This window comes from Citrobacter sp. Cb041 (assembly GCF_030336655.1).
In the GTDB taxonomy this organism is placed as follows: Bacteria; Pseudomonadota; Gammaproteobacteria; order Enterobacterales; family Enterobacteriaceae; genus Citrobacter; species Citrobacter braakii.
Genome location: NZ_JAOWDD010000034.1, coordinates 57,672 through 173,014, shown reverse-complemented (window position 1 = coordinate 173,014; position 115,343 = coordinate 57,672). Strand labels below are relative to the sequence as shown.

Genomic DNA, 115,343 nt, shown 5'->3' with positions numbered 1-115,343 from the left:
CAATTCAATTTTAGAGACCATTGTGCAGCAGGTTCGTCCGCTGATTGGTCAGGGTAAAGTCGCTGATTACATTCCTGCCTTAGCTTCTGTCGACGGTTCAAAACTGGGTATTGCTATTTGCACCGTTGATGGACAGCACTATCAGGCGGGGGATGCGCAAGAGCGCTTTTCTATTCAGTCAATTTCAAAGGTACTCAGTCTGGTCGTGGCGATGCGTCACTATCAGGAAGATGAGATTTGGCAACGCGTTGGCAAGGATCCTTCCGGGCATCCTTTTAATTCCCTGGTGCAGCTGGAAATGGAGCAAGGGATCCCACGCAATCCCTTTATCAACGCCGGGGCGCTGGTGGTTTGCGATATGCTGCAAGGACGTCTGAGCGCACCGCGTCAACGGATGCTGGAAGTGGTACGGGCGCTAAGCGGCGTTTCGGATATCGCCTATGATGCGACGGTGGCGCGTTCTGAGTTTGAGCACTCGGCGCGTAACGCGGCTATTGCCTGGCTAATGAAGTCCTTTGGCAATTTTCACCATGACGTGACCACCGTTTTGCAAAATTACTTTCACTACTGCGCACTGAAAATGAGCTGTGTGGAGCTGGCGCGCACGTTCGTCTTTTTGGCAAATCAGGGACATGCTTTTCATCTTGCTGAGCCCGTGGTGACGCCCATGCAGGCCCGACAGATCAACGCGCTGATGGCGACCAGTGGCATGTATCAGAACGCAGGGGAATTTGCCTGGCGAGTGGGCTTACCGGCGAAATCTGGTGTGGGGGGCGGTATCGTGGCTATCGTGCCTCACGAGATGGCGATTGCCGTCTGGAGTCCGGAACTGGATGCGGCGGGAAATTCGCTGGCGGGTATCGCCGTGCTGGAGCAACTAACGCAACAACTGGGGCGCTCGGTTTACTGATGAACACGCTCGATCCTCTTTTTGCCCGGCTGGCGAAATCAACGTTTCGCTCGCGGTTTCGCCTTGGCCAGAAAGAAAGGCAGTATTGTCTGGATAAAGGCGCGCCGGTTATCGAACAACACGCCACGGATTTTATTGCCAAACGGCTGGCGCCTGCGTTTCCTGCCAATGACGGTAAGCAGACGCCCATGCGCGGGCATCCGGTATTTATCGCTCAACATGCTACGGCGACCTGTTGTCGGGGATGTCTGGCGAAATGGCATGATATCCCTCAGGGTGTGGCGTTAAACGATGAACAGCAGCGTTACGTTGTCACGGTTATCTATCACTGGCTAGTGATCCAGATGAACAAGCCATAGATAACATAATCCTATGATATGACTCCTTGTGTTGTGCAATTGTTAAAAGCAGTATGAAGGGGTCATTCTAAGGAGAAAAAAATGGCTTCCTGTAAACCCTGCTTTGTGCTGAGCGCGGCCCAGATTCTGTCGAGAATCGATGAATTCAGCGACATCCTTGAAACATGCGTCAATGATGGCGCCTCTGTCAGCTTTATGCTCCCTTTTAGTGGCGATAAATCACGGCCTTTCTGGATAAGTGTCGCGCAAAGCGTTGACCGTGGAGAAAGGATTGTTCTGGGTACACAGAACGCACAGGGGGTGCTTGTCGGTACCGTCCAGCTCATTATCGATCAACCCGAAAACCAACCTCATCGTGCTGATGTCGCCAAGCTGCTGGTTCACCCCTCAGCGCGGCGCGGTGGTGTTGCCCGGACGTTGATGAACGAACTCGAAAACTGCGCGCGTCAGCAAGGGAAAACGCTGCTGGTGCTTGATACAGCGACGGGCAGCAGCGCTGAGTTGTTCTACCACAATTGTGGATGGCAACAAGTAGGGGTGATACCGGACTATGCAAAAATGCCTGACGGGAAGCTGACCGGGACCACACTTTTCTACAAAACTCTCTAATTTGTCGCCGGGGATTGATCAAAACAGGGTTTCAATGTATTAAAGTTTGCTAACCTATTGGACCAATTCAATCAGGTTGTATGACTAATTAAAAAGGGAACCCATTGTGCAAACACTAAATCGTCGCGATTTCCCCGGTGCTCAGTATCCTGAACGCATTATTCAGTTTGGTGAAGGAAACTTCCTGCGCGCCTTTGTTGACTGGCAAGTCGATTTGCTGAACGAACATACCGATCTGAACGCTGGTGTAGTCATTGTTCGTCCCATCGAAAGTACCTTCCCGCCATCGCTGAGTACGCAGGATGGTCTCTATACCACCATCATTCGTGGTTTGAATGAGAAGGGCGAGGCCGTAAGCGATGCCCGTTTGATCCGTTCGGTTAACCGCGAAATCAGCGTCTATAGCGAATACGATGAGTTCCTGAAGCTGGCGCATAATCCAGATATGCGTTTTGTGTTCTCCAACACGACTGAAGCGGGCATCAGCTACCACGCGGGCGATAAGTTTGAGGATGCACCGGCGGTGAGTTATCCGGCTAAACTGACCCGACTGTTGTTCGAACGCTTCAGCCATTTTAATGGCGCGTCGGATAAAGGCTGGATTATCATTCCTTGCGAACTGATTGATTACAATGGTGATGCGCTGCGTGAACTGGTACTGCGCTACGCTCAGGAGTGGGCGCTGCCGGAGGCATTTATTCAGTGGCTGGATCAGGCCAACGCATTTTGCTCCACGCTGGTGGACCGCATTGTTACCGGTTATCCGCGTGACGAAGTGGAGAAACTGGAAGCTGAGTTGGGCTATCACGATGCCTTCCTCGACACTGCAGAACACTTCTATCTGTTCGTTATTCAGGGACCGAAGTCATTAGCTGCAGAACTGCGTCTGGATAAGTATCCGCTCAATGTCCTGATTGTTGATGACATCAAACCGTACAAAGAACGGAAAGTGGCGATTCTCAACGGCGCACACACCGCACTGGTTCCCGTTGCCTGGCAGGCAGGGCTGGACACCGTGGGGGAGGCGATGAATGACGCAGAGATTTGCGCCTTCGTTGAAAAAGCAATTTATGAAGAGATCATTCCAGTACTGGATTTACCCCGCGATGAGCTGGCGTCTTTCGCCAGCGCGGTGACCGGTCGATTCTGCAATCCGTACATCAAGCATCAGTTGCTGTCGATTGCCCTGAACGGCATGACTAAATTCCGTACCCGTATTTTGCCGCAGTTGCTGGCAGGGCAACAGGCCAGCGGTAAACTGCCGGCGCGCCTGACGTTTGCGCTTGCCGCGCTGATTGCTTTCTATCGTGGAGAGCGTAACGGTGAAGCTTATCCGGTCCAGGATGATGCGCACTGGGTGGCACGTTTTCAACAGCTGTGGTCCCAGCATCATGACCGCCAGATAAGCACCGAAGAGTTAGTCAAATCGGTACTGGGCGTTAAAGAACACTGGGAACAGGACCTGACTCAGGTTTCCGGACTCGTGGAGCAGGTTTCAGCCGATCTGGATACCATTCTGGCCAAAGGCATGCGTGAAGCCGTTAAGCCATTGTGCTAAGAAGACAACCCGGCTCAGGCCGGGTTTTTTATAGAACATTCTTTAGTTACAACATACTATTATTTATTAATGACTTCACCGTTCTGTAACTCCGGTGCGCGGTGGTTCTGGCAGAGCAAAAGTTGTTTAGTTAATGTTGCGATTAACTTGCAACATTGATCATGATCGCGTCTAATGTGATGGATTTCACATTTTCCCGAAGAAAACCATGATCGTTCGCCCCCAACAACACTGGCTACGCCTGATATTCGTCTGGCATGGGTCGGTATTATCCAAAATCTTTTCACGACTGCTGCTGAACTTCCTGCTCTCCATCGCCGTTATTATCATGCTTCCGTGGTATACGATGCTGGGAATCAAATTCACCCTGGCGCCATTCAGCATTCTCGGCGTGGCGATTGCTATCTTTTTAGGTTTTCGCAATAACGCCTGTTATTCACGTTACGTTGAGGCCCGACACCTGTGGGGGCAGTTGATGATTGCTTCCCGATCGCTACTGCGTGAGGTAAAAACCACCTTACCGGACGACGCCGAATTAGGGCAGTTTGTTCGTCTGCAAATCGCGTTTGCCCACTGTTTACGCATGACTTTACGTCGAAAGCCACAGGCAGAGCCGTTGGCGAAGTACCTCAGCGAGAAAGATCTGCAGACGGTATTTGCCTCACAATCTCCAGCAAACCGCATTTTGTTGTTGATGGGAGAGTGGTTGGCCGTGCGCAGGCGTAATGGTCAACTGTCAGACATATTATTTCATAGTTTAAACAATAGGTTAAACGATATGTCTGCGGTACTGGCTGGTTGTGAGCGGATTGCGAATACCCCGGTCCCGTTTGCTTATACTTTGATCCTTCATCGCACGGTATACCTGTTTTGTATCATGCTGCCATTCGCGTTAGTGGTGGATCTGCACTACATGACACCGTTTATCTCGGTGCTTATTTCCTATACTTTTATCTCGCTCGACACGCTTGCAGAAGAGCTTGAAGATCCGTTTGGCACAGAGAACAATGACCTGCCGCTGGATGCGATTTGCAATGCGATCGAAATCGATTTGCTGCAGATGAACGATGAAACAAATGTGCCAGCAAAACACATGCCTGATAAGCATTACCAACTAACTTAGTTACGTTCGTTTTGCCACCAGGCTGGCTGCATATCGGAAAACGAATGAAACTCTGGTGCCAGGTCTTCATCGTTAGGGTCATCAAAAGCCCCGGCTAAAAGTGCAATTACCGGGGCATCATCAATAGCGCCCACGGAACTGCCGCACTGAGGGCAAAAGGCTCGACAACTCGTTTCTGATGAGCGCCAGGTTGTCGGTTTGCCGGCTTTTCCCGTCCATTCTATATTTTCTGCATCAAACTCAATCCAGACGACGGTCGGTGCGCCCGTATGTTTCCGGCATATATCGCAGGAACAGGTATGGGAATTATTAGGACTGCTGGCCGTGAAGCGGATCGAACCACAAAGACACCCACCAATGTAGACTTTAGACATAACAACTCCCGTCGGAAACACGTGGCAAGACACTAGCAGATGCCTCGCATTGTCACTAGATCCTTATGTTAAAAAGGCGAGGGCGCTCATAGGCGATCCTCTATTCCTGTGATCTATCTGATGATAAATGCTTAATTATTGCGTTGCGCAACAATAAACAATCGGGGAAATGCCAGTAAAATTTTGCCATTTTCCTGCAGTGGATATTGCTCCTGAAGTAGTTCGTGGTAGCGCGCCAGATACTGACGTTGCTGGCTTTCTCTCAAATCCTGTAACCAGGGGCGCAGGCCTGTAGAACTTACCCAGTCGATAATTGCTTGATGAGAATCCATAATGTGATAATACGTGGTGCGCCAGATATCCACCTCACAGCCAGTTTCGGTCAAAATATCATAGTAGGCATGCACGCCAGGCAGTGGCGCACGGCCCCGGTCCGGGAAACCCTGTTCATAAGCCACTTCGCGCATCAGAACATGCGTGGGTTCCAGCCAGTTATCCGGCATTTGTACGGCCAGAACGCCGTTGCGACCCAGCAGCGATACCAGGTTCGGCAATAGTTCATAGTGATCGGGTACCCATTGTAAAGACGCATTTGCGTAAAGCAGATCCACAGGATGCTCGGGCTGGAACTGACTGATATCCGCTTCAATAAAATGGCATTGCGGTAATGCGTTGCGCGCTTCATTCAGCATGGCGGGTGAGGAATCAACCCCGGTTATTACAGCCGAAGGCCAGCGCTGATGCAGTAATGCCGTGCTGTTTCCCGGACCACAGCCAAGATCAACAACTGAACGAATACTCTCTAACGCCACTCTGTTGAGTAATTCCGCTGCGGGTCTTGAACGTTCAGTTTCATATTGCAGATAAAGCGAAGGGTTCCAGTCAGCCATGAATGAATCTCCAGTATGAGAGAAAAAGGCAGAAAGGACCGCATAAGTCCTTGCCGGTGAGCCATTTCATTTAGAAGATTATATGATAATGAAGGATAAGGGCAGAAATATGCCAGGAAGACAGATTGGCATGTCTGTGGTTTGCCTGCGTGAACTACAGTTATCAATTTTGATGTTCAGTGAGTGATGTGGCGCAGGTCGAAAATGGTTAGCGCTGGTAACGGCATTTGAAAAGAGGTTTGGCCATCATTATCGAGCAGCACAAGGATTACCATAAAGCATCAGATTCTACCTTACTCAACGCCAGTGCGCATAATGTATATTATGTTAAATAAACTCCATAGGTCTTTTACTTCATGGTTCACTGATAGGTAAAGGCTTATTTGAAATGGCAACGGCATTGGCCAGAGGTAAATGTTATGCCATTAGAGAGCTCAAACATGCTGTAGTACTCGGATTAAGTTATGTTACAGGAGCGCGTCCTGTACAGTTGGCAAAGCTAGCTGTTAAAGACTTTCGTATTGATACCTGTAATACTGATACAGAATTAATTAGATACAGTATTCTGTTACCCTACGTAAAACAAAGACGTCTTACAACCGAGCGTTTACTGCTGGCTATCCCGTCTGAAATTGGTTCGTTAATCAAGCATTATGTGGACAGAGTTCAGTTATTACCTGATGATAAATTGCTTGAAATGGGGGGGTCTGCCCCAGCTTTTGTCTCTCAAGCTATTAGCCAAACAGTTCTAAACTTCAGTCCCTCAGATTATCAAACCGCTGTTGCTTGTGGAGAAGCCGCCCTGCCATCAATCACACCAACTGATCTCCGCCATAACGTTGGTCACTCATTGGCTATGCAAGGTGCCAGTGCGGAGGAGATTGCTCATATTCTCGGTCATTCATCTCTGGTTGTGGCAAAACATTACATTTTGGCGACGCCTGCCTTGGCATTGATCCGCGCTAAAGCTCTCGGTTTTAACCCTGTGTGGCAAAACATGGTAGCTATGATGCTGACAGGCAAGTTGGTCAGGTCAGAGGAATGGCAAGGTCGACGTGTGGTTGGCATGGTTGGTGATCGATTACACTATGAGATTGGCGGCTGTGCAAGAACCGATGACGAATGCCCTTTCTGTGAAGTTCGTTGCTGTTATGGTTGCTTGTATTACCGCCCTTTCCTCGATGGCGACCACCAAGACGTATTGGATAGCATTTCTAAAGAAGTCGATGAGCTGATAGCTGTTTCCGATAGCGTAGGTTGAATCGCCACAGGTTTAACAGACACCTCGGAGTCATTTAAAATGGCTTAAAGAGAGGTGCACATGAGCAGTAAGCGTTATCCTGAAGAGTTTAAAATTGAAGCAGTCAAACAGGTTGTTGAGCGTGGACATTCTGTTTCCAGTGTCGCAACACGTCTCGATATCACTACCCACAGTCTTTATGCCTGGATAAAGAAGGAAGTGTCTAGATTATCCGTGGCGATTCAGACCATAGAACATTACAATGCGTCGAGTTAGATCAAAATCTTCATAACTCCGAAAACCCCGGAATGGTCCAGGTGAAAGATGGTGCAGACTCTGCCAGCGCCATCCGACGCCTGCTGCTAATGAATCCAGTTGCGGCTGGCTCGGATCGGTTGCAACAAGCTGCTGGTTTGGTCATTTCCTCGTGTGCCTTCGCGGAACGGGTTTGATAGGCAGGATGATAACACCACTTTTTAGACGGTTTTATGCCAGACCTTTAAGATTATCGATCCCCCGCACCACCAGAATGGCCGCATCCAGCTCGCTTATCCCCCGCTCGCTCATCATCTGCGCGCGTTCTGCCTTTTTGTGTTTTTCCGTCATTCCCAACGCAAGAAATAAGCTGGGTGGCACCATGCAGAATAGCGCTTCTATATTGCTCGCCACGACAACGCCTTCGGTATATTTGCCCGGCAGAGAGCAGTGGCTGGTGCTGGGCATCCGTTAGGGTTTTAAATCGATCCAGCTGTTCCAGCTATTCTAACAAAGACTGCCCTACAGTGGCTTCAGAAACATGTTTCGGTGCACTAAAAATCAGCGAAAAAAGAAGTAGGTGTTTTTTCTTCATACCCCATCCAGTTTTTTTCTTTAAGCGTTCTGGTAATGATGGCCACACAATGCCATGTTCCTCATAATTCTCTTGCTGGCACCCCAATTAGTATTCCTAAGACTTGCGAAACCGAAACGAAATTGGGCAGCAATTTGTGGCTATGATCATGATTTTTTATGAAGTTAACTGTACGTCTTCCTGACATAATAAGCTCTGAAAGTTGCTGATCAGGTACGTCGTCGTTCATCACAAAACCAATCTGGATTTTTGCTGGTCCACTTTCACTGGCATACGTAAAGATTTGCTGTGCATCAGCATTTATTTCATCATGCATATCTTGCGTGTTGGTGAACACCTTTATTGTTCCCATAAAACGTCTTGTGTCTATGTCAAAAATCAGCTCGGCATCTGGTGTCACCCTCGCAATATTATTTGCTGTGTAAATAATAAACTCGTGTAATGTTTCCGGATTATCAATACGTAAATTGGCATAGCAAGACAAAATGAATTCCTCAATTCCAGGTTTTCTCAACGTTTTATCTGGGTACAGATTCTCATAAAAACGGTAGGTATCCTCGAATTCCTTTACCAAAAAATCGAAGTCAATAAAAACGACTGAACGAGGTGGCAAATAGAGGGGGGCATTATTTTTATTGGCTCTGGCCACCTGCATGTTATTGTCCCTAAACGTCTCTACAGCTTGCCAAGGCATATTATAAAATCGCAACAAATCATTAATACAGCACGTGGTATAAAGTTGCAATCTGCTCAATAAGGAGTCAATATCCCCTACATTGAGCAAATCATCTAATTGCACACCCATATGTATGATTTTAGTTCGTAATCCATCGTTTGCTGTCCCTCCAGTATAAGAACGAAACTCCGTTTCCAGTCTAGATTCATCGTAACTATTGCGGGCTAAGTGCTGAGTTATTTTCGCTCTAACTTTTTGAAATTTTTCATAACTATCTGGAAAAGCAATAAATTCAAAAATGCGCATGAATTCAACAAACTTTTCCGTCGAACCAGAACCTTCCAGCGCAGCAGAATATAAATGCATCGCATGCAATGCTATATTCCCTGTTTCATTAATATCTAGTTTATAGATCGGAAATCGATCAAAAACAGAAGTAGACAAAAGCTCAATCCCATGAACAACATGCAATACATTACCGTAAATATCCGCTGAAGCAATTCTGGGAAACCCACCGAACCGATTGGTGACTAGCGCTACGGTGTTCCCACTCTCAAGTTGACCTACTCTTCCTGTCATGAGTCTTTTATCAAGTATAGAACCGTAATTCAGACGAATGAAATCCACTACAGGCCTGGCTTTTTTAATAGCTTTACGCAATATTTCAGCGTTAGACCCTTCGTTATAAATTAATTCGGCATACGCGTCATCACGGACAACAATTGTTGTACTGGATAGAATGGCGGATAAATAATCACGCTTCTTTTTGGATCTTTCCTCGAATATATCAAATGTATTTTTAAATAAATCATTGAATTCTAATGTATTTGCTGGATGTATAGAAACATCACCAAAACTGTACCTCTCCGGGATGGTTAGTCCGACTATGGGAAGTATATAAATATAGTGTTTATCGCTATCAAGAAACAATTCGGTGAGGTTAGGCATACTCGCTCCATACAGTTATCGTGCAAATAAATTGTTTTAGCTGTTTAGCAGGCCATTCATGTTCCCCGGAATCAAACAACACTCCACCATACCCGTCAGAAACATACGTGCCTGCCGAATTTGCTCAAGTGTCAGTTCGTTATGCCGAAGTCAGACAGGTTGTGGTACAGAAATATTACGTACACCCGGATAGGATATCGTTGGTACTATCTGGAAATCATCATGGAACTTTTTCCCGCGCCTAATTTCACGTTTACATACCAGTTCAGTGCCAGCCCCGAGAGAAAATGGGTTTCTTCGATCAGTCCACTAAGTTACGTGCGTAGGGATCAATAACCGGCGTCGGATACAATCTACTCTGCCAAATGGTTATTCAAATCAGGGACAATATTATGGACGTCACATCATGTTCAACAGCAATTCAGGGATAACCCGTATCTACCCAATCGACCAGTCTATTACTCACTCAATAATGTTTATCGTGGTAGTAGGCCAATTTGTTTTTTCAGTTTCGAAAGTATCTGGGTCAAAAGCCAACAATTCATTTCTTTCGAAATGCATCAATACCCTACCACCAAAAGTGATTTCTTTAGACTCTTTGTTAGGCCAGTAAACATTAAAGGCTTTCGTATTTAAGTGATTATAAACTTTGAATATTTGAGGTGCCCCCCCGATGTATGGTTTTTGTCGATCAAAGATGAATTCTTTTAAAACTTCAAATGGCTCCATATGTATACCGATATCTTCAATTCTGTTCCTTTCTCTTAAAAGAGCATAAACTCTTTCATTAGCCAGATTGGCATCATCTCCTATAAATGCAAAGTATTTATTTCCACCACCTTTTTTTCTGTGAGTAGATGCACTTCGAAACTTGAATGCATTTTCTCTATTATCAAAATATACAGTCCAAATTTTGAAGGATTGAGTTTTCCATGAATACCCAGCTAATATGAACTTCACTTCGGCAGGATCGGGTAATTTTTGCCCACGTGGAAGATCTGTGATTTGCTTCCACATCTCATTGAATAAAGACAATAAATACCCACGAAGAATGGTTAAATCGAAAGCTCTTGATCTCATTTTGGGATGCATTTGAACTGCAGATTGTAGTTGCAACATCAGAGGGTACGCATTGTTTGTATCTCCAGCAAAAGCTATAACTGAATCTCCTCGGCCTAAGTCTAAGACTTTTGGACCAATGTCCCACGCTCTACCACCACTAAGGCGTGAGTCACTAGAAACATACAGTTCTTTGGTATTATTATTATGTCTAACCCAAGCTGCGACTAATGTCATATCTTTCCTTATTAAGTTTATCTATTGGTCTTTAATGATTAATCTTAGCATCCTACTAAATTAACTTCTAAAGTTGACAACAATCCAAACATTATCCTAATTAAGAATCAACAAAGGCCAGCCCATCTTTTAATGGGTAAAAACAGGCTGGCAAGAGTGTATAGTTTTGGAACACCTATTTAGCGCAGAACACTAGATACAAAATAATTATGTCTTGAAATATTAAAAGGCACCATGAATCTCTTCGCGTAAATTTTTGATTTCATCCAGTTGTGCCCGCAGCGCATTAGCGCTATCGGATTTACCTTCAACCTGTGAGCGTATTTCATGCAGAGCCTCATCGATATTCGTGATAGGCAGATCAAAGCCCATTTCAAGCACCTTCTTGAGCTGAGTATCCATACTCTCACGCACGGTTTCGCTGTATTCTTTAAAGTTTTTGCGAATGTCCCGCTTAATTTGAACAATCTTTTTTGCATGCTCAGACTGTTGATAGTCATCATAAATCTGCATACCCACCCCAAAAATCGCCATGGCGGGACCCAGAAATTTTGCGCCCTTCCCTATTTTTTCCGCTATTTTTACCGCCTCCCAAGCTTTGAACTTGTAGCCAAAGAAGCCCCCAATTTCTTTAATAGCACTGTGCAGGCTGCTACCAGAAATGGATTTCAGCCCCGTTTTAGAGGCATCACCTATAGCGCTTTTTGCCAGGAAGGAAAACCCTTTCTCTGCAGACTTCACCATACCCTGATTAATTGCACTATTAAGCTTGAAGGGATCGTCGTTTGAGACGCTGCCGACTTTCCCTTGTTCGGCTTCGGGGTTGAAATTCTTTGCAGTCAATAGTGCTTCATTGATCTTCGCGCTGGCAGGGGTATTCGCCAATTCGACTAACTCAGCCTCCAGATCTGACAGACACTCGTCTACAGTGTCCCGCAGCGCTTCCAAAGTCGAATTAATTAGTCGCTCACATTTGTAAATCGCGCTGTCCTGCATCTTTTCGAATGCTTCCTGTTCTCCACCTAAAGCATCGGCCAGTTGGTTGCCTTGCTCAACGATCTGACTATTCAGCGTGTCCAGATTCACTCCGACTTTTTTAATCAGATCACGCCTGTTAGCCATAAATACGCGCTTGTTTTGAGTGAGTAAGCTCACCAAGCCTTTTTGCAGCGGGTCAGAAATAGTCAGCTCATCTATTTTTGATTCCAGCCTGACTTGAAGCTGCTGGAGAGGCGTTGTCAGCCTGGCGTACAGACCACGTTGCGCCACAAAACTATCAATGGCTTTGGTGAGCCCTTCCGCGTTGGAAAGCTCCAACAGCTCTTGACGCTCTTGCTCATCGTCCTCATCCAACGCGTCGAAGAATGACTGCGCGTCAGTAAAAACGATGGGAAAGTCCTCAGGAATTTTGGGCTCAAGCACCTGCGTGATACCCGAAATCTTAGTCTCTTTATCGGCCGAGTCGCTTTCAAACTTATTGATGACGATCATTATCTCCCCGGCGCGTCCTTGCTTAAAGCACAGGTCCCGGAAGGCCGCGCCAACGACATCATCAAACAGTTCATTGGTAATGACATAGACCAGAAGATCTGCTTTCGATATCGCCTCAAGCGCTTTGGCATCATGTTGTTCGCATTCACCCGCAAGTATCCCAGGCGTATCCCAGATGTTTAACGACTTATGCTGATATTGAGTAACCGCATCTGTAGTAACACCGGACCCAGTTTTGATATTCTCGATACCCGTCAGCATTTTAATGAGAGAGGACTTGCCAGCACTATACTGTCCGGCAAAAACAAGATTTAACGGCGCTAAATTAATATCAAAATTTGCTTCCGATGCATTGACGTTACCGGCGCACCATAACTCATGAGAACGTTGGTAAAGGCTTTCCACCTTTTCTTTGAGCGTGTTGTAACCAATTTCGGTCATGACTCTTCCTTAAACAGTGATGAGGTCTATTTCACAGGAACAAAGCGCAGCCACCATTTTTATGCGGCGGTGGTCTTTCCCAATAATTTTACTTATATTTTTTTTCTGAACGAATACGGAAACATTATTATCTCCGGTCAGTTCGACCCTATCTACGAGCCCTTTATAAAGATGTGATATTTTTTTATCTAGGCTTGTGTTATACACTGCCAGTATCTTTTCTCTCATGGATTTACTCATAGCTATAAGAAGGTCAGTGTTTCGGAAATAATCTGAAATAAGAAAATAACATGCATAGCCAGGAATGCGCACCACCTTGATCGGCCTCGGCAGGACAAAATGTTGCTTAGTGATGATATGAGCCACTCTGTTCAGTAGCCTAAAGTTAATCTCGTGCTTCAAGGTACAGAGTTGACTGTCGGCAACATCCATTTCACTTATAAACTTACTCAGTGCTTGACAAAGAAGAGACAGGTTGTTTTCCGCCGGGATAATGCAGGCCCGATGGATATTCATTTCGAACCAATCGACTAGATTAGCCTTTATTTTTTTCTTACTTCCCTCGATATCATCAAGCAAAACCTGACGCTGTTTAGACTTAGCCTCTTTAAGTTTTTTAGCACGACTATCTGAGAATAACGAGAATATGGTGAATACTAAACCAATACCAGCCGCCACCCAACCGACAGGATTCCAGGCATTAAAGAATGCAATAGCACTTATAGCCCCGGCTATCGCCGAACCCCAGCCATTTATTCGCCTGAAGTCGAACTCGCTGAAGTTCTTCCCATTGTGGATAACTTCAAAAGACAGAGTAATATCAAGTCCCTCATTCATTTCACGATTGAAATCCTGAAGTTCCTCCATCACCTGCTCAGCCAAATCCTGCACCGATTTCTCAATATTTTTAACAATATTTAAACTTTTATAATGACGATCCCAGGCGCCTGCCGCATTGTCACTCTCAATATTGTCATCAACAAAATCAGCCACAGAGTCAATGAGAGGTTTAAAAGCCAGATCGACCTCCCTTGAGAGGAACCGTGGTGCATCGCGAAGCGTCTTCATCTTCCATTGGGAAATACGTGTGAGGCCGCTTTCATACTGTGGCAAAAGCATGGAAAGTTGATCCCTTTGTCTTAGAATCAGTAAACTCTGCTCCTCAATATGGTGAAGGCTTGAATCTAGAAACGTCTGGACTCTACGGATCGGGCCATTGCCTTCGACTTCTTCAATGAGCGCATTAAGAATGTGATCGATTCGGCTCAGCTCATGCAATTGAGTACCTTCTTCACCCGTGATAGTCGTTGCCAGGAAGGCAGCTTGGGCATGAATGGGGATGATTCGAACCGCGCCGGGATTGATGCCTACACGGCCAGCGAGTTTTTTTAAGCGCTCAGTATGCCCTTGAATATCTTCTTCTTTGAAAATATATTTTTCCGGATTATTCAGCGCCCGTCGCCGATTTCCCTCATTCTCCAGATCTTTTTTCATGTTCAACACGAAGATCAAGGGTTTGTTGAGCTTATGAACATGTTCGAGCTCAACAAAAGTTGATTCCTGAATACTGTCGCTATTCAGCATGAACAGCACGACGTCTGACTGTTCAAGGAGCTCGTGGGCAACCTGCGTGTCCTCCAGGCCGTTATAGGCTCCGAAGCCAGGAGTGTCGACTATCCTTAAGTTGTTCCATTCGTACTCTTGAACGTCGCGTGTTGTTCTTTGTGCTCCTTTACCAATGGTCCGACCATCTCCTCGGGTAATCGCCTCGCGAACCGTACTTTTACCCGCCATTGTGCGACCAAAAAGCATGACGTTAAAGCAATCAAGACTTCTTAGCTGCTTTGCAAGATTGGCGTTTCGTTTCGAGAGTAGCTTTCCATAATCCCTCTCAAGGTTATGCAGCATGTCGGTAAGACCATCAACAACCATCTTATCTTTGGAAAGCGTTCGGCTACCATGTTCAATCACGCGTTGCAATTCTTTACTCAACCCATCGATAATGGCATCGCATTGTTCGAAGTGGCGCTGAACAGTCGTGTACTCTTCTTTGGCGATCCGTCTACAGGTCTTGAGCGACGCCAGGTAGTTATTTTGATCCGTCATTGCTAACTCCGTTTTATCCCTCGGTTTCGGCTTTAACTCCCACTGACCAAGAATTTAATTTTATTCAAAATTTCAATAGAATAATCAAAATTATTGATGATACCAGTTGAGAGAAGATAAGCTCATTTTATATTAATAATATTCATTAGAAATAGCGGATGTTTTATTAAACATATGGCTTTCCGTATTACATGATTCTAATTTTATTTACTTATTCCTTAACGTTGACACCTGAAGCGCCAGGGTGATTAAATTTTTTTTTGAAGCCCCCCTCACCAATACTATTTCGCTTGATTCTTTGTGTGTTGTTAGATTGGTTTATTAATAATTATAGTCGCGTTTTATTGCCCTATCACCGTTTGCATAGAATATTGTTATAACTTGGATGCAATGAAAGTTTCATTTTTTAGAAATGATTGCTACCAGGGTTGAGCTTAAACTCAACGGGAAAACTAGTCAGCAGTGACAACGCTACCGCTTTCAGAATTAGTTATTCTGAATAAGTCTTAGTGCATCTAGATGTTACAGAAACTAAACATTTTTTCAAGAAGGCAATCAGAAAACCCCTAAACATGGTGTGTGTGATTCTACGGCGAACATAGCTAATGTTCCATGCACTGAACAAGCGTATGCTGCCAGAACATGCTCATAGGAAATGAATACCCTGTTAGTTCATGAAGTCATTTAGCTCACCCCGAGAAAAATATCATTTAAATCAATGATATACACAATTGATTTCTAATGAACAGAGCTCTCACTCAACATAAGTTAAATGCAATTTGGTATTTGATGGATGCTTAGTTCATACCCCTTAGCTGACGCCGTTCCATCAAATCCTTACCCTTCCCTTATCTGCTACGGTAACAAGTTTTCGTCAGATGACCCCGAATGCAGATCCCTCTTTAGCCATTCTCAGTTTGGCGGTTCCGGTTGGTACACAGTGATGAAAAACGATAAGGTCAGAGCTGTTGTCGCCTTCGAGTCAGGAAGCCAGGAAGCGGTTTTTTTCATTCCTGGAAAAGCTCCCCCTGCTAATCCTGACTGAAAACTGCTGGACATGACTGTCTGCCTTGAGCAAAAGCAGACAGTCACTTTGATTTTCTACCGTAAATTTTTTCTTTTTTTATAATCAATGTATCGGGCTAGATATTTTTGTAACAACTTTATAAGTTAAAGATCTGCCGCAATAACAGATTCCTTTATTTATAATTAGAGGTTTGCAACGTTGTGATAGACTTTTTGAACATCATCGTCATCTTCAAGGGCATCTACGAGTCCTGCAAAGATTTCTAAATCTTCTGGTGAAAGTTCAACTTCTGATTGAGCAATCATTTCTAATTCTGTTGTTGAGAATTCAGTAATCCCAGCGGCTTTCAGGGCTGCAATTCCTTTATGAAGGTCTGTAGATTCAGTATAAATAACGATGTTTCCCTCTTCTTCGGTTACATCGCGAACATCTACATCAGCATTAAGCAAAATTTCAAAAATATGGTCAGGATCTGTTCCTTCAAATACAATCACCCCGGTATTGTCAAACATATAGCTGACAGCACCTGCCGCTCCGATATTCCCGCCTTTTTTATTGAAAATTGAGCGGACATTAGCAATCGTACGGTTAACATTTGACGTCAATGTTTCAGCGATAATCAGTGAACCACTTGGACCAAAGCCTTCATAACGCCCTTGCACGAACGTTTCATCGCTGCCGCCTTTGGCTTTATCAATTGCTTTATCAATAACGTGTTTAGGAACCTGTGCTTGTTTCGCACGTTCAATAACGAATTTTAAAGCAGAGTTTGATTCTGGATCTGGTTCACCTTGTTTGGCAGCAGCATAGATTTCTACACCGAATTTTGCATATATATTAGACGTTGCACCGTCTTTAGCAGTTTTTTTAGCAACAATATTTGCCCATTTACGTCCCACTGGAATAGTCTCCTCAGAAATTCATTTACATTACACGCAGATTAATAACCTGCAAATTTTTCCGCAATATTATATCATGATATGTAAACTCTCGTCCATGAAAAACAAAATATCCATGTTTTACTAAATGTTACTTTAATTTTATCAATAGTTAACATTATGGATATGTTATTTTCGGTTTTTTTTGGATCTTTCGTTTTTTAATTTTAATAGTTGAACGACAGCAATAATATATAAATAAAGAGAAGCTAAAGTAACAATCCAGGTATAAATACTCACTTAAGATTAATGAACGCATCTAATCCACATCTTTTCTTCAGCAATGTCTGGCTGATGTTTACTTCTTAATCATGAAAGCCTGAGGAACAGATGCCATTGCTGGTCGCCCCGCTTTCTTGTAACCTTCTTCCCGTTGCACTACTGACAAAATCTGGAACCACTGAACTGGACTTCATATGAATGCTCATATTTCTAAAGACCCTTTACATGGCGTAACGCTTGAAATGCAGGTCAATGCACTGGTTGATCGTTATGGTTGGGCTGAGCTGGCGCAACGCATTAATATCAACTGCTTTAAAAATGAGCCGAGCGTTAAATCCAGTCTGAAGTTTCTGCGCCGCACGCCGTGGGCGCGGGCAGAAGTTGAAGCGCTGTACCTGGATTCACTGCATGACCTTGCCTCAAATAACACCACCGAACCGGCGTTCGATCCCTGGGCTAACAGCCGCAACAAGAAGAATTAAGAGCAAAATCTGATGTCAGCATCCGGTTTTATTTCAGCAAATTATCAGAAAAAACTGGCGAATATTCTCGCCCGTTCCCGAGCCAGGCTGCCGCGAACCAACATGAAATGGTTCGCGCTGCTCGTAGGCAGTATGTTGCTACTTGGCAGTTGTTCTTCACAGCCGCCCGGTTCAAAAATCACCCCACTGCCCCCGGTGGGCAATCCACAGCAGAGCAAGGAGCCGGTACGCGGTATATGGCTGGCGACGGTTTCGCGTCTTGACTGGCCGCCGATTTCATCCGTCAACATCAGCTCGCCTGCCGTTCGTATCAGCCAGCAGCAAAAGGCGCTGACTGACAAGCTGGATAACCTGAAACGTCTTGGTATTAACACCGTTTTTTTCCAGGTGAAGCCCGATGCCACTGCGCTGTGGCAATCTACAATCTTGCCGTGGTCAGATACCCTGACCGGTAAAATTGGTCAGGATCCGGGTTACGATCCGTTACGGTTTATGCTCGATGAAGCGCATAAACGCGGAATGAAAGTCCATGCCTGGTTTAACCCCTACCGCGTGTCCGTTAACACTAAACCGGCAACGGTTACCGAATTAAACAACACGCTGTCACAGACGCCTTCCAGCGTTTATGTCTTGCATCGGGACTGGATCCGTACCTCGGGCGAGCGTTTTGTGTTAGATCCCGGTATTCCCGAAGTGCGTGACTGGATAACCAGTATCGTGGCTGAAGTAGTTGAGAATTACCCGGTTGACGGCGTGCAATTCGATGATTATTTCTATACCGAGTCTCCCGGCTCTGCGCTCAACGACAGCCAGACCTTCAGAAGATACGGCCAGGGATTTGTCTCCAAAGCTGACTGGCGGCGCGATAACACGCAACGCCTGATCGCTCAGGTTTCACGAACCATCAAGAAACTCAAACCTGAAGTTGAATTTGGCGTCAGCCCTGCGGGCGTGTGGCGCAACCGTTCGCACGATCCGGCGGGCTCCGACACGCGCGGCGCGGCAGCCTATGATGAATCGTATGCGGACACCCGCCGCTGGGTGCAACAAGGCTTGCTGGACTACATCGCCCCGCAGCTGTACTGGCCTTTTGCCCGCGACGCGGCGCGTTACGATGTGTTGGCGAAATGGTGGGCAGATGTCGTCAAATCAACCAACACCCGCCTGTATATTGGGGTGGCGTTGTACAAAGTCGGTGAGCCGTCGCGAAAAGAACCTGACTGGACGGTCAAAGGCGGCGTGCCGGAGCTGAAAAAACAGCTCGATCTGAACGAGTCTGAACCGCACATTAACGGCACAATTTTGTTTCGCGAAGATTACCTTAATCAGCCGCAAACGCAGGAAGCCGTGACCTATATTCGCAGTCGTTGGGGGCGTTAATGGTCGTCCGTATTGGATTTATAACGTAAGAGCGTCCGGTTATACGGACGCTCTTAACCGATCCATCAGGCAACTGAAGGCTCAGGCAATCTGAATGATGAGACCAGCATCGCCAGCTGTTCCGCCTCCTCTTTCAGCGCCTGCGTTCGCGCGGCAGCATCATCTATTAACGAGGCGTTTTGCTGAACGGTGCTGTCCATTTCGGTAACGGCCAGCGTAACTTCGGAAACGCCCTTGCGTTGTTCTTCACCCGCGACGCGTATTTCCCCCATCAACTGACGTACCTGACGTACATTACTGACCAGTTCTCCCAGACGTTCGCCCGCATTGTGAATTTGCTGACTTCCGCTACCTACATGAGAAACGGATTCATCAATCAACGCTTTTATTTCCTGCGCGGCAGTGGCACTGCGCTGAGCCAGCGTGCGCACTTCGGAGGCCACAACGGCAAACCCTCTCCCGGCATCACCTGCTCTGGCGGCTTCAACCGCGGCATTCAGGGCGAGAATATTGGTCTGGAACGCAATGCTGTCGATAACCGCGACAATTTCCACCATTCTGCCGGATGAGGCACTGACATTATCCATTGTAGAGATAACACCCTGCATAACATCGCCGCAGCGGTTGGCCGTTTGCGCGGTGCTATCAGAGAGCTCATCCGCCAGTTGTGTATTACTGGCATTTTGATGAACGGTCGCATTTAACTGTTCCATCGCCGCCGAACTCTCTTCCAGCGCAGCGGCCTGTTGCGTCACGCGAGATGAAAGTTCCATATTACTGTCTGCCAGGCTGACAGCGTTATTCGCCACCACTACGCTACTGCTTCTGACAGTGATCAGGATGGCTGAGATTTTATCGACGAACAGGTTAAACGCTTCGGCGATAGCAGAAATCTCATCTTTGCCACGCACATCCAGGCGACGGGTAAGATCGCCTTCTCCCTGCGCAATGTCATCGAGAGCCTGACGGGTATCATCGAGACGTGAAATCAGTCGGCGAACCACCAGCCAGGATCCCACCAGCAACAGGGTCATGATCGGGATCAACACTTCCAGCACGTCCTGCATCATCACTTTGGCAAGGCCGACGATACGCGATTCAGGCGTCGCAAGACCAACAACCCAACCGGTATCCGCCATCGGGAACAGCATCACCCGTGAAGCCGAATTCAGGACGTTATCATTTGCAAGCGTAATCGTTTTCACCCCGTCCGCTGGGCGCAGAGATTTCAGACCGTTTTCCACCGGGATAAGCCATTGCGCGCTTTGCGCCAGATCGTTAATGGTTTTATATTTCGCCAGATCGGCCTGCGGGAAATAGAGGATTTGTCCCTGCTTGTCCACCACAAACGCGTAACCACCGGTGCTGTTTCCCTGCTGCTGCATGAAAGTGGCTACGTTATCCAGGCGAATATCGGTGGTGGCGACACCGGCAAACTTGCCCGCCAGTTGATAAGGTACGCTGCACGTCACCATGTTGACGCCTGAACTGGCGTCCTGGTAGACATCAGACCATAAGCAACTGTTTTGTGAATGCCCTTTAGCATGCTGATACCAGTTTTCATTGTGGTATCCGCTTGACCCCTCGACGTTATAGTCGTTGGAATACACCAGTTTACCTTCAGCATTACGCGCCCAGAAAAAGCTTCTTTTCTCCACACCTGTGGTGAAAGCGTCTGGTTCTGGCCAGATACCGCCGCCGGTAATAATTGAATCTTTATCTTCACCAATCAGATGCGGAACGACGCTTTGATAAAGAGATTCATCATTTGGCAGCACCTCAGCCAGTCGTGACAAGCTAACGGTCTCACCTTCAATTCGGGACAATACGGTACTCAACTGACGGGTTAAACCTTGCCCTGTTTCTTCGATCAGGGCGGTGTTGATTTCAACGACGCGCGGTTGGCCACGCCAGAGCATAATCACCACAATAACAAGGGTCGTGACTGCAAGCAGCAGAATGCCGCCGATGGTTAAACGCGTTGAAATACGAGTAGGATACCAGGCCATACAAACTCCTTCTGCAAAAGGCTAACTTTTATCCAGTATCGGCACAGGCGTTTATATCTTTATAAAGTTTTCTTAAGTATCACAAAATAAATAGGTGACATTGTCACAAATAGCAAAACCCAGCACTTTGGCTGGGTTTTAATAATGACTTAATCTTATTTGGATAATTCTTTTTTGATTTCGTCTTTTATTTTGCTTAATTCGCTCTGCGGATGTTTTTTACAAAGTTCAACGGTCAGAGGAACTGCAGTAGTCACGGTTTCGTTATAGTCTACGTAATCGCCACCCTTGAAATCTTCGTCTTCATTGAGCACCCAGAAAGCCACCGGGGCCATAGTTTGCGGGTTCAAATCAATAAACTCCTGGCAATTCATGCCTTTTGGAGTCACTTCAGTTTTAGCGTTATCAGTTGCTGCATTGACGCTGACACTGGTTAACAGCGCTGCGACCAGAATACCTGCTGTAGAAAGGGAGAATTTATTCATTGTAGTACTCCATTTATAATATAAATAATATCTACACTTGCGCTTCAAACCGTTAATGTAGTTCGCAAAAAATAATACCCCTAACGTCATAAGAATAAAGATTGCCACCATTGATATGGCTGAAATTTATATTTCACATTACTGATTCTGATGTCTGGGCGTAAAACGTGACCACAATGTGATCGTTCCGACGAAATCAGCAGATTCATACCCCTCTTCCCCTGTCGCTGCACCAAAACTGAACTACGCTGCACAAATGTTGATCATTAGTTAACGGATATGGGCTGATTTTTAACAAAAATGGTCGGCGTGCCGCTGTTACCAACATGGCACGCGTCCTGCATTGTTAATTTGCTAACAGTGAGCCGTACTCTGACAAACAATTAACAGCGAGAAGGTAATGACAGCGAAACCGGAGTTATTTACCCGTATAGAGCAGACCTTTAGCCAACTGACGCCCAGCGAAAAGCGCGTGGCCGGGTGGCTGTTAGCCCATGCTGTGCAGATCCCTTTTGAAACCGCGGATGGTATTGCTAAAGCGACTGGTACCAGCGGCATTACCGTTGGACGCTATCTGCGCAAACTGGGTTTTCGCAATCTGGAAGATGCAAAAGCCAGCCTGCGGGAGCTACCCGTCGTCGCCTATCAACCCTGGGGGATGAACGAGCGGCTGGACTCCTGGCACCAACAACAAAGCCTGCCAGATCGCGCGCAGCAGTCGCTGTTACTGGAAATCGACGCCATTACCTATGTCTATCAACTCGCGCAAGGCGAAACGTTTTTACGCATAGCGCAGCGGCTGGCGCATGCGGAAGCCGTGTATATCCTTGGGATCCAGTCCACCCGCGGGATCGCTAACGCCTTTTTCAGTCACCTGGAATACCTGCGGCCTAAAGTCAGCTACTCCGAAGGGCTTTCCGGCAGTTGGGTCGAGTCGCTGAATTCAGGATTCACCCAGCCTTACGTGGTGATCACCGATATGCGCGCCTATTCCGCTATCTCGCGACAATATTGCCGCGTTGCCACAGAACGCTGCATTCCGCTGGCGTTAATCACCGATGTGTGGTGCCCGTGGGCCAGAGACTATTCCATTGACTTACTTCAGGTGAAAACTGACACCGGACATTTCTGGGACTCACTGGCTCCGGTGAGCTGTCTGTTCAACTTATTACTCTCTGCGGTGGTGGCACAACTGGGTGACTCCCTCGCAGAACGCCTGCAAACCAATCGCCAGTTACAACAACAATTTGGTCAATTCGAACAATAAACAGGAAACGTGCTATGTCAGAAACCCCAGAACTGGTCGATCTGTCGGTGATATTCCCGTCGCTACATATCGATCTTAAATACGCTACGGCAGACAACATTACCGGCGCCCCTATCTACCGGGAAGCTCGTTGCCTGTTGCACACCGAGGCGGTCACTGCGCTGGCGAAAAGCATCAGTATTGCGCAACTGGCGGGCCTGAAACTTGTGGTATACGACGCGTATCGCCCGCAGCAGGCGCAGGCGGTGCTGTGGAATGCGTGTCCAGATCCTCAGTATGTTGTTGATGTGGCGATAGGATCCAATCACAGCCGCGGGACGGCCATTGACGTTACGCTAATGGACGATCGTGGCAATCTTCTCGATATGGGCGCGGGCTTTGATGAGATGCACGACCGTTCCCATGCCTGGCACCCTTCTGTTCCTCCGGCTGCGCAGCGCAACCGCCTGCTGCTCAATGCCATTATGTTTGGCGGCGGTTTTGTCGGTATCACCAGCGAGTGGTGGCATTTTGAATTACCTGATGCCGCCCGCTATCCGCTGCTTGACGATCAGATAGATTGTTACACTGTCACACCCATAACAACACAACATTCCCTTTAATTCTGGAGCCTGGTTATGAAGACTACACTTGCGTTAAACGCGTTTTTTCGCCCCGCTCTGATAGCCGTTGCGCTGGCGTTTGCCCTGCCCGCTGCGCAGGCCGCCGTTCCCAAAGATATGCTGGTGATCGGCAAAGCTGCCGATCCGCAGACGCTCGATCCCGCCGTGACCATCGATAACAACGACTGGACGGTCACCTATCCCTCTTATCAGCGGCTGGTTCAGTACAAAACGGATGGCGGTAAAGGCTCCACGGAAGTTGAAGGCGATTTGGCCAGCGGCTGGAAGGCCTCTGACGACCAAAAAGAGTGGACGTTTATCCTGAAAAACGATGCCAAATTCGCCGATGGAACGCCGGTGACGGCTGATGCGGTTAAGCAATCTTTTGAACGCTTGCTCAAAATCGGCCAGGGGCCTGCAGAAGCGTTCCCGAAAGATCTGAAGGTTGAGGCTATCGATAACAATACGGTGAAGTTTACCCTCAGCCAGCCATTTGCGCCGTTCCTGTATACGCTGGCCAATGACGGGGCTTCAATTATTAACCCGGCCGTCTTAAAAGAGCATGCCGCAGACGATGCCCGCGGATTCCTGGCGCAGAACACGGCAGGCTCCGGTCCCTTCATGCTCAAAAGCTGGCAAAAGGGACAGCAGTTGGTGCTGGTTCCTAACCCATATTATGCCGGTGCAAAACCTGCGTTTAAGCGGGTTTCGGTAAAAATTATCGGTGAAAGCGCCTCTCGCCGTCTGCAATTGTCGCGGGGTGATATCGACATTGCCGATGCGCTTCCGGTCGATCAGCTTGCCGCCTTAAAACAGGAAGGCAAAGTTAACGTGGCAGATTATCCCTCGTTGCGCGTGACCTATCTGTATCTGAATAACAGTAAAGCGCCGCTCAATCAGGTGGATTTACGCCGCGCCATCTCGTGGGCCACCGATTATAAAGGCATGGTAAACGGGATCCTGAGCGGCAACGGTAAGCAAATGCGAGGTCCGATCCCTGAAGGCATGTGGGGTTTTGACGACAAGGCCATGCAGTACAGTTTCGATGAAGCCAAAGCGAAAGCGGCGTGGGAGAAAGTTGCCACCAAACCTGACAGCCTGAGCTTCCTGTACTCGGATAATGACCCTAACTGGGAACCTATCGCGCTCGCGACCCAGGCAAGCCTTGGCAAACTGGGCATTAAGGTCAAGCTGGAAAAACTGGCGAACGCCACCATGCGTGACCGCGTGGGCAAAGGAGATTACGACATTGCCATTGGCAACTGGAGCCCAGATTTCGCCGATCCGTACATGTTTATGAACTACTGGTTTGAGTCAGATAAGAAAGGCTTGCCGGGTAACCGTTCGTTCTATGAAAACGGTGAGGTCGATAAGCTGCTGCGTAGCGCGCTGGCCACGACCGATCAGGTTGCCAGAACCAATGACTACCAGCAGGCGCAAACTATCGTGATTGATGAAGCCGCCTACGTCTATTTATTCCAGAAAAACTATCAGTTGGCGATGAACAAAGACGTCAAAGGATTTGTATTCAACCCCATGCTGGAACAGGTCTTCAATATCTCCACCATGAGTAAATAAGCCACGTTAATGCGGAGCCGCTCTGGCTCCGCAAGGGGAAGCTAATGACGTTCTGGAGCATTTTACGCCAGCGATGCTGGGGACTTATTCTGGTGGTTATCGGTGTTTGCGTAATCACTTTTATTATTTCGCACCTGATACCTGGCGACCCCGCGCGGCTATTGGCGGGCGATCGCGCCAGTGATGAAATTGTCGAAAATATTCGCCAACAGTTGGGGCTGAACCAGCCGCTGTATGTCCAGTTTTTTCGCTATGCCAGCGACATTTTTCACGGCGATTTAGGCACCTCTATTCGCACCGGACGTCCGGTGCTGGATGAGCTGCGCATCTTCTTCCCCGCCACCCTTGAGCTGGCTTTCTGCTCCTTGTTGCTGGCGCTGGTTATCGGTATTCCTTTGGGCATTTTATCTGCGGTCTGGCGCAACCGCTGGCTTGATCACCTCGTTCGCCTGATGGCGATCACCGGTATCTCCACGCCAGCATTTTGGCTGGGGCTGGGGGTGATTGTGCTGTTTTATGGTCATCTGCAAATTTTACCCGGCGGTGGACGTTTAGACGACTGGCTGGATCCGCCAACTCACGTCACCGGGTTCTATCTGATTGATGCACTGCTGGAAGGCAATGGCGAAGTCTTTTTCAATGCGCTTCAGCACCTGATCCTGCCATCACTGACGCTGGCCTTTGTGCACCTGGGGATCGTTGCCCGCCAGATTCGCTCCGCCATGCTGGAGCAACTGAGTGAAGATTACATTCGCACCGCTCGCGCCAGCGGGTTGCCAGGCTGGTACATCGTGTTGTGTTACGCGTTGCCAAATGCGCTTATCCCCTCGATAACCGTTCTCGGCCTGGCATTGGGCGATCTGCTCTACGGTGCGGTGCTGACTGAAACGGTCTTCGCCTGGCCGGGAATGGGCGCCTGGGTGGTGACGTCGATTCAGGCGCTCGACTTCCCGGCGGTAATGGGATTTGCCGTGGTGGTCTCTTTCGCCTATGTGCTGGTTAACCTGGTGGTGGATTTACTCTACTTGTGGATCGATCCACGAATTGGACGCGGAGACGCACAATGATGCTCACACAAGAAACGCCAGCCGCGCCTCAGACAGCACGCCGTCGCACGGACTGGGCTAAACTGTTCTGGATGATGAAAAGCAGCCCGCTGACGCTGGTTGGCGGGGTCATCATTGTAGTGATACTGCTGCTGATGGTGCTGTCGCCGTGGATAACCCCTCACGACCCTAATGCCATCAATTTGAGTGCACGCCTGCTGCCCCCGTCAGCCGCTCACTGGTTTGGTACCGATGAAGTCGGCCGCGATCTGTTCAGTCGCGTTCTGGTGGGTAGCCAACAATCGGTCGTTGCGGGGCTGGTCGTGGTGGGTATCGCCGGGGGATTGGGTTCGCTGCTGGGCTGTTTGTCTGGCGTAATGGGCGGACGCGCCGATGCAATTATTATGCGAATAATGGACATTATGCTGTCCATTCCCTCGCTGGTGCTGACGATGGCGCTGGCCGCCGCGTTGGGTCCAAGCCTGTTTAACGCCATGCTGGCGATTGCTATCGTACGTATTCCGTTTTATGTGCGCCTCGCACGCGGTCAAACGTTAGTAGTGCGCCAGTTTACCTATGTGCAGGCGGCGCGGACCTACGGCGCATCACGCTGGCATCTGATTAGCTGGCACATTTTACGTAACTCTCTGCCCCCGCTAATTGTGCAAGCGTCGCTCGATATCGGCAGTGCGATCCTGATGGCCGCTACGCTCGGATTTATCGGTCTGGGCGCACAGCAACCCAGCGCTGAATGGGGAGCGATGGTCGCAATAGGCCGTAATTATGTGCTTGATCAGTGGTGGTATTGCGCTTTCCCAGGCGCCGCCATTCTGATTACCGCCGTGGGCTTTAATCTCTTTGGCGATGGTATTCGCGATCTGCTTGACCCGAAAGCCGGAGGAAAACAGTCATGACACAACCCGTGCTGGAAATCGAAGATTTGCATTTGAGTTTTCCCGGCTATAAAGCTGACGTGCATGCGCTTAACCATGTATCGCTGCATATCAACCGCGGAGAAATCGTTGGCGTGGTTGGTGAGTCCGGTTCCGGTAAGTCCGTGACGGCCATGCTCACCATGCGTCTGCTGCCGGAAGGCAGTTATCATATCCACCAGGGACGCGTTTCGCTGCTGGGGGAAGATGTGCTCAATGCCAGCGAGAAGCAAATGCGCCAATGGCGCGGCGCACGCGTAGCGATGATCTTTCAGGAACCCATGACGGCGCTGAATCCGACCCGACGCATCGGTCAGCAAATGGTGGAGGTTATCCGCCATCATCAGGCATTAAGCCGCACGGATGCCCGTCAGAAAGCCATCGCTTTACTCCAGGAGATGCAAATCCCGGACGCGGCGGAAGTCATGAAGCGTTTCCCGTTTGAGCTTTCCGGCGGGATGCGCCAGCGCGTAATGATAGCGCTGGCCTTTTCGTGTGAACCGGAGCTTATTATTGCCGATGAACCGACCACCGCTCTGGACGTCACGGTGCAACTGCAGGTGCTGCGTTTGCTGAAGTTAAAAGCGCGAGCCAGCGGGACAGCCGTGTTATTTATCAGCCATGATATGGCGGTGGTTTCACAGTTATGCGACCGGTTGTACGTCATGTATGCCGGAAGCGTGATTGAGAGTGGCCCAACGCAAACCGTTATTCAACGCCCGACGCATCCCTATTCCATTGGTCTGCTGAAATGCGCGCCGGAGCACGGCGCGCCGCGCGCATTGCTGCCCGCCATTCCCGGCACCGTGCCGAACTTAACCTGCTTACCGACGGGATGCGCGTTTCGCGAGCGCTGCTTTGCCGCTGGCCCCCGTTGTGAAGAAACACCTGCGTTACGCAGTCAGGGAGGCGGGGATCAACAATCTGCCTGCTGGTATCCGCAACTGGAGACAACACATGTCTGATTTTTTACTGGCGCTGCAGAATGTTCATGTCAACTTCCCTGCGCGTAAAAACTGGCTCGGCAAGGTAACGGAACGGGTGCATGCCCTCAATGGTCTGGATTTACAGATCCGTCAGGGGGAAACGCTGGGGATTGTTGGCGAGTCCGGTTGTGGAAAAAGTACGCTGGCGCAACTGCTGATGGGGATGCTGAAACCCAGTCAGGGCAGCTATGCGCGCCGTGATGACAAGCAGCATACCGGTATGCAAATGGTCTTTCAGGATCCCCTTTCATCGCTGGATCCGCGCTTACCGGTATGGCGGATTATCACCGAACCGGTGTGGATCCAAAAACGTCCTGCAGAACGTGAGCGCCGTATGCTTGCTGAAGATTTGGCGCGACAAGTGGGAATTCGTCCTGAATATCTCGACCGCCTGCCGCATGCGTTTTCCGGTGGACAGCGCCAGCGTATTGCCATCGCCCGGGCGTTGTCATCAGAGCCGGACGTGATTGTGCTCGATGAACCTACTTCGGCGCTGGATATCTCCGTGCAGGCGCAAATTCTCAATCTGCTGGTGTCATTGCAGGCGCGCAGAAACCTGACCTACGTGCTGATCTCGCACAACGTGTCGGTGGTCCGCCATATGAGCGACCGCGTGGCGGTGATGTACCTCGGGCAAATTGTTGAGCTGGGCGATGCGCAGCAGGTACTCACGCAGCCCGCCCATCCCTACACGCGATTATTGCTGGATTCGGTCCCTAAAACGGGAGCACCGCTGGCGGAGGATTTGGTGTTACGGAAAACCGAACTACCGGGGAACCGAACGCTGCCCCAGGGTTGTTTTTTCCGTGACAGGTGCCCACTGGCAACCAGCGGCTGTGAGAAGAAACAGGCATTGCTGAAAAGTGATAGCGGTGGTGAAGTTCGCTGCTGGCGGGCGGTTGCATGAGCTGAGCAGTTGGCGTATTGCGTGAGAGTCAGGTGCAATACGCCTTTTTCAGTGAATCCACCAGCACTTCAGAAGCGGTAGATAACTTATGATGCGCCGAACGCAAAACGCCGATCCGACGCTGGATCACCGGCGTATCCAGATCGATACAGGTTGCGCCCAGCTCTGTCATTTGCGTACGGCACAATGCGGGCACGGCGCTGCCGCCCAGTCCGCTCGCCACCAGGCGACCAACCGTCACCAGTTGATGGCTCTCCAGCGCCACTTCCAGCGTATGCCCACTTTGCACCAGCTGTTCTTCCAGCATCAGGCGCACGGCAGAAGGACGTTGCAGGGTGATAAAATCCAGCGTCAGTAACTCGCGCCACGCAATACGATCCCGGCCCGCCAGTTTGCATGTCGGCGGAACAATCGCGATAAAACGATCCACGCCGAGCGGGGTGAAATGCAGATGTCCTGAAGAGTCCGGCTCAAAGGCAATGCCCATCTCCACCCGCCCTTCACTGACCATCTCAATCACTTGTTCGTTAATCACGTCATGTACCGTTACGTTGATCCCGGAGTAGGAATCACGAAACGTTTTCAGTACCGATGGCAGGACGTTAGCGGCGAATGAGGGCATGGCGGCAATAGAGATTTTCCCGCGCTGCAGCGTAAAGCGCTGACGCATTGCCTCTTCCGTATTCTCCCAGTCCGCCAGCAGTTGTCGCCCCATGTTGAGCAGCGTTTCTCCCTCCTGCGTCAGGGTCACTTTGCGGGTGGTTCTCAACAGTAACGCCCCGCCCAGTGAATCCTCCAGTCCTTTAATCGCCAGGCTTAAAGCGGGTTGCGACATATTCAGTCTTTCACTGGCATGAGCAAAATTCAGAGTGTGAGCTACCGCTAAAAACGCGCGTAACTGTTTGATGCTCATTCCCATTTCGCATTCCTTTAACTTGTTGAATACCTTTAATTAACATTAAATTGATAAAAAAACCCAATGAGTGAGTCACAAATTTAAAATTAACAAATCATTTTTCACCCCCAATGATGTCGGCAAGGACAACAGGAGGGGCAAGTGTATGGCTGGACTGGATAAACGGGTTGCCACCTATCAAGAGGCGCTGGCAGGACTGACCGATAACATGACGCTGCTGGCGGGCGGTTTTGGCTTATGTGGGATCCCTGAGAACCTGATTGCCGAAGTACGCCGTCGGGAGGTTCAGGGGCTTACGGTTGTGTCAAACAACTGCGGCGTGGATGGTTTTGGCCTTGGCGTTCTGCTGGAAACGCGCCAGGTACGCAAAGTGGTCGCATCTTATGTAGGTGAAAACGCCCTGTTTGAGCAGCAGGTTCTCAGCGGTGAACTGGAAGCTATCCTGACGCCGCAAGGCACGCTGGCTGAGCAGCTGCGCGCGGGCGGCGCGGGGATCCCGGCATTCTTTACCGCGACCGGATACGGAACCCCGGTCGCGCAAGGGAAAGAAGTTCGCGAGTTTGCCGGACGCCCTTACATCTTAGAGCAGGCGATAACCGGTGATTTTGCGTTGGTTAAAGGCTGGAAAGCCGACTGGTACGGCAACGTTATTTATCGCCACACTGCACAAAATTTTAATCCGCTGATGGCCGCCGCTGGGCGTATTACCGTCGTGGAAGTTGAAGAAATTGTCCCTCCCGGAGAGCTGGACCCCGCCGCAATTCACACCCCCGGAATTTACGTTAACCGCATTATCCAGGGGCAGTTTGAAAAACGTATTGAACAACGCACCCTGCGCCAGAAAGGAGCCTGACCATGTTAACGCGTGAACAAATGGCGATGCGTGTCGCCCGCGAGCTGCGAGACGGTTATTACGTCAACCTTGGGATTGGTATTCCTACTCTGGTGGCGAACTACATTCCTGAAGGCATGGACGTAATGCTGCAATCGGAAAACGGCTTGCTGGGTATGGGCCCGTTTCCCACGGAAGATGAAATTGATGCTGACATGATCAACGCCGGGAAACAGACCGTGACGGCGCGCAAAGGCGCGGCAATCTTCGACTCGGCGCAATCCTTCGCCATGATCCGCGGCGGTCACGTCGACCTGACGGTGCTCGGCGCGTTTGAAGTGGATGTTAACGGCAATATCGCCTCATGGATGATCCCCGGAAAAATGGTGAAAGGCATGGGCGGCGCGATGGATTTGGTTGCCGGAGCCGACAACATCATCGTGGTGATGACGCATGCCTCTAAAAGCGGCGAGTCGAAACTGCTTCCCGCCTGCACCCTGCCGCTGACCGGCGTGGCCTGTATTAAACGTGTGCTTACCGATCTGGCGTTGCTGGAGATTGCCGACGGGGCGTTCATTCTGCGCGAGCGAGCGCCGGGCATCAGCGTCGATGAAATTGTCTCCAGAACTGCCGGCAAGCTGATTGTTCCCGAAAATGTCCCCGAAATGCACTTTAGCTGAGGAGCTGACCATGCAGGATGTTGTTATTGTCGCGGCAACGCGCACCCCAATTGGCAGTTTTCATGGCGCGCTGGCTCCGCTTTCCGCGGTTGAACTAGGTTCAGTAGTGATCCGTTCGCTGCTGGAAAAAACCGCCGTGGCACCTGCGCAAATTGACGAAGTGATCTTCGGCCAGGTTCTGACGGCAGGCTGCGGCCAGAACCCTGCCAGGCAAACAGCGTTACGCGCAGGACTGCCGGTCACCACGCCCGCGTTAACCCTGAATCTGGTGTGCGGCTCGGGTATGAAGGCTGTGCATCAGGCGGTCCAGGCGATTCGCTGCGGCGATGCGCAAATTGTGATTGCCGGTGGGCAGGAGAGCATGAGCAATGCGCCCTATTTCCTCGACGGCGCCCGGGCGGGACTGCGGCTCGGTCATGCCAGCATGAAAGACAGCGTGGTGCATGACGGTCTGTGGGATGCGTTTAACGACTATCACATGGGGATTACCGCGGAAAATCTGGCGGATAAGTTCGTGATCGGTCGCGAGCAGCAGGACGCCTTTGCACTGCGCTCACAGCAAAAAGCAGCCGCCGCCATTGAAGCCGGTCGTTTTAGCGCGGAAATCACGCCAGTCAGCGTCCCGCAGGGCAAAAAACCGCCGCGTGTCGTGGATCGTGACGAACAGCCTCGTCCGGATACGCAGGCTGAAAAGCTGGCGCAGCTCAAACCAGCGTTTCGCCCAGGTAACGGCACGGTGACCGCCGGGAATGCCTCTTCAATCAACGATGGCGCCGCCGCGGTGATGTTGATGAGCGCCGCCAAAGCAGCAGAACTCAATCTGCCGGTTCTTGCCAGAGTGGCGGGCTACGCTGTCTCCGGCGTCGACCCTGCGATTATGGGCATTGGGCCGGTAGAGGCATCACTTCAGTGCCTGAAGCGAGCTGGCTGGACGTTGAATGATGTCGATCTCATTGAAGCCAACGAAGCCTTTGCCGCGCAAGCGCTGGCGGTTGGCGAATCCCTGAACTGGGACAGCAATCGGGTGAACGTAAACGGCGGCGCGATTGCGCTGGGCCATCCCATTGGGGCGTCAGGTTGCCGAATTCTGGTGACTTTGCTGCACGAAATGGCCCGCCGTAACGCCGCCAAAGGGCTGGCTACGCTGTGCGTAGGCGGCGGTCAGGGGGTGGCGCTGGCGGTTGAGCGCCCGCAGGAGGTATCTCATGAAAAGTAAGCATATCTGCGTACTGGGCGCGGGTTTAATGGGTGTCGGTATTGCCACCCACTTCGTCCGTTATGGTCACGATGTCTGGCTGTACGACACCGATAGCAACCGTATTGCAGACATTGGCGCAGTTGCCAGCGGTATTCTGGATGAACTGATTGCCACCGAACAGTTTCCTGCAGACGACAAAGAACAGGCTGTGAGTCGTCTGCATGGTACTACCTCGCTGCACGATATTGCCGCGTGCGGGTTACTGATCGAAGCCATCCCGGAGCGACTCGAACTCAAGCACGCGTTGTATGCGCAACTGGAAGCATTGATCGCGCCTGAGGCCGTCATTGCCAGTAACACCAGCGGCCTGCCGCCGGATGCGCTGGCAGAGAAGCTCGCCCATCCTGAGCGGTTGTTAATCGCCCATTTCTGGCACCCGCCGCATTTTATTCCACTGGTTGAGATTGTACCCGGCACGGCCACGAAGCCGGAATATCTGCAGGAACTGCAACAGCTGCTGCTTTCGATGCAGCTGGAAGCCGTTGTGCTCGACCGCGCCGCGCCGGGGTTTGTCGGTAATCGCCTGCAGTTCGCTCTGCTGCGTGAAGCGTTGCATATCGTAAAAAGCGGGATCGCCAGCGCAGAGGTGGTGGATCAGGTAATGCGCGCCTCGCTCGGTCGCCGCTATGCGATGGTCGGTCCGCTGGAGGCGGCGGATATGACCGGACTTTCTACGGTACAGGACATTTGTCGGCATCTGCTACCGGAGCTGGCAACCGGGAGCGACATGATGTCTCTGGTCGCTGACAAGGTGGCTAACGGTGATACCGGTTTGCGCAGCGGTCAGGGATTTTATCGCTGGGATGATTCGCGCAAGGAATATATCCAGCAACGCAGAGAGCATCAGCTGCGCTTTGCCCTGAAACCGTAACTTCTCTTTCTGTACCCCACTATAACAATGATATTGAGGAGTCATGATGAGTGTATTAATCGCCCTGGCAGCGTTGGGCCTGCTGATGCTGGCAGCCTATCGCGGATATAGCGTCATCCTGTTTGCCCCCATCGCGGCATTAGGTGCTGTATTGCTCACCGAACCCAGCGCCGTCGGCCCTGCCTTCACCGGCCTGTTTATGGAAAAAATGGTCGGTTTTGTGAAGCTTTACTTCCCGGTGTTCTTACTGGGCGCTGTGTTTGGCAAGTTAATCGAGTTATCGGGTTTTTCTCGCTCCATCGTTGCTGCCGCCATCAACATTCTCGGGCGTCGTCACGCCATCCCTGTGATTGTGCTGGTGTGTGCACTGTTGACCTACGGCGGCGTATCGCTGTTCGTGGTGGCATTTGCGGTGTATCCGTTTGCGGCGGAGCTGTTCCGTCAGAGTAATATTCCGAAGCGCCTGATCCCGGCCACCGTTGCGCTGGGCGCGTTTTCCTTCACCATGGACGCTCTGCCAGGCACGCCGCAGATCCAGAACATTATTCCGACCAGTTTCTTTGGAACTAACGCCTGGGCCGCGCCCTGGCTGGGTTTGATCGGCTCTCTGTTTATCATCGTTGTCGGTCTGGTTTATCTCGAGCGCCAGCGTCGTAAAGCGCAGGCAAAGAATGAAGGGTACGGCACTGAACTGTTAAACGAGCCGGAAACGCCGGATAACATTAACCTGCCGAACCCGATAATTGCTATCTCTCCGCTGATCCTGGTTGGCGTTTTTAACCTACTGTTTACCCGCTGGATCCCGCAATGGTATGGCGCTACGCATCAACTGGAACTTCCGGGCCTTGCCAAACCGATTACCACCGAAGTCGGTAAAATCACCGCTATCTGGGCGGTAGAAGCGGCGCTGATTTCTGGGATCCTGCTGGTGGTGCTCTTCGGCTATCGCAACATTAAAGGTCGCCTGGCGGAAGGGAGCCGAACGGCGGTTGGCGGCGCGATCCTCGCAGCCATGAACACCGCATCAGAATACGGTTTTGGCGCAGTGATCGCCGCCCTGCCAGGTTTCCTCGTGCTGTCAAAAGCGCTGGCGGCCATTCCCGACCCGCTGCTCAATGAAGCTATCAGCATCACCACGCTTGCCGGGATCACCGGCTCGGCGTCTGGCGGGATGAGTATTGCCCTCGCCGCCATGTCTGACACTTTTATTGCCGCCGCCCATGCCGCCAATATTCCCCTCGAGGTCTTCCACCGCGTGGCGTCAATGGCCAGTGGTGGTATGGATACCCTGCCACATAACGGTGCGGTCATTACCCTGCTGGCCATAACCGGTCTTAGCCATCGTCAGGCGTACGGCGGGATATTCGCCATTACCGTAATTAAAAGTCTGGCCGTGCTGTTTGTTATCGGCGTCTTCTACACCACCGGAATTGTTTAAGGAGAATCATCATGAACTTAACGGGAAAAACCGCTCTGGTTACCGGCTCTACCAGCGGTATTGGATTAGGCATCGCACAGGTGCTGGCGCAAGCGGGCGCTACCCTGATCCTTAACGGATTTGGTGATGTGGAAGCCGCCAAAGATGCCATTGCGCAGTATGGCAAAACGCCGGGCTATCATGGCGCGGACCTGAGCGATGAAGCGCAAATTGCCGACATGATGCGCTATGCCGATAGCGAATTTGGCGGTGTGGATATTCTGGTGAACAATGCCGGGATCCAGCATGTTTCTCCGGTGGAGACCTTCCCGGTTGATAAATGGAACGCGATTATCGCCATTAACCTCTCTTCTGTCTTTCACACCACGCGCCTGGCGCTTCCCGGCATGCGTGCGCGTAACTGGGGACGCATCATCAATATCGCTTCTGTTCATGGCCTGGTGGCTTCAAAAGAGAAATCCGCCTATGTGGCGGCGAAGCACGGCGTGGTGGGATTAACCAAAACCATTGCGCTGGAGACCGCGCAGACGGGTATTACCTGCAATGCGCTGTGCCCCGGTTGGGTGCTTACGCCGTTGGTCCAGCAGCAAATCGATAAACGTATTGCCGAAGGCGCTGAGCCTGACGCCGCGCGTGACGCCCTGCTGGCGGAAAAACAGCCGTCGCGCGAATTCGTCACGCCGCAACAGTTGGGTGAGCTTGCGCTATTTTTGTGCTCAGACGGGGCGTCGCAGGTGCGTGGTGTGGCGTGGAATATGGATGGCGGCTGGGTGGCGCAATAAAGATATCTGGTGCCGGATAAGACTCCGTCGCATCCGGCACACCATCTTTACTATTTTAACTGATAATCCAGCGTAATTTCCGCGTTCAGTACCTGTGATACCGGGCAGCCGGCTTTTGCTTTCTGGATGATGCCGTCAAACGTGGCGGCATCTATCCCCGGGACGCTCACCTGACTGTGTAGCGCGACTTTGGTGATAGCAAATCCGGCATCCACTTTATCCAGAGAAACATCGGCAGTGGTATCAATGGCATCTGGGGTAAAACCCGCTTCGCCCAGCATGAGCGAAAGCGCCATTGAGAAGCAGGCTGCATGCGCCGCGCCAATCAACTCTTCAGGATTGGTGCCTTTCGCCCCTTCAAATCGGGTATTAAACCCATACGGTTGCTGATTCAACACCCCACTTTCGGTCGACACGGTACCTTTACCGCGCTTAATGTCGCCTTCCCAGTGTGCCTGACCTTTCTTATGGATAGTCATTACCGCTCTCCTGTGTTGTCGTTGGAGTTACAAGTATAGGACGGCTGAGAAAAAGCATGGCACATACGGGATAGTTCTCATTTGCCGCTTAAGCATTGACCTTTCAGCTGAAATGACCGACCATCCAGAAAGCCGCTATTTTCAACATCGGCTTTCTATCAGGTTGTATTTCGTCCGTTCTCATACGGACTCGCCCTTGAAACCAGTAACAGGATTAAGGAGTTAGAATGAAATCGAACCGTCAGGCCCGTCATATTCTCGGACTGGACCACAAAATCTCAAACCAACGCAAAGTCGTGACCGAAGGTGACAAAACCAACGTGGTCAATAATCCTACCGGAAGAAAGCGCCGCGCTGACGGCAAATAGCCTTTCGCACGTCTGACTGAATAACGAGATAAACACCATTGCAACCGCAGTGGTGTTTTTGCTTATAAAACCCCTTAACCCATTCACAATGCTTTATACTTCGGCCGTTTCCCTGGCGGACAGGCCACATACGATCATAAAGAGTGCCAGGGACGGTTATTCAAAAAAGAGTGAGTGACATGGAAAACGAAACTAAAAAACTGCGTTCCCTTTACATCCCCTACGCTGGCCCGGTTCTGCTTGAATTCCCTTTACTGAATAAAGGGAGTGCTTTCAGTGCGGAAGAACGCCGTAACTTCAACCTGCTGGGGTTACTGCCGGAAGTGGTCGAGACGATTGAAGAACAGGCTGAACGCGCCTGGATCCAATATCAGGGATTCAAAACCGAAATCGATAAACATATTTACCTGCGCAACATCCAGGACACCAACGAAACCCTGTTTTACCGGCTGGTGCATAATCACCTTGATGAGATGATGCCGGTTATCTATACCCCAACGGTCGGCGCGGCCTGTGAGCGTTTCTCCGAGATTTATCGTCGCGCACGCGGCGTGTTTATCTCTTATCAGAACCGCCACAATATGGACGATATCCTGCAAAACGTTCCTAACCACAATATCAAGGTCATCGTTGTCACCGATGGGGAACGTATTTTGGGTCTTGGCGATCAGGGGATCGGCGGGATGGGTATTCCAATCGGTAAACTGTCGCTGTATACCGCGTGTGGTGGGATCAGCCCGGCCTACACCCTGCCGGTGGTACTGGACGTCGGAACCAACAACCAGCAACTGCTCAACGATCCGCTGTATATGGGCTGGCGTAATCCGCGTATCACCGATGATGAATACTACGAATTTGTCGATGAATTCATCCAGGCCGTGAAGCATCGCTGGCCGGACGTGCTGTTGCAATTTGAAGACTTCGCACAGAAAAACGCCATGCCGCTGTTGACCCGCTATCGCGATGAAATTTGCTCGTTTAACGACGATATTCAGGGTACCGCTGCGGTAACCGTTGGCACGCTGATTGCGGCCAGCCGTGCGGCCGGTAGCCAGTTAAGCGAACAGAACATTGTCTTCCTCGGGGCAGGTTCCGCCGGTTGCGGAATTGCCGAGCAGATCATCGCGCAAATCCAGCGTGAAGGTTTAAGCGAAGAAGCGGCGCGTCAACGCGTGTTTATGGTCGATCGCTTCGGCCTGTTAACCGATAAGATGCCGAACCTGCTCTCTTTCCAGACCAAACTGGTGCAAAAACGCGAAAATCTGCAGCACTGGGATACGCAAGAAGATGTGCTGTCGTTACTCGATGTGGTACGCAACGTTAAGCCGGACATCCTGATTGGTGTTTCCGGACAGACCGGCCTGTTTACCGAAGAGATCATTCGCGAAATGCATAAGCATTGCCCGCGTCCGATCGTCATGCCGCTGTCTAACCCGACTTCCCGCGTAGAAGCCACGCCACAGGATATTATCGCCTGGACCGAGGGTAACGCGCTGGTTGCGACCGGTAGCCCGTTCGCACCGGTACTGTGGAAAGAGAAAATCTATCCCATTGCCCAATGTAACAACGCCTATATCTTCCCGGGTATTGGTCTGGGGGTAATTGCTTCTGGCGCATCGCGTATCACTGATGAAATGCTGATGTCGGCCAGTGAAACGCTGGCGCAGTATTCACCGCTGGTGCTCAACGGCGAAGGACTGGTATTACCTGAGCTGAAAGATATTCAGACCGTTTCCCGCGCCATCGCGTTTGCCGTCGGTAAAATGGCCCAGCAGCAAGGCGTGGCGGTGAAAACCTCCGCCGAAGCGCTGCAACAGGCGATTGACGATAATTTCTGGCAGGCAGAATACCGCGACTACCGTCGTACCTCTATCTGACGGTTTGCCCGGCGGCACGTTGCTGCCGGGCGCTCAGAACTTGCGCGACTGCGTGACTTACGATTACACTTTCGCTACCGATTAACATTCTGAAAAACAAAAGGAGGATACTTATGCTGTACTGTGAACGTTTTATCGTTTCACATGCTTTTGGCGATCGCCAGTGCTCAAGCGTTATCGGTATCGTGCTGCGATAACTTCTGCTTGAGCGAAGCTAACTTCTAAATCCCCTTCTCTCGGGCTTACCGGGTTATCGTCAGCGATGTTTGACGAGGCGTTTTTACGCCTGTAACTCTTGAGTAAGCAACAATGAGCACATTACTAACCGCACAATCCTTACACGTTGATACGGCATTCGGCACGCTATTCGACGATCTTTCCTTTACCCTGAAAAAAGGCGACCGCATCGGGCTTATCGGTTACAACGGCTGCGGCAAAAGCACGCTGTTAAAACTGCTCGACGGCACAATTTCGCCGACCAGTGGGGTTATCGGGCAGGCAAATCACTGCCATCTCGCCCGTGTAGAACAACATCTCCCAGACGAAATACTGCCGCTCACGCTGCAGGAAGCCGTTCTGGCTCAACTGCCCGAGCATGAACGCGCAGGTCAGCAGTGGCGAGTTGAAGCACTGCTCGCCGAAATGGGGTTCACGCCGGAGAATTTATCTCTGACAGCACACACGCTGAGCGGCGGCCAACACACGCGTCTGTTATTGGCGCGGGCGCTGATGCGAAACCCTGACCTGCTGCTGCTGGATGAGCCGGGTAACCACCTGGATCTGCCAACATTACTGTGGCTGGAACAGTTCTTACAAAACTGGTCTGGCAGTTTTGTGGTGGTTTCCCACGACCAGCAGCTGTTAGACGCGGTGACTCACGGAACCTGGATCCTGCGCGATCGAACTCTTCATGCCTTCGATCTGCCCTGTAGCGCAGCGCGTCAGGCTCTGGCAGAAAGAGACATCAGCGATGCTCTGCGCCATAAGGCTGAGCAAAAGGAGATAGACCGGGTGACCGCCAGCGCCAAACGGCTGGCTACCTGGGGGCGGGTCTACGACAACGAAGATCTTTCCCGCAAGGCCAAGCAGATGGAAAAGCAGGTACAGCGCCTGAAAGAGGTACAGACTGAAGTGACGTCAGGAAGTCAGTGGACACTAACATTGCAGGGAGATGCCCTGCGTGCGGATCGTTTGCTGGAGATGACTAATCTGTCCGTGGTCCCTGCTCCCGACGCCGATACGCTGTTTTCCATTGCCGGTCTCCGGTTAAAAAGCGGCGATCGCGTGGCGATTGTCGGGCGCAACGGTTACGGGAAATCATCGTTGTTAAGGCTTATCTGGCAACAGTTTCACTCACAACTGGCATCACCTTCACTGGTGTTGCACCCGCGCGTTACGTTGGGGTATTACGACCAGACGCTGCACCAACTCGCAGATAACGATTCGTTATTTGACGCGCTGGAGCCGTTTGCTCCGCAGCCTGATATCCGCAAAATGGCGCTGATTAGCGCGGGTTTTCCGTGGGTTCGTCACGCGCAGCGGATCAGTTCCCTAAGCGGCGGCGAGCGCTCCCGGCTGCTGTTTGTTGGGCTAACGCTTGCGCGCTACAGCCTGCTGATGCTCGATGAACCGACCAACCATCTGGATCTGGAAGGTAAAGAGGCGTTGGCAGAAACGCTGCAAAGCTATAACGGCGGCGTGTTGTTGGTCAGTCACGACCGTCAGCTTATTAGCAAAAGCTGTAACCGGTTTTGGTTGATCGACCACGGCGAACTCAGTGAATGGCACGATCTGGACGCGGTCAATGCGCGTATTCGGGAAACATCCTCGGAGATAACCGTTCCCAAAACGGTGGTCGATGCAAGAGCCGAAATAAGCGGTGACAGCGATGGATTGCTGGAACAACTTCTTGAGCTGGAGCAGCGTCTGGCTGACGATCTTGCCCGCAAGCCGAAACATCAAAAGCCGCTGTTACAGGCGCAATGGCGTGAGGAGATTGAGCGCCTGAACTCACAACTGGAGTAAACCGTATTGCCGGATGGCAGGCCTACATCAGCAAAATGCGCGTGTAGGCCCGTCATCCGGCTTATCGAAATATGACGTTTTTTTGGCAAAAAAATGGCGCTACTGGTGTAGCGCCATTACGATCAGGGCACGTCAGAAGTTAGTTAACCCCTTCCTCGCTCTCTTTTTTCGCTTCTTGTCGTTCAACTTCGCGATACCAGCGTGGGTGATGTTTCTTCGCCCAGCGACGGCTCACTTTCCCTTCGACCATGCCTTTAATCGATCCTTTCACCCAGAATGCCATATACATGTGGATGAGGATGGCGTGCATCAGGATAATCCCCGCAGCCGCATGGATAAGCAGGCTATAGCGCACGACCTGCATCGGGAAGAACTGCGCAAAGTACGGACGCCAGATAATGATGCCGGTGATCAGCAGCACGAAAATCATGCTCATGATCGACCAGAACATCATTTTCTGCCCGGCATTGTACTTACCCACGTCCGCCACTTTGTGTTCATTGCCTTTCAGCACTTCCACAATGTTTTTCAGCCACGGGATATCTTTTTTATCCGGGATGTTGTGGTGAACAAAGCGTACAAACATGAACATCAGTGCCACGAAGATCAGCAGTCCGAAGAACGGGTGCAAAATGCGCCCCATCTGCGGCGTACCGAAGGTCTGCGTCAGCCATTGCAGAGTCGGGAAGAAAAACGAAATCCCCGACAACGCCACCAGGAAGAAGCAGATCACCACCGTCCAGTGACAGGCGCGGTCGATAAACTTCGTGCGCACAATCATTTTCGACTTACTCATGATGATCCTCCTCGTCGTCGTCCACTTCCTTATTCGGACCGATACCAATGTAGTGGTAAATCAGTCCGGCGAAGGTGGCGATAAATCCGGCAGCGGCCAGCGGTTTCAGCGCCCCTTTCCACAGATTGATAGAGGTATCGATCTGCGGTTCTTTCGGCAGGCCGTGATACAGCTCCGGCTGGTTGGCATGATGCAGAACGTACATCACGTGCGTGCCACCCACACCTTCCGGGTTGTAAACACCGGCATGTTCATAACCACGTGCTTTCAGTTTTGCCACTCGCTGTTCGCCCATTTCCAGCATTTCCTGCTTGGTACCGAAATGGATTGCCCCGGTCGGACAGGTCTTCACGCAGGCAGGTTCCTGCCCGACGCTGACGCGGTCCACACACAGCGTACATTTATACACGCGGTTATCCTCTTTATTGAGGCGCGGAATATTAAATGGACACCCGGCAATACAGTAGCCGCAGCCAATGCAGTGCTCTGACTGAAAATCAACAATCCCGTTGGCGTACTGGATGATAGCCCCGGCAGACGGGCATGCCTTCAGGCAGCCCGGATCTTCACAGTGCATACAGCCGTCTTTACGAATCAACCACTCGAGCTTGCCGTTCTGTTCGGTTTCGGTAAACCGCATCACCGTCCAGGACTTGGCGCTAAGATCGGCAGGGTTGTCATACACCCCGACGCAGTGGCCGACTTCATCGCGGATATCATTCCACTCTGAGCATGCCACCTGACAGGCCTTACAGCCTATGCAGGTGGAAACGTCGATCAGCTTCGCGACCTCAGATTTGTAATCACGGGCCTGAGGCGGCGGCGTGATGGCGTTTGTTGCGGACCGTTTGATGATGTCCTGCGTTTCCATAGACATATGTTCGCCTCCCTTACGCCTTCTCGATGTTAACTAAAAACGCTTTGTATTCCGGCGTTTGCGAGTTTGCATCACCGACATTCGGCGTCAGGGTGTTGGCGATATAGCCTTTACGCGCGACTCCTTCAAAGCCCCAGTGGATCGGGATCCCAACCGTTTCAACCTGCTGACCGTTGACGTGCAGAGTACGCAGACGACGGGTAACCACGGCAACTGCGCGAATAAATCCACGCTTGCTGCTAACTTTGACGTGATCGCCGTTGGAGATCCCCTTCGCTGCCGCCAGCGTTTCGCTGATTTCCACAAACTGCTCTGGCTGGGCAATCGCATTCAGCAATGCGTGCTTGGTCCAGGTATGGAAATGTTCGGTCAGACGATAGGTCGTTCCGACATACGGGAAGTCCTGTTTCGTGCCCATGCGTAACTTATCCGCTTCGTACAGACGCGCTGCCGGGTTGGAGATCACGTTCGGATGCAGCGGGTTCGTACCCAGCGGCGTTTCCATCGGCTCGTAGTGTTCCGGGAACGGACCTTCCGCCATCTTATCGATAGCGAACAGACGGCCCAGCCCTTCCGGCTGCATAATAAACGGATTGGTGCCACTGCCCGGTGCTGCGGTGTTGAAGTCCGGGATATCGTTCCCCGTCCACTTCGTGCCGTTCCACTGGATCAGCATGCGTTTTGGATCCCATGGTTTACCTTGCGGGTCCGCCGAAGCGCGGTTATACAACACGCGACGGTTTAACGGCCATGCCCAGGCCCAGCCCAGCGTATTACCGAGACCTGACGGGTCGGCGTTATCGCGATTGGCCATCTGGTTGCCCTGCTCGGTCCAGCTACCGGTATAAATCCAGCAGGACGATGACGTAGAACCATCATCGCGCAGAAGCGCAAAGCTGCTGAGTAACTGGCCTTTCTTCGCAACCAGCACACCGTTGGCATCATAGAGGTCTTCCAGCGCATAGCCGTTGTTCTCTTTTGCCACTTCCTCGGAGTGCGGTTCATCCGGCTGCTTATAGTTCCAGCTCATTTTCAGCACGGGTTCAACGGCTTTACCACCTTCAGTGCGATACATGTCGCGCAGACGGTGATAAATACCTGCCAGAATTTCGCCGTCGTTGCGGGCTTCACCCGGGGCATCCTGACCTTTCCAGTGCCACTGCAGCCAGCGACCGGAGTTGGCGATGGAGCCGTCCTCTTCCGCAAAGCAGGTGGATGGCAAGCGAAAGACTTCGGTCTGAATAGAAGCCGGATCAACGTCGTTTGATTCGCCGTGGTTCTGCCAGAACGTTGAGGTTTCAGTCACCAGCGGATCGATAATCACCAGATACTTCAGTTTGCTCAGGCACTGCACCACTTTGTTTTTGTCCGGGAAGGACGCGACCGGGTTAAAGCCCTGACAGATGTAGCCGGTGACTTTCCCGCTATCCATCATGTTGAAGTATTTGATGACGTCGTAGGACTGATCCCACTTCGGCAGCCACTCAAAGCCCCAGTCGTTTTCTTTCTGCGCCGCATTGCCGTAGAAAGATTTCATCAGGCTGACGAAGAATTTCGGGTAGTTGCCCCAGTAGTTCACCTGATCGGCCAACGTCGCTTTTGGCGTGTTAGCGGCCAGATAGGTTTGCAGATCGGCCTGTTTCTCTGACGGCAGCGTCAGGTAGCCTGGCAGACTGGTAGAGAGCAGCCCTAAGTCGGTTAAACCCTGAATGTTGGAGTGACCGCGTAAAGCGTTGACCCCACCACCTGCCATCCCCATGTTGCCGAGCAGCAACTGGATCATGGCCATGGTACGGATGTTCTGCGCCCCGACGGTATGCTGTGTCCAGCCCAGTGCATACAGGAACGTGGTGGTGCGATCCGCTGCGCTGGTAGAAGCCAGCACTTCGCAAACTTTCAGGAAGTCTTCTTTTGGCGTACCGCAGATGTTTTCCACCACATCCGGCGTGTAGCGGGAAACGTGCTGTTTTAGCAGATTCCAGACACAGCGAGGATGGCTTAACGTTTCATCGCGTTTCGCGTAGCCGTTTTCATCGAACTGGTAGTTCCAGGACGATTTATCGTATTGGCGTTTTTTCGCGTCGTAACCGCTGAACAGGCCGTCTTCAAAAGCAAAATCATCCCGCACCAGCAGGCTGGCGTTGGTGTAATGCTTAACGTATTCAGCGTTGATTTTGTTGTTTTCAATCAGATACAGCAAGACGCCGGACAGGAACGTAATGTCCGTGCCGGAACGAATTGGCGCGTAAATATCCGCTACCGAGGCTGTACGTGTAAAACGGGGGTCAACAACAATTAGCGTGGCATCATTGTTGTTTTTAGCTTCCATCGCCCAGCGGAATCCCACCGGATGTGCTTCAGCGGCGTTACCGCCCATCACCATCACGACGTTGGCGTTTTTAATATCAACCCAGTGGTTGGTCATCGCACCGCGACCAAATGTTGGAGCAAGACTTGCTACCGTTGGTCCGTGTCAGACGCGCGCCTGGTTGTCTACTGCCAGCATGCCGAGTGAGCGCACAAATTTTTGCGTCAGCATGCCGGTTTCATTACTTGCCGCAGATGCACACAGCATCCCGGTAGAAAGCCAGCGGTTTACCGTTACGCCCTGCTCATTCTTCTCAATAAAGTTGGCGTCGCGGTCAGTTTTCATCAGCTTCGCGATACGGGTGAAAGCCTCATCCCAGCTGATACGCTGCCATTTGTCGGAGCCTGGAGCGCGATATTCCGGGTAACGCAGACGGTTTTCACTGTGCACGTAGTCCAGTAATCCTGCGCCCTTAGGGCATAATGCCCCACGGCTCACCGGATGATCCGGATCCCCTTCAATATGGTAAATCGACTCTTTGGCGTTTTTTGCTCCATCTCCCAGGCTATACATTAATAGCCCGCAACCTACGGAACAGTATGTGCAGGTGTTTCGGATCTCTTTGGCGCGCAACAGCTTATAGTTTCGCGCCTGAGCCAGTGCCATTTTGGGTGCAAAACCCAGAGCGGCTACTGTTGTTCCCGCCATACCGCCCGCGCAGATTTTAAAAAATTGTCTGCGGCTGACGTCCATTGCTTTCCTCTTTTTTGCAGGGATTCGTACAGGAAATCTCTCAAATTGCGCCAGCGCGGCATGATTGAAAGATGACATGTACAACTTCGCGACGAAACTATCAGCTATATCCATATTTTTTTTGCGTCAAATCAATAACGAAACGGTTCCGCTACTAAATAGTGCACTTCGCTTAACCTTTGTACCCATAAGGGAGTAGACAAAAGGGAATTAATTAGCGCGCTACAGTGTAAAGGTGCTATACATTTCAGCTTAATTTTTGCCAGTACCATGGACAGACAATCAGCATGACAAAACAAAAAGCAACGTTAATTGGGCTTATTGCCATCGTGCTCTGGAGCACGATGGTCGGGCTTATTCGTGGGGTAAGCGAAGGACTGGGGCCGGCAGGCGGCGCGGCGATGATTTTTACATTAAGCGGCCTGTTGCTGATATTTACCGTCGGCTTCCCAAATATCAGAAAAATTCCTGTGCGATATTTAATCGCCGGTAGCGTGCTTTTTGTTAGCTATGAAATATGCTTAGCGCTGGCCCTCGGCTATGCCGCCACTCGTCACCAGGCTATTGAAGTGGGTATGGTCAATTATCTCTGGCCAAGTCTGACAATATTATTCGCCATCTTATTTAATGGCCAAAAAACAACCTGGTTAGTGATTCCCGGATTAATCATCGCATTGACCGGGGTTTGTTGGGTGTTGGGGGGCGAAAACGGCCTCAATCCTGGAGAAATTATCAGTAATGTTGCCAGCAGTCCGCTTAGCTATTTCCTCGCCTTTCTCGGCGCTTTTATCTGGGCAACGTATTGCACGGTGACCAATAAATATGCAAAAGGTTTTAACGGCATCACCGTGTTCGTTTTACTAACGGCGGCAAGTTTGTGGATTTACTATTTAATTACGCCTCAACCGGAAATGGTTTTTAGCACTTCGGTGACGATTAAAATGTTCACGGCAGCATTAACGTTAGGATTTGCCTATGCCGCGTGGAATATTGGCATTTTGCATGGCAACGTGACCGTTATGGCCGTCGGGTCTTATTTTACTCCAGTGCTCTCCTCTGCGCTGGCGGCGGTGTTGCTCAGCGCCCCGCTGTCACTATCCTTCTGGCAAGGAGCGCTGATGGTCTGCGCGGGGTCTCTGCTTTGCTGGCTGGCAACGCGCCGTGCCTGAAAAAAAGTCGGGTTTTATCACAAACAAATAAAATCCGGCTATACTTTAGACAATTTAATGAATAATAATTGTTCATTCCACTGCGGTTTATGTTTATATTTGTTTAATTAAATGTTAAATATATGGAAATTAATTAACACCCGAAAGTATTACTCGGTCATCTATATCTCTTCACATGTATATATTACACCTGCGAAACTAACGCCATTTAAATCATAGCCTGCACAATAGTTCCCCGTGTAAATATACCCATTCCGATCTGTCACATATTAAGATTAATGCAATCAGCTATATTATGTAGATCTGGATCACACAACTTCAAATATTTCGCAATATTATGAAACTTATTATTGAACTTATACCACTGCGTCATTTAAAAATGGTTTGCCATTGACGAACCCCTTCGTTTAGCAATGGTTTAGGAAACACACCAAGAAATAATTATAAGGATTATTTAGAATGAAACTTAAATTAGTTGCAGTGGCAGTGACTAGCCTGTTGGCGGCAGGTGCGGTAAACGCAGCTGAGGTATATAACAAAGACGCAAACAAACTGGACCTGTACGGTAAAGTTCACGCTCAACACTACTTCTCTAACGATACCAGCAGCGATGGCGACAAAACTTACGCGCGTCTGGGCTTCAAAGGCGAAACTCAGATCAACGACCAACTGGTTGGTTTCGGTCAGTGGGAATATGAATTCAAAGGCAACCGTTCTGAAGATCAGGGTTCCGACAAAGATAAAACCCGTCTGGCATTCGCTGGCCTGAAATTCGCTGAATACGGTTCTTTCGACTACGGTCGTAACTACGGCGTAGCTTACGACATCGGCGCATGGACCGACGTTCTGCCAGAGTTCGGTGGCGATACCTGGACCCAGACTGACGTCTTCATGACTGGTCGTACTACTGGCGTTGCAACCTACCGTAACACCGACTTCTTCGGTCTGGTTGAAGGTCTGAACTTTGCCCTGCAGTACCAGGGTAAAAACGATCGTAGCGCCGACAAAGAAGCTAATGGCGACGGCTTCGGTCTGTCTACTACCTATGAGTACGATGGCTTCGGCGTAGGTGCAACCTATGCGAAATCTGACCGTACTGACTCCCAGAACAACCACAGCGGTCAGTTCAAAGCTGACGGTAAGAACGCTGAAATTTGGGCTGCTGGCCTGAAATATGATGCGAACAACATCTACCTGGCAACCACCTACTCCGAAACCCGTAACATGACTACCTTTGGTGGTACTGTTAAAGGTACTGAGATCATCGGTATTGCAAATAAAGCACAGAACTTTGAAGCTGTTGCTCAGTACCAGTTCGACTTCGGTCTGCGTCCGTCCGTTGCTTACCTGAAGTCTAAAGGTAAAGACATCAACGGTTACGGCGACCAGGATCTGGTTGAATACGTAGACCTGGGCGCGACCTACTACTTCAACAAAAACATGTCCACCTTCGTTGATTACAAAATCAACCTGCTGGATGCCAACAACTTCACAAGAGCTGCCGGTGTAAGCACTGACAACATCGTTGCTGTTGGTCTGAACTACCAGTTCTAATTTTGTTGTAGTCTGAATACAAAGCCAGTCCTTCCAGGGCTGGCTTTTTCTCTTAATGTAGACTCGGTCATAAGGAGTATGCCGTGCAGACATTCACTGGTCGTTGTCTTTGCGGGCAGAGTCATTTTACCGTCGACGTCGAAATGCTGGATGTCTATGCCTGTCATTGTACGCTGTGCCAGAAGTGGTCAGGTGGCATCGCTATGTATCTGGAAGCCAGCGCTCAGCCGCTGATGTCGCCAGATTCAGCAGAACCTTCGCACTTCCCTTCTTCAAATCGTGGTGAACGTTTCTTCTGTTCCGGTTGCGGGTGCCCGCTGTGGTTTACCCTAACGGGCAGCGATCGTTATTTTGTGCCGTGGACGCTGCTGGAACTGAATGAGGTGGATCGCCGCCGCCTGGTTTTAGCGGCAGAGATCTATACGGAAACACAGCCTGCGTTCTGGAGGCTGACGGGGCAATACGCTCGACTGAGTGGGAAAGAAGTCGAAGAGATGGATTACCCCTGTCATTTAGCCCATTAGTTATTGACGCTGTACCTTTGCCAGACTGAACCACATTCCTACCGCTAATACGATAAGCATGCTGCCGGCGCTGCTTAAGGCCACGCTGTGCGACCAGGTAAAGGCTTCTTTAGCAGCCGACAGCAACGCCTCACTCAGCGACGACGGGAGCGAGTGCGCCAGTTGCACCGCCTCCCCCATTGACGATGAGGCTCGTTCTATCTCCTGTGGATTAAGTCCGACAGGCGGCAGAATCGAGGCTGAAAAGCTGCGGCTCAACAACAAACCAAAGATAGCGATCCCAAGCCCGGCCCCCAGTTCATAAGCCATTGTCTCAATGGCGCCCGCGGCTGCGGCTTTTTCTGCCGGGGCTGCCGCCATGATAGCCGCCGTTGAGGCCAGCAGCGCACTGGCGGCGCTGAAACCGAGCAAAGCCATTAATATCCAGGCTTGAATCTGCTGAGTACTGAAATCCGTCATCGCCAGGCCGTAAAAACTGACGGCGCTAAGCGCCATACCCGCCGTTGCCACACAACGTAATCCCAGGCGTGACACCAGCATACCGGCAATGGGGCCGCTGAAGCCGCTTGCCAGCATCACCGGCAGCATAAACAGTCCCGCCTGATACGGTGTTAAACCATGAACAAACTGTAGCTCCTGAGCCATCAGTAACTCGAAACCCACCAGAGTTATCATGGCGGTCATCGCCATCACAACGCCGCTTAAGATGATACGATGCGTGAACAGCCGCATATCAATCATCGGGCGGGAAGCAGCGAGCTGGATGCGGACAAACTGCCACAACAGTAACGCGCCGGTTAACAGCGTCAACGCAATGGCAGCGGTCGCCGTATGCCCTTTCAGCGCGGTTTTAGCGCTGTAAACCAGCAGCAGAATGGCGACAATCAGCATTATCGCATGACCGAAATTTAACGACTGATCGCGACGTCCGGCCTGGCGCGGCACTAAGCGTGCGGTTAAGGCCATTACCACCAGGACAATCGGTACATTAATTAAGAATACGGATCCCCAGTAGAAGTGCTCCAGCAGCATCCCACCAACCAGTGGGCCAAATGCCGCACCGCCGGAACCTACGGCAGCCCAGACACCAAGCGCCATATTGCGATGCCGTTGCTCAGCGAATGTGGCGCGAATACCCGCAAGCGTTGCCGGAACAATCATCGCTGCCCCAATCGCCAATACAGCCCGGGTGGCAATCAGCCAACCCGCGCTATGGGCAAAGGCAGCGGCCAGCGATGCGAGACCAAATACTCCGCCCCCTAACAGCAGCAGACGTTTAAAGCCAATACGATCGCCCAGCGCGCCCATTGGCAATACCATTCCGGCCATTACCAGAGAATAAATATCAATGATCCACAGCAGCTCGTTACCACTGGCACCCAGCGTCATACTCAGCGTGGGCGCGGCAACGTGCAGCACCGTTGCATCAATCGCAACAGGGATGTAGACCAGTACAATAATGACTAACGTTAACCACTGACGAAACATAAAACTCCCTAACGAAACTGAAACTGGACACGTGTCCAGCTTTAGCGATCCTACGGAAATTTGAACGTATGTCCAACTTTTTGTTAGACTGCGTGCTATACGGGTACAGGAGGAAAGATGAGCTATCTGAATCGGGACGAACGTCGGGAAGTTATTCTGCAAGCGGCCATGCGTGTCGCGCTTGAGGAAGGATTTACTGCTATGACGGTGCGGCGTATTGCCACGGAAGCTCAGGTGTCCACCGGGCAGGTACACCATCACTTTACCTCTGCGGGTGAGTTAAAATCCCTCGCTTTTGTGCAACTGATACGGACCCTTCTGGATGCCGAACAGGTCAGTGATAACGCCAGCTTCCGCGAACGACTGCATGCTATGTTGGGCAGCGAAGATGGCGGGTTCGAACCCTACATTAAACTGTGGCGTGAAGCGCAGGTCCTGGCGGATAAAGATCCGGAAATCAAAAGCGCCTACCTGCTAACCATGCGGATGTGGCATGAAGAAACCGCCGCTATCATCACTCAAGGACAGAGTGCAGGTGAATTTTCAGCAATACCGGATGCGGCCGAGGTGGCCTGGCGCTTAATCGCATTGGTTTGCGGCCTGGATGGCATCTATGTCTTAGGCATTGAGGAAATGGCCGACCCTGCATTCGAACGCCATTTGGATCGTATGATTACGTTAGAGTTAGTTAATTGATGTTATAGATGAATTAATAATACATCTTTTATTTTTACAATTGGTAACACTTAAGCAACATGTAATTCCCTCATCACGCCGCGTTATTGCACTTTTTTATCTATTCTTTCAGTCAATATTCCCAAAACTTTTCAATAGTTTCTAAAAAGAACTCGCGCGGCGCTGTGTGCGTTTATTTCTTTTTCATGAACGGCATGGGCATGGAGAATAATATGTCAGCATCAAATGAGAAAAATAATCGTTATCTTTTAACTGACTGGAAACCGGAGAACCCTGCCTTTTGGGAAAACAAAGGTAAGCATATTGCACGCAGAAACCTCTGGATATCAGTAAGTTGTCTGTTGCTGGCGTTCTGCGTCTGGATGTTGTTCAGCGCCGTGGCCGTCAATCTGAATAAAATTGGTTTTAATTTCACTACTGACCAACTGTTTTTATTAACGGCATTGCCTTCTCTTTCTGGCGCAATATTGCGCGTTCCCTACTCCTTTATGGTACCTATATTTGGTGGGCGCCGGTGGACCATTTTTAGCACGATTATTCTGGTTATTCCCTGCGTCTGGCTGGGTTTTGCCGTGCAAAATAACGCTACTCCGTTTGGCGTATTTATTATCATTGCGCTGATGTGCGGTTTTGCTGGCGCAAACTTTGCCTCCAGCATGGGTAATATCAGCTTTTTCTTCCCCAAAGCGAAACAAGGCAGCGCATTAGGCGTTAACGGTGGTCTCGGCAACCTTGGCGTCAGCGTGATGCAGTTGATCGCGCCGCTGGTGATCTTTCTGCCTATCTTTACCTTTTTGGGCGTACAGGGCGTACCGCAAGCCGACGGCTCGTTATTGTCGCTGGCCAATGCCGCATGGATTTGGGTTCCGTTACTGCTGATAGCCACCTTAGCAGCAGGCATGGGAATGAACGATATTGCCAGTTCGAAGGCCTCAATTGCTTCCCAGTTGCCGGTCCTCAAACGTTTTCATCTGTGGTTATTAAGCCTGCTGTATCTCGCCACTTTCGGTTCATTTATCGGCTTTTCGGCAGGCTTTGCCATGCTGGCGAAAACTCAGTTCCCGGACGTGAATATCCTGCAACTGGCGTTCTTCGGCCCCTTCATCGGTGCTCTTGCGCGATCGGCAGGTGGGGTGATCTCTGACAAATTCGGTGGTGTGCGCGTCACGTTAATTAACTTCATCTTTATGGCGTTGTTTAGCGCCCTGCTGTTCCTCACCCTGCCAGGGTCAGGCGAAGGAAACTTTGTCGCCTTCTACCTGGTGTTTATGGGCTTGTTCCTGACTGCAGGTCTGGGAAGCGGCTCAACCTTCCAGATGATCGCGGTGATCTTTCGCAAAATCACCATATACCGGGTGAAGCTGCACGGTGGTACTGAAGAACAGGCCCAACGTGAGGCGGTAACCGATACCGCTGCCGCCCTGGGATTCATCTCTGCTATTGGCGCTGTGGGGGGCTTTTTCATCCCCAAAGCATTTGGTTCATCGCTGGCGCTGACTGGCTCTCCGGTGGGCGCAATGAAAATATTCCTCGTGTTTTACATCGTCTGCGTGCTGGTGACCTGGCTGGTCTATGGCCGTAAATCACAAAAAAAATAACAAAATGGATACCGCAGGATCGGACAGTTCGATAGGCCGGATAAGGCGTTAACCGCCATCCGGCCTACCGTTCGATTCACCGTCGGCAATATTCTCAAAGCAGGAGTTATGTCATGAGTAAACTGTTCGATCGCTTTCGCTACTTTAAACAAAAGGGCGATACGTTTGCCGATGGGCACGGGCAAGTGATGCACACCAACCGGGACTGGGAAGACAGCTATCGTCAGCGCTGGCAGTTCGACAAAATTGTGCGTTCTACCCACGGCGTTAACTGTACCGGCTCATGCAGTTGGAAAATCTACGTCAAAAACGGACTGGTGACCTGGGAAACGCAGCAAACCGACTACCCGCGTACCCGCCCTGACCTGCCAAATCATGAACCCCGTGGCTGCCCGCGCGGTGCCAGCTACTCCTGGTATCTTTACAGCGCCAACCGTCTGAAATATCCCCTGGTGCGTAAACGTCTGATCGAACTGTGGCGCGACGCCCTGTCCCGCCAGCCCGATCCGGTGCTGGCCTGGGAATCCATTATGAACGACCCGCAAAAATGCCAGAGCTACAAGCAGGTACGCGGGCGCGGTGGTTTTATCCGTTCCAACTGGAAAGAGCTTAATCAGCTCATTGCCGCCGCCAACGTCTGGACGGTGAAAACCTATGGCCCGGATCGCGTGGCCGGGTTCTCCCCGATCCCTGCTATGTCGATGGTCTCCTATGCCGCAGGCACACGTTATCTTTCGCTACTGGGCGGAACCTGCCTGAGCTTCTATGACTGGTACTGCGATTTACCGCCTGCATCACCGATGACCTGGGGCGAACAGACCGATGTTCCAGAATCCGCCGACTGGTATAACTCCAGCTATATCATCGCCTGGGGGTCAAACGTGCCGCAGACCCGTACCCCGGATGCGCACTTTTTTACTGAAGTACGCTACAAAGGCACCAAGACGATTGCCATTACGCCGGATTACTCGGAAGTCGCCAAACTGTGCGACCAGTGGCTGGCCCCCAAGCAAGGGACAGACAGCGCGTTGGCGATGGCGATGGGCCACGTGATTCTGAAAGAATTCCACCTCGACAATCCAAGCGATTACTTCATCAATTACTGTCGTCGCTATACCGATATGCCGATGCTGGTTTTGCTGGATGCCCGGGAAGATGGCAGCTACGTGCCAGGGCGCATGATGCGCGCCTCAGACCTTGTCGATGGTCTGGGCGAAAGTAACAATCCGGAGTGGAAAACCGTGGCCGTTAACACTGCTGGCGAACTGGTGGTCCCGAACGGGTCTATCGGTTTTCGCTGGGGCGAGAAAGGTAAATGGAACCTGGAGCCACTGGCGGCTGGCGCTGAAACAGAACTTTCCCTCTCGTTGCTTGGTCAGCATGATGAAGTGACCGGCGTGGCATTCCCCTACTTCGGCGGCAACGAAAACCCACATTTTCGCAGCGTGAAACAGGAACCCGTGCTGATTCGTCAACTGCCGGTAAAACATCTTACCCTCGCCGACGGCAGCCGTTGCCCGGTGGTAAGCGTCTATGATCTGGTGCTGGCGAATTACGGCCTCGACCGCGGTCTGGATGACGCTCATAGCGCGCAAGATTACAGCGAAGTGAAAGCCTACACCCCGGCCTGGGGAGAGCAAATTACTGGAGTCCCTCGCCGTCATATCGAACAAATCGCCCGTGAGTTTGCCGATACGGCGCACAAAACCCATGGCCGTTCGATGATTATCCTCGGGGCTGGCGTCAACCACTGGTATCACATGGATATGAACTACCGTGGAATGATTAACATCCTCGTGTTCTGCGGTTGTGTGGGACAAAGCGGCGGCGGCTGGGCGCACTATGTGGGTCAGGAGAAACTGCGTCCGCAAACCGGTTGGTTGCCGCTGGCCTTTGCGCTGGACTGGAACCGCCCGCCGCGTCAGATGAACAGCACCTCGTTTTTCTACAATCACTCCAGCCAGTGGCGTTATGAAAAACTCACCGCTCAGGAACTCCTCTCTCCGCTGGCTGACGCGTCGAAGTTTAGCGGACATTTGATCGACTTTAACGTGCGGGCAGAAAGAATGGGCTGGCTGCCGTCCGCGCCGCAGCTCAACCTCAACCCTCTGACCGTCAAAGCAAAGGCAGAACAAGCGGGAGTGTCGCCTGCACAATACACTGCACAGGCGCTGAAATCGGGTGAAATTCGTTTTGCCTGCGAGCAGCCGGATAGTGGTAACAACCATCCGCGTAATCTCTTCGTCTGGCGCTCTAACCTGCTCGGCTCCTCCGGTAAAGGGCATGAATACATGCTCAAGTATCTGCTGGGTACCGAAAGCGGGATCCAGGGGGAAGCGCTCGGTTCAAGCGAAGGTATTAAACCTGAAGAGGTGGAATGGCAGTCCGCGGCGATAGAGGGCAAGCTTGATCTGCTGGTAACGCTCGATTTCCGTATGTCGAGTACCTGCCTGTTCTCCGATGTCGTTTTGCCGACCGCCACCTGGTATGAAAAAGACGATATGAACACCTCGGATATGCATCCGTTTATTCACCCGCTGTCGGCGGCGGTCGATCCTGCGTGGGAATCGAAGAGCGACTGGGAAATTTATAAAGGCATCGCCAAAGTCTTCTCTGAGGTTTGCGTCGGGCACCTTGGGCAAGAAACGGATGTGGTATTGCAACCGCTGCAACACGACTCCCCGGCAGAGCTGGCGCAGCCGTTTGACATTCAGGACTGGCGTAAAGGCGAATGCGATCTCCTCCCGGGGAAAACGGCGCCCAATATTGCCGTCGTGGAACGTGACTATCCCGCCACCTACGAACGCTTCACTTCGCTCGGTCCGCTAATGGACAAGCTCGGTAACGGCGGGAAAGGTATTACGTGGAATACCCAGACGGAGGTCGATTTCCTCGGCAAGCTGAACTACACCAAACGCGAAGGTCCGGCGAAAGGCCGACCACTGATAGACACCGCGCTGGACGCGTCTGAGGTGATCCTCGCCCTGGCACCGGAAACGAACGGTCAGGTGGCGGTGAAAGCCTGGGAAGCGCTGGGAGCGATGACCGGACGCGACCATACGCATCTGGCGTTGAACAAAGAAGACGAGAAAATCCGTTTTCGCGATATTCAGGCGCAGCCGCGCAAAATCATCTCCAGCCCCACCTGGTCCGGGCTGGAAAGTGAACATGTCTCCTATAACGCAGGCTATACCAACGTCCACGAGCTGATCCCGTGGCGTACCCTGTCCGGTCGCCAACAGTTGTACCAGGATCACGCGTGGATGCGAGCCTTTGGTGAAAGTCTGGTGGCATATCGTCCGCCTATCGATACCCGTAGCGTCAGCAATATGCGCGAAGTTCCGCCTAACGGCTTCCCGGAAAAAGCGCTCAACTTCCTGACTCCGCATCAGAAATGGGGGATCCACTCTACCTACAGCGAAAACCTGCTGATGCTGACGCTGTCGCGCGGCGGCCCCATTGTCTGGATCAGTGAGACCGATGCTAAAGAGCTGGGCATTGAGGATAACGACTGGATTGAAGCCTTTAACGCCAACGGCGCGCTCACCGCGCGGGCTGTGGTGAGTCAGCGCGTGCCGCCGGGAATGACCATGATGTATCACGCTCAGGAGCGAATCATGAATATCCCTGGCTCGGAAGTCACTGGTATGCGCGGCGGGATCCATAACTCAGTCACCCGCGTCTGCCCGAAACCCACGCACATGATCGGCGGCTATGCGCAACTGGCATACAGCTTCAACTATTACGGCACAGTCGGCTCTAACCGCGATGAGTTCATCATGATTAGAAAAATGAAAAATATTAACTGGCTGGATGATGAAGGTCGCGATCAGGTACAGGAGGCGAAAAAATGAAAATACGCTCACAGGTAGGCATGGTTCTTAATCTGGATAAGTGCATCGGCTGCCACACCTGCTCCGTCACCTGTAAAAACGTCTGGACCGGACGTGAAGGGATGGAATATGCGTGGTTTAACAACGTTGAGACCAAGCCAGGCATTGGTTATCCGAAAAACTGGGAAGATCAGGAAGAGTGGCAAGGCGGCTGGGTTCGCGATGTTAACGGTAAGATAAGGCCGCGCCTGGGCGGCAAGATGGGCGTTATCACCAAAATTTTTGCTAACCCGGTGATCCCGCAAATCGATGATTATTACGAACCCTTTACCTACGATTATCAGCATCTGCATAGCGCGCCGGAAAGCAAGAATCAGCCTACCGCACGTCCGCGTTCGCTGATAGATGGCAAGCGGATGGACAAGATTATCTGGGGTCCTAACTGGGAAGAGTTGCTCGGCGGTGAGTTCTCAAAACGTGCCCGCGACCGTAACTTTGAGAAAATGCAAAAGGAGATGTACGGGCAATTCGAAAACACCTTCATGATGTATTTACCGCGCTTGTGCGAACACTGCCTGAACCCAAGCTGTGTCGCCACCTGCCCGAGCGGTGCCATCTATAAGCGCGAAGAAGACGGCATCGTGTTGATCGACCAGGATAAATGTCGCGGCTGGCGCTTGTGCATCAGCGGTTGTCCGTACAAAAAAATCTACTTTAACTGGAAGAGCGGTAAATCAGAGAAGTGCATTTTCTGCTACCCGCGTATTGAGTCGGGCCAGCCGACGGTATGTTCGGAAACCTGCGTGGGACGCATCCGCTATCTTGGCGTATTGCTGTACGACGCCGACCGCATCGAAGAAGCAGCCAGCACCGAGCATGAGACCGATCTCTACGAGCGTCAGTGCGATGTGTTCCTCAATCCACACGACCCGGCGGTCATTGAAGAGGCGTTAAAACAAGGTATTCCGCACAACGTCATCGAAGCGGCCCAACGTTCGCCCGTTTACAAGATGGCGATGGACTGGAAGCTGGCGCTGCCGCTGCACCCGGAATACCGCACCCTGCCGATGGTCTGGTATGTACCGCCGTTGTCGCCGATTCAGTCGGTCGCTGACGCGGGGGGACTGCCGCACAATGGCAACATTCTGCCAGCGGTTGAATCACTGCGAATTCCGGTTCAGTACCTTGCCAACATGCTTAGCGCGGGCGATACCGGTCCGGTACTGCGGGCGCTAAAACGAATGATGGCCATGCGCCATTATATGCGTTCGCAAACCGTAGAAGGCGTTACGGACACCCGCGCGATTGAGGAAGTGGGTCTGACCGTTGAGCAGGTTGAAGAGATGTATCGCTATCTGGCCATCGCCAACTATGAAGACCGCTTCGTGATCCCGACCAGCCACCGTGAAATGGCGCGTGATGCGTTCCCGGAAAAAAACGGTTGCGGATTTACCTTTGGCGACGGCTGCCATGGTTCAGATACCAAATTCAACCTGTTTAACAGCAGTCGTATTGACGCCATCGACATCACCGAAGTGCGCGATAAAGCGGAGGGTGAATAATGCAAATCCTGAAGGTTATCGGCCTGTTGATGGAATATCCCGACGAGTTGCTGTGGGAGTGTAAAGACGAGGCGCTGGCGCTTGTGGCCAGCGATGCCCCAATGCTTACCGAATTTAGCCAGGGGCTGCTCAATGCGCCATTACTGGATAAACAAGCCGAATGGTGTGAGATATTTGACCGGGGCCGGGCCACCTCTCTGCTGCTGTTTGAGCACGTGCACGCCGAGTCTCGCGATCGGGGCCAGGCGATGGTTGATCTGTTGGCGCAGTACGAAAAGGTCGGACTGCAGCTCGACTGTCGCGAACTGCCGGATCATCTGCCGCTGTATCTGGAGTACTTAAGCGTGTTGCCGGAAGCGGAGGCCAAAGAAGGATTGCAGAACGTCGCACCAATTCTGGCGCTGCTGGGGGGGCGTTTGAAACAGCGTGATACGCCGTGGTATCAACTGTTTGACGCCCTGCTACTGCTTGCCGGAAGCCCTCTTTCAAGTGACAGTGTCACTAAACAGGTTGGCACGGAAACCCGCGACGATACCCGACAAGCGCTGGATGCCGTCTGGGAAGAGGAACAGGTGAAGTTTATCGAGGATAACGCCACCGCCTGTGACAGTTCACCGTTACAAAACTATCAACGACGCTTTAGCCAGGACGTGGCACCTCAGTATGTCGACGTCAGCGCGGGAGGCCCGAAATGATACAGTACCTGAACGTCTTTTTTTACGATATCTACCCGTACCTCTGTGGCACGGTGTTTATCCTCGGCAGTTGGCTACGCTATGACTACGGGCAATACACCTGGCGGGCCTCTTCCAGCCAGATGCTGGACAAACGCGGCATGGTGTTATGGTCAAACCTGTTCCACATCGGCATTCTGGGGATCTTTTTCGGGCACCTGTTTGGCATGTTAACCCCGCACTGGATGTATGCCTGGTTCCTGCCGATTGCGGTGAAGCAGCAGATGGCGATGATCGCCGGTGGGCTCTGTGGCGTGCTGACGCTGGTCGGTGGCGCTGGCTTGCTGGTACGTCGTTTGACCAATCCGCGCATTCGTGCAACCTCCTCCACTGCCGATATCCTGATCCTCTGCGTTCTGCTGATTCAGTGTATCCTCGGCTTAACCACCATCCCATTCTCTGCGCAGCATCCCGACGGCAGTGAAATGCTGAAACTGGTAGGTTGGGCGCAGTCGGTGGTGACCTTCCAGGGCGGCGCGTCTGCGCATCTGGATGGCGTGGCGTTGATTTTCCGTGTGCATCTGGTTCTGGGGATGACTATCTTCCTGCTGTTCCCGTTCACACGCCTGGTTCACGTGTGGAGTGCGCCGTTTGAGTACTTTACCCGCCGCTATCAAATAGTGCGTTCACGCCGATAAATTCGCATTGAAATGTCGGGTGACGACACGCCTTATCCGGCCTACAACCAGGCACCGTAGGCCGGATAAGATAGCGATCGTCGCCATCCGGCATTTTGCACGTTATGATGCTTCTCCATTCCAGGGAGAACGTTAATGAAACCACAGGTTTACCACGTCGATGCCTTTACCTCGGTACCCTTTCGCGGCAATTCAGCAGGCGTGGTTTTGCATGCTGACGGACTGAGCGAAGCGCAGATGCAACTCATTGCTCGCGAGCTGCGTCATTCGGAAACCGCTTTCCTGCTGACCAGCGACGACAGCGATGTTCGCATCCGCTATTTCACGCCGACGGTCGAAGTTCCTATCTGTGGGCATGCTACCGTCGCTGCACATTATGTGCGGGCAAACGTGCTTGGCTTGGGCAACAGTACAGTCTGGCAAACCTCGCTGGCCGGTCGTCATCGGGTGGATATCGAAGCTACCGGGAATGGCTATCGTATTAGCCTTGAACAAGGCGTACCCGGATTTGAACCTCCGCTGGAAGAGGCTATTCGTAGTGCGATTATCGAGGCCCTACACCTGAGCGAAGACGATATGCTGGCAGGCTTGCCGATTCAGGTTGCTACCACCGGGCATTCGAAAGTGATGATTCCGCTTAAGCCCGAGGTGGACCTCGACGCCCTTTCCCCTGATTTGCAGGCTCTGACAGCCATCAGCCAACAAATTGGCTGTAACGGCTTCTTTCCTTTTCAAATCCGCCCGGGCGAAAACGCCACCGATGGCCGCATGTTTTCGCCTGCGATTGGGATTGTGGAAGACCCGGTTACCGGCAATGCCAACGGTCCAATGGGCGCGTGGTTGGTTCACCATGGGCTGATGGCGCATGATGGGAAAACGTTACGTGTTCAGGGACATCAGGGCCGTGCGCTCGGGCGCGACGGTATTGTTGATGTGACGGTGACTATCCGTGATAACCAGGCAGAAAAAGTCACCATTACCGGTTCGGCGGTGATCCTGTTTCACGCAGAATGGGCGATAGATTTTTAATTGTTCCCGTAGGCCGGATAAGGCGATTACGCCAATCCGGCACTAATTCCGATGCCCCTATTTCCCCGCGTCCGGATGCGTATCAAACGCCGCCATTACCGTCGCCAGCTCATCCTGGGTAAACCCATGCTTCACGTCATCCACGCCCAGGCCAAACCGCTCCTGCAACAAGGCATACAGGCTGGGGACGTCAGGCAGATTAATCTGTTCTACCGCGTGTCCATCCTGATAATGGGTGAAATGAAAATTGGTTAACGTTAATTTCCCGCCGTCGGGCAGATGACGACACATCAGCAAATGATGGCGAAAATGTGATTGCGGCCAGTGAGCGGACCAGAAGTTGCCTATCAGATAATCGCTCTGATGCTGTACGACCAGGTCGAAACGGTACATTGATTGCCAGTGTTCGTGATGACAGAACTGTAGGATCCAGTCTTCACCTTCCTGAATCAGCCGATATTCGCCGTGTGGTGTCTTCTGCTCAACATTCGCCTGCAGACGAATCGGCGCCGTCAGCGTCTGCCCGCCGAAACCAACGTCGGCGATCCACTGCTCTCCCTGCAACTCAACCAGCAACAGACGATGCGTGCGTGGTGGCAGACTTGACGGGTTCGCCAGTACCACACGCCCGAGCAGACTGCGTACGGTAAAACCGATTTCGCGTAGCGCTCGCTCAAATACTCCGTTCTGTTCAAAACAATAGCCGCCGCGACGCGCCGTCACCAGCTTCTCCTCCAATGACAAATCGTCAAGCTGCATCTCTCTTGGAAGCAATACATCCAGGTTTTCAAAAGGTATGGCGGCGTTGTGCAGTAAATGCAGCGCCCGTAAGGTTTCAATGTTGACCCTGGCCAAATCTGACCAGCCAATACGGGCAAAATAAGCGGTTAAAAAAGGCGTCATACGGAGTTCCTGTTCAATTAATGCAGTACTTATAACGCATTTTTAATTTTGCGCCGTCGATTTTGTGCGTTGTTCCTCCAGACGAGGCGACAAAATCGCTAATACCGTTAATATCTATGTTTATTGTGGTGTGTTATCTCTCAGCCAAGGAGCATCCATGAGCCATTTTCGTCCGATCGAATTAAAACATGCCAGTCGGTTGCTAAATCACGGCCCAACGATATTAATCACCAGCCGGGATGAGCATACCGAGCGGCGAAATGTGATGGCTGCCGCGTGGTCAATGCCCGTGGAGTTTGAACCACCGCGGATCGCGATTGTTGTCGACAAGACCGCCTGGTCACGTGAGCTCATTGAACGTAGCGGCAAATTCGGCATCGTTATTCCGGGCGTTGCCGCCGCCAACTGGACCTGGGCCGTAGGCAGCGTTTCCGGTCGTGTGGAAGATAAATTCAACTGCTACGGCATTCCCGTGGTGCAGGGACCGGTACTGGGTTTACCGCTGATTGAAGCAAAATGTCTGGCCTGGATGGAGTGTCGCCTGTTGCCTGCCACTGCGGCACAGGAAAAATATGACACGCTGTTTGGTGAAGTGGTCTCGGCTGCCGCTGATGAGCGAGCCTTCGTGGAAGGACGCTGGCAGTTTGATGATGGCAAGCTCAATACCCTGCATCACCTTGGGGCCGGAACGTTTGTCTCCAGTGGAAAACTCATAACAGCAGCTGAATAATGGCACGACAAAACGGGCGGAAAATCCGCCCGTTTTGTCTTACATGCTGTAGCCGGGTTTTTTAATCAACCTGGCCATCTGCGGCGCAATCTCCGCATCCCACACGCCCTGCCACGCCTCGGGCTCAATTTCATTAAGCGCCACGCTCACTGAACTGTCTTTGCTTTGCAAATGACGAATAATGACGTCGGTAATATCCGCCGCCAGCGCGGATTTTTGTTCGTTGTTCAGGTCGCGAGGAAAACATTTGATATCGACGTGCGGCATAGCAGATTCCTTATTGTTTTGGGATGCAGGTAACTTATGCGGATTCTCGTTCCACCAGGTGAAATCCAACATCAATAATATCGTCTTCACGCGGAATTTGTTCGATACGATCGGCAAGCAGAGAGGCGGCGCGTTGTCCAATAGCCCGTCTGTCGACGCTGACGGTGGTGATGGCAGGTCGGTTACTGGCGGCAAAGTCGAGATCGCCAAAACCGATTACCGCTAATTCCTGCGGCACGCGTAGACCACGGCTTTCGGCTTCCATGATCGCCCCCTGGGCTAACGTATCTGAGCTACAGACGATGACATCAAACGCGCGTTCAGCCAATAGCTGTGCCAACCCGCTACGCCCCAATGCCAGAGAGGCAGGAAGCGGGACATCCACCTGAGCACCAGCCGCAATACCATGACGGCTCAGCGCATCGCACAGTCCTTGTTTACGCTGGCCTGCCCGGCGATCGGCGGTCCATAGTAAACCAGGACGGCGATACCCTTTTTCCAGCAAATAGTCTGCTACCGCCTGCCCGACTTTTTCATGCGAAAACCCCACCAGCATATCGATGGGCGTTGGCGTTAAATCCCATATTTCCACGACCGGGATGGCCGCATTAAGAATCACCTTTTTCAGCTCGGCGGTATGATGGATACCGGTGAGCACTACACCATCCGGGCGACGAGAAAGCAGCGTCGCCACCAGCTCAGCCTCTGTTTGCGGCGTATAACCCGACACGCAGAGCAAGATGTGGTACCCGCGTTCAGCCAGTTCATCGCTTAATGACTGGATGGTATCGACAAACATATTGTTGTTAATTTGTGGGACAACCACAGCAATAAGCTTACTGCGACGCGACGCCAGCCCCCCGGCCAGCGCGTTGGGAATATATCCGGTGGCGCGTACCGCCTGCATCACTTTTTCTACTGTTCTCGGGCGCACCAGTTGCGGGGTATTCAACGCCCTGCTCACCGTCATGGGCGACAATCCCGCGGTACGGGCAACATCTTCCAGCGTGGGTGCGCGCGGAGGTCTGGGATTTTTCACTGTCGATGCCCTTGTCAAAAATCGCTGATTTATCCTGGCATTATTCATCATGATTTCGGCTATTGCCAGCGCCCCTCTACGATAACGCTGAGAAAACAGCAGCTTAGTTAATTAGCGCCATCTGAAATGATAGCGCCATCATAATGACTTGTGCATTTACCCATAAAGTATTGGAATGTGATGCTGTTTACAAGTTACTGCCCTTTTGTCTCAGTATTTGTGAGCGATTGTTCAAAACGCATTCAATTCGCTGGCGCAATGATTGCGCTAACACTAAAAATGTTAGCGCAATCATTTGTTATCACCAGGAGAGATTAAAATGTCATTAAGTGCGAATTCCGATGCCGTAACGTATGCCAAATCAGCCAATGCAAAAACCGCGGCTGAAACCGGCGACCGTATCGAGTGGGTTAAGCTATCCCTGGCTTTCCTTCCTCTGGCAACACCCGTGAGCGATGCCAAAGTGCTGACCGGTCGCCAGAAACCCCTAACCGAAGTCGCCATTATTATCGCGGAGATCCGCAGTCGCGACGGGTTTGAAGGCGTTGGATTTAGTTACTCCAAACGGGCTGGCGGCCAGGGAATCTATGCTCATGCCAAAGAAATTGCCGATAACCTGTTAGGCGAAGATCCAAACGATATCGACAAGATCTACACCAAGCTACTGTGGGCTGGCGCTTCCGTAGGGCGCAGCGGCATGGCGGTTCAGGCTATCTCCCCTATCGATATCGCCTTGTGGGATATGAAGGCCAAGCGTGCAGGGTTGCCGCTAGCAAAACTATTGGGTGCACACCGGGACTCCGTGCAGTGTTACAACACCTCCGGCGGATTCCTGCATACGCCGCTGGATCAGGTGCTCAAAAACGTCGTTATTTCCCGTGAAAACGGCATTGGCGGCATCAAACTCAAGGTTGGTCAGCCAAACTGCGCCGAGGATATTCGCCGCTTAACCGCGGTGCGTGAAGCGCTGGGCGATGACTTCCCGCTGATGGTCGATGCCAATCAGCAGTGGGATCGAGAAACCGCCATTCGTATGGGACGAAAAATGGAGCAGTTCAATCTGATCTGGATTGAAGAGCCGCTGGATGCCTATGATGTGGAAGGTCACGCCCAACTGGCCGCCGCGCTTGATACCCCGATTGCTACCGGTGAAATGCTGACCAGCTTCCGCGAACATGAACAGTTGATCCTCGGTAATGCCAGTGATTTTGTACAGCCCGATGCACCGCGTGTGGGGGGAATTTCACCGTTTCTGAAAATTATGGACCTGGCGGCGAAACACGGTCGCAAACTGGCTCCGCACTTTGCCATGGAAGTTCACCTGCATCTGTCCGCCGCTTACCCGCTTGAGCCATGGTTGGAACATTTCGAATGGCTGAACCCGTTATTTAATGAACAGCTTGAGCTGCGCGATGGGCGGATGTGGGTTTCCGACCGTCACGGTCTGGGGTTCAGCATCAGCGAGCAGACGCGCCGCTGGACGCAATTAACCTGCGAGTTTGGTAAACGTCCTTAATTTATTTGGCGGGTAAGTAATACCCGCCCTCTTCCCTACAGAAACGCTCTCAACCTTATGAAAGGAGTGGGTGATGAACACAATAATAAAGCGCACAAAAGTGCGTTACGGTATTTTGATATTTCTGTTTCTTGCCACCGTATTTAATTACGCCGATCGCGCGACGTTATCCGTCGTGGCTCCGATTATGAGCAAAGAATTAGGTTTTGATCCCGAAGCAATGGGGCTGGCCTTTTCTGCCTTCGGTATTTCTTATGTCATTATGCAATTGCCTGGCGGCTGGCTACTTGATCGCTACGGTTCTCGTCTGGTATACGGCTGCGCCCTGATTGGCTGGTCGCTGGTGACCATGTTTCAGGGCACCATTTATCTGTATGCCAGTCCACTTGTGGTATTGATAATCTTACGTTTACTGATGGGTGCCATTGAGGCTCCGGCCTTTCCTGCCAACAGCCGATTAAGCGTACAGTGGTTTCCTAATAATGAACGAGGCTTTGTCACCTCAGTTTACCAGGCCGCGCAATATATCTCGTTAGGGGTAATTACACCGTTAATGACGATAATTTTGCATAATCTCAGCTGGCACTTTGTTTTTTATTACATCGGGGCGATTGGCGTTATTCTAGGCATCTTCTGGCTGGTAAAAATCAGAGATCCTATGCATCATCCGAAGGTAAACCAGCAGGAAATTGACTATATCCGGGAAGGCGGTGGCGAACCGTCGCTGGGAAATAAAAAAGAGCCACAGAAGATTACCTTTGCGCAAATAAAAAGCGTCTGCGTCAACCGCATGATGATTGGCGTTTACATCGGGCAGTTCTGCGTGACGTCAATCACCTGGTTCTTCCTGACCTGGTTTCCTACCTATCTGTATCAGGCTAAAGGAATGTCGATCCTTAAAGTGGGGTTTGTCGCCAGTATTCCTGCTATTGCCGGTTTTATCGGTGGATTGTTAGGGGGCGTTTTTTCAGACTGGCTATTAAAGCGCGGCTACAGCCTGACGGTTGCTCGTAAGCTACCCGTTATCTGCGGAATGTTACTTTCCTGTGTCATCGTTATCGCTAACTACACCTCGTCAGAATTTGTGGTTATCGCGGCGATGAGTCTGGCATTTTTCGCCAAAGGCTTTGGCAATCTGGGATGGTGCGTACTTAGCGATACTTCACCAAAAGAAGTGCTCGGCATTGCTGGCGGCGTATTCAATATGTGCGGCAATATGGCGAGTATTATCACGCCGCTGGTGATCGGCGTCATTCTGGCGAATACCCAGTCATTCGATTACGCCATTCTGTACGTCGGTTCGATGGGGCTGATTGGCCTGATTTCTTATCTGTTTATCGTGGGGCCGCTGGATCGTATTACGCTGAGCCCGTCCGTCGCGTAATGTAAGCTTATGGCGATAGTTCGCCCGCTGTTCCGGGATTTGCACTCCTGCGGAACAGCGTTTTTTTTTCAAATAATCTTATTATTTTTCAGTACAGTACGCAGTCGCGGGTGCTGGCAAACCGCGTCAGCGATGGCGCTGATATTGGGCGTGTTGTCCTGAAACCAGTCATGCCCTGGCCCCCAGGTGCGCATAACGGCAATATAAACGTCCAGCAGTGTTAGCTGATCGCCGAACGCGTACGGCTCAGCGATTAGCTGGTCGTTCAGCCACCTATAAAGCGATTTGCGGTACTCAATACAGTTCTTTTTTAACTGCGCCGCGGCGTCTGGTACCCAGCGTTGTGGATAATCGGCATAGGTAAACGTTGGATAGACATTTGCCACCAGCCATATCAACAGACGCTGAAACTGCTGGCGCTCAGCGTGCCCAACGGGTGGCGCAAGTTCAGGACAACGATCGAGGATCATCAGGGCGATCGCCGCCGTTTCCGTCATCACGTTACCATTTTCCAGTATCAGTGTGGGCACCTGGCACAACGGATTCATTTTTTTAAGCAACTCCCGCGAAGGCCCGTCGCGGTCAAAACCATCAACATCAATAAAGCTGTAAGGGATCTCCGCCAGTGTGAGCATCACTTCACTGATGGCCGATCCCCAGCCCGGCACCCCATAGACCCTAATCATGCTGCAACCCCCAAAGTTAAAACCCTAAGTGTAGAGCAGCATTCGTCAGTCTATGCAGACCTGCCTATCTTTCCCTTGAAGTTCACAGCACTTTCGACAAGAACTGCTGGGTGCGCGTGTGGCGTGGATGATTCAGCACCTGCTCGCTGCTGCCCTGTTCGACAATTTTGCCATCGACCATAAACACCACCTGATCCGCCACTTCCCGGGCGAATCCAATCTCGTGCGTCACCACAACCAGCGTGGTTCCCGACTGCGCCAGTGCTTTGATGACATCCAGAACTTCGCCTACCAGTTCAGGATCCAGCGCTGAAGTGGGTTCATCAAACAGCATAACGCGTGGATTTAGCGCCAGCGCACGGGCTATAGCGATACGCTGCTGCTGACCGCCGGAGAGATGACGCGACCAGGCATCGGCTTTATTACGCAGGCCAACGGCATCAAGCAGAGTTAATGCCCGCTCGGTGGCGGCTTTACGCGATGCCAGACCGTGCGCAATGGGCGCTTCAATCAAATTCTCCAGCACTGTTAAGTGCGGAAACAGATTAAAATTCTGGAACACATAGCCGACGTTAACGCGCTGGCGCAAAATTTCCGCCTCTTTCAGCTCATACAGCTTGTCTCCCTGCCGACGATAACCAATGTAATCGCCATCGATTTGAATAAACCCTTCATCGACGCGCTCCAGATGGTTGATCGTCCGCAAGAGTGTGGATTTCCCTGAACCGGACGGGCCAAGAATAACCGTTACCGTTCCGGGAGGGATCTCCAGCGATACATTATCCAGCGCTTTGTGGCGACCAAAGTATTTGCTGACGCCGGTAATGGAAATATGGCCTTCAGGCGAGTGGGACATGGACGGCCTCCTGCTGCGGACGTTGACGGTTGCGTTTTTCTGCACGGCTCACCCGGGCGGTATTGATTGCTGAACGTCGCTCGCTGCGGGCCAGCGCGCGTTCGACCAGATGCTGAATTAACGACAGGACGCTGGTGATCACCAGATACCACACCGCACCCACCATCAGCAGCGGGATCACTTCCTGCGTGCGGTTGTAGATCATCTGGATGGTGTAGAACAGCTCTGGCATTGCCAGCACGTATACCATCGCCGTCCCTTTCGCCAGACTGATGATTTCATTGAAGCCAGCAGGCAAAATGGTGCGCAGCGCCTGCGGCAGAATAATCCGCAGCGTACGTCGCCATGCGGGTAAGCCCAGCGCTGCCGCTGCCTCGTACTGGCCGTGATCAACCCCTAAAAATCCACCACGAATAATTTCAGCAGTATAGGCGCTTTGCACCAGCGTCAGGCCAACCACTGCGGTGGAAAACTGGCCGAGCACATTGATGGTCTCAAAACTGCCCCATTGAATGGGAGTAAACGGAATACCAATCGCCAGCGTGTCGTACAAATAGGAGAAGTTGTACAAAACGATGAGCACCACAATCAGCGGTAACGAACGAAACAGCCAGATGTATCCCCATGCCAGACCGTTCAGCAGCCAGGAAGATGAAAGCCGTGCCAGCGCCAGCAGACCACCGATGATAATACTCAACAGCGTACCGATAAGCGTCAGTAGCAGAGTTTGCCCAAGGCCGGACAAGATAACCGGATCAAAGAACCAACGGGCAAACACGCCCCATTCCCAGCGCGGATTAAACGCCACGGACTGGATAATCACCGCCAGGACAAACAAGGCAATGACTGCTCCTGCGGTGCGCATGGGATAGCGCGCCGGTACGACTTTAATACTCTCCGTCGTTTTCATCTTCTCTCCTCAGGCTATTCTGGCCTGACCGGCGATGGTCAACAGTTTGGTAAAGCGCAGCCGGCCATCAAACGGTGGCATGCTGTACTCTTCGGGATCGCGCGCTGTATCAAATTGCGGATCGTAGCCCTGGCTTAAATAAAGTCGCACGGCCTCCGGCTGGCGAAATCCCGTGGTCAGATAAATCCGGCTGTAGCCCGCCAGCAGCGCCCTGCGTTCCAGCTCCTGCACCACGCGCGCCGCCAGCCCCTGCTGACGCAGGCTGCTTTTCGTCCAGATGCGCTTAATCTCGGCGGTGTCTTTGTCGTAAGGTTTGTAGGCCCCGGTGGCGATAATCTCGCCGCTGCGTTCCAGTACCACGAAAAGTCCCTGCGGTGCCAGATACCATTCGGTCAGCTCCACTTCAGCGTCGCGAGAAAAATAATCGCCATAGCGGGCGGCATATTCACCGAACAGACCGTTCAAAATTGGCTGCAGCTCGCTGGCTTCAGGTGAGACCACGCGAAATTGATCGCTCACGATGACCTCCTTAGTCGCCTAAACCGGCCGGGTTGATTTCAGATTGCGGAATACGTTCCACCCCTTCTCCCCAGCGGTTCAGCACCTTGTCATAGTCGCCGTTGCCAATTACGCCGTTGAGGGCGGTTTGTACCGGCAGAACCAGACCGCTGTCCTTTTTCAGCGTCACAGCGATGTGTGCCGCTTTTGGCCAACCGCCATCAACGCTGCCCACCCGTTGCGTTTTACCGTTGAGTGCAGCTTTCCACGCGCCGATAACGTTAGGACCGAAGTAAGCATCGGCGCGGCCTGACTGCAGAGCCAGGGTTTGCGCGGCATCATCTTTGGTATACACCGGCGTAAACGGCTGCAACCCTTTCTTCACGTTCTCATCGTTCCAGGCGAGTAGGATGGCTTCCTGATTTGTCCCCGAACCGACGATGATGCGCAGACCGGCGATATCTTCTGCCTGCTCGATTTTCTTCAGCTTACTGCCGGTTTTGACGTAGAAGCCAAGGGAGTCCTTACGATACGTCGCGAAATCGAATTTCTCTTTGCGGGCTTTGGTGACGGTAATATTGCTGATCGCGGCATCATATTTGCCGGACGTGACGCCCAGCGGCCAGTCTTCCCATGACGTGGGCACGACGTTGAGTTCCAGCCCCAGACTGTCAGCCACCAGACGAGCGATGTCCGCCTCGCTGCCGATCAGTGTCTTATTGTCATCGGCAAAGACGGTCAGCGGCGGCTGGCTTAACCCGGCAATCGCCACGGTGAATTTACCCGGTACGGCCAGGTGCAGGTTCGCGGGCAACTGCGCAATCGCCTGCGGATTTTTTGCCGTATTGATTGGCGTTTTATTGGCTTCCAGGCTTACGCCTGTACCGTTAATAGTCACATCATTTGCCCAGACGTTAGCGCTGAAAGCCAGTGACAGCGCGAGGAAGACTGATTTTTTCTGCATAGCGTTTTTCTCTTATTGTGTGAATTGGTTTGCAGGTGTCGCGAGTCCCAGGCTTGCGCGCAGGGTCGTACCGGGATATTCATGGCGGAACAGGCCACGCGCCTGAAGCACGGGGACAACCTGTTCGACAAAACGCGGGAAGGTATCTGGCGTTCCACCCTGGATGATAAAACCGTCTGCGGCTTTTTCGTCGAACCACTGCTGAAGACCATCGGCAACCTGTTGCGGCGTACCGCTGAAACGTGGGCGTGGACTGGCCGCTTCCAGAGCAACCTGGCGTAGCGTTAAGCCACGCTCACGCGCGTTGCGTTTGATCTCATCAGTCGTACTGCGAAAGCTGTTTTGTCCAAGGGAACCCAGATCCGGGAACGGTGCGTCCAGTGGATATTGGGCGAAATCATGATGTTCAAAGTAGCGGCCCAGGTAGTTCAGCGCGTCGGTAATAGAGACCAGCGCAGCGGTAGTCTGATACTGCTGCTCAACATCCTCTGCGCTGTCGCCAACAATCACGCTGACGCCCTGGAATATATGCAGTTGTTCGGGATGTCGCCCGGCGTAGGCCAACTGGCTTTTTACATCCTGATAGAACTCTTTGGCCTCCGCCAGCGACTCCTGATGGGTAAAAATAGCATCGGCATGCTGCGCCGCTAATTTCTTACCATCCTGTGAAGCGCCCGCCTGGAATATAATCGGACGGCCTTGTGGCGTGCGCCCAATATTTAACGGCCCTGCGACCTGAAAATAATCTCCATGATGGTTAAGCGTATGCAGTTTTTGCGGATTAAAAAATTCTCCGCTTGCCTTATTACGGGTAAAAGCATCATCTTCCCAGGAATCCCACAGTCCTTTCACCACCTGTAAATATTCATCGGCGATACGATAACGCAGGGCATGTTCTGGATGCTGGGCACGGGAATAGTTCTTTGCCGAACCCTCCAGAGGTGATGTGACCACGTTCCATCCGGCTCGCCCCTGGCTGAGATGATCAAGGCTGGCGAACTGCCGTGCGGTAGTAAACGGCTCGCTGTATGACGTGGATACCGTGCCAACCAATCCCAGATTTTGGGTAATGCTGGCCAAAGCAGATAATACCGTCAGCGGCTCAAAGCGATTTAAAAAGTGTGGGATTGATTTTTCATTAATATACAGACCATCGGCGACAAAAATAAAATCAAGCTTCCCTTTTTCCGCAATAAGCGCCGTCTCTTTGACAAAATCAAAATTAATACTGGCATCGGCCTGTGCCGCCGGATGACGCCATGCGGACATATTTCCCGCTGCGCCATGCAGAATAGTGCCGAGCCGTAGTTGCCGATTTTCAGCCATAATAACCCCTACCCAACAGGTAAACTTAAAGATGTGCGAATGCCGTTTTTGCTAGTTGTGCAAAGTAATGCGCGGCAGGTTCAATTAAACGTTCGTCCGGATTGAAGCCCGGGTGATGTAATCCGTATTCACTGGCGCTGCCAATACTGACAAATGCGCCAGGCGTATTTTGCAGATAGACAGCAAAATCCTCGCCGCCCATATGCAGGTCGGCATGATGGGTGGTGTAGCCTGATTGTTTCGCCACGGCGGTGGCGATATCGGCCCAACGAGCATCGTTTACCAACGCGGTCGGCCCCGCATGCCAGATAACGTCGATTTGTGCGCCAAAGGCGTGGGCAAAACCGGCGGCGATGTCATTAACCCGTGCTTTAACCTGCTGCTGCACCGAAGTCCGGTGCGTTCTGAGCGTCCCTTCCAGCTCAACGGATTCTGGCAACACATTCCATGTATTTCCTCCCTGAATACGGGTCACGCTAAGTACCACTGAATCCAGTGTGTTAACGTCGCGACTGGCAACGCTTTGCAACACCGTGACCAGTTGGCTGGCGAGCAGGATGGCATCTCTGCCTTCATGCGGACGCGCCGCATGTGCGCCCTTGCCATTAATACGCAGCACGAAGCGATCGACGTTGGCATAGAACGCACCGCCGCGTGTGGCAAATTCCCCCACTGGTAAACCTGGCTCATTGTGCATGCCAAAAATAGCCGCAACGTTGTGCAGCGCACCGGCGCGGATCAGCGTTTTTGCGCCACCGAAACTCTCTTCAGCGGGCTGAAACAAAATACGTACTCGCCCCGGTAAGTGTGTTTCCTGTTGTTTAAGCAGCAGCGCGGCGCCCAGCATGACGCTGGTGTGGACGTCATGCCCGCAGGCATGCATCACTCCCGGCGTGAGGGAGCGAAACGGCACATCGGCGCTTTCTTCTATCGGTAGCGCATCGATATCCGCTCGCAGCGCGATGACATCTTCTCCCTGCCCGATTTCCGCGACCAGACCGGTTTTCAGGTCGAACGGCAAAATCTCGACGTCCGCTGCGTGCAGCCAGGCGTGAATGCGCGCCGTCGTTGCCGACTCTTGCAGGGAAAGCTCCGGGTGCTGGTGTAATTCACGACGCCAGTTGATAAGCGTTGAGGCCAGAGTCATCAGAGCACCTCCACGGCGTTATGGGCTTGCGCCAACAACCGCAGCGATGTCAGACGCGCGTGACCTTCCGCGACTGGCGTGTCGATAATGAACTCCTCAATGCCAAATTGCGTATGCAGGGCATTCAGCTTTGCCATCACCTCCTGAGCCGTGCCGTGTAACAACGCCTGCTCACGACGCGCGATTTTGCGTGGCGGACTGCCGGCCTGCGCGGCGAATGCCAGCGCCTGCTCTTCGCTGGCTACCGTGACACGTTGACCATTCTCCAGCTCCACGCCCCAAATTTGCACGTTTTCCGCAAGCTGCGCGGCGGTATCGTTACTGTCCGCCACAATCACTTGTACGGCAACTATCGTCGGACGTGCGCTGTGGGCCTGCCAGAAGGACAAAACGTCACGTAATAACGCGCGGTCACCGTTGAGGTGTGCCGCGAAGATAAAATGCCAATTGAATTGCGCTGCTAACTGTGCGCTTTGCACACTGGCTCCCAGGACAAATCCTTCCGGCGGTATCGGTGGGATTGGCGTCGGAAATACTGTTTCCCCGCTTTCCGTGCCGCTCAGCGTCAGCCAGTCGTTAAGCTGGGAAAGTTGGTCGGCAAAACTGCCTTTTTCATCCTGATGCACTCCTTGCTGTAGTGCCCGAGTCGACAGTGGTAAGCCGCCAGGGGCTTTCCCTACGCCGAGATCGACACGCCCGGGTGCCAGCGAGGCCAGAAGATTGAAGTTTTCCGCCACTTTGTACGGGCTGTAATGTTGCAGCATCACGCCACCGGAGCCAACGCGAATACGCTGGGTTTGCCCGAGGATCCAGGCAATCACCAGCTCCGGTGATGGGCTGGCCAGCTGTGGCGTATTATGGTGTTCCGCGATCCAGAAACGATGGTATCCCCACTCTTCTGCCTGCTGCGCCAGACGTAACGTCCGGGCAAGCGCCATCGCGGCGGTTTCACCTTCCCCGAGGGGGCTTTTATCCAGAATACTCAGGCGATATGACATGTTACGGGCCTATGCTTGTTAACATGTCATTATTATTAAATTATCAGATAACCATGCAGAAACATTTAATTCACATTTGCTCAGCTAAAAAGTAGATAACCAGCCCTGACGCTGTCAGGGTTAAAATTCGGATCGCCTTGTACTGGTCGGAACACGAAACTGAAAACACGCGGAATGTATGGCCTACAAAATATAATAGGGTCGTTGGTCTCACGGGAATAACATCCAAATCATTTCATGCCAGTTTTCTTTTTGCGAAAACGTTTTTTAACGCGATTTACGTTAAGTCAGGTTAAATGACTTAAAACGTTATGCGGTTGTATAAACTGTTTCAGTTTTATGACCCTGAATGAATATTCCACAGAGATTTTTTAATTTAAATACTTCCACAGAAATGATGATTAGTAGAGAATGCAGCGTTTCTTATTAAAACGGTTTAAAACGGCTTTTTAATATTCCTCCCGATTTTATTGCGGGAATTTTTGTATGGATTATACATATCATTATGGGGCCTCTATGAAAAGTAACATGCCCGTTACACAAATTGAGCACGCACTTAACGACAAAGCGACGCTGCTTTCAACGACGGATAAAGAAAGTCATATTACCTACGCTAACTCTGCTTTTATCGATGCCAGCGGATTTAACGAAGATCAATTAATGGGCGAAGCGCATAATATTATTCGCCATCCTGACATGCCTCCCGCTGCATTCGCCGATATGTGGTACACGCTACAGCAGGGAGACAGCTGGACGGGTATGGTGAAAAACCGCCGCCAAAATGGTGACCATTACTGGGTTCGCGCCAACGTTACGCCGGTCTGGCACAATGAAAAACTCACCGGTTACATCTCCGTGCGTACCGTTCCTTCGCGTGATGAAATAACTCACAGCGAAAGTTTATACCAAAAAATGAATAGTCAGCAGTTTAAAGGCTTTCGACTTTTTAAAGGGATTATCATTCGTCGCGGCTTATTGGCATGGACTTCCATGTTTAAATGGCTGAATATCAGCCAGCGCGTCAATTATTCTTTAGGGGTGACGGCCCTGCTCGCTTTGCTATTTATCTTCGCCCCGTTTAATCCATTTATTCAGTCGGGTTGCTTGCTGGTGTTAATTCTGGCGTTAGCTATTTACCTTAAGTATCAAATTTGTCAGCCAGTTAATACGCTTCTGACGCAAATGAAGAAAGTGGTGTCCGGACGTAAACCTGATAACTGTCATTTAAATCGGGTGGACGAGATCGGAATGCTAATGCGACTGGTTAATCAGTCTGGGCTTAATCTGAATTCTCTGGTCGATGACGTCAGTACGCAAATTTCCGGTATTCGCGCTATCAGTCAGCGGGTATCAAAAGAAGGTACGGCGCTGCATCAGCGTTCAGAAGAAACCTCTGCCGACCTGCAACAAACCGCTGCGGCCATTGAAGAAATTGGTAGCGCGGTACAGCAAACCGCTGAGACGGCGGCACATACCATGACCATGGCCGATAAAACCAGCGCCAACGCTGCAGAAGGCGGCGATATCATGAAACAAACTATCGCCATGATGCAGGCGATATCGCGTGATAACGGGCAGATCGTTGACATCATTGGCGTGATCGACAGCATCGCCTTTCAGACCAATATTCTGGCGCTCAATGCCGCGGTTGAAGCCGCGCGAGCCGGGGAATCCGGGCGTGGCTTCGCCGTTGTTGCGGCAGAAGTCCGCAATCTGGCTCAACACTCGGCGTCTGCGGCAAAAGAGATCAAACAGCTTATTGAGAAGAACGTCGCCAATGTTAATAGCGGCGTCAAAATGGTGGAGCAAACAGAAACGCATCTCACCGGGATGATTGGGGATGTATTGCAGATGTCGATGATGATCAAAGACATTAGTCTGGCCACGCGTGAGCAAACCCAGGCTTTGGATCTGATTAACGATTCAATTTCACGCGTTGGCACCATGACACACAATAATGCCGAGATGGTGGAGCGCGTCACCGACGCCACCGCCGATCTGACCCAGCGTTCATCACGCTTACAGCAGGCCGTTCAGGTCTTTGGCGTATCGGCATAACGTTACGGCGCTTATTGGGTGAATGTCTCGATAAGCGCACTCCTCTACAGGTATAAAGGCCCTTCTCTTTTATTGGCTGAATCGAGGCCACACCGCGCCAGTACCGGCTGCATAAAAATGCTGAATTCTTGTTACCGGGGCTTTGCGGAACCAATCAATTGAATGTAGGATGCTCGGCCGGCAGTTTTCCCCCGTAACACAATGAAGGGTAAGGCTGTTTTCGCCGCAGCAGGTGCGGCAAAAAGGATGTTGTATTTTTGTCAGGTCAACAGGAATCGTAATGAACACAAACAACACGCAAGCCGCGGAACAACATGCGGCGAAACGACGCTGGTTGAATGCTCACGAAGAGGGGTATCACAAAGCGATGGGCAATCGACAGGTACAAATGATCGCCATTGGCGGCGCAATTGGTACCGGGTTGTTTTTAGGGGCAGGCGCACGCCTGCAGATGGCCGGCCCGGCTTTGGCGCTGGTCTATCTGGTATGCGGTATTTTTTCGTTCTTTATACTGCGCGCGCTCGGCGAACTGGTTTTACATCGCCCTTCCAGCGGTAGCTTCGTTTCCTACGCCCGTGAATTTTTAGGTGAGAAAGCCGCCTATGTGGCTGGCTGGATGTACTTCATCAACTGGGCGATGACCGGCATTGTCGATATCACCGCGGTGGCGTTGTATATGCACTACTGGGGCGCATTTGGCGACGTGCCGCAGTGGGTGTTCGCCCTCGGCGCGCTGGCTATTGTCGGCACCATGAACATGATCGGCGTGAAGTGGTTCGCGGAGATGGAGTTTTGGTTTGCGCTGGTTAAGGTACTGGCAATTGTGATTTTCCTGGTGGTGGGTACCGTTTTTTTAGGTACCGGAAAGCCGCTGGATGGTAACGCCACGGGTTTTCACCTGATTACCGACAACGGCGGCTTCTTCCCGCATGGCCTGCTGCCTGCGCTGGTACTGGTACAGGGTGTGGTTTTCGCCTTTGCCTCTATTGAACTGGTGGGTACCGCCGCCGGTGAGTGCAAAGATCCGCAAACGATGGTGCCAAAAGCAATCAATAGCGTTATCTGGCGTATTGGTCTGTTCTATGTGGGTTCTGTCGTGCTGCTGGTTCTGCTACTGCCCTGGAACGCCTATCAGGCGGGGCAAAGCCCGTTTGTTACCTTCTTTTCCAAACTGGGCGTGCCGTACATTGGCAGTATCATGAATATTGTGGTGCTCACCGCGGCGCTTTCCAGCCTTAACTCAGGGCTGTACTGCACCGGGCGTATTTTACGCTCCATGTCGATGGGCGGTTCGGCACCGAAATTCATGGCTAAAATGAGCCGTCAACAGGTGCCCTGGGCCGGGATCCTCGCCACGCTGGTCGTGTATGTCGTCGGGGTATTCCTGAACTATCTGGTGCCGTCACAGGTGTTTGAGATCGTGTTGAACTTCGCGTCACTGGGCATTATTGCGTCGTGGGGGTTTATCATGGTCTGTCAGATGCGTCTGCGCCGGGCCATAAAAGAAGGTAAAACGGCAGACGTCAGCTTTAAACTGCCGGGCGCACCGTTTACCTCGTGGTTAACGCTGCTGTTCCTGCTGAGCGTACTGGTATTGATGGCGTTTGACTATCCAAACGGCACCTATACCATCGCGTCATTACCGCTGATTGCCATCCTGCTGGTCGCGGGCTGGTTCGGCGTGCGTAAACGCGTTGCAGAGATCCACCGCACCGCGCCATAACGGCAGAAGGCCTGACAGGTTAATCCTTCAGGCCTTCTTTTTTAGTTCGCTTCAATCAACTGCGCTACGTCGTTGCTGTTAATTTCCCGCGCATTCCCATCCTGATCGGTATAGCTGGTCATTCCCGTGTCTTTATCCAGTTTTGGCTTACCCTGGGTGGTGATGGTTTGTCCGCTTTTGGTCGTCATGACGTAATCGGTGGTGCATCCTGCCAATGTAAACAGCATTACGCCTGCACAAAGACAGATAAATGGCTTTTTCATGGTATTCCCGTGTTATTCAGTTAGCCGTTGAGGGCGTAGTGTAAGTCCCTGAAGTAGGTCAGGCTACTGGCGGGGTGTAACGAGGCGTATCGGGGGATTTAGAGAAGTGACAGGAGGGGTTTCCCCCTCCGGTTAATTACAGCGCAATACGAATAACATCGTCCGGCTGGGTGGCTTCCTGCTCGCGGGTGGACTTCTGTTTCACGCTCACGTACAGGGTTTTACCGTCGGCGGAGAGCGCCAGGCTATTCGGGAATGTTGGGGTCTCGAACGTTTTAACGACTTTATAGCTTTTCGCGTCGATCACGCTCACTTTGCCGGCCTGACGATGGGTCACGTAGGCCTCGTTACGCGCCGGGTTAAACAGCACGGCCAGGGATTCCGGCGCGGCGACTTTTGCCAGGACGTTGCCATTACGGGTGTCGATTACCAGCACTTCCGCCGCTTTAGAGTCGGTGACAAAGGCGCGGTTGCCCGCCGTGTCCAGGCTCAGGTTGATGAAGAAATGCTCTTTTCCATCATCCAGCAGCTTTTTACGGCTGAGAATTTTGTTGGTGGTGGTATCAATGGTGATGAATTCACCGTCCGCATTGGCGGTGTACAGGCGTTTAGCCTTGCTGTCGACAGCCAGAGCGGTGCTCATTTTGCCGGTATTTTGAATGGTGTCCTTCAATTTAATGGCATCACCGTCCACCACCCAAATCACGCTCTCTTTACCAATACCGCTAATGTATACCGTGTTGGTGGCGTCATCGGCGACCAGCTCACGCGGCTGCAGTGGGCGAACGTCTTCAGAACGCTTACGCGCATCCAGCACCAGACGTCCTTTCACCGCGCCCGTTTTAGCATCCATTGCCGTCACCGCGCTGTTTACCGTGTTGCCGAACCACAGCGTTTGCGTGGCGTTGTTGATGGCGGCGCCAAACGGTTTGAGATCGTTATGAATAACCTGAGTCACTTCGAGGGTGACCGGGTCAAGACGGTAAACCACCCCGCCGGTATCCAGTTTGCGGCTCTGCGAAGTCGCCAGCCACAGCGCGTTCTCTTGCTGACTGTATGCCATTTCATAGGCGCCTTTGCCCACGGCTTTGCGCAGCAGTTCTTCTGCAGCCTGCGTAGTAAAAGATGATGCAACGAGCAGTGAACCTAACAGTAAAGAACCACGCAGACGCGGCGAAAACAGATGACGTAAAGACATGACGACTCCCTTTGATAAATTCGTTTGTTACTGCTTCACATAGCTTCAATGAGCAAAATCATGGTTTTGCCTTTTTTAAGAATGAGAATAGTAATCATTATTCATCTCAAAGTGGAGCACTTCTTCACATATTGACTACAATCGTTGTCATTGCCCGAAAAACTAGCGCAATTCAGCAGCGCTAAAATTCATCTTTTATAAAAAAATTCACGCGCTTATCGCTGGTGTTACGGCGTAAGCATCATTAACTGGCCTTGTTCATGACGATTTTTTCAGCCCGCTACACTGCACTTCCTGTTTCTTTACTGCCTGTCTTCCTCTCGCCTTATGCCGTGGCAGAAAGTGAGATAAACGATCAAACGCTGATCGTTAGCGCGACACCACAGTCCGTTTCTGAACTGGACACCCCTGCCGCCGTCAGCGTCGTTGACGGAGAAGATATGCGTCTGGCAACGCCGCGAATTAACCTGTCTGAATCCCTGACCAGCGTCCCTGGGCTACAGGTGCAAAATCGGCAAAACTACGCCCAGGATCTCCAGTTGTCGATTCGCGGATTTGGTTCGCGAACCACTTATGGCATCCGCGGCATTCGTTTGTATGTCGACGGGATCCCGGCAACCATGCCGGATGGGCAGGGTCAAACATCCAATATTGATATCAGCAGCGTACAAAATATTGAGGTTTTACGCGGCCCCTTCTCTGCTCTGTATGGCAATGCGTCAGGTGGAGTGATAAATGTCAGCACTGAAACGGGACATGAGCCGCCAACCATTGAAGCCAGCAGTTATTACGGCAGTTTTGGCAGTTGGCGCTACGGGTTAAAAGCAACGGGCGCACTGGGCGATGGCACACAGCGAGGGGATGTGGATTACACCGTTTCAACAACCCGGTTTACCACCCATGGTTATCGCGATCGCAGCAGCGCACAAAAAAATCTGGCCAATGCCAAACTGGGCGTGCGCATGGACGATACGAGCAAACTAACCCTGATTTTCAATAGCGTAGAGAGTAAAGCTGACGATCCTGGTGGTCTTACCGAGTCGGAGTGGCAGGCCAATCCGCAGCAATCTCCCCGCGCTGAGCAATACAACACGCGAAAAACCATCAAGCAGACCCAAGCAGGATTGCGCTATGAACGCCAGCTTAGCGCGAAGGATGATATCAGCATCATGACCTATGCGGGGGAGCGTGAAACCACTCAGTATCAGTCGATCCCGATGGCCCCGCAGTTAAAACCCTCTCATGCCGGAGGTGTTATTACCCTGCAACGTCATTATCAGGGGATAGACAACCGCTGGACTCACCGTGGCGAGCTGGGCATACCCGTGACCTTCACCACCGGTCTGAATTACGAAAACATGAGCGAAAACCGTAAAGGCTACAACAACTTTCGCCTTGATGATGGCGTGCCAGAATATGGTCAGAAAGGCGACTTACGACGTAACGAACGTAACCTGATGTGGAATGTCGATCCCTATCTGCAAACCCAGTGGCAATTAACGCAGAAACTCTCGCTGGATGCCGGTGTTCGCTACAGTTCGGTGTGGTTTGATTCTAACGATCGCTATATTACGCCTGGTAACGGAGATGACAGCGGTGACGCCAGCTATCACCAGTGGTTACCTGCCGGATCGTTAAAATACGCCATCACCGATGCCTGGAACGTCTACCTGGCCGCGGGACGCGGGTTCGAAACGCCCACCATCAACGAGTTGTCTTACCGCTCCGACGGCCAAAGTGGGATGAATTTTGACCTACAGCCTTCCACAAACGATACCGTGGAAATCGGCAGTAAAACGCGTATCGGCGATGGGCTGTTTACCGCAGCGCTATTCCAGACCAATACCGATGACGAGATCGTGGTTGACAGCAGTAGCGGCGGGCGGACAACCTACAAAAACGCTGGAAAAACCCGCCGTCAGGGAGGTGAGTTATCCTGGGACCAACGCTTTGCCGCAAACTGGCGCGTAAAAGCTGCATGGACCTGGCTGGATGCAACCTACCGCAGCAACGTCTGTGGCGATCAAAACTGCAACGGCAACCGCCTGCCTGGCATTGCGCAAAACATGGGATTTGCTTCGCTGGGCTACGTGCCTGATGAAGGTTGGTATGCGGGAACTGATGTTCGTTATATGAGCAACATTATGGCCAATGATGAAAATACGGCGCAAGCCCCGTCCTATACCGTAGTGGGTTTAAATACCGGCTATAAATTTTATTACCGCAGTCTGATGATCGACCTGTTCGGTCGGGTGGATAATCTGTTTGATAAGTCCTACGTCGGTTCGGTGATAGTGAATGAGGCAAATGGTCGATATTACGAACCGGCGCCAGGACGAAACTATGGCGTAGGGATTAATCTGGCCTGGCGTTTTGAGTAACACTGGCGGGAATGACTCCCGCCATCCGTTTTACGCATCGTCTGCAAGACGAATCACCACTTTTCCGAAGTTTTTGCCGGTCAGCAGGCCGATAAAGGTCTGCGGCGCATTTTCCAGACCGTCGGTGATTTGCTCGCGGTAATGGATTTTTCCCTCTTTAACCCAGCGCCCCATCTCCCGCTGAAACTCCTGAATGCGGTGACCATAATCCTGACCAATGATAAAGCCCTGCATCCGGATACGCTTTTTCAGCAGCGTTGCCATCAGCAAAGGTAATCTATCGGGTCCGCCAGGAAGCGATGTGGCGTTGTAACCGCTGACCAGTCCGCACAGCGGAATGCGCGCAGAGGTATTGAGCAATGGCAAAACGGCGTCAAATACCTTGCCGCCGACGTTTTCGTAGTAAATATCGATCCCCTGCGGACAGGCTTTTGCCAGCTGTTGCGCAAAATCTTGTGCGTGGTGATCGAGGCAGAGATCAAAGCCCAAGACCTCGGTGGCATGTCGGCATTTCTCTGCCCCGCCTGCAACCCCGATCACCCGGCAGCCTTTGAGCTTACCAATCTGCCCTACCGTTGCGCCAACCGGGCCGGTGGCGGCGGCCACAACCAGCGTTTCCCCCGCTTTTGGCTGACCGATATCCAGCAGCCCCATATAAGCAGTAAACCCTGGCATCCCCATCACTCCCAGCGCCCAGGAGGGATGTTCAGGATTATCGCCAAGCTTCACCAGCCCGTTACCGTCGGAGATGTCATAGTCCTGCCAGCCGCTGTAGCTCAGCACCCATTCACCAGGCTGGTAATCAGGATGGTTGGAGGACACCACGCGACTCACGGTCCCGCCAACCATCACGCCGCCAATCTCTACCGGCGGGGAGTAAGACGGCTCATCGCTCATGCGTCCACGCATGTAGGGATCGAGGGAAAGAAAAATGGTGCGTAGCAAAACCTGGCCTTCACCCGGCGTTGCCACCTCATCGTCTTCAAGACGGAAGTTTACCGGGACCGGCGCGCCATGCGGGCGGGAAGCCAGTACCCAGCGGCGATTGCGATTAGTCTGTTGACCCATGATGTGCTCCTCTGCTTTTGGCATGATTCCATCAATAGTAGCAGCCTGTGTCCGCCAGTTAGCTGACGACATGATTTAACCGCACAACCAGGTAAACGCAGGGGTGTGCGGTTTCATTGATAAACCGACAATCATTCGGTGGGCCAAGCTCCAGGCAATCGCCAGCCCGCATTTCATGACGCACGTCCCCTTCCACAAAGACCAATTCCCCCTGCTGTAGCCAGATAAGTTGTCTTGCCTGCACGTAGGAAGAGGCTGGCATCGGGATATCGCTTCCGGCAGGCAATTCTATCTGCACCAGATCAATAGGCAGATCGCTGCGCGGTGAAACGTGGCGGCGCAGATAGTGGCTTTGCGGGTCGTGCCAGACAGGCTGATCAGCGAAGCGCAGCAGCTTGCCCTCCTGCATTTCGGCCCGCGCCATCAGCATAGACATGCTGATACCAAAGGCACCGGAGAGCCTGCCCAGCAGCGTGGCCGTTGGGCTGCTCTCACCGCGCTCTATTTTATGGATCATCGCCCGCGACACGCCTGCGCGCTCAGCGAGTTCCGTCAGAGACCAGCCGCGAGACTCCCGCTCAATGCGAATTCTTGCACCGATCCGTTGATTTATGCTGTCTTCAATAGTATTCATATTGTAATACTATAGTGAACAATCCCTGAGGTTCAACATGTCCATTCGATTTGCCAGCAAAGAAGACTGTGCCGCCATTGCAGAAATCTACAACCACGCGGTACTGCATACGGCGGCTATCTGGAACGATCAAACGGTCGATGCCGAAAACCGTATCTCATGGTATCAAGCCCGCCAGTTGATGGGCTACCCGGTGCTGGTGAGTGAAGAGAATGGCGTGATTACAGGGTACGCCTCCTTTGGCGACTGGCGTAACTTTGATGGATTCCGTCATACCGTTGAACATTCGGTATATGTCCATCCTGCTCATCAGGGTAAAGGCCTGGGACGAGCGCTGCTCAGCAAGTTAATAGAAGAAGCCCGCGCGTGCGGCAAGCATGTGATGGTTGCGGGCATTGAGTCTCAGAATCAGGCGTCGCTGCATCTGCACAGCACGCTGGGTTTTAAAACCACCGCGCAAATGCCACAGGTTGGCACGAAATTTGGGCGCTGGCTGGATCTGACTTTTATGCAGTTGCAGTTAGACGATCGCCGCGAACCGGATGCCAGCAGATGAACCAGACGCTAACCCTCTCCTTTCTGATTGCCGCAGGTATTGGTCTGGTGGTGCAAAATACCTTGATGGTACGCATCACGCAGACGTCCTCGACGATCCTCATCGCCATGTTACTTAACTCGCTGGTCGGGATCGTGCTGTTTGTCAGCATACTGTGGTTTAAGCAAGGTATGGCGGGGTTTGGGGAACTGGTTTCCAGCGTGCGCTGGTGGACGCTAATCCCTGGCTTGCTGGGATCGTTCTTTGTTTTTGCCAGCATCAGTGGATACCAAAATGTGGGCGCTGCAACTACTATCGCGGTGCTGGTGGCCAGCCAGTTAATCGGCGGACTGGTGCTGGATATTCTGCGCAGTCATGGCGTGCCGCTGCGGGCGTTGGTGGGGCCGGTCTGCGGCGCGGTGCTGCTGGTCGTTGGGGCCTGGCTGGTGGCGAGACGTTCGTTTTAATTGCGCTTATCCGGCCTGAACATGCAGGCCGGATAAGATGTTACTTCGCCATCTGGCCACAACGAATTAAAGGATTGTGCCGCCTTTGGTCAACTGTTCGCGACGGGTTTCCATATCCTCTTTATGCTGACGGCCATGATGTGCGATAGCCGTACGCAAACGCTGTTGCTGGGTGTAACGTTCTTCCCGGCTCAGCACGACATCATCGCTGAGTTCAATCAGCAATTCATTCATATGCGTAATGACGCTCTCTTCAATGGCGGCATCAACACGTGCGCTGACCTCATCCAGATGCGACATAACCTCTCCTTAACTCATTAATTTAATTTTGCTTTTGAAAAATCGCTGCCCATCAGGCTAACGCTGTATCCGCTGACGTTGCTGCGCGTCGCGTAAAACGTTTTCCCGTTTGCCAACGCAATCCACGGAGCCTGCTGGTAGAAAATCTCTTGCGATTGCTGGTAAAGCGCGGCGCGTTCTTCCGGTTTACTCACCAGTTTCGCCTTTTGAACCAGCGAATTATACTCTTTATCGCACCAGCGCGCGGCGTTAGATCCGGTTTTAATGCTGTCACAGCCCAGCAGTACATCGGCGAAGTTATCCGGATCGCCGTTGTCTGACATCCAACCGAACAACGCGGTGTCATGCTCACCTTTACGCATTCCGGAGAGATATTCGCCCCACTCGTACGACACAATTTTCGCCTTCACGCCAACCTTCGCCCAGTCGCTTTGGATCATCTCGGCAATCCGTCGGGAGTTCGGGTTGTATGGGCGCTGAACCGGCATTGACCACAGCGTCGCTTCAAAGCCGTTTTCCAGTCCCGCCTGTTTCAGCAGATCTTTCGCTTTTTGCGGGTCGTAAGCGTAATCCTGCAGATCTTTATTGAACCCCAACATATTCGGCGGAATTGGCGATTTTGCCACCGTACCGGAACCTAAAAAGACGGCGTTAATAATGGCCTTTTTGTCTGTCGCGTAGTTAAGCGCCTGACGCACCAGCACGTTATTAAACGGTTTTTTCTCGGTATTAAACGCCAGATACCCGACGTTCAGCGCTTCAACCGAATGCAGCGTCAAATCTTTATTCTTCTTAATCTCGTCAAACTGTACGGGCGCAGGCGCCGGAATTATCTGACATTCATTGGTTTGCAGTTTCGCCAATCGGGTCTGTACGTTTGGCGTGATTGAGAAGATCAGGTGCTTCGTGGGGACGGCGCCGTCCCAGTAGTTCGGGTTGGCGAGATAGCGGATTTGCGAATCCTGCTTGTACTGTTGCAACACGTATGGCCCGGTGCCAATTGGCCAGTTATCGACGTTTTCCGGGGTGCCTTTTTTCAGCATCACGTCAGCATATTCTGCAGAGAGGATGGAGGCAAAATCCATTCCCCAGTCGGCAAGAAACGCGGCGTTAGGTTCATTAAGGATAAACTGAACGTGATAATCATCGACCTTCTTCACTTCTTTAATCAGTTTATCCAGACCGACATCGTTGAAGTATTCGTAGCTTCCCTGAGAAATTTTGTGGTATGGATGATCGGCATCTTTCTGTCGTAATACCGAGAAAACCACGTCATCAGCGTTGAAGTCACGGGTTGGTATGAAGAATTTATTACTGTTGAATTTCACGCCCTGACGCAGGGTAAAAGTGTAGGTCTTACCGTCCGGCGAAATCGTCCAGTCCGTTGCCAGAGACGGAACTGGCGTATTTTTTACCGGATCAAAGTTGATGAGTCGGTTGTAGAGCACCTGTGAGCTGGCCACAAACGATGGACCGGAACTGGCGATTTGCGGGTTAAATGACTCTGGCGACGCTTCTGAGCAGTAAATGAGAGTGTCAGTATTGGCCGCGAACGCCGCGCCTGATGGTAAGACGGCGCTGAGCGCCAGCGCGAGTAACGTTTTCCTTGCAATCATGGTTATAAGCCTTCTTATTTTATTATTAACCGGGATATCAGAGCATAGCTGACAAAAACTGACCAATAACAAATCACTATCAGGTTATTCTAATCCGGTGTATTTTGCTGAATAATTCATCACCCTAAGCGAATTAATTTCCCTTAAGTCTTTTTCAAAACGTCAAGATTTTTCCCGGCACTCTATGCCATGAAAATTCGCCCCTTTTTGCCTCTCTTCCACCGTTTGCTCGTTTTTATAAAACGTAAAGTAGATACGTGAAGAAGTCTAAGGGGTAACAACGTGGCAAAAACTCTCTTGCGCAGCGGCAATTTGGATGACTATCAGGCCGTGGGTGGCGGTGGTCAGGCCGTGTTTGATTCAGCATTGCAAATTCGTGAAACGCTTCGCCTGCGTAAACAGCAGGCGATGGTGGATTGTCTGGCGATCCCACAAATTAACGACAACGGCGATCGCGTTGACTGGTATTCGCCGATTGAAGGGAAAGCCGTTGCATGGAAAGCCGCTGATGAAGAGGCCCGTTTTCGTGCGCTGCGCTATCTGGGGAGCACGCTGGAAAATGCGGCGGCGCTGAGCCGTAAAAATCTGCAATCGGGTAAAACCTCTCTGCAACTGTTTGGCTCACTGCTGGAAAAAGCCATCCAGTTTCCTGGTGAGAATCACGTGTTTCTGGTTGAAGGTAAACCCGTTATTACGTTCTGGGGTTTCGTCAATCTGAATGAAAATCCTCGCGACGATGTGCTCGATTGCCTGCGCCTTGCCGATATTCCTCCGGTCGTCACCGTAGCGGAGCCTGAGCCGGAAGAAGAAATCACTGCCCCAATCACCTTCGCCGAGGCCGAGGCGCCTTTGTTGACTCCAGTGGTTGAGCTACCTAAACCGGCTGAACCTGAACCTGAACCACAACCCCCGGTCGTTGTTAACGAACCTGAAGTCTCGCCGCCGCTCGCACAGAAGAAACCCGCACGCCGCCTGCCGCTGTGGAGCCTGCCCGTTGCCGCGGTGATCATTGCAGCCATGGTTGGGCCGCTGCTGTGGAAGCAACAGACCACCCAGCCCGTACCCGCTGTTCCCCCTGGAGACGTCGCTAAGGCAGATATGGCACCGCTGCCAGAACTGACATCTGCACTGCCGCTGCATCGGGCTGAAGTGGTTCCGGCTGCCAAAAAAGAAAAACCTGTCGAGGGACCGGTCGTGATCGCCGCGATTCCGAAAGATGCGCTGGTGATGGATGCCAACCAGATGAAGGCAGGAACGACGCGTTTTCTCAACGGTAACTGGCGCGTAATGGTTGATGTTAAAGATCCGGTTAGCGGTAAAGCGCCGTCGTTGCGCTATCAGATCCAGGCCAATAAAGGCACTGCGCGCGTGGTTCATGGCGACAATATTGTTTGTCGTGCCGAGATTTTCTCCGGTTTGCATCAGTCAGGTGAATTAATGATTAAGAGTCGCGGGAATGCCCGTTGTACGGACGGGTCACGTTATCCGATGCCGGAAATTACCTGCAAAGCGGGAACCAATGACGTCGCAGCCTGTACCGCACGTTATGACGATCACGCGGAAATCCCTCTGACGATCAAAAAGATAGGTGCCTGATTTTATGTTGGTGAATCTGTGTGACTACAAACAGAGCGTGACGCTCATCGCCAATAGCGGTGTGCAATTTCTGGATTTTGGCCTGACGCCGCAGGAATCTGCGCATCATGGACGCTTTGTGCGCAAAACGGCAAACGGTCCCCTGCTGCGGCTGGATTTCGATCTGACAACCGGACGTTATACCTTACCTGGCAGCACCGGCGGTCAGCCCGAAGTGGTGAAGCCGGAAAGCACCCAGAAGCTGCATTATTCGCTGGACGTGCTCGACGGTGTCTGGCTGCCGCTGCCGTTCCTGCGCTTTAATCCGCCGCGTACGTTCGTTGAAGGCCCGGATAACTGGGCGCGCGTACAGGTGCGAAAGCTGGCGCAACCTGACAGCGCGGGCAACACCCACCGCGTCACCGTGGCGCTGGACAGCCAGCTCACTGAAAATGCCCCTGCGGCGTTAACCCCCAACGAAAATGACCTGCTGAACGGTACGCGATTTGCGCTGGCCTGGCATGACAACGAAATTGCCGATTTCCTCGACCAGACCTGGATTGACGGCTGGTTGCGCGAATCCTTTATGCATCATGTCACACAGCATGAGAACCGCTCAGAACAAGAGATCCAGCAGGCGCTGCGTAACTTTGAATATCAGGCGCACTGGCTGAATGTGCTGACCCTGTTAGGCGAGCAGCTTTCCGTCCCGGAAGTGAAACTGGTCACGCATACCCTCAGCACGCCCGCCATTCCCGTTGATCTTATCCTGGATATCGGTAACACCCATACCTGTGGCGTCCTGATTGAAGATCACGGGGATGCCAATGACGGACTGCGCCAGACAGCCGAATTGCAGGTGCGTTCGTTAAGCGAGCCACAGTTTCTCAACGATCCGTTGTTCACCAGCCGACTGGAGTTTTCCGAAGCGCGTTTTGGTAAGCAGCACTTTTCCGTGGAGAGCGGTCGTGATGATGCCTTTATCTGGCCGTCGATTGTCCGCGTTGGCGATGAAGCCCGAAAGCTGGCGATGCAGCGCATGGGCACTGAAGGCAGCAGTGGGATCTCCAGCCCGCGCCGTTATCTGTGGGACGAAACGCCGGTGTTGCATGACTGGCGCTTTAGCCAGATGAATGGCAAAACCCAGCGCGAACCACTGGCTACCGCCTTCCCGCTGATGAACCTGATGAACGATGACGGGCAACCGCTGTTCAGCCTGCCGCAGGATGATCGTCTGCCGGTATTCTCACCGCAATACAGCCGCAGTACGCTGATGACGCATATGTTGTGCGAAATACTGGCCCAGGCGCTGGGGCAAATTAACAGCGTGGCGACGCGTTTGCGCCTCGGATTCCCGGCATCTCCTCGTCAGTTGCGTACGCTGATCCTGACCCTGCCGTCGGCGATGCCCAAACAGGAGCGCGAGATTTTCCGCCTGCGCATGTTTGAAGCTATTGCGTTGGTCTGGAAAGCGATGGGCTGGCACCCGCAGGATGAAGACTTCACCACCCGTAAACAGCAGGAAAAGAGCGTGGTTCCCGTACCTGAGATCCAGATGGAATGGGATGAGGCCAGCTGCGGGCAACTGGTGTGGCTGTATAACGAAGCTATCTCTCACTACGATGGTCACACCGAATCGTTCTTTAACGCCCTTGCCCGCCCGGACCGTCTGCCGGAGCCTGGTGAGACTAAAGGTCGTGCGCTGCGCGTGGCATCGATCGACATTGGCGGCGGGACAACGGATATGGCCGTCGTCCATTACCAGCTTGATGACGGCGTGGGTACAAACGTCAAAATTACCCCGCACCTGCTGTTCCGTGAAGGCTTTAAGGTTGCGGGCGATGACATGCTGCTGGACGTGATTCAGCGTTGCGTGTTGCCTGCGCTGCAAACCCGCCTGCAACAAGCTGGCGTGACCGACGCCGCCGCATTGCTGGCTACGCTATTTGGCGATTCCGGGCGCATCGACACCCAGGCGATTTTGCGTCAACAAACGGCGTTACAACTCTTTATGCCGCTCGGTCATGCGGTACTTTCAGCCTGGGAACAAAGTGATATTAACGATCCGGTAGCGGGTCTGCATGCCACCTTTGGCGAACTCCTGAGCCAGCAACCAACGCGCAACGTGCTGAATTACATCCAGCAGGCTATCGATCATGCGTTACCTGCGGGATCGCCAGCGTTTGATGTGTTGAGCGTGCCGTTACAGGTGCAGTTCAGGCAGTTACAAGAAGCGTTACTGGCGGGCCAGTTTACCCTGACCTCCCCACTGCATGCGGTCTGTGAGGCCATTTCACACTATCGCTGCGATATTTTATTAGTGACCGGCAGACCCGCCTGTTTACCGGGCGTACAGGCGTTGATCCGCCATCTGCAGCCCGTTCCGGTTAATCGTATGATCTGGATGGATAACTACCGCGTACATGAGTGGTATCCGTTCAGCCAACAAGGGCGGATTGGTAACCCCAAATCCACCGCAGCAGTTGGTGCCATGTTGTGTAGCCTGGCGCTGGATCTACGCTTACCGCGTTTCAACTTTAAAGCTGCCGATATCGGCGCTTACTCGACCGTACGTTATCTCGGCGTGTTGGATAATACGGTCAATACGCTGCGTGATGAGAACATCTGGTATCACGATATCGATCTGGATAAGCCCGGCGCGAAGCTGGATGCCCGCCTGCACTTCCCATTGCGCGGCAACGTTACGTTAGGTTTCCGCCAACTGGCCAACAGCCGTTGGCCTGCCACACCGCTGTATACGCTCAGCATAAATTCTGCCGAACTGGCAAAAACCATCGCCGGAGATGGCGTGTTGAATGTACGGCTGCAGCTACGCGGTGGTAGCAAAGAAAGCGGCCCGGAATTTTTCGTACTGAGCGATGCGTGGTTACAGGATGGCACTCCCGTTGCCGCCAATGCCTTAACGTTAAAACTGAATACGCTGGCAGACCGACGCCATAGCGGGAGCCATTACTGGATTGATAGCGGGAGCGTGTACCTGAAATGAGTAAGATGTTAAACACCGCGCAGGCCACCATCGAGTGGGTAACTGATACCCGTCAGCGTGCGGCGCGTCTTGATGATGAAGCGGATGCCCTGTTGGCACAGCTCACCCTGGCCGCCGTTAATGAATCTGCGTTGAAGACGACCTTTTCATCGCGAGGATGCGTTGGGCTTTACGGACATTCGCAATCGGCAAAAGCGCACCTGCTCACAGCATTGTGCAGCAACGCCAATGGCAAAGTGAATATCGTTACCCCGGATCGCAGCTTTGATTACTTTTCACATATTAATCCTGGTCATGCGCCAACCAACATGGCGATCCGCTTTACGCGTGATGAAAATCCGCTCGATGGTGAATGGCCGTTGCGCCTGCGGCTACTCAGTGAAGCCGAACTGGTACAGCTATTTATTACCCAGTTCTGTGCGCTTGCGGACAACCGCCAGGTCGAGAAATCGATTATTGAGGCGCGCCTGGAAAAATGGCAAACGTTGCGCCAGCGTCATCCGGTGCCGGGCATTACCGCGCATGATGTCGCGGCAATTGGCCGTTTCTGGCGCGCCTGCGTACCGGCCAGACAACAGCAATTTGACGACGCGCTATGGCATCAGTTTGCCACGCTGCTACCCGCACTGGATCTGACTACCCGGGCAAACGCCTGGGCGTTACTGTGGGGAGAACAGCCAGAGTTGACGCAACAGTGGTTGGCGCTGGCGCATACGCTGCAACAAACCGGGAGCGCGCAAGAACTCGCGGCTCCGCTGAGCCTGCTGGTTGACCATTTTGGTTTACCTGCCGAGAGTTTCCTGACTCAGGTAGCATTGAACGGGAATGAGGCGCAAAGCGATGTGGTGGTTCATCCAATAGAAAATGATCAGTTGCTCAATGCGGTCAGCCTTTCTCAGGCTTCGCTGGCGCTGCTCACGCGCGAGCTGGTCCTGACGGTTGAAGACGCGGTACTGGAGAATGTCGATCTTCTGGATATTCCCCTCGCCCCGGATGTTCATCCCCATCCATTGTGGCAGGCCAAATTAGGCTGGATGCTGGAACATTATCGCCAGCATCTGCAACCGGATGTACTTTTAATCTGTAATGCGGTATCTACCCGCTCCCAGACGCCCGCCATCACCCGCAAGCTGCTGGGCTGGGTTAACGACACTCAGCCCGTACATGACGCCGCATTGCCGGGAGTGGTCTGGGCCATTACTCCGCAGGATGCGCGGTTTAGCACTCAGCAAAATCTTGATGAATCTGTGCAGCAATTAATGGGCAAACCCGGACTGCACTGGGGCACGCTGCAGGCGCTGGATAAACACAGCTTACAACGCCTCGTCGAATGGCTGACTCAGGCAACCTCGCCCCAGCAACGCCAGGCGAGATTGACCTCCCTGCGTGAGCAGCACCAGCAGCGTGTACGCGAAACCTTGATAGGCTGGATTAATCCCGTTGAAACCGAATCGGGTAGCAATGAGTCGGTGATCCGCCAGCTCCAGGCCCAGGCGGCAAAGCATGGCGAACTCCTGGACGGTTTGCTTCCGCCGATGCGCCTCTTTGAGTCGCTGCTGCGTGTTCAGCAGCCGCGCGAGGAACAGGTGAGCGGATTATTTAATGAAGAGATTGACCTGTTTGCCGAGGTGCGTGACACACCGCACTCGCCGGAAAGCAAAGAGGCCGGGTATCAGGCGCACAAAATGTGGGTTAACCACGTGCGCCAGTGGTGTCGCGATGAAAATAATGCGCGCCGATTACGTCTCGAGCCGCGTACGCTAAGGCAGGTTGCCGATATCCTCGTTACCACCAGCTATCGGCTGGAGATGCCGCAACGCTTACAGCGCATTATGCAGCGAGAAAACGTCTGCGCCGCGCAGCTTCACGCCGATATTGGGGATTTTATTACCTGGCTTGGATTTGCCAGCGTGGCAGAGGAACAGCGTCCGGCCAGCAGGATCCAAAAAGGATCGGCTATTTTTAGTGCCCCGGCGCAACAGCCGATGTTACGGTTGACGAAACTGGATGAACAACCTTCGCATGGCGCAAGCCGTTACGTTTACGACTGGCTGGTCGCTTTGTATACCCGCGCCAATGAAAACGTGGGATATCAGCATCCGCAGGATGTTTGCGCAGCCGACAAAAAACGATTAGATGCCCTGCTTTCCTCCTGAAACGGCGTTTACGCCGTCATCAGAAGAGAGAAAACATTAACGCGACGGGAAAACTCATCGGCCAGGTCGCCCCGACTAATACCGCGCTGAGAAAACGAATCCGCTTTTTATCGCGGGAAAGAAACCAGGTGATGATTGCCGTGATAGCGGCCATCACCGCATAAAAAACCAACATTTTTTGGTACAGAGACATGTCAGGCATCCGGGCCGAAAGGTAAAATCGCGCGCAATATGCTCTTTTTCATGACCCACATCAAGTTTTATTAATTATTTTAAGAGAAACGCCGGTAAAACAAGCCGTTTTCATTATGTTCAGAATCCGTACTATTGCGGATAGTTATAACCCGTACTATACCCATAAGGGTTAAAACGAAAGGTGGCACAAATGAATGTTTCCAGTAAAACTGTGGTGCTGATAAATATATTTGCTGCTGTAGGACTTTTCAGTCTGATTTCCGCAAGGTTTGGCTGGTTTGCTTGATGTCGTTCTTCTTGATTAATTGCAGCGTCTGCTGGCAGAGAGGCTCTTCTCTCTGCCATTAGTACACGATTTTCCCACTCTCCTGCCACCCGGTAAATTATCCTTAGTATGTAATCCCCCTAATACTTCTGCGGCATTATATTGCCCGCATAACGACTCGGTGTTGTGCCGGTATGCTGATGGAAAAAAGCGATTAAAGCACTGTCACTGACAAATTCCAGATATTGCGCCACCTGGCTGATCTGCCCCCCGTCAGCCAGCATCTCCATGGCTTTTAATAGTCTAAATTGCTGCCGCCAGCTCTGATAATTCATCCCGGTATCCCTGGTAAATATTCGACTGATCGTCCTCTCGCATGCCCCAACCCGTTGGGATAATTGATTTAGTCGTGGTGGCAATTCGCCCATACGTACTCCTTCAAGCCACACGTTCAGCCGTGGATCTGAGGGAAACTGCAACGTCCAGTTTTCACTGCGGGCGGCCCGCATTTCCTCACAGAAAACGGTGATAAGACTGGCCTGCTGCGCGGCAGGCATTTCCCATGGCCAGAAAGCCATACGTTCTATTACTTCAAAAAAGAGAGGATTAACGTCGACTATCTGCAGCGGTAACTTAGATAACGGCAATGTAGTTGAAAAATACAACGAACGATAAGCCATCACCCCACGCATTATGGCGCGATGTACCGTACCAGCCGGGATCCAGACCGCGCGCCGTGGCGGTAGCAGACACAGGGCATGCTCCAGCTCAATCGTAATGCTTCCCGCTGCCGAAAAAAGTAGCTGATGACGAAGATGGCTATGCCGGCCGGAATCGTGTACGCCCATCTCGGAGGCAATCCCGATTACCGGTTTATCAAAGCTATCCGCATCGAAATCATCATCCGGGGCAATTTCCATTATCTGTCCGATAGTTGATATTTAAAGTCTTGATAATGGTAATGCGACACCTCCCTTTCAGCAATAATGCCCGCCAGTTTTCTGTCTCTCTGGATATTGCTATGAACACTCTTCGCCGCCCGCCGCTGTGGCTTCTTACTTTGCTGATTATGTTTCCGCAACTGGTGGAAACCATTTATAGCCCGGCATTGCCAGGGATTGCCACGTCTTATCACGTAAGCAGTGAGCGCGCGGCGCAAACACTCTCCGTTTATTTTATTGCCTTCGCCATCGGCGTGGCGATGTGGGGTTGGCTGAGCGACTGCATCGGTCGACGTTGGGCGATGCTGGCAGGACTTATCTGCTATGGGTCAGGTTGTGCCCTGGCCGTGGTTGCCACTGACTTCAGCGTTTTGCTGCTGGCGCGGATGATCTCAGCCATCGGCGCGGCTGCCGGGTCAGTGGTGGTACAGACCATGTTACGGGACACTTATGAATCAACTGCGCTATCCCGCGTCTTTTCCGTGATGGGCGCTGCGCTGGCATTGAGTCCCGTTTTCGGCCTGCTAAGCGGAGGTTGGTTGGTTAGCCTGTATGGTCATACCGGTGTATTTATTGCCCTTGTGCTGCTGGCGCTGCTACTGCTGCTACTGACTGCGACCATGCTGCCAGAAACCCGGCCCGAAAATACGCTCAGACCCAGCCTTGCTGCACTGCTCTCCCGCATGATGCGTGACCGCGAGCTGTGGAAAAATACCATGCTGGTTGCGCTGCTGAACACCATGCTGTTTAGCTATTACAGCCTGGCTCCGTTTCTTTTCGGGCAATTGGGATGGAGTTCCAGAGCCTTTGGCTGGACGGGGGGACTACTTGCGTTTGCTTCGCTGTCGGGCAGCCTGCTGAACCGGAGATTATTGACGACAGACCTGACGTCGGAACAGAGGGTACGTTATGCCTGTGCGCTGGCAGCATTGTCAGGCCTCGCCGCGTGGTGGTTACAGCACTCCGCGTGGATTCTGATACCGGTTTTCGGCGCGGTGATTGCCTATGGCATCGCGATCCCTAATGTGCTGAGTCAGGCCCTACGCCACTATCGTGAACAGGCCGGGGCCGCCGGTGCATTATTCGGATTAAGCTATTACCTGTTGCTGGGAATGATGCTGGGGGTTGCAGGCATGGTGCAACAACTGGGGCTGGTTCTGAGCGTCTGTGCGCTACTCGCCTGGATTTGCAGCTTGCGGCGCGGATAATCGGATGACGATCCTGAAAGCACAAAGCCCTGACATTAAGCCGGGGCTTTGTTGTATTAATAGCCTGACCTCGCGGATATTTCCAACTTACCGCCGTCCGATGGCGACGAGGCCAGTGGCGCGAATAATATAGACACACGTTTGCCAGTATTTAGCTATCCGTGCCGCATTTATTGCTCGCGCTTCAGATATTACTCATGCTTGATCATGACATGGCGAACAATCGTGTAATCTTCCAGCCCGTAAACCGACATATCCTTGCCATAACCAGACTGTTTTTGTCCGCCGTGCGGCATCTCGCTGACCAGCGTGAAGTGGGTATTGACCCAGGTGCAACCATACTGCAGGCGAGCGCTAATTCGATGCGCGCGCCCCACATCCCGAGTCCAGACGGAGGATGCCAGGCCGTATTTCGAATCGTTAGCCCACGCCAGCACCTGATCTTCATCCTCAAATACGGTGACGCTGACCACCGGACCGAAAACTTCCCGCTGCACGATAGCATCTTCCTGCTTCGCTCCGGCCAGCAGCGTCGGAGCAAAGTAGTAGCCTGCGCCGTCCACTTTTTTACCACCGGTGATGACTTTGATATGCCCCAGTGCTTTGGCTTCATCGACCGCTTTAGTCACGCGATCGAGGTGCGCCTGCGAGCTTACCGGCCCCAGCTCAGTCGATTCGTCATTCGGTGCACCGATTTTCAGACTGGCAACCGCGGCACCAAGTTTCTCAACCAACGCGTCATAAATGCCTTTCTGGGCATAGATTCGACAAGCGGCGGTACAGTCTTGCCCGGCGTTGTAATACCCAAAGGTTCGCACGCCGCTCACCACTGCATCCAGATCGGCATCATCAAAAATGATGACCGGGGCTTTGCCGCCCAGCTCCATATGTGTGCGCTTAATCGAAGGCGCGGTGTGCTGGATAATGTGTTCACCGGTCGCAATGGAGCCGGTCAGGGAAACCATCCGGACTTTTTCATGACCGGTCAGCGGGTCACCCACCGTTTTGCCACGGCCAAACAGCACGTTGATAACGCCTGGCGGATAAATATCTTTGGCAAATTCAGCCAGTTTAAGTGCCGTTAGCGGGGTAATTTCTGACGGTTTAATCACCACACAATTACCCGCCGCCAGCGCCGGTGCCAGCTTCCACGCCGCCATCATCAGCGGGTAGTTCCACGGCGCGATAGAGGCCACCACGCCCAGCGGATCCCGACGAATCATCGACGTATGCCCTTCCAGATACTCTCCAGCCGCCTGTCCTTGCAGGGTACGAGCTGCCCCGGCGAAGAAGCGGAAAACGTCGACGATTGCCGGAATTTCATCGTTAAGGACACAGTGCAGCGGCTTACCACAGTTAAGCGATTCCAGCTCAGCGAAGGTTTGCGCGTTATCGGCGATAGCATCCGCCAGTTTCAGCAGCAGTTCGGAACGGACTTTCGGTGTGGTTTGTCCCCAGGTGGCAAATGCGCTGTCTGCTGCACGTACCGCCGCATCAACCTGCCCGGCTGACGCCTCGGCAATCTCCAGAATGCGTTCTCCAGTGGCAGGGTTATAGACTGGCTGCTTTTCACCTTCACCGTTGACCAGCTCGCCATTAATCAGTAATTGATGTTGCATAGCAATTTCCCATATCGTCGTTTATTTACCGTTTCCGGCGAGAGTGTCGCCTTCACGCGTTAGCCACCAGGCCCCTAAAATTGGCAGTGTTGTCACCAGCATTACCAGCAATGCCACAACGTTGGTGACAGGCACATCTCGTGGTCGACCCAGTTGATTGAGCAGCCACAAAGGAAGTGTTCTTTCATGTCCGGCGGTGAACGTTGTCACGATGATTTCATCAAACGACAAAGCAAACGCCAGCATCCCTCCCGCCAGCAGTGCCGACGCCAGATTTGGCAGCACGACATAACGAAAGGTTTGCCAGCCGTTGGCGCCAAGATCCATAGACGCTTCAACCAGACTCCATGAGGTACGGCGAAAACGCGCCACGACGTTGTTAAATACCACCACCACGCAAAACGTCGCATGGCCGACCACGATGGTGAGAAAACCGGGTTCCAGGTTGATAGTTTTAAACGCCGTCAGTAGCGCCAGACCGGTAATAATCCCCGGCAGCGCGATCGGCAACAGCAGCAACAGCGATATTGCGCTTTTACCAAAAAAGTCCCTGCGCCACAGTGCGGCAGCGGCCAGCGTCCCCAGAACGAGGGCAATGGCCGTCGACAATGCAGCGATTTTAAGTGACAACGTCACCGATTCCAGAATATCGCTACGTTGCGCCGCAACGCTAAACCACTTCAGCGTTAACCCCTGCGGTGGAAAACTAAAAGCAGCCTCCTCAGTATTAAAAGCATAGGTGGCGATGATGAGGATGGGAAAGTGCAGGAAAATAACCCCGCCCCATGCCGCCAGTTTGAGTAACCAGGGCGCGCGTTCAGAGTGCATCGAAAGCTCCCAGACGCTTCACGAACGCCAGATACAGTGCGATTAACACAATCGGCACCAGAGTAAATGCCGCCGCCATCGGCATGTTGCCGATCGCCCCTTGTTGCGAATACACCATATTGCCGATGAAATAGCCTGGCGGTCCCACCAGTTGCGGCACGATAAAATCGCCCAACGTCAGAGAGAAGGTAAAGATCGACCCTGCCGCGATACCGGGTATCGCCAGTGGCAGGACCACATAGCGGAAAGTCTGGTGCGGACGAGCGCCCAAATCAGCGGAGGCCTGTAAGAGCGAAGGCGGAAGTCTCTCCAGCGCGGCCTGTACCGGCAGGATCATAAACGGCAGCCAGATGTAGACGAACACCAGAAAACGCCCTAACCCTGAAGTCGACAACGTATTCCCGCCTACCGCAGGCAGCGTCAGGAACGAAAGCAGCAGCGGCTCCAGCCCCAGATGGGTTAAAAACCACTGCGCCACCCCGTCTTTAGCCAACAGTAACGTCCATGCGTAGGCTTTAACAATGTAGCTGGCCCACATCGGCAACATCACAGCAATGTAAAAAAAGGCTTTCATTTTGCCACTGGTATATCGCGCCATATACCACGCCATCGGAAACGCCAGAATCGCGCTGGCAATGGTGACCGCCACCGCCATCGTCAGGGTACGCAAAATGATGTCGTAGTTGGCGGGATTAAACAGCGCCTGCAAATTCGCCAGCGTCAGGTCGGGTGTGACCGACATGGTGAAATCATCGAAGGTATAAAAACCTTGCCACAACAGCGTCAGTAATGAGCCGAAGTAGACGATCCCAAACCACATCAGCGGTCCGAGGAGCAGCAAAAACAGCCCCAGACCCGGATTACGCCAGAAGAACCCTGAGATCCGGTTCAGACTTGTCGACTGTGGAGGCGAATGTAAGACATTCATAGCCATTCACCTCTCCTCAACCAGCGGTACCATCACGTCGCGTGACCACGATGCCATCACCTGTTGACCCGGCGACAGCGTTGTCGGCAGCATTTCTCCCGTCAGGTTCGCCTGGCTAACCAGCAATTTTTCACCGCCAACAAGTTTCAGCTCAAAACGTGTCGCCGCGCCCTGGTACTGCACCGCCTGGATAACCCCCCGGGCCTGGACTTCGCCACTGGTATCATTCAAGCGAATGTGTTCCGGACGCAGGGAAAACATACCCTGTAGCCCGCAAACGTTCGCTGACATCGTTTCATCAAAAACATTTGACGTCCCGACGAAACTTGCCACAAACGGTGTGCGCGGACGCATGTACAGTTCACGCGGAGAATCCACCTGTTCGATGCGGCCATTATTAAACACCGCCACACGATCGGACATCGACAGGGCTTCACCCTGATCGTGGGTGACAAAAATGAAGGTGATACCCAGGGATTGCTGTAACTTTTTCAGTTCCAACTGCATCTGCTCACGCAGCTTAAGATCCAATGCCCCGAGCGGTTCATCCAACAGCAGGACGCGGGGTTCATTGACCAGCGCGCGGGCAATCGCCACGCGTTGCCGCTGACCACCGGAGAGTTGCGATGGTTTGCGTTCATAAACAAAACCGAGCGCAACCTTATTCAGCGCTTCACGTGCTTTTGCGTGACGCTGTTTTTTATCAATACCTTTGACCATCAGCCCGTAGGCGACATTGTCGAGAATCGACATATGCGGGAATAGCGCATAATCCTGAAATACCGTATTGACGTCCCGTTCCCAGGGCGGCAATTCGCTGGCCTGCTTACCAAAAATGGTGATTGCGCCGCCTGACAGTTGCTCAAACCCTGCAATAAGGCGCAGACAAGTGGTCTTGCCGGAGCCGGATGGCCCCAGCATAGAGAAAAACTCACCGTCGTTAATCGCAATACTCACCCCATCGACTGCACGAACATCCCCGTACAGACGCGAGACGTTATGAAACTCCACTGCGTACGTCATAAAACCCCCAGCGGAATTAACGACCGCCCATAATGGCGATGTAATCCTGCGTCCAGCGACTGTAAGGAACGAATTTGCCACCTTCTGCGATCGGCGTTTTCCAGAAGGCAATTTTGTCAAAGTAGCTATAGCCGTTGGTTTCACAGCCCTTTTCACCCAGCAGCGGGCTGGCTTTACAACCTTCAGGCACGACTGGCAGAGAACCAAACCAGGCTGCGACGTCGCCCTGAACTTTCGGGGTTAATGACCAGTTCATCCATTTGTAAGCGCACACCGGGTGTTTGGCTTCGCTGTGCAGCATGGTGGTATCAGCCCATCCGGTAACCCCTTCTTTTGGGAAGACCGTGGCAATAGGCTGGCCTTCTCCTTTCAGGGCGTTCGCCTGATAAGGCCAGGCGCTGGACGCCACCACACCTTCGTTTTTGAAGTCGCTCATTTGCACGGTGGTATCGTGCCAATAGCGATGGATCAGCGCGTGTTGATCGCTCAGGACTTTGATCACCGCCTGATACTGTTGTTCGGTGAGCTGATAGGGATCGGTAATGCCCAGTTGCGGCTGAGTCGCCTTAACGAATAATGCAGCATCGGCAATATAGATCGGGCCATCGTAGGCTTGAACGCGCCCTTTATTGCTTTTTCCGTCCCCAAGTTTTTGCTCAACAAATACCACGTTCCAGCTATCCGGCGGCGTTGGGAAAATTTTGGTGTTGTACATCAGCAGGTTTGGCCCCCACTGGTACGGTGTGCCGTAAACTTTTCCGCCAACGTTAAACCACTCGCCTTTTACCACGCGCGGATCGATGCTTTTCCAGTTAGGGATCAGCGCGGTATTAATCGGCTGAACGCGTTTTCCCATAATCAGACGCAAGGAGGCATCACCGGAAGCGGTGACCAGGTCGTAGCCGCCTTTTGCCATCAGGCTGACCATTTCATCAGAAGTGGCCGCTGTTTTAACATTGACCGCGCAGCCGGTCTCTTTTTCAAACTGCGAGACCCAATCATATTGTTTATCGGTCTGTCCACGTTCGATGTAGCCCGGCCAGGCAATAATATCCAGACGGCCTTCCGGTTTATCTAAGGATGTCGGGGGTTCGGCTGCCTGTGCAGTCATCAGCGTCATACTGAGTGCGCACAGGCTACTGAGGGCAAACTGCTTGCTCATAACGTCTTACTCCTGTCTAAAAAATATTGAGCGGCAGCCTTGCCGTAAATATATGTCCTTTCCTAAAAATAGTCGGGGTGTTGTAAGCGTTCCTGCTGGCGCAAGGAAATTTAATCAGGTTGTGAGCTAACGCTCATTACGCTACTGATGCTGATCGGGAGCTTTAATCTTCTGGAGTATAGACAAGGAGTTAGGTGCAACGGTGGCAATAGTAAGAACTATTGATTTTTTGTATGGTAGCACCCGATATAAATAACATCGGGGTTAGGTATTCTCTATTTCGAAAATAAGAACGCGCTATTCTTTTATATTGAATAGCGCGTTACGTTTTATTTCATCATCTCGCGAATTAATTTTCCCAGCTGTTTCACAGCCTGTTCCTCACGCTCTCCCCAGTGCCATGCGGTATTAAAGCGAAAGAAACGAGTCCAGCTCCCCGAGGTCGAAAACATTTTTCCCGGTGCAATGCTGATATGGTGCGCCAGTGCCTGGGTGCTGAGCACGCCTGCATCAAGCGGTTCTGGCAGTTCCAGCCACAGAAAATAGCCGCTGTCGTTATGGTGAATTTTGACTTCCGCCGGAAGATGGCGCAGCAACGTTTGCCAGGCCTGCTGTTTGCGTTCCGCCAGTTGACGGCGTAAGCGGCGCAGATGCGCGTCATAGCGCCGGGTTGACAGATAATCCACGAGCGCAAGCTGCATGGGGGAACTGGTGGATAACGTGCTCATGAGCTGGAGTCGCTGAATACGTCGAGCATGCTTCCCGGCCGCCACCCAGCCCACGCGAAATCCGGGCACCAGGCACTTCGAGAAAGACGAACAATGCAAAACGCTGTCGGCGCGATCCCAGGCTTTGGCAGGCAGTGGTTTTTCGCGACCAAAGTACAGCTCGCTGTAGACATCATCTTCTATCAGCATTACATGATATTTTTCCAGCAATGCGACCAGGTGCGCCTTTTTCTCTGGGCTGAGCGTAAAACCCAGCGGATTTTGGCTGTTGGTCATCAGCCAGCAGGCTTTTACCGGATACTCCTGCAACGCTTGCTCCAGCGCGGTAAGATCGATCCCCTCTTTCACGTCGGTGGCAATCGAAAGCGCCTTCAGCCGTAATCGCTCCAGGGCCTGCAACGCCCCATAGAAACAGGGATTTTCGACAATCACCCAGTCTCCCGGTTCGGTAACCGCCTGCAGGCTCAGGTTGAGGGCATCCAGCGCACCGGTAGTGATGACAATTTCATCAGGTGAAATGGTCATCCCCTGTTGAGCATAGCGGCGGGCAATGGCATGGCGCAGCTCATCATTTCCCGGCGGCAGGTTTTCTATCACGCTCATGGCGGTCGCGGTTTTACTGACCTGCGCCAGCGAGCGGTTCAACTGCTGGAGGGGAAACAGACGCGGGTCAGGGAATGCAGAGGCAAATGGCATCACTGACGCATCCCGGCTGGCCTGCAGCATATCAAAAATATAGGTGTTGATATCCACCGCTTCATCGCGCATCACCTGCGCCTGCGGCGCTGCCAGCTCACGTTCAGGGCGCGCGGCAACATAGTAACCCGACTGCGGTCGGGCGATAATCCGGCCCTGACTTTCCAGCAACTGATATGCATGTCCGACGGTCATAAAACTCATGCCGCTGCTGACCACCTGCTCGCGCAAGGATGGCAAGCGATCGCCGGGCTGCCATACGCCAGACGCGATTTGATCGCGAATTTGCTCAGCCAGTCGCTGGTATTTTTTCATTTTTCGTCCTGATAATCGGTGTCGGTGACACGCACTGTATATATCAGTTTACATAATCAGGGCATTTTTTATAACTGTTATAGTTAACAGTTTTACAACATTGTTACTGACAGCTCCTTGCCTAAGGCGCGTGCAGCTATTTGCACAGCATCAATTTTTGTCGCGTGCTTTAAATCGAACAAACGGGTAATTTCCTGCTTAGGCCTGCCAATCCTGTTTGCCAGCTCCTGCTGGGTGATTTTTGATTCAAGAAAGGCATTTAACAAAAGAACCTTCGACGCAATGCTCAGGGGGATTTCCACAAAGTCACCTTCAGCGCCAACCGCCGAAGGTAAAGGAATCGGTTCGTTATCGTCGAAATAGAATTCAAAAGCGGTCACCAATGCAGACTGCGCAGCCTGCAAAGCCCCATGACGGGTTTCGCCCTGAGTTAATGCTTCAGGAATATCCGGGAAAGAAACCACGAATCCACCTTCCACGGCGGGGATTAGATTAACGGGATAACGCATGATTTTTTCAAAATCTCTCATATAATTAACCTCATATTGATGATGACTGTAAACCAAGCTGCTTCAGGATCGATTTTCGCAAGGCTTCTTTTATTTCATCACCAGGATGCCTGGGCATAACGCTACGCCTTCCCTGATACCTCAACTTCAGATGATTTGAGCCGTTTGTAACAGCCACTCCCTGAGATTCAAGCCAGCGTCTGAACTCACTTTGCTTCACTGCGCCTCCCTGTCGTCTATTATACGCACAAAGTAAACATTTATGATTACCTTTTCATTACCTCGCTAGTGATAGCGTAAAATCACTCGCGTGGGGAGGACGCTATTTGATAACAGGAATCCAGGTTCCAGATTTCATATCAGCCAGGCCAACCTATAACAGCACGACAACTGTTATGGTTAAAAAGAACTGTTCTGTTTCTGCCCTCCATTGCTTCGCAGCCTTAGAATTGCGCTAAATCAATTTTGCCTGCGGAGCTAAGCATGTTCGGTCTTGACGCGTTTCACCTGGCGAGGATCCAGTTCGCGTTTACGGTATCCTTTCACATCATCTTTCCGGCGATTACCATTGGCCTCGCCAGTTATCTGGCGGTGCTCGAAGGGTTATGGTTAAAAACGAAAAATCCGACCTGGCGCTCGCTATACCATTTCTGGTCGAAAATATTCGCCGTAAACTTTGGTATGGGCGTGGTTTCCGGGCTGGTGATGGCTTATCAGTTCGGCACGAACTGGAGTGGTTTTTCTGAGTTCGCCGGTAGCATCACCGGGCCGCTGCTGACCTATGAAGTATTAACCGCCTTCTTCCTCGAAGCAGGCTTCCTCGGGGTAATGCTGTTTGGCTGGAATCGGGTTGGCCCAGGGCTTCACTTCTTCGCGACCTGTATGGTTGCGCTGGGTACTATTATTTCTACCTTCTGGATCCTCGCCTCCAACAGCTGGATGCAAACGCCACAGGGCTATGAAATTGTTAACGGGCAAGTCGTTCCCGTCGACTGGTTCGCCGTGATTTTCAATCCGTCATTCCCTTATCGTTTGCTGCATATGTCCGTTGCCGCCTTCCTGAGCAGCGCGCTGTTTGTCGCGGCATCAGCCGCATGGCATTTATTGCGCGGTAATAGCACGCCAGCAATTCGCGCGATGTTTTCAATGGCGCTGTGGATGACGTTAATCGTCGCCCCGCTGCAGGCCTTAATTGGCGATATGCACGGGTTGAATACGCTGAAGCACCAGCCTGCAAAAATTGCGGCGATTGAAGGACACTGGGAAAATCCGCCCGGTGAACCGACCCCGCTGCTGTTGTTCGGCTGGCCGGATATGGAGCAGGAGCGCACCCGCTATGGGCTGGAAATCCCGGCGCTGGGCAGCCTGATCCTGACTCATAGTCTGGATAAACAGGTCCCGGCGTTAAAAGAATTTCCGAAGGAAGACAGGCCCAATTCCACCATCGTGTTCTGGTCGTTTCGCATTATGGCAGGGTTAGGTATGCTGATGATCCTGCTGAGCGCGTTTGCCCTGTGGCTGCGTTATAAGCAGCGGCTATACACCTCACGTCCTTTCCTGCGTTTTGCATTGTGGATGGGCCCCTCCGGTCTGATTGCCATCCTTGCTGGCTGGGTGACCACCGAAGTTGGCCGTCAGCCGTGGGTGGTTTACGGTTTGCAACGTACGGCGGATGCGGTTTCCGCACATGGTGATTTACATATGAGCATCAGCCTACTGTCTTTCTTTGTGGTGTATAGCTCGGTGTTTGGCGTGGGTTACAGCTACATGATCCGCCTGATCCGCAAAGGACCACAGGAAGATGAGCCGACCATTCCACCAACAGGCACGCCGGCGCGGCCGCTTTCTGCTGTCGTTCTCGATTCTCAACCGGAGGCACACCGCTAATGGGTATCGATTTATCAGTTATCTGGTTTGTAATTATCGTGTTCGCCACGCTGATGTATATCGTGATGGACGGTTTTGATCTCGGGATCGGTATTTTATTCCCTGCGATTTCGGATGCGGATGACCGCGATGTGATGGTCAACAGCGTCGCCCCGGTATGGGACGGTAATGAAACCTGGCTGGTGTTGGGTGGCGCCGGATTATTCGGCGCTTTTCCCCTGGCCTATGCGGTGATTGTCGATGCGCTGACGATCCCGTTGACCCTGATGCTCATCGGCCTGATATTTCGCGGCGTCGCGTTTGAGTTTCGCTTCAAAGCCACGCCGGCGCATCGACCATTCTGGGATAAAGCTTTTCTCGGCGGTTCAATCCTCGCGACATTCACTCAGGGTATTGTGGTCGGTGCCGTACTCAATGGATTTTCCGTCACCGGACGCAGCTACAGCGGCGGTCCTTTCGACTGGCTGACCCCCTTTACCCTGTTCTGCGGCGTGGGCCTGGTTGTAGCCTACGCCCTGTTGGGGGCAACATGGCTGGTGATGAAAAGCGAAAATCCGTTGCAGGATAAAATGCGCTGCGTGGCAAGAAAACTGCTGCTGGCGATGCTGGTTGTCATTGCCATTATCAGTCTGTGGACGCCGCTGGCGCACAGCGCCATTGCCGATCGTTGGTTTAGCCTGCCCAATCTGTGGTTCCTGATGCCGGTTCCGCTCCTGGTTGCGCTGATTAGCCTCTGGCTGTGGCGTTCGCTGGGTCAGCAAAACAGCCATACGCTGCCTTTTGTACTGACGCTGGGGCTGATTTTTCTCGGGTTCAGCGGGCTGGGGATCAGTATCTGGCCCCACATCATTCCACCGTCCATTACGCTGTGGCAGGCGGCAGCTCCGGCGCAGAGTCAGGGCTTTATGTTGGTTGGCGCGCTGCTGATTATCCCGATAATCCTGGTGTACACCTTCTGGAGCTACTACGTTTTCCGCGGCAAAGTTCAACATGGTGAGGGGTATCATTGATGCAACAGACAATCTGGAAACGCCTGATGTGGCTGGTGATCCTCTGGGGCGGCAGCGTGCTGGCCCTGGCCGCCGTTGGTATGTTCTTTCGTCTCCTGATGACGGCCGCCGGATTTAAATCCTGATTCTCTCCCTGATAACAACCGGGCAGCGCTGCACTGCCCGGTTGTGACAAATCCCAACGTTATCTAAACAAAAATGTAAAAAACATCGAAATGACAAAACAGAGATTGTCATTAACCCGATTAAAATATTGAATAGTCACCTGGCGAAATTATCGTCAATTCCGCAGCTAACGTACCAGAGGGTGCATGATGTTTAAGAAAGGGTTAACGGTGTTATTGCTGGCCAGCGCGCTTTTTTCCGGTCAGCTTCTCGCTACTAATCAGGGACATGAATATCTTCAGGTGCAGGATGCCGATCACTTATTACGACACACAGCCGACAGCGATGAACTACGAATGACGGCGGAAGAATCCGCCGCCGATCTTCGCGAACACCATTACTGGCAAAAATCACGCAAACCCGATACACATCAGAGCTAACCGTTAGCTTTTACGCTTTGGCAACGTTTTCAGCAGTTCTTCAGGGCTGACGGAAGCCACCACGCTGCCCGGCAACGGCATCTTCAGAATGTGATGTTTCATCTTGCCGATCACGTGCATTTCGCACGGTCGGCAATCAAATTTCAGCGTCAGGACCTCATCGCCGTTAACCAACTGCATCGGCGTGGCTTTCCAGCTTTTGATATTTCCTTTCGCCTGTTTCGGACACAGGTTAAATGCAAAACGCAGGCAATGTTTGGTGATCATCACCGGCACATCGCCCTTTTCTTCATGCGCCTCATAGGCGGCATCAATCAACTGCACGCCATAACGGTGATAAAACTCTCGCGCTTTATGGTTGTAGACGTTAGCCAGAAAGCTCAGATGCGTTTGCGGGTAAACCGGCGCCGGCTGGGCAACCGGTTTACGGCGACCGCGCTGATAGTTTTGCAAACGAGCGGCATCCAGCATGTCGACCGCTTCACGTCGCAGCTGATTCAGTTGACCGTTAGGCACGAACAATGCTCCCGGCAGATTCACCTGAATATTACGGGCGTAATACAGCGTTTGTCCCAGTTTTGCCAGGCCATCCTGTAGGTTGCTCAACGCTTTTTCTGCATTGTTCGCTTCCTCAAACTGGCCGTCCAGCGTATGGGTGATACTCACCCCCTCCTCACTGGTGAGCGTCAGGATCAACTGTTCCTGCCAGCCGCCCAGCTCAATATCGACCGCGACGCGGCGTTCGCTGGAGGTTTTGGTCAACGCCTGCTGCCAGTTATGATCGAGATTGCGGTTCAGCGGATGGTTGGCGCGCACTTTGTGCAGATCGGCGGGCATTTCATTCGGCCACACCCGATAACGATTGTGCCCTGTTTTTTCAACGGTGTTGGCGCGAAATCCGACGACCTCACGCTTGATTAACACGTTCAGACCATCCCCGTTGGCCAGCGGTTCTGTTACCTCAACATAGAGATGATCTTTTGCCACCTTCAGGACTTCGCCAACCGGCAGACCGATGAACTTTGGTGAGTCGAATGCGCCGATATCCCCCTTACGGGCATTCACAAAATAATCGGTGCTGCCGCGATGGAAGGTCTTTTCCGTGGATGGAGTAAAGAAATGTTCGGTACGCCCGGCTGAAGAACGGGCAAGATCGCCGCGCTCTTCAATTATGGCGTCCAGCATCTGACGATAATGCGCGGTAATATTCTTCACATAGCTCATGTCTTTATAGCGCCCTTCAATTTTGAAGGATCGCACGCCTGCGTCAATCAACGCACCGAGGTTGGCGGTCTGATCGTTATCTTTCATCGACAGCAGATGTTTTTCATAGGACACCACGCGCCCCTGATCGTCTTTCAGGGTATACGGCAGGCGACAAGCCTGAGAACAGTCACCGCGGTTAGCGCTACGTCCGGTTTGCGCATGTGAAATATAACACTGGCCTGAATAGGCGACGCACAGCGCACCGTGAATGAAAAATTCAATAGTCGCATCCGTAGCCTGATGAATGGCGTTTATTTGCTCAAGGCTCAGTTCGCGCGCGAGGACAATTTGGGTGAATCCGACGTCAGAAAGAAACTTCGCCTTCTCGACGCTGCGAATATCACATTGGGTGCTGGCATGCAGCTCAATGGGAGGAATATCCAGCTCCAGAATCCCCATATCCTGCACAATCAGAGCGTCAACGCCGGTCTGATACAGATCGGTAATTAATCGCTGTGCGGGCTCCAGCTCATCATCATGCAAGATTGTATTCAGCGTCACAAAGATTTTCGCCCCGAAACGATGCGCAAACGGCACCAGTTCGGCGATATCTTTCAGGCTGTTACTGGCGTTATGACGCGCGCCAAAACCCGGTCCGCCAATGTAAACGGCGTCAGCGCCGTGCAAAATGGCTTCACGTGCAATGGCGGTATCCCGGGCCGGGCTTAACAATTCAAGGTGATGAGGCTGCTGGCGCATACAGTTGTTACCATCCACAAGTGGTAAAAATGGCGGCTATTGTAGTCACAAGCGCGGCTTTTCGGAATAGTTTTCCCGATTAACCGCGCGGGTAATGGATCAGGGAATGAAAGTGAACCGTTTGTTCGCTACTGTTACGGTAGCTATGCGCCCTGTCTCCCGCAAAACGCACCCCCTCGCCGGATTTCATGGTGCGCCACTGCCCCTCAATACACATATCCAGCAGCCCATTTATCACCACCACGTGCTCTATAACGCCGGTTTCATGCGGAGTCGATTCACTGAGTGCGCCGGGTGCCAGCTGTATCGAAAAATGATCGAAGCACAGCTGTGGGTCCCACGGAAACAATGGCGTGACGACCATCGCCTGCTGCTGGGGATCGAATGTTGGCGCGCCGTCTGACTCTGGCGGTGAAATAAACGTCGAGAATGGCACGTTCAGTCCGGTGGCAATTTTCCACAATGTCGCCACCGTTGGGCTGGATTCATTGCGCTCAATCTGCCCCAACATGGCTTTTGACACGCCGGTTTCCTCCGCCAAACGTGACAGGCTCCATTCCCGCTGGTGACGTAGCGTGCGGAGCGTTGTGGCCAGATAGTAGGTTAAGTTTTCCATTTTTCGCCTTCCTGACTCTCCTTTCTCAAGGCTACAGCTTAGCACTTGTACGCTATAACGCACAGTGCTACATTGATTGACCGTTATAACGCACACGGAGTGACTATGCGCGCATTCTCCATCCCACTACCCACCGTATTATCGGGTTTTGTGGCTGTCCTGGTCGGTTACGCCAGCTCGGCTGCCATTATCTGGCAAGCGGCCCTGGCCGCAGGTGCGACCACCGATCAAATCGCGGGCTGGATGACCGCGCTGGGGATTGCAATGGGCGTCAGTACGCTGGCGCTGACGTTATGGTATCGCGCTCCTGTGCTCACGGCCTGGTCAACACCTGGCGCCGCGCTGCTGGTTACGGGTCTGCACGGGGTAGCGATTCAGGATGCTATCGGCGTTTTTATCGTAGCTAACGCGTTGATTGTGCTGTGCGGCATAACCGGATTGTTTGCCCGTCTGATGAAAATAATCCCCCACTCACTGGCATCAGCCATGCTGGCCGGGATCCTGCTGCGCTTTGGTCTGCAGGCCTTTAATAGCCTCAACAGTGAGCTTATTTTGTGCGGTAGTATGCTGGTGGCATGGCTGGTATTTAAAGTCACAGCCCCACGGTACGCGACGATCGCCGCGATGCTGGCGGGTATCGCTATCGCGCTAATAAAAGGTGACATTGTCACAAGCGGAGTGAATTTATCGCCGGTCATGCCTGCGTTTATTGCCCCACACTTTTCATTTGCCCACAGTATCAGCATTGCGCTACCGCTGTTTCTGGTTACCATGGCTTCACAAAATGCCCCTGGTATTGCCACTATGAATGCCTCGGGCTATTCATTACCCGTTTCACCGCTCATTATCTTTACCGGCCTGCTGGCGCTGATGTTTTCGCCGTTTGGCGTCTACTCCATCTGCATTGCCGCCATAACCGCCGCAATTTGCCAAAGTCCCGAAGCGCATCCTGATGCCAAACGACGCTGGCTCGCCGCCGCCGCGGCTGGCGTCTTCTATCTTCTGGCTGGGGTGTTTGGCGGTTCAGTCACAGGACTAATGGCGGCACTGCCCGTAAGCTGGATCCAGATGCTGGCCGGTCTGGCCTTGCTCGGGACAATTAGCGGTAGTTTGTATCAGGCGTTGCATAATGAATCGGAACGCGACGCAGCCATCGTTACGTTTTTGGTCACGGCCAGCGGCCTGACGTTATTGGGGGTTGGATCTGCATTCTGGGGGCTGGTCGTAGGCGGTATCTGCTACGCCGTGTTGACGTTATTTCGCCGCACGTAGCTGCGTTGGCGTTTTACCGGTTACCTGTTTAAACCGGTTACTAAAATGGCTTGCCGAACTGAATCCGCAGGTCATCGCAATATCTGACAAACTGCGTGAAGTGTAACAGACCAGATGCTGTGCCAGCGCCATACGACGTTGCATCACGTACTGATGCGGTGCCATATTCATCGACTGGCGAAACATTCTGGCAAAATGGAATTCGCTGAGCGCCGCCTCGCTAGCCAGATCGTTCAGGGTGATCGGGTACGCCAGATGCGCGTCAATATAGGCCAGCACGTTACGCAAGGTGACGGGCGCGAGTCCCCCGGTGACGGTGGGCAGTCGCCATTGAACGTTGCTGTAATGCTGGATCAGATGCGTTAACAGTAGCGAAGATGCCGCGCTGAGCGTGAGGTGATTGGCCGGTTGCTGCCAGTCGTTATCAAGCAGAAACTGACGGTAAACCGCCGTGATCCCCGGGTCACTGCCAAACGTGTGCTCGTCCAGCGTGAAGCTATAGGGGCTTTTATCCCAGACTTTTTCACCCACTTCGCGCAGATGTTCGTCGGTACAATAGAGATGAACAAAGGAGAGAGCGTCGCGGATATCCCAACTTGACTCGCTCTCTTTCGGCATCAGGCAAAAACGGTCCGGTCCGCCGCCATTCTTCCAGCCCCCCGCCGTTTTGTGGTAACTCTCGTAGCCATCCGCGATATATAAACTGAGCGTATGGTGATCGCAATACTGGGTGATGGTATCGCGCTTGTTTGACCAGGCCGCCAGTTGGATCCCTGAATGTAACGCAACCGATTCATGCAGCACGGCATTATGTTTGCGTAAGTTTTCAAAGGCATCGTAGGGCTGAGGCATACCATCACATTCAAAATAAGTTAGCAGGCTTTCAGTCTATAACAGCCACATATTGTTAACAGCTTCCTTTTCGCTTTTACGCTAAAAAAGCGCAAGATTTTGCAAGTCCGCCGCAAACCGATGAAAGCCTCCTGCCGCCAGACATGACACAGTGTGAACCTGAATCCAAAAAAGAGAGAGTTGTATGAACGCACTGTTGTACTGCCTGGTGGTGGTAATTTGGGGAACGACATGGATTGCGATTTATTTGCAGCAGGGCCCGGTTTCTGCGCCGGTTTCTATCTTTTGGCGCTTCGCCGTTGCCAGTTCGCTGATGATAGTGATCCTGCTGGTTAGCGGTAAATTACGCAAACTGTCTGGTCGCGATCATCTGTTTTGTCTGTTACAGGGTGGATGCGTTTTTTGCTTCAACTTCTGGTGTTTTTATACGGCTGCAGCCTGGATTAATACCGGCCTGGAGTCGGTGATTTTCTCAATGGCCGTCCTGTTCAATGCGGTCAATAGCTTCATCTTTTTTGGGCAAAAACCACCGCTGCGTTTCTATATCGCAGCCGGTCTTGGACTGACGGGCATTGTGACTCTGTTCTGGCAGGATTTGCTCAACAGCGGATTCAATCATTCCTTGCTGCTGGGTATCGGCTTAAGCGCCCTTGGAACCTTCGGCTTCTCATTGGGGAATATGATCAGCATGCGTCACCAGAAAAAAGGGCTGGAAGTGTTAACGACCAACAGTTGGGCCATGCTGTACGGCACGCTGTTGATCGCTACCATTGCGCTGATGCGCGGGGACAATTTTACGCCACAGTGGACATTCAGCTATCTCAGTGCACTGTTATATCTGGCTATTTTTGGCTCAGTGATTGCTTTCGGCGCTTATTTCACACTGGTAGGTCGCATTGGTCCCAGTAGGGCGGCATACAGTACCCTGCTTTTCCCGCTGGTTGCGCTAACGCTGTCAACATTGTATGAAGGATACGTCTGGCAAGTTAACGCTATTGCCGGATTAGTATTGATTTTACTGGGGAATATGGTGATGTTTGCCCGACCAGAAGTGCTGATGGGTAAACTATTCTATCGACGCCGGGTGGCATAAAAAAAACGCACCATCCTGAGATGGTGCGTTGATTATTATTGTGGTTTTTTGTTCACGTCAAACATGGTGGCATCCGTCGCCATGTCATCAACAACTTTCTTCAACGTTTCGAATGTCATCGGCGTATTTTCGTTGCTCAGATCTTTACCTTCACCCTTACGTACAACTTTAATTACCGGTTTATTGGTCGCAGCATCAATCAACTCCCCCTCGAAATAGAGGTTGGTATCCATGGTACGGTGACCCGTTGCCATTTGTGTTCCCGCAACGAGCAGCGCAACCGGGATCACTTCATAGAACTGCAGTCCTTCTTTGCTCGTTGCAACACCGGTAATCGCTCCGCGGAAAATCAGGCTACGTGGCCCAGGGGTAGTAACCAGGGGCTTACGCTTGCTGATGGCGGATTTCAACTGGGTATTGGTGTAGGTCAGCAGTTGATCAAGAACCTGCTGCCCTACCTGCGTGGTAGGTTTAGGAACCGGATAATACGTTACCGGGTTATATACAATGTTGTCATATTTGGATTCGTTGTAGCTCGGATCAACCCAACGGAGTACGGTTTGTCCCGATGCTGATTGTGTTTCCTTCAAATCAGAGTAATTTTTTAAAAACCCAGAATATTTATCCGGCGCGGTCACTTTTGACGCACAGCCGGATAATGCCAACAAGCCAGTAAGCACTGCAACTTTAAATAAAGTTTGAGTACGCATGAAACGATCCCTTTAGTTTTCGCAATGATGCTTAAAAAGGATAGCAAAACAGTTTCATTTTTGATGTACTAAAAATGGTAAACACCGCACAATTTTCTCTCTGCGCCCGGCACAAAAAATGCTGAGCGCAGAAAGAGTTAACCCAGGCGGGAGGGTCAGGCAGTTTTGCGTGCCAGCATTGTGGCAAAGCGCAGTTTAATTCGATTACCGTTTTCATCCGTACGATGAAGTTCACCCACGTCTTCGTTATATTTCAGCAGATCCCATCCGCTGTAATAGTTGCGCAATTCTCCGGTTTTAAACGCGAACGGGAAACCCACGGTACACGGAAAATCATCGGTATCCATCGCCGCGACGATTAAGTTATATCCGCCCTGTTTAGTGCAACGCTGCATATTTTCAATAAGGCCAGGGATAGTTTTGGCTTCAAGGAACATCAGCACAACGGTAGAAAGAATAAAATCATATTCGCCATCAAAGCGTAATGCGTTGAGATCCGCGACGTTCGCGTGCAGATTGGTCAGCCCTTCCGCCGCTTTGATACGCTCAAGATTAGCGATGCTCATGGGATTTTTATCCCATGCTGTCACGTCATAACCGTTTGCCGCAAGGTACAGGCTGTTACGACCGTTACCGCAGCCCAGGTCTAACGTTTTTCCTGGCTTAACAATTTTTGCCGCTTCAACAACATCGGAATGCGTACGAGTTAAATCGTATTTCTCAGTAAAGTAGTTTTCGTCGCAAAGGGTCATTATTTATCCTCAGATTTCAGTAATGCAGCACGCTCCGTGCGGATGAGCAGTTTCCCCTGCATCAGCAATGCAAACGTACGTACCAGTAATAATGCAATGATAAAATTGGTAAAAATAAACAGTGGGATCGCCAGCGTATGAAAAAATCCTGACTCGCTACCGTGGCCCAGATGCAGCCCTGTTGTCGCCAGAGCCGACACGCCAAACGAGAAGCTCCAGAAAGACGCATTAAATGGCTGTGACAAATACCACGGCATGAGCCGTAGCATGAACAGCAGTTGCAGCAGACCATAGCCGAACAGCATTTTGGCTAACGTATCGCCCTCGCCGCCGTTGACGCTAAGCCAGGCGCTGCAGGCGACCAGCGCAGGCGCCAGTTGAATGCCAAGTGAAGTACGTAACACCGCAGGCAACTCACCGCAGCTACGTAAACGTTGCAGAATCACCGGCTCCAGACTGAGCCAGGAAAAAACCCCGGCGCCCAAAAACACCAATCCTGCGTCGTTGAAACCCAGTGCGCCACAGGCCATTGCACTGATAAAGTTATTGGCGACGGTCGGCAGATACAGACCCGGCGTGGTGGCTTCCTCTGGATGCGATCCACGCCACAACCCTGCCGTTTGCCAGGCGGCGTAGGCCAGCTGTATCACCACGCCAATGCTGAACAACCCAATCGCCAGCGGTCGATACCACGGGACAAAACCAATCGCGACCAGCATCGTTGTGGCCGGAAACAGACTGACAAAGCTGCTCATCACCGGGTGACGAATTTCCGCCAATACGCTCTGCGGAAAACGCAGTAAACGGCTAAGAAAGGCCAGCGTCAGCAGCCCCCAAATGACCATTGCGAGGATCACTAAACCGTCGCCAATCAAGTGACTCACTGGCCACACCTGACTGGCATAACGCCACGCAAACCCCATCCCAATGATGCCCAGTACCATGCCAAAATAACCGGCCGGAAGATTGAGGACCCGCTCACTCTGTTTGTTCTTACTCATTTTGTTTATTTTTTAAAGTATATTTGAAATGCATTTTATGGAATTTCCGCTGATTTAGCCAGTGCGGAAAACTTTGCTACGTTTAACTAAGGTGCGCAACATGGAAATGAGCTATGACCAAATATCGTCTCAGCGATGAGTCTCGATCCTTTAGTTACCAGGATAATGGCAATAAAAAAAGCGTATTACTACGCCAAATCATTGCGCTCACTGATTTTAATGATGTCCAGGCCGGTACGCCCGGTGGCTGGATCGACAATGAAAGCGTGCTGTCACAAAGCGGTGATTGCTGGATTTACGATGAAAACGCGCTCGCATTTTCCGGCGCGACGATTACAGGAAACGCCCGCATTACTCAGGCAAGCGTGGTCAGAGATGGCGCGCAAATTAGCGATGACGTGTGGATTGACCAGGCTGAAATCAGTCATAACGTGCAAATACGTGACAACGTCACCATTCAGGATTCTGTGGTTCGCGGCGAATGCCTTCTCTTTGGTGATGCGCGCGTGGTGTGTGACTCTGAAATCATCGCCGCCAGGGGGCTAACCCGTGAAAGCGACCAGTTCCTGCAAATTTATGATCGGGCTTTTGTCAGCCACTCACGAGTGGTGCATCAGGCGCAGATCTATGGCGATGCGAAAATCAACTATGCCTTTATTGAACATCGGGCGGAAGTTTTTGATTTCGCACAGGTGGAAGGTAATGAAGAGAACAATGTCTGGATTTGCGATTGCGCCAAAGTCTATGGATATGCGCGCGTCATCGCCGGGAGCGAAGAAGATGCCATACCTACCCTACGCTACAGTTCGCAGGTGGCGGAGCACGCGGTAGTTGAAGGTAACTGCGTGCTGAAACACCACGTGCTGGTCGGCGGTCATGCGCAATTACGCGGTGGACCGCTCCAGTTAGACGACCACATCCTGATTGAAGGCCACGTCTGCGTGCTGGGCGAAGTGCTGATCGAGCATCACATTGAGATAGCCGGTCAGGCGCATATCCAGGCGTTTGATGGCGATGCCATTCACCTACGCGGACCGAAAGTGATTAACGGTGAACAGCGCATTACGCGCACGCCTATCGCAGGTTTATTCTGAAGAGCCATCAATGATGCGGGCGTAGAGATTCACATCATAGTAATCACCATTAAGGAATTCCGCCTGTTGCATACATCCTTCCAGTTGGAAGCCATTACGTAGCGCCA

102 protein-coding genes and 4 pseudogenes (2 of these 106 cut by a window edge) are annotated in these 115,343 nt (G+C 52.0%); 56 read left to right on the top strand and 50 right to left on the bottom strand.

The window, feature by feature from the left end:
* From glsB to OGV52_RS08465, 5 genes are all read left to right on the top strand, one after another.
* Nucleotides 1-910 carry the 3' portion of a glutaminase B gene (gene glsB / locus OGV52_RS08485; protein ID WP_016153077.1) on the top strand. Its footprint begins 17 nt before the window's first position, so only the last 910 of its 927 coding nucleotides appear in the window; the start codon falls outside the window, past its left edge; it ends in the stop codon at nucleotides 908-910.
* Nucleotides 910-1,269: a DUF4186 domain-containing protein gene (locus OGV52_RS08480; protein ID WP_016153078.1), complete on the top strand. Its 360-nt coding sequence runs from the start codon at nucleotides 910-912 to the stop codon at nucleotides 1,267-1,269. The genes glsB and OGV52_RS08480 overlap by 1 nt, the downstream gene beginning before the upstream one ends.
* Nucleotides 1,270-1,350: 81 nt before the next feature.
* Complete coding sequence (locus OGV52_RS08475; RefSeq protein ID WP_287108364.1) at nucleotides 1,351-1,878, top strand: GNAT family N-acetyltransferase; 528 nt, start codon at nucleotides 1,351-1,353, stop codon at nucleotides 1,876-1,878.
* A gap of 106 nt (nucleotides 1,879-1,984) precedes the next feature.
* Entirely contained in the window at nucleotides 1,985-3,436 is a 1,452-nt protein-coding gene (locus OGV52_RS08470; protein WP_016156489.1) for a tagaturonate reductase, read from the top strand.
* Nucleotides 3,437-3,644: 208 nt separating this feature from the next.
* Nucleotides 3,645-4,559, top strand: coding sequence for a bestrophin family protein (locus tag OGV52_RS08465; RefSeq protein WP_016153081.1), 915 nt, complete (start codon nucleotides 3,645-3,647; stop codon nucleotides 4,557-4,559).
* Here OGV52_RS08465 and OGV52_RS08460 read toward each other — a convergent pair.
* Together OGV52_RS08460 and tam are read right to left on the bottom strand one after the other, a co-directional pair.
* Entirely contained in the window at nucleotides 4,556-4,933 is a 378-nt protein-coding gene (locus OGV52_RS08460; RefSeq protein ID WP_287108362.1) for a GFA family protein, read from the bottom strand. The two genes, OGV52_RS08465 and OGV52_RS08460, sit on opposite strands and share 4 nt — an antisense overlap.
* 131 nt (nucleotides 4,934-5,064) lie before the next feature.
* Nucleotides 5,065-5,823, bottom strand: coding sequence for a trans-aconitate 2-methyltransferase (tam, locus tag OGV52_RS08455; protein ID WP_103766294.1), 759 nt, complete (start codon nucleotides 5,821-5,823; stop codon nucleotides 5,065-5,067).
* 361 nt (nucleotides 5,824-6,184) lie between these two features.
* Between tam and OGV52_RS08450 the strand changes: the two are divergent.
* Nucleotides 6,185-7,081: pseudogene (locus OGV52_RS08450) on the top strand (site-specific integrase); the annotation flags it as partial.
* 63 nt (nucleotides 7,082-7,144) lie between these two features.
* A pseudogene (locus tag OGV52_RS08445) lies at nucleotides 7,145-7,279 on the top strand (transposase); the annotation flags it as partial.
* A gap of 270 nt (nucleotides 7,280-7,549) precedes the next feature.
* Here OGV52_RS08445 and OGV52_RS08440 read toward each other — a convergent pair.
* From OGV52_RS08440 to OGV52_RS08420, 5 genes and pseudogenes are all read right to left on the bottom strand, one after another.
* Nucleotides 7,550-7,820: pseudogene (locus tag OGV52_RS08440) on the bottom strand (conjugative transfer ATPase); the annotation flags it as partial.
* 154 nt (nucleotides 7,821-7,974) lie between these two features.
* Nucleotides 7,975-9,537, bottom strand: a complete 1,563-nt coding sequence (locus tag OGV52_RS08435; protein ID WP_287108359.1) for a hypothetical protein — start codon at nucleotides 9,535-9,537, stop codon at nucleotides 7,975-7,977.
* Between the two features lie 462 nt (nucleotides 9,538-9,999).
* Complete coding sequence (locus OGV52_RS08430; protein ID WP_142900985.1) at nucleotides 10,000-10,833, bottom strand: hypothetical protein; 834 nt, start codon at nucleotides 10,831-10,833, stop codon at nucleotides 10,000-10,002.
* 222 nt (nucleotides 10,834-11,055) lie between these two features.
* On the bottom strand, nucleotides 11,056-12,765 hold the full coding sequence (locus OGV52_RS08425; protein ID WP_286808950.1) for a GTPase domain-containing protein: 1,710 nt from the start codon (nucleotides 12,763-12,765) through the stop codon (nucleotides 11,056-11,058).
* Between the two features lie 9 nt (nucleotides 12,766-12,774).
* Complete coding sequence (locus OGV52_RS08420; RefSeq protein ID WP_287108358.1) at nucleotides 12,775-14,871, bottom strand: GTPase; 2,097 nt, start codon at nucleotides 14,869-14,871, stop codon at nucleotides 12,775-12,777.
* 898 nt (nucleotides 14,872-15,769) lie between these two features.
* On the opposite strand from OGV52_RS08420, the pseudogene OGV52_RS23535 reads away from it, so the two are divergent.
* Nucleotides 15,770-15,904: pseudogene (locus tag OGV52_RS23535) on the top strand (alpha/beta hydrolase); the annotation flags it as partial.
* Nucleotides 15,905-16,080: 176 nt separating this feature from the next.
* Here OGV52_RS23535 and OGV52_RS08415 read toward each other — a convergent pair.
* Nucleotides 16,081-16,797, bottom strand: a complete 717-nt coding sequence (locus tag OGV52_RS08415) for a YebC/PmpR family DNA-binding transcriptional regulator (RefSeq protein WP_016156532.1) — start codon at nucleotides 16,795-16,797, stop codon at nucleotides 16,081-16,083.
* Between the two features lie 455 nt (nucleotides 16,798-17,252).
* Here OGV52_RS08415 and OGV52_RS08410 point away from each other — a divergent pair, with 455 nt between their 5' ends.
* Complete coding sequence (locus OGV52_RS08410) at nucleotides 17,253-17,540, top strand: VF530 family protein (RefSeq protein ID WP_016153085.1); 288 nt, start codon at nucleotides 17,253-17,255, stop codon at nucleotides 17,538-17,540.
* Nucleotides 17,541-17,552: 12 nt separating this feature from the next.
* Nucleotides 17,553-18,920 (top strand): glycoside hydrolase family 10-like protein, encoded by a 1,368-nt coding sequence (locus tag OGV52_RS08405; RefSeq protein ID WP_049042183.1) that lies wholly within the window; start codon nucleotides 17,553-17,555, stop codon nucleotides 18,918-18,920.
* 65 nt (nucleotides 18,921-18,985) lie between these two features.
* Here OGV52_RS08405 and OGV52_RS08400 read toward each other — a convergent pair whose 3' ends face one another.
* Entirely contained in the window at nucleotides 18,986-20,929 is a 1,944-nt protein-coding gene (locus OGV52_RS08400; protein WP_279272922.1) for a methyl-accepting chemotaxis protein, read from the bottom strand.
* Between the two features lie 155 nt (nucleotides 20,930-21,084).
* Complete coding sequence (gene hdeB / locus OGV52_RS08395; RefSeq protein ID WP_003019999.1) at nucleotides 21,085-21,414, bottom strand: acid-activated periplasmic chaperone HdeB; 330 nt, start codon at nucleotides 21,412-21,414, stop codon at nucleotides 21,085-21,087.
* Nucleotides 21,415-21,814: 400 nt separating this feature from the next.
* Between hdeB and OGV52_RS08390 the strand changes: the two genes are divergently transcribed.
* Genes OGV52_RS08390 through OGV52_RS08360 form a run of 7 tightly spaced genes read left to right on the top strand, consistent with a single transcriptional unit; the run spans nucleotide 21,815 to nucleotide 28,732 of the window.
* A complete protein-coding gene (locus tag OGV52_RS08390; RefSeq protein WP_016156533.1) occupies nucleotides 21,815-22,681 on the top strand; it encodes a MurR/RpiR family transcriptional regulator in 867 nt (288 codons plus the stop codon).
* A gap of 14 nt (nucleotides 22,682-22,695) precedes the next feature.
* Nucleotides 22,696-23,283 carry a D-alanyl-D-alanine dipeptidase gene (ddpX, locus tag OGV52_RS08385; protein ID WP_016156534.1) on the top strand — a complete coding sequence of 196 codons (588 nt, stop codon included), beginning with the start codon at nucleotides 22,696-22,698 and terminating at the stop codon, nucleotides 23,281-23,283.
* 15 nt (nucleotides 23,284-23,298) lie between these two features.
* Nucleotides 23,299-24,861 carry an ABC transporter substrate-binding protein gene (locus tag OGV52_RS08380; protein ID WP_103766298.1) on the top strand — a complete coding sequence of 521 codons (1,563 nt, stop codon included), beginning with the start codon at nucleotides 23,299-23,301 and terminating at the stop codon, nucleotides 24,859-24,861.
* Between the two features lie 44 nt (nucleotides 24,862-24,905).
* Nucleotides 24,906-25,928 carry an ABC transporter permease gene (locus OGV52_RS08375; protein ID WP_287108354.1) on the top strand — a complete coding sequence of 341 codons (1,023 nt, stop codon included), beginning with the start codon at nucleotides 24,906-24,908 and terminating at the stop codon, nucleotides 25,926-25,928.
* Entirely contained in the window at nucleotides 25,925-26,821 is an 897-nt protein-coding gene (gene ddpC, locus OGV52_RS08370) for a D,D-dipeptide ABC transporter permease (RefSeq protein ID WP_075848214.1), read from the top strand. The genes OGV52_RS08375 and ddpC overlap by 4 nt, the downstream gene beginning before the upstream one ends.
* On the top strand, nucleotides 26,818-27,804 hold the full coding sequence (locus tag OGV52_RS08365; RefSeq protein WP_216403446.1) for an ABC transporter ATP-binding protein: 987 nt from the start codon (nucleotides 26,818-26,820) through the stop codon (nucleotides 27,802-27,804). The genes ddpC and OGV52_RS08365 overlap by 4 nt, the downstream gene beginning before the upstream one ends.
* Entirely contained in the window at nucleotides 27,797-28,732 is a 936-nt protein-coding gene (locus OGV52_RS08360) for an ABC transporter ATP-binding protein (RefSeq protein WP_131345767.1), read from the top strand. The genes OGV52_RS08365 and OGV52_RS08360 overlap by 8 nt, the downstream gene beginning before the upstream one ends.
* Before the next feature lie 28 nt (nucleotides 28,733-28,760).
* Here OGV52_RS08360 and OGV52_RS08355 read toward each other — a convergent pair whose 3' ends face one another.
* On the bottom strand, nucleotides 28,761-29,651 hold the full coding sequence (locus OGV52_RS08355) for a LysR family transcriptional regulator (protein ID WP_016153095.1): 891 nt from the start codon (nucleotides 29,649-29,651) through the stop codon (nucleotides 28,761-28,763).
* Between the two features lie 142 nt (nucleotides 29,652-29,793).
* On the opposite strand from OGV52_RS08355, the gene OGV52_RS08350 reads away from it, so the two are divergent.
* Genes OGV52_RS08350 through OGV52_RS08325 form a run of 6 tightly spaced genes read left to right on the top strand, consistent with a single transcriptional unit; the run spans nucleotide 29,794 to nucleotide 35,509 of the window.
* Nucleotides 29,794-30,501 (top strand): CoA transferase subunit A, encoded by a 708-nt coding sequence (locus OGV52_RS08350; protein WP_046276373.1) that lies wholly within the window; start codon nucleotides 29,794-29,796, stop codon nucleotides 30,499-30,501.
* 2 nt (nucleotides 30,502-30,503) lie between these two features.
* A complete protein-coding gene (locus tag OGV52_RS08345) occupies nucleotides 30,504-31,160 on the top strand; it encodes a CoA transferase subunit B (protein WP_103847926.1) in 657 nt (218 codons plus the stop codon).
* A gap of 10 nt (nucleotides 31,161-31,170) precedes the next feature.
* Nucleotides 31,171-32,376: an acetyl-CoA C-acetyltransferase gene (locus OGV52_RS08340; RefSeq protein ID WP_259688585.1), complete on the top strand. Its 1,206-nt coding sequence runs from the start codon at nucleotides 31,171-31,173 to the stop codon at nucleotides 32,374-32,376.
* On the top strand, nucleotides 32,366-33,289 hold the full coding sequence (locus OGV52_RS08335) for a 3-hydroxyacyl-CoA dehydrogenase family protein (protein WP_103766302.1): 924 nt from the start codon (nucleotides 32,366-32,368) through the stop codon (nucleotides 33,287-33,289). The genes OGV52_RS08340 and OGV52_RS08335 overlap by 11 nt, the downstream gene beginning before the upstream one ends.
* 43 nt (nucleotides 33,290-33,332) lie before the next feature.
* Nucleotides 33,333-34,727 carry a GntP family permease gene (locus tag OGV52_RS08330; RefSeq protein ID WP_200079951.1) on the top strand — a complete coding sequence of 465 codons (1,395 nt, stop codon included), beginning with the start codon at nucleotides 33,333-33,335 and terminating at the stop codon, nucleotides 34,725-34,727.
* A gap of 11 nt (nucleotides 34,728-34,738) precedes the next feature.
* Nucleotides 34,739-35,509: a 3-hydroxybutyrate dehydrogenase gene (locus OGV52_RS08325; RefSeq protein ID WP_049271553.1), complete on the top strand. Its 771-nt coding sequence runs from the start codon at nucleotides 34,739-34,741 to the stop codon at nucleotides 35,507-35,509.
* A gap of 50 nt (nucleotides 35,510-35,559) precedes the next feature.
* On the opposite strand, the gene OGV52_RS08320 is transcribed toward OGV52_RS08325, so the two are convergent.
* Nucleotides 35,560-35,988: an OsmC family protein gene (locus OGV52_RS08320; RefSeq protein ID WP_181220429.1), complete on the bottom strand. Its 429-nt coding sequence runs from the start codon at nucleotides 35,986-35,988 to the stop codon at nucleotides 35,560-35,562.
* Nucleotides 35,989-36,215: 227 nt separating this feature from the next.
* Between OGV52_RS08320 and sra the strand changes: the two genes are divergently transcribed.
* From sra to OGV52_RS08305, 3 genes are all read left to right on the top strand, one after another.
* Entirely contained in the window at nucleotides 36,216-36,356 is a 141-nt protein-coding gene (sra, locus tag OGV52_RS08315; protein WP_006684530.1) for a stationary-phase-induced ribosome-associated protein, read from the top strand.
* Between the two features lie 179 nt (nucleotides 36,357-36,535).
* On the top strand, nucleotides 36,536-38,233 hold the full coding sequence (gene maeA / locus OGV52_RS08310; RefSeq protein ID WP_016153104.1) for a malate dehydrogenase: 1,698 nt from the start codon (nucleotides 36,536-36,538) through the stop codon (nucleotides 38,231-38,233).
* Nucleotides 38,234-38,542: 309 nt separating this feature from the next.
* Nucleotides 38,543-40,258, top strand: a complete 1,716-nt coding sequence (locus tag OGV52_RS08305) for an ABC-F family ATP-binding cassette domain-containing protein (protein WP_287108350.1) — start codon at nucleotides 38,543-38,545, stop codon at nucleotides 40,256-40,258.
* A gap of 139 nt (nucleotides 40,259-40,397) precedes the next feature.
* Here the strand turns inward: OGV52_RS08305 and fdnI are convergent, their stop codons facing one another.
* From fdnI to fdnG, 3 genes are read right to left on the bottom strand one after another with little or no spacing between them, the layout of a single operon-like run.
* Nucleotides 40,398-41,054, bottom strand: coding sequence for a formate dehydrogenase-N subunit gamma (gene fdnI, locus OGV52_RS08300; RefSeq protein WP_016153106.1), 657 nt, complete (start codon nucleotides 41,052-41,054; stop codon nucleotides 40,398-40,400).
* A complete protein-coding gene (fdnH, locus tag OGV52_RS08295) occupies nucleotides 41,047-41,931 on the bottom strand; it encodes a formate dehydrogenase N subunit beta (protein ID WP_047359248.1) in 885 nt (294 codons plus the stop codon). The genes fdnI and fdnH overlap by 8 nt, the downstream gene beginning before the upstream one ends.
* Before the next feature lie 13 nt (nucleotides 41,932-41,944).
* The gene (fdnG, locus tag OGV52_RS08290; RefSeq protein ID WP_094169740.1) at nucleotides 41,945-44,992 is read right to left on the bottom strand and encodes a formate dehydrogenase-N subunit alpha; all 3,048 of its coding nucleotides are present in this window, start codon (nucleotides 44,990-44,992) and stop codon (nucleotides 41,945-41,947) included.
* A gap of 287 nt (nucleotides 44,993-45,279) precedes the next feature.
* Between fdnG and yddG the strand changes: the two genes are divergently transcribed.
* From yddG to OGV52_RS08275, 3 genes are all read left to right on the top strand, one after another.
* Nucleotides 45,280-46,161 carry an aromatic amino acid efflux DMT transporter YddG gene (yddG, locus tag OGV52_RS08285; protein WP_047498654.1) on the top strand — a complete coding sequence of 294 codons (882 nt, stop codon included), beginning with the start codon at nucleotides 45,280-45,282 and terminating at the stop codon, nucleotides 46,159-46,161.
* A gap of 459 nt (nucleotides 46,162-46,620) precedes the next feature.
* Nucleotides 46,621-47,715 (top strand): porin OmpD, encoded by a 1,095-nt coding sequence (ompD, locus tag OGV52_RS08280; RefSeq protein ID WP_131345781.1) that lies wholly within the window; start codon nucleotides 46,621-46,623, stop codon nucleotides 47,713-47,715.
* An 83-nt stretch (nucleotides 47,716-47,798) separates the two neighbouring features.
* Nucleotides 47,799-48,239: a GFA family protein gene (locus tag OGV52_RS08275; RefSeq protein WP_016153111.1), complete on the top strand. Its 441-nt coding sequence runs from the start codon at nucleotides 47,799-47,801 to the stop codon at nucleotides 48,237-48,239.
* On the opposite strand, the gene OGV52_RS08270 is transcribed toward OGV52_RS08275, so the two are convergent.
* Nucleotides 48,240-49,727 carry an MFS transporter gene (locus OGV52_RS08270; protein ID WP_046276366.1) on the bottom strand — a complete coding sequence of 496 codons (1,488 nt, stop codon included), beginning with the start codon at nucleotides 49,725-49,727 and terminating at the stop codon, nucleotides 48,240-48,242.
* Between the two features lie 117 nt (nucleotides 49,728-49,844).
* Between OGV52_RS08270 and OGV52_RS08265 the strand changes: the two genes are divergently transcribed.
* The 7 genes from OGV52_RS08265 (at nucleotide 49,845) to OGV52_RS08235 (ending at nucleotide 59,817) form a co-directional block, all read left to right on the top strand.
* Nucleotides 49,845-50,423 carry a TetR family transcriptional regulator gene (locus OGV52_RS08265; RefSeq protein ID WP_016153113.1) on the top strand — a complete coding sequence of 193 codons (579 nt, stop codon included), beginning with the start codon at nucleotides 49,845-49,847 and terminating at the stop codon, nucleotides 50,421-50,423.
* 212 nt (nucleotides 50,424-50,635) lie between these two features.
* Nucleotides 50,636-52,021, top strand: a complete 1,386-nt coding sequence (locus OGV52_RS08260) for a NarK family nitrate/nitrite MFS transporter (RefSeq protein ID WP_047358146.1) — start codon at nucleotides 50,636-50,638, stop codon at nucleotides 52,019-52,021.
* Between the two features lie 113 nt (nucleotides 52,022-52,134).
* Entirely contained in the window at nucleotides 52,135-55,875 is a 3,741-nt protein-coding gene (locus OGV52_RS08255; protein ID WP_049282382.1) for a nitrate reductase subunit alpha, read from the top strand.
* The gene (narH, locus tag OGV52_RS08250; RefSeq protein WP_016156550.1) at nucleotides 55,872-57,416 is read left to right on the top strand and encodes a nitrate reductase subunit beta; all 1,545 of its coding nucleotides are present in this window, start codon (nucleotides 55,872-55,874) and stop codon (nucleotides 57,414-57,416) included. The genes OGV52_RS08255 and narH overlap by 4 nt, the downstream gene beginning before the upstream one ends.
* The gene (narW, locus tag OGV52_RS08245) at nucleotides 57,416-58,111 is read left to right on the top strand and encodes a nitrate reductase molybdenum cofactor assembly chaperone (protein ID WP_016153117.1); all 696 of its coding nucleotides are present in this window, start codon (nucleotides 57,416-57,418) and stop codon (nucleotides 58,109-58,111) included. Before narH ends, narW begins: the two co-directional genes overlap by 1 nt.
* On the top strand, nucleotides 58,108-58,788 hold the full coding sequence (gene narI, locus OGV52_RS08240) for a respiratory nitrate reductase subunit gamma (RefSeq protein ID WP_003833047.1): 681 nt from the start codon (nucleotides 58,108-58,110) through the stop codon (nucleotides 58,786-58,788). Before narW ends, narI begins: the two co-directional genes overlap by 4 nt.
* A gap of 135 nt (nucleotides 58,789-58,923) precedes the next feature.
* A complete protein-coding gene (locus tag OGV52_RS08235) occupies nucleotides 58,924-59,817 on the top strand; it encodes a PhzF family isomerase (RefSeq protein ID WP_200052211.1) in 894 nt (297 codons plus the stop codon).
* A gap of 57 nt (nucleotides 59,818-59,874) precedes the next feature.
* Here the strand turns inward: OGV52_RS08235 and nhoA are convergent, their stop codons facing one another.
* The gene (gene nhoA / locus OGV52_RS08230; RefSeq protein ID WP_131379334.1) at nucleotides 59,875-60,720 is read right to left on the bottom strand and encodes an N-hydroxyarylamine O-acetyltransferase; all 846 of its coding nucleotides are present in this window, start codon (nucleotides 60,718-60,720) and stop codon (nucleotides 59,875-59,877) included.
* Nucleotides 60,721-60,877: 157 nt separating this feature from the next.
* Here nhoA and OGV52_RS08225 point away from each other — a divergent pair, with 157 nt between their 5' ends.
* Nucleotides 60,878-61,450, top strand: coding sequence for a flavin reductase family protein (locus OGV52_RS08225; protein ID WP_016156553.1), 573 nt, complete (start codon nucleotides 60,878-60,880; stop codon nucleotides 61,448-61,450).
* A gap of 39 nt (nucleotides 61,451-61,489) precedes the next feature.
* Here the strand turns inward: OGV52_RS08225 and pptA are convergent, their stop codons facing one another.
* Both pptA and OGV52_RS08215 read right to left on the bottom strand, forming a co-directional pair.
* The gene (gene pptA / locus OGV52_RS08220) at nucleotides 61,490-61,717 is read right to left on the bottom strand and encodes a tautomerase PptA (protein ID WP_047498636.1); all 228 of its coding nucleotides are present in this window, start codon (nucleotides 61,715-61,717) and stop codon (nucleotides 61,490-61,492) included.
* Nucleotides 61,718-61,751: 34 nt separating this feature from the next.
* On the bottom strand, nucleotides 61,752-62,804 hold the full coding sequence (locus tag OGV52_RS08215) for a LacI family DNA-binding transcriptional regulator (RefSeq protein ID WP_233628821.1): 1,053 nt from the start codon (nucleotides 62,802-62,804) through the stop codon (nucleotides 61,752-61,754).
* A gap of 271 nt (nucleotides 62,805-63,075) precedes the next feature.
* On the opposite strand from OGV52_RS08215, the gene OGV52_RS08210 reads away from it, so the two are divergent.
* Nucleotides 63,076-64,272 carry an L-talarate/galactarate dehydratase gene (locus OGV52_RS08210; RefSeq protein ID WP_016153126.1) on the top strand — a complete coding sequence of 399 codons (1,197 nt, stop codon included), beginning with the start codon at nucleotides 63,076-63,078 and terminating at the stop codon, nucleotides 64,270-64,272.
* Between the two features lie 73 nt (nucleotides 64,273-64,345).
* Entirely contained in the window at nucleotides 64,346-65,656 is a 1,311-nt protein-coding gene (locus tag OGV52_RS08205) for an MFS transporter (protein WP_016153127.1), read from the top strand.
* A gap of 68 nt (nucleotides 65,657-65,724) precedes the next feature.
* Here the strand turns inward: OGV52_RS08205 and OGV52_RS08200 are convergent, their stop codons facing one another.
* The 8 genes from OGV52_RS08200 to OGV52_RS08170 form a co-directional block, all read right to left on the bottom strand.
* Complete coding sequence (locus tag OGV52_RS08200) at nucleotides 65,725-66,342, bottom strand: glutathione S-transferase family protein (protein WP_200052212.1); 618 nt, start codon at nucleotides 66,340-66,342, stop codon at nucleotides 65,725-65,727.
* A gap of 82 nt (nucleotides 66,343-66,424) precedes the next feature.
* Entirely contained in the window at nucleotides 66,425-67,198 is a 774-nt protein-coding gene (locus OGV52_RS08195) for an amino acid ABC transporter ATP-binding protein (protein ID WP_016153129.1), read from the bottom strand.
* Nucleotides 67,182-68,108, bottom strand: coding sequence for an amino acid ABC transporter permease (locus OGV52_RS08190; RefSeq protein ID WP_016153130.1), 927 nt, complete (start codon nucleotides 68,106-68,108; stop codon nucleotides 67,182-67,184). Before OGV52_RS08190 ends, OGV52_RS08195 begins: the two co-directional genes overlap by 17 nt.
* Nucleotides 68,109-68,117: 9 nt before the next feature.
* Nucleotides 68,118-68,627, bottom strand: coding sequence for a GNAT family N-acetyltransferase (locus OGV52_RS08185; RefSeq protein ID WP_047498622.1), 510 nt, complete (start codon nucleotides 68,625-68,627; stop codon nucleotides 68,118-68,120).
* A gap of 10 nt (nucleotides 68,628-68,637) precedes the next feature.
* Nucleotides 68,638-69,570 carry an ABC transporter substrate-binding protein gene (locus OGV52_RS23530; protein WP_019076809.1) on the bottom strand — a complete coding sequence of 311 codons (933 nt, stop codon included), beginning with the start codon at nucleotides 69,568-69,570 and terminating at the stop codon, nucleotides 68,638-68,640.
* A 12-nt stretch (nucleotides 69,571-69,582) separates the two neighbouring features.
* Nucleotides 69,583-70,896: an LLM class flavin-dependent oxidoreductase gene (locus OGV52_RS23525; RefSeq protein WP_016153133.1), complete on the bottom strand. Its 1,314-nt coding sequence runs from the start codon at nucleotides 70,894-70,896 to the stop codon at nucleotides 69,583-69,585.
* Nucleotides 70,897-70,921: 25 nt separating this feature from the next.
* A complete protein-coding gene (locus tag OGV52_RS08175; protein ID WP_016153134.1) occupies nucleotides 70,922-72,043 on the bottom strand; it encodes an amidohydrolase in 1,122 nt (373 codons plus the stop codon).
* The gene (locus OGV52_RS08170; RefSeq protein WP_141875197.1) at nucleotides 72,043-73,041 is read right to left on the bottom strand and encodes an MsnO8 family LLM class oxidoreductase; all 999 of its coding nucleotides are present in this window, start codon (nucleotides 73,039-73,041) and stop codon (nucleotides 72,043-72,045) included. Before OGV52_RS08170 ends, OGV52_RS08175 begins: the two co-directional genes overlap by 1 nt.
* 516 nt (nucleotides 73,042-73,557) lie before the next feature.
* On the opposite strand from OGV52_RS08170, the gene OGV52_RS08165 reads away from it, so the two are divergent.
* Together OGV52_RS08165 and ansP are read left to right on the top strand one after the other, a co-directional pair.
* Nucleotides 73,558-75,099: a methyl-accepting chemotaxis protein gene (locus OGV52_RS08165; RefSeq protein ID WP_181547656.1), complete on the top strand. Its 1,542-nt coding sequence runs from the start codon at nucleotides 73,558-73,560 to the stop codon at nucleotides 75,097-75,099.
* Nucleotides 75,100-75,379: 280 nt separating this feature from the next.
* Nucleotides 75,380-76,822 (top strand): L-asparagine permease, encoded by a 1,443-nt coding sequence (gene ansP / locus OGV52_RS08160; protein ID WP_003833088.1) that lies wholly within the window; start codon nucleotides 75,380-75,382, stop codon nucleotides 76,820-76,822.
* A gap of 41 nt (nucleotides 76,823-76,863) precedes the next feature.
* On the opposite strand, the gene OGV52_RS08155 is transcribed toward ansP, so the two are convergent.
* Both OGV52_RS08155 and yncE read right to left on the bottom strand, forming a co-directional pair.
* Nucleotides 76,864-77,085, bottom strand: a complete 222-nt coding sequence (locus OGV52_RS08155; RefSeq protein WP_003020157.1) for a YgdI/YgdR family lipoprotein — start codon at nucleotides 77,083-77,085, stop codon at nucleotides 76,864-76,866.
* A 136-nt stretch (nucleotides 77,086-77,221) separates the two neighbouring features.
* Complete coding sequence (gene yncE / locus OGV52_RS08150) at nucleotides 77,222-78,283, bottom strand: 7-bladed beta-propeller protein YncE (RefSeq protein WP_153690361.1); 1,062 nt, start codon at nucleotides 78,281-78,283, stop codon at nucleotides 77,222-77,224.
* A gap of 260 nt (nucleotides 78,284-78,543) precedes the next feature.
* Here yncE and pqqU point away from each other — a divergent pair, with 260 nt between their 5' ends.
* A complete protein-coding gene (gene pqqU, locus OGV52_RS08145) occupies nucleotides 78,544-80,664 on the top strand; it encodes a TonB-dependent receptor PqqU (protein ID WP_287108345.1) in 2,121 nt (706 codons plus the stop codon).
* Between the two features lie 30 nt (nucleotides 80,665-80,694).
* Here the strand turns inward: pqqU and curA are convergent, their stop codons facing one another.
* Together curA and OGV52_RS08135 are read right to left on the bottom strand one after the other, a co-directional pair.
* On the bottom strand, nucleotides 80,695-81,732 hold the full coding sequence (gene curA / locus OGV52_RS08140) for an NADPH-dependent curcumin/dihydrocurcumin reductase (protein WP_287108344.1): 1,038 nt from the start codon (nucleotides 81,730-81,732) through the stop codon (nucleotides 80,695-80,697).
* A gap of 58 nt (nucleotides 81,733-81,790) precedes the next feature.
* Nucleotides 81,791-82,366 (bottom strand): helix-turn-helix domain-containing protein, encoded by a 576-nt coding sequence (locus OGV52_RS08135; RefSeq protein WP_046275593.1) that lies wholly within the window; start codon nucleotides 82,364-82,366, stop codon nucleotides 81,791-81,793.
* 37 nt (nucleotides 82,367-82,403) lie between these two features.
* On the opposite strand from OGV52_RS08135, the gene OGV52_RS08130 reads away from it, so the two are divergent.
* A complete protein-coding gene (locus OGV52_RS08130; RefSeq protein ID WP_287108342.1) occupies nucleotides 82,404-82,922 on the top strand; it encodes a GNAT family N-acetyltransferase in 519 nt (172 codons plus the stop codon).
* Complete coding sequence (locus tag OGV52_RS08125; protein ID WP_016156572.1) at nucleotides 82,919-83,368, top strand: DMT family transporter; 450 nt, start codon at nucleotides 82,919-82,921, stop codon at nucleotides 83,366-83,368. Before OGV52_RS08130 ends, OGV52_RS08125 begins: the two co-directional genes overlap by 4 nt.
* A gap of 66 nt (nucleotides 83,369-83,434) precedes the next feature.
* On the opposite strand, the gene OGV52_RS08120 is transcribed toward OGV52_RS08125, so the two are convergent.
* Nucleotides 83,435-83,668 (bottom strand): YdcY family protein, encoded by a 234-nt coding sequence (locus OGV52_RS08120; protein WP_016153143.1) that lies wholly within the window; start codon nucleotides 83,666-83,668, stop codon nucleotides 83,435-83,437.
* Between the two features lie 17 nt (nucleotides 83,669-83,685).
* The gene (locus OGV52_RS08115) at nucleotides 83,686-85,284 is read right to left on the bottom strand and encodes an ABC transporter substrate-binding protein (RefSeq protein ID WP_287108340.1); all 1,599 of its coding nucleotides are present in this window, start codon (nucleotides 85,282-85,284) and stop codon (nucleotides 83,686-83,688) included.
* Nucleotides 85,285-85,566: 282 nt separating this feature from the next.
* Between OGV52_RS08115 and OGV52_RS08110 the strand changes: the two genes are divergently transcribed.
* The 3 genes from OGV52_RS08110 to OGV52_RS08100 are packed head-to-tail and all read left to right on the top strand — an operon-like array spanning nucleotide 85,567 to nucleotide 92,022.
* Entirely contained in the window at nucleotides 85,567-86,880 is a 1,314-nt protein-coding gene (locus OGV52_RS08110) for an SrfA family protein (RefSeq protein ID WP_287108339.1), read from the top strand.
* 4 nt (nucleotides 86,881-86,884) lie between these two features.
* A complete protein-coding gene (locus OGV52_RS08105) occupies nucleotides 86,885-89,866 on the top strand; it encodes a virulence factor SrfB (RefSeq protein WP_046275606.1) in 2,982 nt (993 codons plus the stop codon).
* Nucleotides 89,863-92,022, top strand: coding sequence for a virulence factor SrfC family protein (locus tag OGV52_RS08100; RefSeq protein WP_287108338.1), 2,160 nt, complete (start codon nucleotides 89,863-89,865; stop codon nucleotides 92,020-92,022). Before OGV52_RS08105 ends, OGV52_RS08100 begins: the two co-directional genes overlap by 4 nt.
* Before the next feature lie 19 nt (nucleotides 92,023-92,041).
* On the opposite strand, the gene OGV52_RS08095 is transcribed toward OGV52_RS08100, so the two are convergent.
* Nucleotides 92,042-92,215, bottom strand: a complete 174-nt coding sequence (locus OGV52_RS08095; protein WP_016153148.1) for a GhoT/OrtT family toxin — start codon at nucleotides 92,213-92,215, stop codon at nucleotides 92,042-92,044.
* Nucleotides 92,216-92,407: 192 nt separating this feature from the next.
* Between OGV52_RS08095 and yncL the strand changes: the two genes are divergently transcribed.
* Complete coding sequence (gene yncL, locus OGV52_RS08090) at nucleotides 92,408-92,503, top strand: stress response membrane protein YncL (RefSeq protein ID WP_071524268.1); 96 nt, start codon at nucleotides 92,408-92,410, stop codon at nucleotides 92,501-92,503.
* 119 nt (nucleotides 92,504-92,622) lie between these two features.
* Here yncL and OGV52_RS08085 read toward each other — a convergent pair whose 3' ends face one another.
* Nucleotides 92,623-93,402 carry an AraC family transcriptional regulator gene (locus OGV52_RS08085; RefSeq protein ID WP_287108336.1) on the bottom strand — a complete coding sequence of 260 codons (780 nt, stop codon included), beginning with the start codon at nucleotides 93,400-93,402 and terminating at the stop codon, nucleotides 92,623-92,625.
* A gap of 101 nt (nucleotides 93,403-93,503) precedes the next feature.
* On the opposite strand from OGV52_RS08085, the gene OGV52_RS08080 reads away from it, so the two are divergent.
* Nucleotides 93,504-94,631, top strand: coding sequence for a multidrug effflux MFS transporter (locus OGV52_RS08080; RefSeq protein ID WP_115190564.1), 1,128 nt, complete (start codon nucleotides 93,504-93,506; stop codon nucleotides 94,629-94,631).
* A gap of 191 nt (nucleotides 94,632-94,822) precedes the next feature.
* Here the strand turns inward: OGV52_RS08080 and patD are convergent, their stop codons facing one another.
* From patD to OGV52_RS08040, 8 genes are all read right to left on the bottom strand, one after another.
* A complete protein-coding gene (gene patD, locus OGV52_RS08075) occupies nucleotides 94,823-96,250 on the bottom strand; it encodes an aminobutyraldehyde dehydrogenase (RefSeq protein ID WP_287108334.1) in 1,428 nt (475 codons plus the stop codon).
* 21 nt (nucleotides 96,251-96,271) lie between these two features.
* Nucleotides 96,272-97,078, bottom strand: coding sequence for an ABC transporter permease (locus OGV52_RS08070; protein WP_003020204.1), 807 nt, complete (start codon nucleotides 97,076-97,078; stop codon nucleotides 96,272-96,274).
* Nucleotides 97,068-98,012, bottom strand: a complete 945-nt coding sequence (locus tag OGV52_RS08065) for an ABC transporter permease (RefSeq protein WP_016153152.1) — start codon at nucleotides 98,010-98,012, stop codon at nucleotides 97,068-97,070. The genes OGV52_RS08070 and OGV52_RS08065 overlap by 11 nt, the downstream gene beginning before the upstream one ends.
* Complete coding sequence (locus tag OGV52_RS08060; protein WP_287108333.1) at nucleotides 98,013-99,029, bottom strand: ABC transporter ATP-binding protein; 1,017 nt, start codon at nucleotides 99,027-99,029, stop codon at nucleotides 98,013-98,015. It abuts the gene before it with no gap.
* Nucleotides 99,030-99,045: 16 nt separating this feature from the next.
* The gene (ydcS, locus tag OGV52_RS08055; protein WP_016153154.1) at nucleotides 99,046-100,191 is read right to left on the bottom strand and encodes a putative ABC transporter substrate-binding protein YdcS; all 1,146 of its coding nucleotides are present in this window, start codon (nucleotides 100,189-100,191) and stop codon (nucleotides 99,046-99,048) included.
* Between the two features lie 329 nt (nucleotides 100,192-100,520).
* On the bottom strand, nucleotides 100,521-101,930 hold the full coding sequence (locus tag OGV52_RS08050; RefSeq protein ID WP_019076828.1) for an aminotransferase-like domain-containing protein: 1,410 nt from the start codon (nucleotides 101,928-101,930) through the stop codon (nucleotides 100,521-100,523).
* 92 nt (nucleotides 101,931-102,022) lie between these two features.
* A complete protein-coding gene (locus tag OGV52_RS08045) occupies nucleotides 102,023-102,439 on the bottom strand; it encodes a type II toxin-antitoxin system HicB family antitoxin (protein WP_287108377.1) in 417 nt (138 codons plus the stop codon).
* A gap of 31 nt (nucleotides 102,440-102,470) precedes the next feature.
* Nucleotides 102,471-102,659, bottom strand: coding sequence for a type II toxin-antitoxin system HicA family toxin (locus OGV52_RS08040; protein WP_049259794.1), 189 nt, complete (start codon nucleotides 102,657-102,659; stop codon nucleotides 102,471-102,473).
* 263 nt (nucleotides 102,660-102,922) lie between these two features.
* On the opposite strand from OGV52_RS08040, the gene OGV52_RS08035 reads away from it, so the two are divergent.
* The 4 genes from OGV52_RS08035 (at nucleotide 102,923) to OGV52_RS08020 (ending at nucleotide 105,881) form a co-directional block, all read left to right on the top strand.
* Entirely contained in the window at nucleotides 102,923-104,326 is a 1,404-nt protein-coding gene (locus tag OGV52_RS08035) for a cytochrome ubiquinol oxidase subunit I (RefSeq protein ID WP_287108332.1), read from the top strand.
* Complete coding sequence (cydB, locus tag OGV52_RS08030) at nucleotides 104,326-105,336, top strand: cytochrome d ubiquinol oxidase subunit II (RefSeq protein ID WP_141875205.1); 1,011 nt, start codon at nucleotides 104,326-104,328, stop codon at nucleotides 105,334-105,336. The genes OGV52_RS08035 and cydB overlap by 1 nt, the downstream gene beginning before the upstream one ends.
* A complete protein-coding gene (locus OGV52_RS08025; protein WP_003020230.1) occupies nucleotides 105,336-105,461 on the top strand; it encodes a DUF2474 domain-containing protein in 126 nt (41 codons plus the stop codon). The genes cydB and OGV52_RS08025 overlap by 1 nt, the downstream gene beginning before the upstream one ends.
* A 189-nt stretch (nucleotides 105,462-105,650) precedes the next feature.
* A complete protein-coding gene (locus OGV52_RS08020; RefSeq protein WP_016153158.1) occupies nucleotides 105,651-105,881 on the top strand; it encodes a DUF2554 family protein in 231 nt (76 codons plus the stop codon).
* 3 nt (nucleotides 105,882-105,884) lie between these two features.
* On the opposite strand, the gene OGV52_RS08015 is transcribed toward OGV52_RS08020, so the two are convergent.
* On the bottom strand, nucleotides 105,885-107,846 hold the full coding sequence (locus tag OGV52_RS08015; RefSeq protein WP_287108331.1) for a peptidase U32 family protein: 1,962 nt from the start codon (nucleotides 107,844-107,846) through the stop codon (nucleotides 105,885-105,887).
* Nucleotides 107,847-107,925: 79 nt separating this feature from the next.
* Nucleotides 107,926-108,462 carry a helix-turn-helix domain-containing protein gene (locus OGV52_RS08010; protein WP_141875207.1) on the bottom strand — a complete coding sequence of 179 codons (537 nt, stop codon included), beginning with the start codon at nucleotides 108,460-108,462 and terminating at the stop codon, nucleotides 107,926-107,928.
* Nucleotides 108,463-108,567: 105 nt separating this feature from the next.
* On the opposite strand from OGV52_RS08010, the gene OGV52_RS08005 reads away from it, so the two are divergent.
* The gene (locus OGV52_RS08005; protein ID WP_287108329.1) at nucleotides 108,568-109,734 is read left to right on the top strand and encodes a benzoate/H(+) symporter BenE family transporter; all 1,167 of its coding nucleotides are present in this window, start codon (nucleotides 108,568-108,570) and stop codon (nucleotides 109,732-109,734) included.
* On the opposite strand, the gene OGV52_RS08000 is transcribed toward OGV52_RS08005, so the two are convergent.
* The gene (locus OGV52_RS08000; protein WP_016153162.1) at nucleotides 109,717-110,586 is read right to left on the bottom strand and encodes an AraC family transcriptional regulator; all 870 of its coding nucleotides are present in this window, start codon (nucleotides 110,584-110,586) and stop codon (nucleotides 109,717-109,719) included. The two genes, OGV52_RS08005 and OGV52_RS08000, sit on opposite strands and share 18 nt — an antisense overlap.
* A 184-nt stretch (nucleotides 110,587-110,770) precedes the next feature.
* Here OGV52_RS08000 and OGV52_RS07995 point away from each other — a divergent pair, with 184 nt between their 5' ends.
* Nucleotides 110,771-111,679: a DMT family transporter gene (locus OGV52_RS07995; protein WP_131379360.1), complete on the top strand. Its 909-nt coding sequence runs from the start codon at nucleotides 110,771-110,773 to the stop codon at nucleotides 111,677-111,679.
* Between the two features lie 35 nt (nucleotides 111,680-111,714).
* Here the strand turns inward: OGV52_RS07995 and OGV52_RS07990 are convergent, their stop codons facing one another.
* The 3 genes from OGV52_RS07990 to tehA form a co-directional block, all read right to left on the bottom strand.
* The gene (locus OGV52_RS07990) at nucleotides 111,715-112,389 is read right to left on the bottom strand and encodes a DUF3313 domain-containing protein (RefSeq protein WP_047417362.1); all 675 of its coding nucleotides are present in this window, start codon (nucleotides 112,387-112,389) and stop codon (nucleotides 111,715-111,717) included.
* Between the two features lie 155 nt (nucleotides 112,390-112,544).
* Nucleotides 112,545-113,141, bottom strand: a complete 597-nt coding sequence (gene tehB / locus OGV52_RS07985) for a tellurite resistance methyltransferase TehB (RefSeq protein ID WP_287108328.1) — start codon at nucleotides 113,139-113,141, stop codon at nucleotides 112,545-112,547.
* Nucleotides 113,141-114,142 carry a dicarboxylate transporter/tellurite-resistance protein TehA gene (gene tehA, locus OGV52_RS07980; protein ID WP_109017821.1) on the bottom strand — a complete coding sequence of 334 codons (1,002 nt, stop codon included), beginning with the start codon at nucleotides 114,140-114,142 and terminating at the stop codon, nucleotides 113,141-113,143. Before tehA ends, tehB begins: the two co-directional genes overlap by 1 nt.
* Before the next feature lie 113 nt (nucleotides 114,143-114,255).
* On the opposite strand from tehA, the gene ydcK reads away from it, so the two are divergent.
* Nucleotides 114,256-115,236, top strand: coding sequence for a YdcK family protein (gene ydcK / locus OGV52_RS07975; RefSeq protein ID WP_287108327.1), 981 nt, complete (start codon nucleotides 114,256-114,258; stop codon nucleotides 115,234-115,236).
* Here the strand turns inward: ydcK and rimL are convergent.
* Nucleotides 115,228-115,343: the 3' portion of a 50S ribosomal protein L7/L12-serine acetyltransferase gene (gene rimL, locus OGV52_RS07970; protein ID WP_115190558.1), read on the bottom strand. It continues 430 nt past the right edge of the window; only the last 116 of its 546 coding nucleotides appear in the window; the start codon falls outside the window, past its right edge; its stop codon occupies nucleotides 115,228-115,230. The two genes, ydcK and rimL, sit on opposite strands and share 9 nt — an antisense overlap.

Excerpts from the sequence above, each read along its gene's own strand:
- OGV52_RS08480 (WP_016153078.1), top strand. The coding sequence starts at position 910 with ATGAACACGCTCGATCCTCTTTTTGCCCGGCTGGCGAAATCAACGTTT.
- OGV52_RS08475 (WP_287108364.1), top strand. The coding sequence starts at position 1,351 with ATGGCTTCCTGTAAACCCTGCTTTGTGCTGAGCGCGGCCCAGATTCTG.
- OGV52_RS08465 (WP_016153081.1), top strand. The coding sequence starts at position 3,645 with ATGATCGTTCGCCCCCAACAACACTGGCTACGCCTGATATTCGTCTGG.
- OGV52_RS08460 (WP_287108362.1), bottom strand. The coding sequence starts at position 4,933 with ATGTCTAAAGTCTACATTGGTGGGTGTCTTTGTGGTTCGATCCGCTTC.
- tam (WP_103766294.1), bottom strand. The coding sequence starts at position 5,823 with ATGGCTGACTGGAACCCTTCGCTTTATCTGCAATATGAAACTGAACGT.
- OGV52_RS08435 (WP_287108359.1), bottom strand. The coding sequence starts at position 9,537 with ATGCCTAACCTCACCGAATTGTTTCTTGATAGCGATAAACACTATATT.
- OGV52_RS08430 (WP_142900985.1), bottom strand. The coding sequence starts at position 10,833 with ATGACATTAGTCGCAGCTTGGGTTAGACATAATAATAATACCAAAGAA.
- OGV52_RS08425 (WP_286808950.1), bottom strand. The coding sequence starts at position 12,765 with ATGACCGAAATTGGTTACAACACGCTCAAAGAAAAGGTGGAAAGCCTT.
- OGV52_RS08420 (WP_287108358.1), bottom strand. The coding sequence starts at position 14,871 with ATGACGGATCAAAATAACTACCTGGCGTCGCTCAAGACCTGTAGACGG.
- OGV52_RS08410 (WP_016153085.1), top strand. The coding sequence starts at position 17,253 with ATGAATGCTCATATTTCTAAAGACCCTTTACATGGCGTAACGCTTGAA.
- OGV52_RS08405 (WP_049042183.1), top strand. The coding sequence starts at position 17,553 with ATGTCAGCATCCGGTTTTATTTCAGCAAATTATCAGAAAAAACTGGCG.
- OGV52_RS08400 (WP_279272922.1), bottom strand. The coding sequence starts at position 20,929 with ATGGCCTGGTATCCTACTCGTATTTCAACGCGTTTAACCATCGGCGGC.
- hdeB (WP_003019999.1), bottom strand. The coding sequence starts at position 21,414 with ATGAATAAATTCTCCCTTTCTACAGCAGGTATTCTGGTCGCAGCGCTG.
- OGV52_RS08390 (WP_016156533.1), top strand. The coding sequence starts at position 21,815 with ATGACAGCGAAACCGGAGTTATTTACCCGTATAGAGCAGACCTTTAGC.
- ddpX (WP_016156534.1), top strand. The coding sequence starts at position 22,696 with ATGTCAGAAACCCCAGAACTGGTCGATCTGTCGGTGATATTCCCGTCG.
- OGV52_RS08380 (WP_103766298.1), top strand. The coding sequence starts at position 23,299 with ATGAAGACTACACTTGCGTTAAACGCGTTTTTTCGCCCCGCTCTGATA.
- OGV52_RS08375 (WP_287108354.1), top strand. The coding sequence starts at position 24,906 with ATGACGTTCTGGAGCATTTTACGCCAGCGATGCTGGGGACTTATTCTG.
- ddpC (WP_075848214.1), top strand. The coding sequence starts at position 25,925 with ATGATGCTCACACAAGAAACGCCAGCCGCGCCTCAGACAGCACGCCGT.
- OGV52_RS08365 (WP_216403446.1), top strand. The coding sequence starts at position 26,818 with ATGACACAACCCGTGCTGGAAATCGAAGATTTGCATTTGAGTTTTCCC.
- OGV52_RS08360 (WP_131345767.1), top strand. The coding sequence starts at position 27,797 with ATGTCTGATTTTTTACTGGCGCTGCAGAATGTTCATGTCAACTTCCCT.
- OGV52_RS08355 (WP_016153095.1), bottom strand. The coding sequence starts at position 29,651 with ATGGGAATGAGCATCAAACAGTTACGCGCGTTTTTAGCGGTAGCTCAC.
- OGV52_RS08350 (WP_046276373.1), top strand. The coding sequence starts at position 29,794 with ATGGCTGGACTGGATAAACGGGTTGCCACCTATCAAGAGGCGCTGGCA.
- OGV52_RS08345 (WP_103847926.1), top strand. The coding sequence starts at position 30,504 with ATGTTAACGCGTGAACAAATGGCGATGCGTGTCGCCCGCGAGCTGCGA.
- OGV52_RS08340 (WP_259688585.1), top strand. The coding sequence starts at position 31,171 with ATGCAGGATGTTGTTATTGTCGCGGCAACGCGCACCCCAATTGGCAGT.
- OGV52_RS08335 (WP_103766302.1), top strand. The coding sequence starts at position 32,366 with ATGAAAAGTAAGCATATCTGCGTACTGGGCGCGGGTTTAATGGGTGTC.
- OGV52_RS08330 (WP_200079951.1), top strand. The coding sequence starts at position 33,333 with ATGATGAGTGTATTAATCGCCCTGGCAGCGTTGGGCCTGCTGATGCTG.
- OGV52_RS08325 (WP_049271553.1), top strand. The coding sequence starts at position 34,739 with ATGAACTTAACGGGAAAAACCGCTCTGGTTACCGGCTCTACCAGCGGT.
- OGV52_RS08320 (WP_181220429.1), bottom strand. The coding sequence starts at position 35,988 with ATGACTATCCATAAGAAAGGTCAGGCACACTGGGAAGGCGACATTAAG.
- sra (WP_006684530.1), top strand. The coding sequence starts at position 36,216 with ATGAAATCGAACCGTCAGGCCCGTCATATTCTCGGACTGGACCACAAA.
- maeA (WP_016153104.1), top strand. The coding sequence starts at position 36,536 with ATGGAAAACGAAACTAAAAAACTGCGTTCCCTTTACATCCCCTACGCT.
- OGV52_RS08305 (WP_287108350.1), top strand. The coding sequence starts at position 38,543 with ATGAGCACATTACTAACCGCACAATCCTTACACGTTGATACGGCATTC.
- fdnI (WP_016153106.1), bottom strand. The coding sequence starts at position 41,054 with ATGAGTAAGTCGAAAATGATTGTGCGCACGAAGTTTATCGACCGCGCC.
- fdnH (WP_047359248.1), bottom strand. The coding sequence starts at position 41,931 with ATGTCTATGGAAACGCAGGACATCATCAAACGGTCCGCAACAAACGCC.
- yddG (WP_047498654.1), top strand. The coding sequence starts at position 45,280 with ATGACAAAACAAAAAGCAACGTTAATTGGGCTTATTGCCATCGTGCTC.
- ompD (WP_131345781.1), top strand. The coding sequence starts at position 46,621 with ATGAAACTTAAATTAGTTGCAGTGGCAGTGACTAGCCTGTTGGCGGCA.
- OGV52_RS08270 (WP_046276366.1), bottom strand. The coding sequence starts at position 49,727 with ATGTTTCGTCAGTGGTTAACGTTAGTCATTATTGTACTGGTCTACATC.
- OGV52_RS08265 (WP_016153113.1), top strand. The coding sequence starts at position 49,845 with ATGAGCTATCTGAATCGGGACGAACGTCGGGAAGTTATTCTGCAAGCG.
- OGV52_RS08260 (WP_047358146.1), top strand. The coding sequence starts at position 50,636 with ATGTCAGCATCAAATGAGAAAAATAATCGTTATCTTTTAACTGACTGG.
- OGV52_RS08255 (WP_049282382.1), top strand. The coding sequence starts at position 52,135 with ATGAGTAAACTGTTCGATCGCTTTCGCTACTTTAAACAAAAGGGCGAT.
- narH (WP_016156550.1), top strand. The coding sequence starts at position 55,872 with ATGAAAATACGCTCACAGGTAGGCATGGTTCTTAATCTGGATAAGTGC.
- narW (WP_016153117.1), top strand. The coding sequence starts at position 57,416 with ATGCAAATCCTGAAGGTTATCGGCCTGTTGATGGAATATCCCGACGAG.
- narI (WP_003833047.1), top strand. The coding sequence starts at position 58,108 with ATGATACAGTACCTGAACGTCTTTTTTTACGATATCTACCCGTACCTC.
- OGV52_RS08235 (WP_200052211.1), top strand. The coding sequence starts at position 58,924 with ATGAAACCACAGGTTTACCACGTCGATGCCTTTACCTCGGTACCCTTT.
- nhoA (WP_131379334.1), bottom strand. The coding sequence starts at position 60,720 with ATGACGCCTTTTTTAACCGCTTATTTTGCCCGTATTGGCTGGTCAGAT.
- OGV52_RS08225 (WP_016156553.1), top strand. The coding sequence starts at position 60,878 with ATGAGCCATTTTCGTCCGATCGAATTAAAACATGCCAGTCGGTTGCTA.
- pptA (WP_047498636.1), bottom strand. The coding sequence starts at position 61,717 with ATGCCGCACGTCGATATCAAATGTTTTCCTCGCGACCTGAACAACGAA.
- OGV52_RS08215 (WP_233628821.1), bottom strand. The coding sequence starts at position 62,804 with ATGAATAATGCCAGGATAAATCAGCGATTTTTGACAAGGGCATCGACA.
- OGV52_RS08210 (WP_016153126.1), top strand. The coding sequence starts at position 63,076 with ATGTCATTAAGTGCGAATTCCGATGCCGTAACGTATGCCAAATCAGCC.
- OGV52_RS08205 (WP_016153127.1), top strand. The coding sequence starts at position 64,346 with ATGAACACAATAATAAAGCGCACAAAAGTGCGTTACGGTATTTTGATA.
- OGV52_RS08200 (WP_200052212.1), bottom strand. The coding sequence starts at position 66,342 with ATGATTAGGGTCTATGGGGTGCCGGGCTGGGGATCGGCCATCAGTGAA.
- OGV52_RS08195 (WP_016153129.1), bottom strand. The coding sequence starts at position 67,198 with ATGTCCCACTCGCCTGAAGGCCATATTTCCATTACCGGCGTCAGCAAA.
- OGV52_RS08190 (WP_016153130.1), bottom strand. The coding sequence starts at position 68,108 with ATGAAAACGACGGAGAGTATTAAAGTCGTACCGGCGCGCTATCCCATG.
- OGV52_RS23530 (WP_019076809.1), bottom strand. The coding sequence starts at position 69,570 with ATGCAGAAAAAATCAGTCTTCCTCGCGCTGTCACTGGCTTTCAGCGCT.
- OGV52_RS23525 (WP_016153133.1), bottom strand. The coding sequence starts at position 70,896 with ATGGCTGAAAATCGGCAACTACGGCTCGGCACTATTCTGCATGGCGCA.
- OGV52_RS08175 (WP_016153134.1), bottom strand. The coding sequence starts at position 72,043 with ATGACTCTGGCCTCAACGCTTATCAACTGGCGTCGTGAATTACACCAG.
- OGV52_RS08170 (WP_141875197.1), bottom strand. The coding sequence starts at position 73,041 with ATGTCATATCGCCTGAGTATTCTGGATAAAAGCCCCCTCGGGGAAGGT.
- OGV52_RS08165 (WP_181547656.1), top strand. The coding sequence starts at position 73,558 with ATGAAAAGTAACATGCCCGTTACACAAATTGAGCACGCACTTAACGAC.
- ansP (WP_003833088.1), top strand. The coding sequence starts at position 75,380 with ATGAACACAAACAACACGCAAGCCGCGGAACAACATGCGGCGAAACGA.
- OGV52_RS08155 (WP_003020157.1), bottom strand. The coding sequence starts at position 77,085 with ATGAAAAAGCCATTTATCTGTCTTTGTGCAGGCGTAATGCTGTTTACA.
- yncE (WP_153690361.1), bottom strand. The coding sequence starts at position 78,283 with ATGTCTTTACGTCATCTGTTTTCGCCGCGTCTGCGTGGTTCTTTACTG.
- pqqU (WP_287108345.1), top strand. The coding sequence starts at position 78,544 with ATGACGATTTTTTCAGCCCGCTACACTGCACTTCCTGTTTCTTTACTG.
- curA (WP_287108344.1), bottom strand. The coding sequence starts at position 81,732 with ATGGGTCAACAGACTAATCGCAATCGCCGCTGGGTACTGGCTTCCCGC.
- OGV52_RS08135 (WP_046275593.1), bottom strand. The coding sequence starts at position 82,366 with ATGAATACTATTGAAGACAGCATAAATCAACGGATCGGTGCAAGAATT.
- OGV52_RS08130 (WP_287108342.1), top strand. The coding sequence starts at position 82,404 with ATGTCCATTCGATTTGCCAGCAAAGAAGACTGTGCCGCCATTGCAGAA.
- OGV52_RS08125 (WP_016156572.1), top strand. The coding sequence starts at position 82,919 with ATGAACCAGACGCTAACCCTCTCCTTTCTGATTGCCGCAGGTATTGGT.
- OGV52_RS08120 (WP_016153143.1), bottom strand. The coding sequence starts at position 83,668 with ATGTCGCATCTGGATGAGGTCAGCGCACGTGTTGATGCCGCCATTGAA.
- OGV52_RS08115 (WP_287108340.1), bottom strand. The coding sequence starts at position 85,284 with ATGATTGCAAGGAAAACGTTACTCGCGCTGGCGCTCAGCGCCGTCTTA.
- OGV52_RS08105 (WP_046275606.1), top strand. The coding sequence starts at position 86,885 with ATGTTGGTGAATCTGTGTGACTACAAACAGAGCGTGACGCTCATCGCC.
- OGV52_RS08100 (WP_287108338.1), top strand. The coding sequence starts at position 89,863 with ATGAGTAAGATGTTAAACACCGCGCAGGCCACCATCGAGTGGGTAACT.
- OGV52_RS08095 (WP_016153148.1), bottom strand. The coding sequence starts at position 92,215 with ATGTCTCTGTACCAAAAAATGTTGGTTTTTTATGCGGTGATGGCCGCT.
- yncL (WP_071524268.1), top strand. The coding sequence starts at position 92,408 with ATGAATGTTTCCAGTAAAACTGTGGTGCTGATAAATATATTTGCTGCT.
- OGV52_RS08085 (WP_287108336.1), bottom strand. The coding sequence starts at position 93,402 with ATGGAAATTGCCCCGGATGATGATTTCGATGCGGATAGCTTTGATAAA.
- OGV52_RS08080 (WP_115190564.1), top strand. The coding sequence starts at position 93,504 with ATGAACACTCTTCGCCGCCCGCCGCTGTGGCTTCTTACTTTGCTGATT.
- patD (WP_287108334.1), bottom strand. The coding sequence starts at position 96,250 with ATGCAACATCAATTACTGATTAATGGCGAGCTGGTCAACGGTGAAGGT.
- OGV52_RS08070 (WP_003020204.1), bottom strand. The coding sequence starts at position 97,078 with ATGCACTCTGAACGCGCGCCCTGGTTACTCAAACTGGCGGCATGGGGC.
- OGV52_RS08065 (WP_016153152.1), bottom strand. The coding sequence starts at position 98,012 with ATGGCTATGAATGTCTTACATTCGCCTCCACAGTCGACAAGTCTGAAC.
- OGV52_RS08060 (WP_287108333.1), bottom strand. The coding sequence starts at position 99,029 with ATGACGTACGCAGTGGAGTTTCATAACGTCTCGCGTCTGTACGGGGAT.
- ydcS (WP_016153154.1), bottom strand. The coding sequence starts at position 100,191 with ATGAGCAAGCAGTTTGCCCTCAGTAGCCTGTGCGCACTCAGTATGACG.
- OGV52_RS08050 (WP_019076828.1), bottom strand. The coding sequence starts at position 101,930 with ATGAAAAAATACCAGCGACTGGCTGAGCAAATTCGCGATCAAATCGCG.
- OGV52_RS08045 (WP_287108377.1), bottom strand. The coding sequence starts at position 102,439 with ATGCGTTATCCCGTTAATCTAATCCCCGCCGTGGAAGGTGGATTCGTG.
- OGV52_RS08035 (WP_287108332.1), top strand. The coding sequence starts at position 102,923 with ATGTTCGGTCTTGACGCGTTTCACCTGGCGAGGATCCAGTTCGCGTTT.
- cydB (WP_141875205.1), top strand. The coding sequence starts at position 104,326 with ATGGGTATCGATTTATCAGTTATCTGGTTTGTAATTATCGTGTTCGCC.
- OGV52_RS08025 (WP_003020230.1), top strand. The coding sequence starts at position 105,336 with ATGCAACAGACAATCTGGAAACGCCTGATGTGGCTGGTGATCCTCTGG.
- OGV52_RS08020 (WP_016153158.1), top strand. The coding sequence starts at position 105,651 with ATGTTTAAGAAAGGGTTAACGGTGTTATTGCTGGCCAGCGCGCTTTTT.
- OGV52_RS08015 (WP_287108331.1), bottom strand. The coding sequence starts at position 107,846 with ATGCGCCAGCAGCCTCATCACCTTGAATTGTTAAGCCCGGCCCGGGAT.
- OGV52_RS08010 (WP_141875207.1), bottom strand. The coding sequence starts at position 108,462 with ATGGAAAACTTAACCTACTATCTGGCCACAACGCTCCGCACGCTACGT.
- OGV52_RS08005 (WP_287108329.1), top strand. The coding sequence starts at position 108,568 with ATGCGCGCATTCTCCATCCCACTACCCACCGTATTATCGGGTTTTGTG.
- OGV52_RS08000 (WP_016153162.1), bottom strand. The coding sequence starts at position 110,586 with ATGCCTCAGCCCTACGATGCCTTTGAAAACTTACGCAAACATAATGCC.
- OGV52_RS07995 (WP_131379360.1), top strand. The coding sequence starts at position 110,771 with ATGAACGCACTGTTGTACTGCCTGGTGGTGGTAATTTGGGGAACGACA.
- OGV52_RS07990 (WP_047417362.1), bottom strand. The coding sequence starts at position 112,389 with ATGCGTACTCAAACTTTATTTAAAGTTGCAGTGCTTACTGGCTTGTTG.
- tehB (WP_287108328.1), bottom strand. The coding sequence starts at position 113,141 with ATGACCCTTTGCGACGAAAACTACTTTACTGAGAAATACGATTTAACT.
- tehA (WP_109017821.1), bottom strand. The coding sequence starts at position 114,142 with ATGAGTAAGAACAAACAGAGTGAGCGGGTCCTCAATCTTCCGGCCGGT.
- ydcK (WP_287108327.1), top strand. The coding sequence starts at position 114,256 with ATGACCAAATATCGTCTCAGCGATGAGTCTCGATCCTTTAGTTACCAG.